This window comes from Micromonospora sp. NPDC047730, from assembly GCF_043204765.1.
Taxonomy (GTDB): Bacteria; Actinomycetota; Actinomycetes; order Mycobacteriales; family Micromonosporaceae; genus Micromonospora.
In genome coordinates this window covers 338,672-450,579 of sequence record NZ_JBIDCU010000002.1, presented here as the reverse complement: position 1 = coordinate 450,579, position 111,908 = coordinate 338,672, and the positions used below count along the sequence as shown (strand labels likewise).

General features: G+C 73.7%; 108 protein-coding genes, 1 tRNA gene and 3 pseudogenes (2 of these 112 running past the window's edge). 53 read left to right on the top strand and 59 right to left on the bottom strand.

Annotation, left to right across the window (positions count from 1 at the left end; genetic code table 11):
• From ACGF5G_RS07575 to purS, 4 genes are all read right to left on the bottom strand, one after another.
• Positions 1–748: the 5' portion of a 2-phosphosulfolactate phosphatase gene (locus ACGF5G_RS07575; RefSeq protein ID WP_393259872.1), read on the bottom strand. The gene continues 8 nt to the left of window position 1, outside the view; 748 of the gene's 756 nt are visible here — the first part of the coding sequence; its start codon is at positions 746–748; its stop codon lies off the left edge, out of view.
• A 4-nt stretch (positions 749–752) separates the two neighbouring features.
• On the bottom strand, positions 753–3,461 hold the full coding sequence (gene purL, locus ACGF5G_RS07570; RefSeq protein WP_393259868.1) for a phosphoribosylformylglycinamidine synthase subunit PurL: 2,709 nt from the start codon (positions 3,459–3,461) through the stop codon (positions 753–755).
• A 130-nt stretch (positions 3,462–3,591) separates the two neighbouring features.
• Entirely contained in the window at positions 3,592–4,275 is a 684-nt protein-coding gene (gene purQ / locus ACGF5G_RS07565) for a phosphoribosylformylglycinamidine synthase subunit PurQ (protein WP_393259865.1), read from the bottom strand.
• A complete protein-coding gene (gene purS / locus ACGF5G_RS07560; protein WP_030332194.1) occupies positions 4,272–4,535 on the bottom strand; it encodes a phosphoribosylformylglycinamidine synthase subunit PurS in 264 nt (87 codons plus the stop codon). The genes purQ and purS overlap by 4 nt, the downstream gene beginning before the upstream one ends.
• A gap of 410 nt (positions 4,536–4,945) precedes the next feature.
• Between purS and ACGF5G_RS07555 the strand changes: the two genes are divergently transcribed.
• Together ACGF5G_RS07555 and ACGF5G_RS07550 are read left to right on the top strand one after the other, a co-directional pair.
• Entirely contained in the window at positions 4,946–5,629 is a 684-nt protein-coding gene (locus tag ACGF5G_RS07555; protein ID WP_393259862.1) for a S1 family peptidase, read from the top strand.
• Between the two features lie 23 nt (positions 5,630–5,652).
• Positions 5,653–6,220, top strand: a pseudogene (locus ACGF5G_RS07550) (YbjQ family protein).
• Between the two features lie 112 nt (positions 6,221–6,332).
• Here ACGF5G_RS07550 and purB read toward each other — a convergent pair.
• The 5 genes and pseudogenes from purB to ACGF5G_RS07525 form a co-directional block, all read right to left on the bottom strand.
• Positions 6,333–7,757, bottom strand: coding sequence for an adenylosuccinate lyase (gene purB, locus ACGF5G_RS07545; RefSeq protein WP_393259859.1), 1,425 nt, complete (start codon positions 7,755–7,757; stop codon positions 6,333–6,335).
• 139 nt (positions 7,758–7,896) lie between these two features.
• A complete protein-coding gene (locus ACGF5G_RS07540) occupies positions 7,897–8,151 on the bottom strand; it encodes a hypothetical protein (RefSeq protein ID WP_393259857.1) in 255 nt (84 codons plus the stop codon).
• 40 nt (positions 8,152–8,191) lie between these two features.
• Positions 8,192–8,476, bottom strand: a pseudogene (locus ACGF5G_RS07535) (TNT domain-containing protein); the annotation flags it as partial.
• A gap of 89 nt (positions 8,477–8,565) precedes the next feature.
• Positions 8,566–10,323 (bottom strand): sugar ABC transporter permease, encoded by a 1,758-nt coding sequence (locus ACGF5G_RS07530; protein ID WP_393259854.1) that lies wholly within the window; start codon positions 10,321–10,323, stop codon positions 8,566–8,568.
• Positions 10,324–10,467: 144 nt separating this feature from the next.
• Positions 10,468–11,760, bottom strand: coding sequence for an acetyl-CoA C-acetyltransferase (locus tag ACGF5G_RS07525; RefSeq protein WP_393259851.1), 1,293 nt, complete (start codon positions 11,758–11,760; stop codon positions 10,468–10,470).
• 55 nt (positions 11,761–11,815) lie between these two features.
• Between ACGF5G_RS07525 and ACGF5G_RS07520 the strand changes: the two genes are divergently transcribed.
• From ACGF5G_RS07520 to ACGF5G_RS07490, 7 genes are all read left to right on the top strand, one after another.
• Positions 11,816–13,171, top strand: a complete 1,356-nt coding sequence (locus ACGF5G_RS07520) for a 3-oxoacyl-ACP reductase (RefSeq protein ID WP_393259848.1) — start codon at positions 11,816–11,818, stop codon at positions 13,169–13,171.
• A complete protein-coding gene (locus ACGF5G_RS07515) occupies positions 13,171–14,241 on the top strand; it encodes a MaoC/PaaZ C-terminal domain-containing protein (RefSeq protein ID WP_393259845.1) in 1,071 nt (356 codons plus the stop codon). Before ACGF5G_RS07520 ends, ACGF5G_RS07515 begins: the two co-directional genes overlap by 1 nt.
• A 114-nt stretch (positions 14,242–14,355) precedes the next feature.
• Positions 14,356–15,108 carry an NUDIX domain-containing protein gene (locus ACGF5G_RS07510; protein ID WP_393259842.1) on the top strand — a complete coding sequence of 251 codons (753 nt, stop codon included), beginning with the start codon at positions 14,356–14,358 and terminating at the stop codon, positions 15,106–15,108.
• Positions 15,105–16,076 carry a serine/threonine protein kinase gene (locus ACGF5G_RS07505; RefSeq protein WP_393259840.1) on the top strand — a complete coding sequence of 324 codons (972 nt, stop codon included), beginning with the start codon at positions 15,105–15,107 and terminating at the stop codon, positions 16,074–16,076. The genes ACGF5G_RS07510 and ACGF5G_RS07505 overlap by 4 nt, the downstream gene beginning before the upstream one ends.
• A 10-nt stretch (positions 16,077–16,086) precedes the next feature.
• The gene (locus tag ACGF5G_RS07500) at positions 16,087–17,046 is read left to right on the top strand and encodes a hypothetical protein (protein ID WP_393259837.1); all 960 of its coding nucleotides are present in this window, start codon (positions 16,087–16,089) and stop codon (positions 17,044–17,046) included.
• A complete protein-coding gene (locus ACGF5G_RS07495) occupies positions 17,043–18,305 on the top strand; it encodes an adenylosuccinate synthetase (protein WP_393259835.1) in 1,263 nt (420 codons plus the stop codon). Before ACGF5G_RS07500 ends, ACGF5G_RS07495 begins: the two co-directional genes overlap by 4 nt.
• A 123-nt stretch (positions 18,306–18,428) precedes the next feature.
• Positions 18,429–19,040, top strand: coding sequence for a DedA family protein (locus ACGF5G_RS07490; RefSeq protein WP_393259832.1), 612 nt, complete (start codon positions 18,429–18,431; stop codon positions 19,038–19,040).
• A 46-nt stretch (positions 19,041–19,086) separates the two neighbouring features.
• Here the strand turns inward: ACGF5G_RS07490 and ACGF5G_RS07485 are convergent, their stop codons facing one another.
• The 3 genes from ACGF5G_RS07485 to ACGF5G_RS07475 all read right to left on the bottom strand — a co-directional run bounded on the left by ACGF5G_RS07485 (position 19,087) and on the right by ACGF5G_RS07475 (position 21,441).
• On the bottom strand, positions 19,087–19,728 hold the full coding sequence (locus ACGF5G_RS07485; RefSeq protein ID WP_393259830.1) for a response regulator: 642 nt from the start codon (positions 19,726–19,728) through the stop codon (positions 19,087–19,089).
• Complete coding sequence (locus tag ACGF5G_RS07480; protein WP_393259827.1) at positions 19,725–20,930, bottom strand: sensor histidine kinase; 1,206 nt, start codon at positions 20,928–20,930, stop codon at positions 19,725–19,727. Before ACGF5G_RS07480 ends, ACGF5G_RS07485 begins: the two co-directional genes overlap by 4 nt.
• A 70-nt stretch (positions 20,931–21,000) precedes the next feature.
• Positions 21,001–21,441, bottom strand: a complete 441-nt coding sequence (locus ACGF5G_RS07475) for a TetR family transcriptional regulator C-terminal domain-containing protein (protein ID WP_393259825.1) — start codon at positions 21,439–21,441, stop codon at positions 21,001–21,003.
• On the opposite strand from ACGF5G_RS07475, the gene ACGF5G_RS07470 reads away from it, so the two are divergent.
• Positions 21,395–22,132, top strand: coding sequence for an NAD(P)-dependent oxidoreductase (locus ACGF5G_RS07470; protein WP_393259823.1), 738 nt, complete (start codon positions 21,395–21,397; stop codon positions 22,130–22,132). The two genes, ACGF5G_RS07475 and ACGF5G_RS07470, sit on opposite strands and share 47 nt — an antisense overlap.
• A 137-nt stretch (positions 22,133–22,269) precedes the next feature.
• Positions 22,270–22,911 carry a DedA family protein gene (locus tag ACGF5G_RS07465; RefSeq protein ID WP_393260659.1) on the top strand — a complete coding sequence of 214 codons (642 nt, stop codon included), beginning with the start codon at positions 22,270–22,272 and terminating at the stop codon, positions 22,909–22,911.
• A gap of 167 nt (positions 22,912–23,078) precedes the next feature.
• On the opposite strand, the gene ACGF5G_RS07460 is transcribed toward ACGF5G_RS07465, so the two are convergent.
• Positions 23,079–23,717, bottom strand: coding sequence for a TetR/AcrR family transcriptional regulator (locus ACGF5G_RS07460; RefSeq protein WP_393259821.1), 639 nt, complete (start codon positions 23,715–23,717; stop codon positions 23,079–23,081).
• Positions 23,718–23,785: 68 nt separating this feature from the next.
• Here ACGF5G_RS07460 and ACGF5G_RS07455 point away from each other — a divergent pair, with 68 nt between their 5' ends.
• The 3 genes from ACGF5G_RS07455 (at position 23,786) to ACGF5G_RS07445 (ending at position 26,860) form a co-directional block, all read left to right on the top strand.
• A complete protein-coding gene (locus ACGF5G_RS07455) occupies positions 23,786–24,238 on the top strand; it encodes an SCP2 sterol-binding domain-containing protein (protein WP_357449789.1) in 453 nt (150 codons plus the stop codon).
• Position 24,239: 1 nt separating this feature from the next.
• Entirely contained in the window at positions 24,240–25,454 is a 1,215-nt protein-coding gene (locus ACGF5G_RS07450) for an acyl-CoA dehydrogenase family protein (RefSeq protein ID WP_393259819.1), read from the top strand.
• Positions 25,455–25,534: 80 nt separating this feature from the next.
• Positions 25,535–26,860 (top strand): MFS transporter, encoded by a 1,326-nt coding sequence (locus ACGF5G_RS07445; protein ID WP_393259817.1) that lies wholly within the window; start codon positions 25,535–25,537, stop codon positions 26,858–26,860.
• Here the strand turns inward: ACGF5G_RS07445 and ACGF5G_RS07440 are convergent.
• The 5 genes from ACGF5G_RS07440 to ACGF5G_RS07420 form a co-directional block, all read right to left on the bottom strand.
• Positions 26,851–27,693 carry a hypothetical protein gene (locus ACGF5G_RS07440; protein ID WP_393259815.1) on the bottom strand — a complete coding sequence of 281 codons (843 nt, stop codon included), beginning with the start codon at positions 27,691–27,693 and terminating at the stop codon, positions 26,851–26,853. The two genes, ACGF5G_RS07445 and ACGF5G_RS07440, sit on opposite strands and share 10 nt — an antisense overlap.
• Positions 27,686–28,213, bottom strand: coding sequence for a SigE family RNA polymerase sigma factor (locus ACGF5G_RS07435; RefSeq protein ID WP_393259812.1), 528 nt, complete (start codon positions 28,211–28,213; stop codon positions 27,686–27,688). Before ACGF5G_RS07435 ends, ACGF5G_RS07440 begins: the two co-directional genes overlap by 8 nt.
• 50 nt (positions 28,214–28,263) lie before the next feature.
• Positions 28,264–29,511, bottom strand: coding sequence for a phosphoribosylamine--glycine ligase (gene purD, locus ACGF5G_RS07430; protein WP_393259810.1), 1,248 nt, complete (start codon positions 29,509–29,511; stop codon positions 28,264–28,266).
• An 89-nt stretch (positions 29,512–29,600) separates the two neighbouring features.
• Positions 29,601–30,224, bottom strand: a complete 624-nt coding sequence (locus ACGF5G_RS07425; protein ID WP_393259808.1) for a hypothetical protein — start codon at positions 30,222–30,224, stop codon at positions 29,601–29,603.
• Positions 30,225–30,741: 517 nt separating this feature from the next.
• The gene (locus ACGF5G_RS07420) at positions 30,742–32,031 is read right to left on the bottom strand and encodes an adenylosuccinate synthase (RefSeq protein ID WP_357449811.1); all 1,290 of its coding nucleotides are present in this window, start codon (positions 32,029–32,031) and stop codon (positions 30,742–30,744) included.
• Between the two features lie 399 nt (positions 32,032–32,430).
• On the opposite strand from ACGF5G_RS07420, the pseudogene ACGF5G_RS07415 reads away from it, so the two are divergent.
• Both ACGF5G_RS07415 and ACGF5G_RS07410 read left to right on the top strand, forming a co-directional pair.
• A pseudogene (locus ACGF5G_RS07415) lies at positions 32,431–33,324 on the top strand (hypothetical protein); the annotation flags it as partial.
• 25 nt (positions 33,325–33,349) lie between these two features.
• A complete protein-coding gene (locus tag ACGF5G_RS07410; protein ID WP_393259805.1) occupies positions 33,350–35,701 on the top strand; it encodes a chromosome partitioning protein in 2,352 nt (783 codons plus the stop codon).
• 58 nt (positions 35,702–35,759) lie between these two features.
• Here ACGF5G_RS07410 and ACGF5G_RS07405 read toward each other — a convergent pair whose 3' ends face one another.
• On the bottom strand, positions 35,760–36,188 hold the full coding sequence (locus ACGF5G_RS07405; protein ID WP_393259802.1) for a DUF3151 domain-containing protein: 429 nt from the start codon (positions 36,186–36,188) through the stop codon (positions 35,760–35,762).
• Positions 36,189–36,552: 364 nt separating this feature from the next.
• Between ACGF5G_RS07405 and ACGF5G_RS07400 the strand changes: the two genes are divergently transcribed.
• A complete protein-coding gene (locus ACGF5G_RS07400) occupies positions 36,553–37,809 on the top strand; it encodes an LOG family protein (RefSeq protein ID WP_393259800.1) in 1,257 nt (418 codons plus the stop codon).
• Positions 37,810–37,875: 66 nt separating this feature from the next.
• Here the strand turns inward: ACGF5G_RS07400 and fbaA are convergent, their stop codons facing one another.
• Complete coding sequence (gene fbaA, locus ACGF5G_RS07395; protein WP_393259797.1) at positions 37,876–38,901, bottom strand: class II fructose-bisphosphate aldolase; 1,026 nt, start codon at positions 38,899–38,901, stop codon at positions 37,876–37,878.
• A 152-nt stretch (positions 38,902–39,053) separates the two neighbouring features.
• The gene (locus tag ACGF5G_RS07390; protein ID WP_393259794.1) at positions 39,054–39,437 is read right to left on the bottom strand and encodes a phage holin family protein; all 384 of its coding nucleotides are present in this window, start codon (positions 39,435–39,437) and stop codon (positions 39,054–39,056) included.
• Between the two features lie 127 nt (positions 39,438–39,564).
• On the opposite strand from ACGF5G_RS07390, the gene ACGF5G_RS07385 reads away from it, so the two are divergent.
• On the top strand, positions 39,565–39,777 hold the full coding sequence (locus ACGF5G_RS07385; RefSeq protein WP_393259791.1) for a hypothetical protein: 213 nt from the start codon (positions 39,565–39,567) through the stop codon (positions 39,775–39,777).
• Positions 39,778–39,781: 4 nt separating this feature from the next.
• Here the strand turns inward: ACGF5G_RS07385 and ACGF5G_RS07380 are convergent, their stop codons facing one another.
• Entirely contained in the window at positions 39,782–40,843 is a 1,062-nt protein-coding gene (locus ACGF5G_RS07380; protein ID WP_393259788.1) for an LCP family protein, read from the bottom strand.
• Positions 40,840–41,325, bottom strand: coding sequence for a SigE family RNA polymerase sigma factor (locus ACGF5G_RS07375; protein WP_393259785.1), 486 nt, complete (start codon positions 41,323–41,325; stop codon positions 40,840–40,842). The genes ACGF5G_RS07380 and ACGF5G_RS07375 overlap by 4 nt, the downstream gene beginning before the upstream one ends.
• 179 nt (positions 41,326–41,504) lie before the next feature.
• On the opposite strand from ACGF5G_RS07375, the gene ACGF5G_RS07370 reads away from it, so the two are divergent.
• The 4 genes from ACGF5G_RS07370 to ACGF5G_RS07355 all read left to right on the top strand — a co-directional run bounded on the left by ACGF5G_RS07370 (position 41,505) and on the right by ACGF5G_RS07355 (position 48,188).
• Complete coding sequence (locus tag ACGF5G_RS07370; RefSeq protein WP_393259783.1) at positions 41,505–43,049, top strand: LPXTG cell wall anchor domain-containing protein; 1,545 nt, start codon at positions 41,505–41,507, stop codon at positions 43,047–43,049.
• A 331-nt stretch (positions 43,050–43,380) separates the two neighbouring features.
• Positions 43,381–44,814 carry a 3' terminal RNA ribose 2'-O-methyltransferase Hen1 gene (locus tag ACGF5G_RS07365; protein ID WP_393259780.1) on the top strand — a complete coding sequence of 478 codons (1,434 nt, stop codon included), beginning with the start codon at positions 43,381–43,383 and terminating at the stop codon, positions 44,812–44,814.
• The gene (locus ACGF5G_RS07360; protein ID WP_393259778.1) at positions 44,811–47,336 is read left to right on the top strand and encodes a polynucleotide kinase-phosphatase; all 2,526 of its coding nucleotides are present in this window, start codon (positions 44,811–44,813) and stop codon (positions 47,334–47,336) included. Before ACGF5G_RS07365 ends, ACGF5G_RS07360 begins: the two co-directional genes overlap by 4 nt.
• A gap of 138 nt (positions 47,337–47,474) precedes the next feature.
• The gene (locus ACGF5G_RS07355; protein ID WP_393259776.1) at positions 47,475–48,188 is read left to right on the top strand and encodes a DedA family protein; all 714 of its coding nucleotides are present in this window, start codon (positions 47,475–47,477) and stop codon (positions 48,186–48,188) included.
• 58 nt (positions 48,189–48,246) lie between these two features.
• Here ACGF5G_RS07355 and ACGF5G_RS07350 read toward each other — a convergent pair whose 3' ends face one another.
• The 14 genes from ACGF5G_RS07350 to clpB form a co-directional block, all read right to left on the bottom strand.
• Positions 48,247–48,624 carry a helix-turn-helix transcriptional regulator gene (locus ACGF5G_RS07350; RefSeq protein ID WP_007073957.1) on the bottom strand — a complete coding sequence of 126 codons (378 nt, stop codon included), beginning with the start codon at positions 48,622–48,624 and terminating at the stop codon, positions 48,247–48,249.
• A 57-nt stretch (positions 48,625–48,681) separates the two neighbouring features.
• On the bottom strand, positions 48,682–49,221 hold the full coding sequence (locus ACGF5G_RS07345; RefSeq protein WP_393259773.1) for an orotate phosphoribosyltransferase: 540 nt from the start codon (positions 49,219–49,221) through the stop codon (positions 48,682–48,684).
• Between the two features lie 168 nt (positions 49,222–49,389).
• Positions 49,390–50,199 carry an SDR family NAD(P)-dependent oxidoreductase gene (locus ACGF5G_RS07340; protein WP_393259771.1) on the bottom strand — a complete coding sequence of 270 codons (810 nt, stop codon included), beginning with the start codon at positions 50,197–50,199 and terminating at the stop codon, positions 49,390–49,392.
• Complete coding sequence (locus tag ACGF5G_RS07335) at positions 50,196–50,900, bottom strand: hypothetical protein (protein ID WP_393259768.1); 705 nt, start codon at positions 50,898–50,900, stop codon at positions 50,196–50,198. The genes ACGF5G_RS07340 and ACGF5G_RS07335 overlap by 4 nt, the downstream gene beginning before the upstream one ends.
• Positions 50,901–50,972: 72 nt before the next feature.
• Complete coding sequence (locus ACGF5G_RS07330) at positions 50,973–51,821, bottom strand: hypothetical protein (RefSeq protein ID WP_393259765.1); 849 nt, start codon at positions 51,819–51,821, stop codon at positions 50,973–50,975.
• Positions 51,822–51,943: 122 nt separating this feature from the next.
• Positions 51,944–53,512, bottom strand: coding sequence for a polyamine aminopropyltransferase (locus ACGF5G_RS07325; protein ID WP_393259762.1), 1,569 nt, complete (start codon positions 53,510–53,512; stop codon positions 51,944–51,946).
• Positions 53,509–54,336 (bottom strand): hypothetical protein, encoded by an 828-nt coding sequence (locus ACGF5G_RS07320; RefSeq protein ID WP_393259759.1) that lies wholly within the window; start codon positions 54,334–54,336, stop codon positions 53,509–53,511. Before ACGF5G_RS07320 ends, ACGF5G_RS07325 begins: the two co-directional genes overlap by 4 nt.
• The gene (locus ACGF5G_RS07315; RefSeq protein WP_350685610.1) at positions 54,336–54,758 is read right to left on the bottom strand and encodes a DUF350 domain-containing protein; all 423 of its coding nucleotides are present in this window, start codon (positions 54,756–54,758) and stop codon (positions 54,336–54,338) included. Before ACGF5G_RS07315 ends, ACGF5G_RS07320 begins: the two co-directional genes overlap by 1 nt.
• 37 nt (positions 54,759–54,795) lie before the next feature.
• Positions 54,796–55,221: a DUF4247 domain-containing protein gene (locus tag ACGF5G_RS07310; RefSeq protein ID WP_393259756.1), complete on the bottom strand. Its 426-nt coding sequence runs from the start codon at positions 55,219–55,221 to the stop codon at positions 54,796–54,798.
• Positions 55,218–55,724 carry a DUF2617 family protein gene (locus ACGF5G_RS07305; RefSeq protein ID WP_393259754.1) on the bottom strand — a complete coding sequence of 169 codons (507 nt, stop codon included), beginning with the start codon at positions 55,722–55,724 and terminating at the stop codon, positions 55,218–55,220. The genes ACGF5G_RS07310 and ACGF5G_RS07305 overlap by 4 nt, the downstream gene beginning before the upstream one ends.
• Positions 55,724–56,347 carry a DUF4178 domain-containing protein gene (locus ACGF5G_RS07300; RefSeq protein ID WP_363705170.1) on the bottom strand — a complete coding sequence of 208 codons (624 nt, stop codon included), beginning with the start codon at positions 56,345–56,347 and terminating at the stop codon, positions 55,724–55,726. Before ACGF5G_RS07300 ends, ACGF5G_RS07305 begins: the two co-directional genes overlap by 1 nt.
• A gap of 105 nt (positions 56,348–56,452) precedes the next feature.
• The gene (locus tag ACGF5G_RS07295; RefSeq protein WP_393259751.1) at positions 56,453–57,418 is read right to left on the bottom strand and encodes a hypothetical protein; all 966 of its coding nucleotides are present in this window, start codon (positions 57,416–57,418) and stop codon (positions 56,453–56,455) included.
• A gap of 69 nt (positions 57,419–57,487) precedes the next feature.
• Entirely contained in the window at positions 57,488–57,868 is a 381-nt protein-coding gene (locus ACGF5G_RS07290) for a hypothetical protein (RefSeq protein WP_393259748.1), read from the bottom strand.
• Between the two features lie 114 nt (positions 57,869–57,982).
• Positions 57,983–60,574, bottom strand: a complete 2,592-nt coding sequence (gene clpB / locus ACGF5G_RS07285; protein ID WP_393259746.1) for an ATP-dependent chaperone ClpB — start codon at positions 60,572–60,574, stop codon at positions 57,983–57,985.
• 230 nt (positions 60,575–60,804) lie between these two features.
• Between clpB and ACGF5G_RS07280 the strand changes: the two genes are divergently transcribed.
• The 3 genes from ACGF5G_RS07280 to ACGF5G_RS07270 all read left to right on the top strand — a co-directional run bounded on the left by ACGF5G_RS07280 (position 60,805) and on the right by ACGF5G_RS07270 (position 63,128).
• On the top strand, positions 60,805–61,305 hold the full coding sequence (locus tag ACGF5G_RS07280) for a TrkA C-terminal domain-containing protein (protein WP_350702229.1): 501 nt from the start codon (positions 60,805–60,807) through the stop codon (positions 61,303–61,305).
• 7 nt (positions 61,306–61,312) lie between these two features.
• Positions 61,313–62,518: a cation:proton antiporter gene (locus ACGF5G_RS07275; protein WP_357449876.1), complete on the top strand. Its 1,206-nt coding sequence runs from the start codon at positions 61,313–61,315 to the stop codon at positions 62,516–62,518.
• A gap of 178 nt (positions 62,519–62,696) precedes the next feature.
• Entirely contained in the window at positions 62,697–63,128 is a 432-nt protein-coding gene (locus ACGF5G_RS07270) for a hypothetical protein (protein WP_393259742.1), read from the top strand.
• A gap of 157 nt (positions 63,129–63,285) precedes the next feature.
• Here the strand turns inward: ACGF5G_RS07270 and ACGF5G_RS07265 are convergent, their stop codons facing one another.
• From ACGF5G_RS07265 to dnaK, 5 genes are all read right to left on the bottom strand, one after another.
• On the bottom strand, positions 63,286–63,495 hold the full coding sequence (locus ACGF5G_RS07265; RefSeq protein ID WP_393259740.1) for a hypothetical protein: 210 nt from the start codon (positions 63,493–63,495) through the stop codon (positions 63,286–63,288).
• A 194-nt stretch (positions 63,496–63,689) separates the two neighbouring features.
• Entirely contained in the window at positions 63,690–64,130 is a 441-nt protein-coding gene (locus ACGF5G_RS07260) for a heat shock protein transcriptional repressor HspR (RefSeq protein ID WP_350682760.1), read from the bottom strand.
• Between the two features lie 46 nt (positions 64,131–64,176).
• Positions 64,177–65,373, bottom strand: a complete 1,197-nt coding sequence (dnaJ, locus tag ACGF5G_RS07255; RefSeq protein WP_357693425.1) for a molecular chaperone DnaJ — start codon at positions 65,371–65,373, stop codon at positions 64,177–64,179.
• Between the two features lie 83 nt (positions 65,374–65,456).
• Positions 65,457–66,185, bottom strand: coding sequence for a nucleotide exchange factor GrpE (gene grpE, locus ACGF5G_RS07250; protein ID WP_393259736.1), 729 nt, complete (start codon positions 66,183–66,185; stop codon positions 65,457–65,459).
• Between the two features lie 48 nt (positions 66,186–66,233).
• A complete protein-coding gene (gene dnaK, locus ACGF5G_RS07245) occupies positions 66,234–68,096 on the bottom strand; it encodes a molecular chaperone DnaK (protein WP_393259734.1) in 1,863 nt (620 codons plus the stop codon).
• A 220-nt stretch (positions 68,097–68,316) separates the two neighbouring features.
• On the opposite strand from dnaK, the gene ACGF5G_RS07240 reads away from it, so the two are divergent.
• The 3 genes from ACGF5G_RS07240 (at position 68,317) to ACGF5G_RS07230 (ending at position 73,177) form a co-directional block, all read left to right on the top strand.
• The gene (locus ACGF5G_RS07240; protein WP_393259732.1) at positions 68,317–70,158 is read left to right on the top strand and encodes an ABC transporter; all 1,842 of its coding nucleotides are present in this window, start codon (positions 68,317–68,319) and stop codon (positions 70,156–70,158) included.
• Positions 70,155–71,840, top strand: a complete 1,686-nt coding sequence (locus ACGF5G_RS07235; protein ID WP_393259730.1) for a GTPase — start codon at positions 70,155–70,157, stop codon at positions 71,838–71,840. The genes ACGF5G_RS07240 and ACGF5G_RS07235 overlap by 4 nt, the downstream gene beginning before the upstream one ends.
• A 113-nt stretch (positions 71,841–71,953) precedes the next feature.
• Positions 71,954–73,177, top strand: a complete 1,224-nt coding sequence (locus ACGF5G_RS07230) for a hypothetical protein (protein ID WP_393259727.1) — start codon at positions 71,954–71,956, stop codon at positions 73,175–73,177.
• 51 nt (positions 73,178–73,228) lie between these two features.
• On the opposite strand, the gene ACGF5G_RS07225 is transcribed toward ACGF5G_RS07230, so the two are convergent.
• Positions 73,229–73,990: an SDR family NAD(P)-dependent oxidoreductase gene (locus ACGF5G_RS07225; protein ID WP_393259725.1), complete on the bottom strand. Its 762-nt coding sequence runs from the start codon at positions 73,988–73,990 to the stop codon at positions 73,229–73,231.
• 58 nt (positions 73,991–74,048) lie between these two features.
• Here ACGF5G_RS07225 and ACGF5G_RS07220 point away from each other — a divergent pair, with 58 nt between their 5' ends.
• Complete coding sequence (locus ACGF5G_RS07220) at positions 74,049–74,663, top strand: TetR/AcrR family transcriptional regulator (RefSeq protein ID WP_393259723.1); 615 nt, start codon at positions 74,049–74,051, stop codon at positions 74,661–74,663.
• A gap of 120 nt (positions 74,664–74,783) precedes the next feature.
• On the opposite strand, the gene ACGF5G_RS07215 is transcribed toward ACGF5G_RS07220, so the two are convergent.
• Positions 74,784–75,374 (bottom strand): phosphatase PAP2 family protein, encoded by a 591-nt coding sequence (locus tag ACGF5G_RS07215; protein WP_393259721.1) that lies wholly within the window; start codon positions 75,372–75,374, stop codon positions 74,784–74,786.
• Between the two features lie 259 nt (positions 75,375–75,633).
• Between ACGF5G_RS07215 and ACGF5G_RS07210 the strand changes: the two genes are divergently transcribed.
• The 7 genes from ACGF5G_RS07210 to ACGF5G_RS07180 all read left to right on the top strand — a co-directional run bounded on the left by ACGF5G_RS07210 (position 75,634) and on the right by ACGF5G_RS07180 (position 85,988).
• Positions 75,634–76,185, top strand: coding sequence for a hypothetical protein (locus tag ACGF5G_RS07210; protein WP_393259719.1), 552 nt, complete (start codon positions 75,634–75,636; stop codon positions 76,183–76,185).
• Between the two features lie 788 nt (positions 76,186–76,973).
• On the top strand, positions 76,974–78,149 hold the full coding sequence (gene pdhA, locus ACGF5G_RS07205) for a pyruvate dehydrogenase (acetyl-transferring) E1 component subunit alpha (protein WP_393259716.1): 1,176 nt from the start codon (positions 76,974–76,976) through the stop codon (positions 78,147–78,149).
• Positions 78,149–79,138 carry an alpha-ketoacid dehydrogenase subunit beta gene (locus ACGF5G_RS07200; RefSeq protein ID WP_393259714.1) on the top strand — a complete coding sequence of 330 codons (990 nt, stop codon included), beginning with the start codon at positions 78,149–78,151 and terminating at the stop codon, positions 79,136–79,138. Before pdhA ends, ACGF5G_RS07200 begins: the two co-directional genes overlap by 1 nt.
• A 5-nt stretch (positions 79,139–79,143) precedes the next feature.
• The gene (locus tag ACGF5G_RS07195; RefSeq protein WP_393260656.1) at positions 79,144–80,640 is read left to right on the top strand and encodes a dihydrolipoamide acetyltransferase family protein; all 1,497 of its coding nucleotides are present in this window, start codon (positions 79,144–79,146) and stop codon (positions 80,638–80,640) included.
• 222 nt (positions 80,641–80,862) lie between these two features.
• Positions 80,863–81,000: a hypothetical protein gene (locus tag ACGF5G_RS07190; protein WP_165947779.1), complete on the top strand. Its 138-nt coding sequence runs from the start codon at positions 80,863–80,865 to the stop codon at positions 80,998–81,000.
• Between the two features lie 345 nt (positions 81,001–81,345).
• Complete coding sequence (locus ACGF5G_RS07185; RefSeq protein ID WP_393259711.1) at positions 81,346–84,033, top strand: hypothetical protein; 2,688 nt, start codon at positions 81,346–81,348, stop codon at positions 84,031–84,033.
• 122 nt (positions 84,034–84,155) lie between these two features.
• A complete protein-coding gene (locus ACGF5G_RS07180; RefSeq protein WP_393259709.1) occupies positions 84,156–85,988 on the top strand; it encodes an NHL domain-containing thioredoxin family protein in 1,833 nt (610 codons plus the stop codon).
• A gap of 88 nt (positions 85,989–86,076) precedes the next feature.
• Here the strand turns inward: ACGF5G_RS07180 and ACGF5G_RS07175 are convergent, their stop codons facing one another.
• Genes ACGF5G_RS07175 through ACGF5G_RS07165 form a run of 3 tightly spaced genes read right to left on the bottom strand, consistent with a single transcriptional unit; the run spans position 86,077 to position 88,287 of the window.
• Positions 86,077–86,829 (bottom strand): LamB/YcsF family protein, encoded by a 753-nt coding sequence (locus tag ACGF5G_RS07175; protein ID WP_393259706.1) that lies wholly within the window; start codon positions 86,827–86,829, stop codon positions 86,077–86,079.
• Positions 86,813–87,673: a biotin-dependent carboxyltransferase family protein gene (locus ACGF5G_RS07170; protein ID WP_393259703.1), complete on the bottom strand. Its 861-nt coding sequence runs from the start codon at positions 87,671–87,673 to the stop codon at positions 86,813–86,815. The genes ACGF5G_RS07175 and ACGF5G_RS07170 overlap by 17 nt, the downstream gene beginning before the upstream one ends.
• A complete protein-coding gene (locus tag ACGF5G_RS07165; RefSeq protein ID WP_393259700.1) occupies positions 87,670–88,287 on the bottom strand; it encodes an allophanate hydrolase subunit 1 in 618 nt (205 codons plus the stop codon). Before ACGF5G_RS07165 ends, ACGF5G_RS07170 begins: the two co-directional genes overlap by 4 nt.
• A 106-nt stretch (positions 88,288–88,393) precedes the next feature.
• Between ACGF5G_RS07165 and ACGF5G_RS07160 the strand changes: the two genes are divergently transcribed.
• Positions 88,394–89,071: a hemolysin III family protein gene (locus tag ACGF5G_RS07160; protein WP_393259697.1), complete on the top strand. Its 678-nt coding sequence runs from the start codon at positions 88,394–88,396 to the stop codon at positions 89,069–89,071.
• Between the two features lie 92 nt (positions 89,072–89,163).
• Here ACGF5G_RS07160 and ACGF5G_RS07155 read toward each other — a convergent pair whose 3' ends face one another.
• Positions 89,164–89,451 carry a DUF6458 family protein gene (locus tag ACGF5G_RS07155; RefSeq protein WP_350702267.1) on the bottom strand — a complete coding sequence of 96 codons (288 nt, stop codon included), beginning with the start codon at positions 89,449–89,451 and terminating at the stop codon, positions 89,164–89,166.
• A 114-nt stretch (positions 89,452–89,565) separates the two neighbouring features.
• On the opposite strand from ACGF5G_RS07155, the gene ACGF5G_RS07150 reads away from it, so the two are divergent.
• Positions 89,566–90,102, top strand: coding sequence for a SixA phosphatase family protein (locus ACGF5G_RS07150; protein ID WP_393259695.1), 537 nt, complete (start codon positions 89,566–89,568; stop codon positions 90,100–90,102).
• 128 nt (positions 90,103–90,230) lie between these two features.
• Here ACGF5G_RS07150 and ACGF5G_RS07145 read toward each other — a convergent pair whose 3' ends face one another.
• The 4 genes from ACGF5G_RS07145 to ACGF5G_RS07130 all read right to left on the bottom strand — a co-directional run bounded on the left by ACGF5G_RS07145 (position 90,231) and on the right by ACGF5G_RS07130 (position 95,085).
• A complete protein-coding gene (locus ACGF5G_RS07145) occupies positions 90,231–90,500 on the bottom strand; it encodes a DUF6458 family protein (RefSeq protein ID WP_043961115.1) in 270 nt (89 codons plus the stop codon).
• 701 nt (positions 90,501–91,201) lie between these two features.
• Positions 91,202–93,058 carry an acyl-CoA dehydrogenase gene (locus ACGF5G_RS07140; RefSeq protein WP_393259693.1) on the bottom strand — a complete coding sequence of 619 codons (1,857 nt, stop codon included), beginning with the start codon at positions 93,056–93,058 and terminating at the stop codon, positions 91,202–91,204.
• Between the two features lie 163 nt (positions 93,059–93,221).
• On the bottom strand, positions 93,222–94,355 hold the full coding sequence (locus ACGF5G_RS07135; RefSeq protein WP_393259691.1) for a PP2C family protein-serine/threonine phosphatase: 1,134 nt from the start codon (positions 94,353–94,355) through the stop codon (positions 93,222–93,224).
• A gap of 100 nt (positions 94,356–94,455) precedes the next feature.
• A complete protein-coding gene (locus ACGF5G_RS07130; protein WP_393259689.1) occupies positions 94,456–95,085 on the bottom strand; it encodes a septal ring lytic transglycosylase RlpA family protein in 630 nt (209 codons plus the stop codon).
• 196 nt (positions 95,086–95,281) lie between these two features.
• Here ACGF5G_RS07130 and ACGF5G_RS07125 point away from each other — a divergent pair, with 196 nt between their 5' ends.
• The gene (locus ACGF5G_RS07125) at positions 95,282–95,830 is read left to right on the top strand and encodes a phosphoribosyltransferase family protein (protein WP_393259687.1); all 549 of its coding nucleotides are present in this window, start codon (positions 95,282–95,284) and stop codon (positions 95,828–95,830) included.
• On the opposite strand, the gene ACGF5G_RS07120 is transcribed toward ACGF5G_RS07125, so the two are convergent.
• Entirely contained in the window at positions 95,808–95,963 is a 156-nt protein-coding gene (locus ACGF5G_RS07120; protein WP_393259686.1) for a hypothetical protein, read from the bottom strand. The two genes, ACGF5G_RS07125 and ACGF5G_RS07120, sit on opposite strands and share 23 nt — an antisense overlap.
• A 41-nt stretch (positions 95,964–96,004) precedes the next feature.
• Between ACGF5G_RS07120 and ACGF5G_RS07115 the strand changes: the two genes are divergently transcribed.
• Positions 96,005–96,436 carry an ASCH domain-containing protein gene (locus ACGF5G_RS07115; RefSeq protein WP_393259684.1) on the top strand — a complete coding sequence of 144 codons (432 nt, stop codon included), beginning with the start codon at positions 96,005–96,007 and terminating at the stop codon, positions 96,434–96,436.
• Positions 96,437–96,573: 137 nt separating this feature from the next.
• On the opposite strand, the gene ACGF5G_RS07110 is transcribed toward ACGF5G_RS07115, so the two are convergent.
• Positions 96,574–97,461: an LLM class flavin-dependent oxidoreductase gene (locus ACGF5G_RS07110; RefSeq protein ID WP_393259682.1), complete on the bottom strand. Its 888-nt coding sequence runs from the start codon at positions 97,459–97,461 to the stop codon at positions 96,574–96,576.
• A 90-nt stretch (positions 97,462–97,551) separates the two neighbouring features.
• Between ACGF5G_RS07110 and ACGF5G_RS07105 the strand changes: the two genes are divergently transcribed.
• Positions 97,552–97,872 (top strand): helix-turn-helix transcriptional regulator, encoded by a 321-nt coding sequence (locus ACGF5G_RS07105; RefSeq protein ID WP_350702708.1) that lies wholly within the window; start codon positions 97,552–97,554, stop codon positions 97,870–97,872.
• 185 nt (positions 97,873–98,057) lie between these two features.
• A complete protein-coding gene (locus ACGF5G_RS07100) occupies positions 98,058–99,152 on the top strand; it encodes a hypothetical protein (RefSeq protein ID WP_393259681.1) in 1,095 nt (364 codons plus the stop codon).
• Positions 99,153–99,197: 45 nt separating this feature from the next.
• Here the strand turns inward: ACGF5G_RS07100 and ACGF5G_RS07095 are convergent, their stop codons facing one another.
• Positions 99,198–99,995 carry a DUF4253 domain-containing protein gene (locus ACGF5G_RS07095; RefSeq protein WP_393259680.1) on the bottom strand — a complete coding sequence of 266 codons (798 nt, stop codon included), beginning with the start codon at positions 99,993–99,995 and terminating at the stop codon, positions 99,198–99,200.
• Positions 99,996–100,291: 296 nt separating this feature from the next.
• On the opposite strand from ACGF5G_RS07095, the gene ACGF5G_RS07090 reads away from it, so the two are divergent.
• The 6 genes from ACGF5G_RS07090 to ACGF5G_RS07065 all read left to right on the top strand — a co-directional run bounded on the left by ACGF5G_RS07090 (position 100,292) and on the right by ACGF5G_RS07065 (position 106,667).
• Positions 100,292–102,634 carry a FlgD immunoglobulin-like domain containing protein gene (locus ACGF5G_RS07090; RefSeq protein WP_393259679.1) on the top strand — a complete coding sequence of 781 codons (2,343 nt, stop codon included), beginning with the start codon at positions 100,292–100,294 and terminating at the stop codon, positions 102,632–102,634.
• A 1-nt stretch (position 102,635) separates the two neighbouring features.
• Positions 102,636–103,733, top strand: coding sequence for a hypothetical protein (locus ACGF5G_RS07085; RefSeq protein ID WP_393259678.1), 1,098 nt, complete (start codon positions 102,636–102,638; stop codon positions 103,731–103,733).
• 121 nt (positions 103,734–103,854) lie between these two features.
• Positions 103,855–105,537, top strand: coding sequence for a YncE family protein (locus ACGF5G_RS07080; RefSeq protein ID WP_393259677.1), 1,683 nt, complete (start codon positions 103,855–103,857; stop codon positions 105,535–105,537).
• Positions 105,537–105,743, top strand: coding sequence for a hypothetical protein (locus ACGF5G_RS07075; protein WP_393259675.1), 207 nt, complete (start codon positions 105,537–105,539; stop codon positions 105,741–105,743). Before ACGF5G_RS07080 ends, ACGF5G_RS07075 begins: the two co-directional genes overlap by 1 nt.
• 260 nt (positions 105,744–106,003) lie before the next feature.
• Positions 106,004–106,261 (top strand): hypothetical protein, encoded by a 258-nt coding sequence (locus ACGF5G_RS07070; protein ID WP_393259673.1) that lies wholly within the window; start codon positions 106,004–106,006, stop codon positions 106,259–106,261.
• Between the two features lie 205 nt (positions 106,262–106,466).
• Entirely contained in the window at positions 106,467–106,667 is a 201-nt protein-coding gene (locus ACGF5G_RS07065; protein WP_393259672.1) for a hypothetical protein, read from the top strand.
• A 221-nt stretch (positions 106,668–106,888) separates the two neighbouring features.
• Here the strand turns inward: ACGF5G_RS07065 and ACGF5G_RS07060 are convergent, their stop codons facing one another.
• Positions 106,889–107,209, bottom strand: a complete 321-nt coding sequence (locus ACGF5G_RS07060; protein ID WP_393259670.1) for a hypothetical protein — start codon at positions 107,207–107,209, stop codon at positions 106,889–106,891.
• A gap of 295 nt (positions 107,210–107,504) precedes the next feature.
• Between ACGF5G_RS07060 and ACGF5G_RS07055 the strand changes: the two genes are divergently transcribed.
• From ACGF5G_RS07055 to ACGF5G_RS07045, 3 genes are all read left to right on the top strand, one after another.
• Positions 107,505–107,741, top strand: a complete 237-nt coding sequence (locus tag ACGF5G_RS07055; protein WP_393260653.1) for a tyrosine-type recombinase/integrase — start codon at positions 107,505–107,507, stop codon at positions 107,739–107,741.
• 311 nt (positions 107,742–108,052) lie between these two features.
• Positions 108,053–108,325: a hypothetical protein gene (locus ACGF5G_RS07050; protein ID WP_393259669.1), complete on the top strand. Its 273-nt coding sequence runs from the start codon at positions 108,053–108,055 to the stop codon at positions 108,323–108,325.
• A 10-nt stretch (positions 108,326–108,335) separates the two neighbouring features.
• Complete coding sequence (locus ACGF5G_RS07045) at positions 108,336–108,653, top strand: integrase (RefSeq protein WP_393259667.1); 318 nt, start codon at positions 108,336–108,338, stop codon at positions 108,651–108,653.
• 90 nt (positions 108,654–108,743) lie between these two features.
• Here the strand turns inward: ACGF5G_RS07045 and ACGF5G_RS07040 are convergent.
• Positions 108,744–108,817 (bottom strand) — tRNA-Gly (locus ACGF5G_RS07040).
• A 400-nt stretch (positions 108,818–109,217) separates the two neighbouring features.
• Between ACGF5G_RS07040 and ACGF5G_RS07035 the strand changes: the two genes are divergently transcribed.
• A complete protein-coding gene (locus ACGF5G_RS07035; protein ID WP_393259666.1) occupies positions 109,218–110,201 on the top strand; it encodes a zinc metalloprotease in 984 nt (327 codons plus the stop codon).
• Between the two features lie 117 nt (positions 110,202–110,318).
• Here the strand turns inward: ACGF5G_RS07035 and ACGF5G_RS07030 are convergent, their stop codons facing one another.
• The gene (locus ACGF5G_RS07030; RefSeq protein ID WP_393259665.1) at positions 110,319–110,870 is read right to left on the bottom strand and encodes a pyridoxamine 5'-phosphate oxidase family protein; all 552 of its coding nucleotides are present in this window, start codon (positions 110,868–110,870) and stop codon (positions 110,319–110,321) included.
• Positions 110,871–110,948: 78 nt separating this feature from the next.
• Here ACGF5G_RS07030 and dcd point away from each other — a divergent pair, with 78 nt between their 5' ends.
• On the top strand, positions 110,949–111,527 hold the full coding sequence (dcd, locus tag ACGF5G_RS07025; RefSeq protein WP_350683119.1) for a dCTP deaminase: 579 nt from the start codon (positions 110,949–110,951) through the stop codon (positions 111,525–111,527).
• A 71-nt stretch (positions 111,528–111,598) separates the two neighbouring features.
• Here dcd and ACGF5G_RS07020 read toward each other — a convergent pair whose 3' ends face one another.
• On the bottom strand, positions 111,599–111,908 hold the 3' end of the coding sequence (locus ACGF5G_RS07020; protein WP_393259664.1) for an NlpC/P60 family protein. 623 nt of this gene lie beyond the right edge of the window; only the last 310 of its 933 coding nucleotides appear in the window; its start codon lies beyond the right edge, outside the window; the stop codon is at positions 111,599–111,601.

Genomic DNA, 111,908 nt, shown 5'->3' with positions numbered 1-111,908 from the left:
CGGAGAAGACGCCCTGGCGCAGCACCGGGACCACGTCGGAGACGCCGACCCGGACGGCGATCTCCACGTCCTGGGCGAAGCCGCCCTCGACCAACTCGCGGCCCGACACGCTGCCGCGTACCGCGGCGGGGACGTCGGGGGTGCTGGCGAGCGCGGCGAGCGCCATGGCCGCCTCCACGGAGAGACCGCCGGTCACCCCCGAGAGGGCGTCCAGCACGCTGGCCGCCCCGAGCTGGTCCTCCACGGCGGGGCGCAGCGAACCGTCCGGCCAGCGCTCGCCTGAGGCGACCACGCCGATCGGGGCGTCCGTCGAGCCGTACCCGTGACGGCGCAGCCAGCGCCCGACGGCACGCGCGTTGCGCAGGCAGGCCGCGACCACCGGCAGGCCGGTGGCGCTGGCCGCGGCGCTGATCGCCGAGCCGTTGGGCGACGGCAACACGAGGTCGGCGACGACCGGCGCGGTGCTCAGCGCCGCCGGCGAGAGCGACCACGGATGCTCCGGGGTCGTCTGCCGGCGGCCCACCGCGGCGACCGCGCCCACCCGTCGCGCGTAGTCGGCCGCCTGTTCTCCCCATGGGAACGGGTGCACCCGCATGCCGCGCCCGACGGCGACCTCCACGGCGGTGGTGAACGAGAGCACGTCCACCACCACCAGCACCGCGCAGACCCGGCCGAACTCAGCCGCTCCCGTCAGCCCCCAGTCGAACCGGGCGCCGGATCCGGGTTGGGCGTAGACGGCCGCGGCCAACGCCTCAGCGCTTATCGGGCGCGGAGGACTGCTCGGTGTCACCGGAGTCGGGGTCGGCGTCGGCCCCGGTCGGGTCGTCGGCGACCTCGGCGGCCGGCTCCTCGGGTGCGGGAGCCGCGGCCTCCACCGGCGCCACGGCACCGGTCGACGGGACCGGCCCGGCCGACGCGATCGGCTCGGACGCGACGTCCGCCGGGTCCACCGGCGCCACCTCGGCCCGCTCGGCGTCGGGCAGCGGCACGGCCTCGACCGCACCGGCCACGCCGGCTGCCGGCGCCGGCACCCGCACGACCTCCGAGCCGCCGAAGAGGCGCGGCAGCGTCGCCGTGTGCGCGGCGCGCAGCTCGTCCAGGCCGATCCGGAACTGGCCGTGCACCTCCAGCGCGCCGCCGGCCGGGTCGGTGACGCCGATCAGCTCGAACGGCACCCCGCGCTCGGCGCACAGGGCGGTGAACGCCTTCTCGTGGCCGCGCGGCACCGAGGCCAGGACCCGCCCTGCGGACTCGCTGAAGAGGTAGACGAACGGCATCGAGCCGCCGGCGAACCGCTCCGGCACCGCGATCCGGGCGCCGACCCCGCGCCGCAGGCAGGACTCGACCAGGCCCTGCGCGAGGCCGCCGTCGGAGAGGTCGTGCGCGGAGCTGAGGTGCCCGACCCGGGCAGCCTCCGCCAGCAGGTCCGCCAACCGCCGCTCGTGGGCCAGGTCGACCTGCGGGGGTACGCCGCCGAGGTGCTCGTGGGTGACCCACGCCCACTCCGAGCCGGAGAGCTCCACGTGCGTCTCGCCGAGCAGGAAGAGCTGGTCGTGGTCGCCGCCGGGGCGCGGCACGAAGCCCATCGGCACCCGGTTGGCGACGTCGTCGAGCACGCCGAGCACGCCGACAACCGGGGTCGGGTGGATGGCCGCCGCGCCGGTCTGGTTGTAGAAGCTGACGTTGCCGCCGGTCACCGGGATGCCCAGCTCGGCGCAGCCGTCGGCCAGGCCACGGACGGCCTCGGCGAACTGCCACATCACGCCCGGGTCCTCCGGCGAGCCGAAGTTCAGGCAGTTGGTGACGGCGATCGGCTTCGCGCCGGTGACGGCGACGTTCCGGTACGCCTCGGCCAGCGCGAGCTTCGTGCCGTGGTACGGGTCGAGGCGGGCGTACCGGCCGTTGCCGTCCACCGACAGCGCCACGCCGAGCCCGGTCCGCTCGTCGATCCGGATCACGCCGGAGTCCTCGGGCTGGGCGAGCACGGTGTTGCCCAGCACGTACCGGTCGTACTGCTCGGTGACCCAGGTCTTGTCGGTCAGGTTCGGCGACGCGATCATGCGCAGCACGGTCTCGCGCAGCGCCTCCGGGTCGGCCGGCCGGGGCAGCGTCTCCGCGCGGTCGGCCTGGAGCAGGATCAGGTCGGCCGGCTCGCGCATCGGGCGGGCGTAGACCGGACCGTCGTCGACCAGCGAGCCCGGCGGCACGTCGACCACGAGCTGGTCCCGCCAGGTGATCACCACCCGGCCCGGCTGGCCGTCCGGTGCCGGCGGGGTGACCTCGCCGATCGCGGTGGCCCAGACGCCCCACTTCTCGGCGGTCTTGAGCACGGCGTCGAGCTTCTCCGGCTCGACCACCAGCAGCATCCGCTCCTGCGACTCGCTGGCCAGGATCTCGTGCGGCTCCATCGAGGGCTCGCGCAGCGGCACCCGCTCCAGCCACACCCGCATGCCGGTGCCGGCCGCCGCGGCGGTCTCGGTCAACGCGCAGGTCAGGCCGGCACCGCCGAGGTCCTGGATGCCGACGACGAGCTGGGCGTCGTAGAGCTCCAGGCAGGCCTCGATGAGCAGCTTCTCCATGAACGGGTCGCCCACCTGCACCGACGGGCGGCGCTGCTCGCTGCCCTCGTCGAAGGTGGCGCTCGCCAGCACCGACACGCCGCCGATGCCGTCCCGGCCGGTCTTGGCGCCCATCAGCACCACGACGTTGCCCGGGCCGGCGGCGGCCTTGTTCTGCAGGCGGTTTACCGGCAGCACGCCGAGGCAGAGCGCGTTGACCAGGGGGTTGCCCTGGTAGCAGGGGTCGAACACGACCTCGCCGCCGATGTTCGGCAGGCCGAGGCAGTTGCCGTAGCCGCCTACGCCGGCGACGACGCCGGGCAGCACCCGGGCGGTGTCGGGGTGGTCGGCCGCGCCGAAGCGCAGCGGGTCCATCACCGCGACCGGGCGGGCGCCCATGGCCAGGATGTCCCGGACGATGCCGCCGACGCCGGTGGCCGCGCCCTGGTAGGGCTCGACGAAGCTGGGGTGGTTGTGCGACTCGACCTTGAAGGTCACCGCCAGTTCGTCGGAGACCTGCACCACGCCGGCGTTCTCGCCGATGCCGGCGAGCAGCCGGTCGCTCGGCGGGGCCTTCTCCCCGAACTGGCGCAGGTGCACCTTGCTCGACTTGTAGGAGCAGTGCTCGCTCCACATGATCGAGTACATGGCCAGCTCGGCCTGGGTGGGCCGGCGGCCGAGGATGTGCCGGATCCGGTCGTACTCGTCGTCGCGGAGCCCCAGCTCGGCGTACGGCTGCAGCTCACCGGGGGTGTCCACGGCGTGCGACACGGTGTCCAGGCCGGCCGCCCAGTCGGCCGTCGCCGGCCCGGTGGGCGCGGCCGGACGCGGCTCCACCGGCTGCGCCGGGGCGGCCGGGAAGGCCTCCGGGGTCTCCCGTACCTCGTCCGGATGGCTGGTCATGACCTCTCCTCGTTGCGCTCAGGGCCGCCCTGAGGGCGGGTGAGCCGACCGATGATGCCGCCGCGCACGGTCACCGCCCCGCACTTCGTTCGCGACTGCGGGGCTCGCAGACCCGGCTCACTCCTCGCGCTCACGCTGGCGCCCCCACCAGGTGCTTGAGCACCGAGGTGAAGAAGCCGAGGCCGTCCAGGGAGGGGCCGGTGAGCGCCTCCACGGCGTGCTCGGGATGCGGCATGATGCCGACCACGTTGCCGGCGTGGTTCGTGATCGCGGCGATGTCGCGCTGCGACCCGTTGGGGTTGCCGCCGACGTAGCGGGCGACCACCCGGCCCTCGGCTTCGAGCTGGTCGAGCGTCGCGGTGTCGGCGACGTAGCAGCCCTCGCCGTTCTTGACCGGGATCAGCACCTCCTGGCCGGGCTGGAACGCGTTCGTCCACGCGGTGCCGACCGACTCGATGCGCAGGACCTGGTCCCGGTTGCGGAAGTGCAGGTGCTGGTTGCGGGTGAGGGCCCCGGGCAGCAGGTGGGCCTCGCAGAGGATCTGGAAGCCGTTGCAGATGCCGAGCACCGGCAGGCCGGCCCGGGCCGCGTCCACGATCGTCTCCATCACCGGGGCGAACCGGGCGATGGCCCCGCAGCGCAGGTAGTCGCCGTAGGAGAAGCCGCCGGGCAGGACGACGGCGTCCACCCCGTGCAGCCGCGGGTCACCGTGCCAGAGGCGGACCGGTTCGGCGCCCGCGATGCGGACGGCCCGGGCCGCGTCCCCGTCGTCCAGCGAGCCGGGGAACGTGACCACGCCGACCCGGGCGGTCACGAGCGGGCGTCCGCGGTCTCGTCGGCCTCGACCAGGCGGACGGTGAAGTCCTCGATGACCGGGTTGGCGAGCAGTTTGTCGGCGATCTCCCGGGCCCGGTCCAGGTCCGGTTCACCGGTGAACTCGATCTCGATCCGCCTGCCGATCCGAACCGAGGCGACGTCGCTGACGCCGAGCCGGGGCAGCGCGTTTGCGACGGCCTGGCCCTGCGGATCGAGGATCTCGGGCTTGAGCATGACGTCGACGACGACGCGAGGCACTGGGGCACTCCTGACTGTGTACGCAGTTGGGTGCCGACCCACAACGGGCGAGCGCAGCCAGCCTACCTGGCAGATCCGGCCCTGGACGCACCGGCCGGACGCAGTTCAGGCAGCGATCGGCATTCCTGGCGCGGGGGCGGGAGACCGATACGGGTTCGTTGCGATCCCGATGCGTTTCCGTTGCCGACCAGCCCGTTTCGCCCCACTCCGGCCGCCGGGACGCCCACCGCCATCGACCGACGGACCACCATCGTCATTGATGAAGGTCGATGAAACTCTTGTGAACGACATCTCAGGAGCCCTACCGTACATCGTCATACGTCGATGAGACGTACCCGGTCGCCGGCCACCCCGACCGCCGGCCGACAGCTCGACCCGGTGACCCCGGGCCCATCCCCGAAGGAGCCCCCATGCGCATCCGATCCATGATCGCAGTGCTGGCCACCGCAGCGGCCGGCCTGCTCGGCGCCAGCTCCGGCGCCCTCGCCGCCCCGGCGGGCCCGCAGCCCATCATCGGCGGCGGGACAGTCTCGTCCGCCCCGTGGGCCGCCGCGGTGTTCAGCAACGGATCGTTCACCTGCTCCGGCACGATCATCGCGCCGGAGTGGGTGCTCACCGCCCGGCACTGCCTCGGCGGCACCATGTCCGTCCGGGTCGGCAGCGTCTACCGCTCCTCCGGCGGGGTCACCCGCACGGTGAGCGCCACCTACAGCCGCTACGACCTGGCCCTGATGCGCCTGTCCAGCTCGGTGAGCACCTCGTACGTCACGCTGGCCAGCAGCAATCCGCCGATCGGCTCCACCAACTCGATCTACGGCTGGGGCATGACCTGCTACAGCGGCTGCTCCGCCGCCAGCCAGCTGAAGACCGCGAGCGTCCAGGTGACCAGCAACAGCGCCACCGACGCGTACGGCGGCCAGGCGATCCGGAGCACGCGGATCAACGGCAACGCGTGGCGGGGCGACTCGGGCGGCCCGCAGTTCTACAACGGCCGCCAGGTCGGCGTCGCCTCGACCGCCGACGGCTACAGCATCCAGAACTACGGCAGTGTCGCGTACAACCGGGCCTGGATCACCTCCGTGGCCGGTGTCTGACGGTTAGCGCCCGGGCGGCGCGGATGGCCGGCCACGCGCCGGCCGTCCGCGCCGCGCCGTTTTGCAGCATCCGATCAGGTGAACAAGGCTCGCGATCGGGTGCGGGGTCGCCCTGACAGCATCGGAAACGTGCTGGTCGTGACGACGGAGCAACTACCCGGGTACGAGATCCGCCAGATCCTCGGCGAAGTGGTGTCGTCGATGGCCAGGACGCGGAACCCGTACCGCGAGGGGGTCAAGAACCTGCGCGGCGGCGCGTACGACCCGATGGCGCCGGACAACCTGACCCGGTGGCGTACCGACTCGGTGGCCCGGCTCGGCGAGGAGGCCCGCCGCCTCGGCGCGAACGCCGTGGTGGGCATGCGCTTCGACAGCCGCGACTGCGGCGAGATGTGGATGGAGATCTGCGCGTACGGCACGGCGGTGATCGTGGTGCCCAAGGTGCCCGACGTCATGCCCCCCGACCAGCCGCTGGTCGCCGCGGAGACCGCCCACGACCCCGCCTTCGCCGAGTCCCCGGGCGGCATCGCCGAGCCGGCGAGCGCCCCCACCCTCCGCACGGCGGCCGAAACCCCCACCCGCGACTCCTGACCCACCCGCCCCCTTGGCCCCGTTGATCATGAAGTTGTTGCCCGCCCGTCGGCGTGTCGAGGCAACAACTTCATGATCAACGCTGGCAGTGGGGTGGGGGTGGGGGTGGGGGTTAGAGGATGGGGGGTGGGGTGTAGGTGGCGGCCTTGGGGTGGGCTTCGACCACGGCGGATACTCGGCGGGTGACAGCCTCGACCTGGGCCGGGGCGGCGCCGACGAAGGCGGTGCGGTCGGCGACGAGCGCGTCGATTTCACCCCGGGTCAGGCCCAGGCGGCCGTCCGCCGCGAGGCGGTCGAAGAGGTCGTTCTCGGCGGCGCCCTTCTCGCGCATGGCGAGCGCGACGGCGACCGCGTGCTCCTTGATCACCTCGTGGGCGACCTCGCGCCCGACGCCGCGCCGGACCGCCGCCACCAGGATCTTGGTGGTGGCTAGGAACGGCAGGAAGCGCTCCAGCTCCCGGTTGACCACCGCCGGGTATGCGCCGAACTCGTCCAGCACGGTGAGGAACGTCTGGAACAGCCCGTCGGCGGCGAAGAACGCGTCCGGCAGCGCGACCCGGCGGACCACCGAGCAGGAGACGTCCCCCTCGTTCCACTGGTCGCCGGCCAGCTCGCCGACCATCGACAGGTAGCCCCGGATGATCACCGCGAAGCCGTTGACCCGCTCGCTGGACCGGGTGTTCATCTTGTGCGGCATCGCGCTGGAGCCGACCTGGCCCGGCTTGAAGCCCTCGGTCGCCAACTCCTGGCCCACCATCAGCCGGATCGTCGTGGCCAGCGAGGACGGCGCGGCGGCGATCTGCGCCAGCGCGGAGAGCACCGCCAGATCGATCGAACGCGGGTAGACCTGGCCGACGCTGTCGAGCACCCGGGAGAAGCCGAGGTGCTCGGCCACCCGGCGCTCCAGCTCGGCCACCTTGTCGGCGTCGCCGTCGAAGAGGTCCAACTGGTCGGCGGCGGTGCCCACCGGGCCCTTGATGCCGCGCAGCGGGTACCAGTTGATCAGGTCGTCCAGCCGCTCGTACGCGATCAGCAGCTCCTCCGCGGCCGACGCGAAGCGCTTCCCGAGCGTGGTGGCCTGCGCGGCGACGTTGTGCGAGCGGCCGGTCATGACGAGGCCCGAGTGCTCGACGGCCAACCGGGACAGCCGGGCCAGGGTGGCGACCACCCGGTCCCGGACCAGCTCCAGCGAGGCCCGCACCTGGAGCTGCTCGACGTTCTCGGTGAGGTCCCGGGAGGTCATCCCCTTGTGCACGTGCTCGTGCCCGGCGAGCGCGCTGAACTCCTCGATCCGGGCCTTCACGTCGTGCCGGGTGACCCGCTCCCGCTCGGCGATCGAGGCGAGGTCGACCTGGTCGAGCACCCGCTCGTACGCCTCGACCACGCCGTCCGGGACGGACACGCCGAGGTCCCGCTGCGCCCGGAGCACGGCGAGCCAGAGCTGCCGTTCCATCCGGATCTTCTGCTCCGGTGACCAGAGGGCGACCAGCTCGGGCGAGGCGTACCGGCTGGCGAGCACGTTGGGGATCGTCGTCACGTACCTCAGTCTTGCACGCCCCTCTCGCGTGCCTTCGCCGAAGACCCGCGACGTGCCACGGCTCTCGGCAGGGCGGGGTGGGCGGAGCGTCGTCGCCCCGGCATGCCGCGCGTCGCGGCGACCGGTCGGTCGACCGCCCTCAGGACGAAGAGGCGGGACGGCCCGTCAGGGCCCGCCACAATCCCGCGCACGCCTCCGCCTCGGTGTCGAACACCAGCCGGACGTCGTACCTGCCGCGCTCGTAGGCGCCGATCTCCCACCGTCCCCCCGACGAGCGGCGCAGGAACCAGAAGTCGGGTGGGACCGGCACGTGCTCGTGCACACCTTCCAGTTCGAACGCGTCCGGTGACATCCCGGTCGCCAGCAGGGCGCTGCGCACCTCGTGCCGGTCCACTCCCGACCTCCCTGTCCACGGGCTTCAGCAGACGGGAACCCCGCGCCTGCGGCACGTACGCCGGGTTCAGCTGGAACTGGGTGCCCAGGCCGGGCTGGGCGAACCACGGCGCGATCGGGCCGGAGTCGACGTCGAACGGCTTGAGCACGCAGTAGGTGTGGTAGTTGGCCAGTGGAGCCGCCGGCGGGACGCCCGGCGGGGGCGGCGGGATCGGCGGCGTGTTCAGGCTCTGCGGCGCCAGCGAGCGAGCGCTGAACGGAGTGCCGAGCGGGGAGAGGAAGGCGCCGCCGGGGAAGCCGAAACGGTCGAGGCGGTACCCGGGCAGCAGGGTCTGCCGAGCGCAGGTCAGGGCGGGTTCGCTCCGTTGACGGGCGACCGCCGGGACAGGGCGGGACGCCCGGTCACCGACCAGGATCAGCGGGCTCGGTCCCCCGTCGACGGCCCCGCCCCGATCACGAGCCGGTCCAGGTAGAGCAGTTGCAACGCCACGAACGCGGCCAGGAAGAGCAGCAGCATCGGCAGCGGCAGGACCTGGGCGACGAGCCCTCGCATGGCCTCCGGGTCGCCGAAGGACTCCGCGAGCCGCAGGAGGACCAGGTTCGTCGCCGGCGCGTGCCGGACGTCCGCGACGACCAGTTGCGGCCACAGCCAGCTCTGCGCGCCGACCAGCCAGCTCAGCAGCCCGGCGCCGGCCAGCATCGGCAGGGCGGGCAGGAGCATGGTCGACCCGAACCCGCCACCGGCCTCCCAGCGTTCCCGCTGGCCCCGGAAGAGCAGGGTGAACACCACGAGCGCGGGGATGCAGAGCCAGCCCGGCGGGATCAGCCCGACGAAGGTGCTGAGCTGGTCGGCCTCCCGGGCCCGGACGAAATGGGCGATGGCCAGCGGACCGTCGCCGACGAAGAGCCAGGGCGCGAACGGCAGCAGGAGCAGCTCACTGGCCCGGCCCAGTGGGCGCAGGCCGCCGATGCCGAAGCCGGCCAGGGCGGCGACGCCCACCCCGACCACCGCCGAGATCAGCGGCGGCAGCCAGGTGTTGACCTGGACCTGGCCGGTGGAGACGCCGGAGGGCAGGAGCGCCGCCCCGGCGGTGAGCGCCCGCAGCCACGGCGCCAGCACGTAGGCGAGCACGCCGAGGAACGCCAGCAGCCCCACCGCCAGCAGGCCGAGCGCGATCGGGTTGCGCGCACCGGCCGGGACGCCCGGGGGCATGCCCGCAGGTGTGCCGGTCGGAGCGCCCGCCGACGTGCCCGTCGGGGTACCGGCCGGGCGGTCGCGCCACCCGGTGAAGGCGATCCTCGTCCGGGTGACCAGGAGCAGGACGACGGCGAGAATGCCGAGCACCGCCAGCAGGGCGAGCAGCAGCACGTTGCCCGCGGCGCCGACGCCGAACTGGAACCGGGCCACGCTCTCCCGGACGATCCGCACCAGGGGGGCGACCTGGTCTTCCCGCCCGCCGAGGACGGGCCACTGGAGGGACCAGGACTGCACGGTCACGGCGACGACGGCCAGCCCGAGCACGCCGCCGACGGCCAGGACCGCCGGGCCGGAGCGGCCGCCGCCGGGGCCACGGCGCAGCGCGGCGAGGAAGACGGTGGCACCGACCGCGACCACCAGCCCGGCCGTCAGCAGCGCCACGGCGCGTACGGCGGTCAGCGTGGGCGCCTGCGTCCAGGCGTCCCGGTCGGCCTCGAACCGGTCCATCGTCCACGCCACCCCCACGGCGAGCGGGGCGTAGGCGGCCAGCGGCAGGGCCAGCAGCGCCCGGGTCACCAGGCGGGGCACCCGGCCGGCATGCTGTGCGGCGAGCGCGAGCAGCGGGGCGACGAGCAGCGCGAGCAGCAGCGGCACGAGGGCGAGGAGCAGCACGTGGCCCAGGTCGCCGAGGAACCCCCGCTCGATCACCTGCGCGTAGTTGTCGCCGCCAGCGGACTCGGTCGGCCCGCCCAGCCCGCTGCCCCGCCGGAAGCTCTCCGCCAGCGTGCTGACCGACGGGAGCACGTACGACCAGAGCAGGGCGACGGCCGCCGGCACGAGCAACACCAGCCCGGTGACCACCTGGGCCGTCCGGCCGATCCCGACGCCCCCGGACGGCGCCGGGCCGGACGGGGCCGGGAGGGGCGGCGCGGGGTGGGCCCTGGGGTCGGGCACTGACGTCGGGTTGGCAGACACCGGCGGGATCCTCCGGTCGGCAGTGGAACGGGGGGCGACTCAGGTTAGGCCACCCGACCGGCACCGTGTCCAGGTGCGGATCTGCACAGTCACGCCGGCCGGCGGCGCGCGCCGCACAGCGTCCACCCCGGCGGGGGCGGGCGCTCAGCGCTCCAGGATCGCCGTCACGCCCTGGCCGCCGGCCGCGCAGATCGAGATCAGTCCCCGCCCGCTCCCCTTCTCGGCGAGCAGCTTCGCCAGGGTCGCCACGATCCGGCCGCCCGTCGCCGCGAACGGGTGCCCGGCGGCCAGCGAGGAGCCGTTGACGTTCAGCTTCTCCCGGTCGATCGCGCCGAGGGGGGCGTCCAGCCCGAGCCGGTCCTTGCAGAACTCGGGCGACTCCCAGGCGGCCAGGGTGGCCAGCACCTGCGAGGCGAACGCCTCGTGGATCTCGTAGTAGTCGAAGTCCTGGAGCGTCAGCCCGGCCCGGGCCAGCATCCGGGGCACCGCGTACGCGGGGGCCATCAGCAGCCCCTCGTCGCCGTGCACGAAGTCGACGGCGGCGGTCTCCGACCAGGAGAACCAGGCCAGCACGGGCAGGTGGTGCTCGCTGGCCCACTCCTCGCTGGCCAGCAGCACCGTGGAGGCGCCGTCGGTCAGCGGCGAGGAGTTGCCGGCCGTCATCGTCGCCCGCTCGGCGTCCGGGCCCTTCGCGCCGAATACCGGCCGCAGCGACGCGAGCTTCTCCGGGCTGGTGTCCGCGCGCAGGTTCTGGTCACGGGTGAGCCCGAGGTAGGGCGTCAGCAGGTCGTCGAAGAACCCCCGGTCGTACGCGGCGGCGAGCCGCTGGTGCGAGCGCAGCGCCAGCTCGTCCTGCGCCTGCCGGTCGACCTGCCAGCGCAGCGCCGTGCGGGCGGCGTGCTCCCCCATCGACAGCCCGGTGCGCGGCTCGGCGTTGCGCGGGATCTCCGGCCGGAACGGCTGGGTGGGGCGCAGCCTCGCGGCGACCCTCAGCCGCTCGCCGAGGGTGCGGGCGCTGTTGAGCCTGAGCAGCGTGCGGCGCATGTCCTCGTTGACCGCGAGCGGGGCGTCGGAGGTGGTGTCCACGCCGCCGGCGATGCCGACGTCGATCTGCCCGAGGGCGATCTTGTTGGCGACCAGGATGGCGGCCTCCAGCCCGGTGCCGCAGGCCTGCTGGATGTCGTACGCGGGGGTGTGCGGGTCGAGCTTCGAGCCGAGCACCACCTCGCGGGTCAGGTTGAAGTCCTTGGCGTGCTTGAGCACCGCACCGGCGACCACCTCGCCGACCCGTTGGCCGGCCAGGCCGAACCGGGCGACCAGCCCGTCCAGCGCCGCGCCCAGCATGTCCGCGTTGGACGCGCTCGCGTACCGCGAGTTGGACCGGGCGAAGGGGATGCGGTTGCCGCCGATGACCGCCACCCGCCGGATGCTCTGCACGATCCCGCCTCCTCGAAGGGCTTGCCCTCAACCTACTCGCCAGTAGGCTACGCCTATGACCGACAGGTACGCGAGCTTCGTCCGATCGGGGGCCGGTCGCGCGCTGGTCAAGCGCCTCGGGCTGCCCGACCCGCCGCGACTGCGCCGGCACACCCCCGGCGACCCCCTCGCCCCCGGGCCCGTCCTGCTCGGTGCCGCGACCGGGGGTCGGCTCGCCGAACAGGTCGGCAAGATCCTGACCGCCGCCGGGGTCGAGCTGCGCGACCCCGCCGCCGTGGAGCCCACCGAGCGCTTCGCCGCCCTGGTCCTCGACGCGACCGGCATCACCGACTCCACCGAGCTGCGCCAGCTGTACGACTTCTTCCACCCGCACGCCCGCTCGGTGCTGCCCAGCGGTCGGGTGGTCGTGCTCGGCACCCCGCCCGCCGAGGGCGGCTCGCCCCGGGAGGCCACCGCCCAGCGGGCCCTGGAGGGGCTGACCCGCAGCATCGGCAAGGAGTTCGGCCGGGGTGTCACCGCCCAGCTCGTGTACGTCACGAAGGAGCCCGACGCCGGCACGTCGACCGGCCTGGAGGCTACCCTCCGGTTCCTGCTCTCCGGCCGGTCCGCGTACGTCTCGGGGCAGGTGATCCGGGTCGGCGCCGGCAGGGCCGAGCCGCCGGCCGACTGGGACCGCCCGCTGGACGGGCAGGTCGTCCTGGTCACCGGGGCGGCGCGGGGCATCGGCGCGGCGCTGGCCCGGGTGCTGGCCCGCGACGGCGCGCGCGTCGTCGCGCTGGACATCCCGGCGGCCGGGGACGCGCTGGCGGCGGTCGCCAACGAGATCGGCGGGACGGCCGTCCAGCTCGACCTCACCGCTCCCGACGCCCCGGCCCGGCTCGCGGAGCACCTCGCCGGCCGGCACGGGCGGGTCGACGTGGTCGTGCACAACGCCGGCATCACCCGGGACAAGACCCTCGGCCGGATGGACGCCGACCGCTGGGACTCCGTGCTCGACGTCAACCTCTCCAGCCAGGAGCGGATCAATGACGTGCTGCTGGAGCGGGAGCTGATCCCGGCCGGCGGCCGGATCGTCTCCGTCTCCTCCATCGCCGGCATCGCCGGCAACCGGGGCCAGACCAACTACGCCACCAGCAAGGCGGGCGTGATCGGGCTGGTCGACTCGCTCGCCCCCGTCCTGCGCGAACGGCAGATCAGCGTGAACGCCGTCGCCCCCGGGTTCATCGAGACCCGGCTGACCGCGCGCATCCCGCTGATGCTGCGCGAGGCGGGCCGGCGGATGAACAGCATGTCCCAGGGCGGGCTGCCGGTGGACGTCGCCGAGACCATCGGCTGGCTGGCGTGGCCGGCCTCCGGCGCAGTCAGCGGCAACGTCGTCCGGGTCTGCGGCCAGAGCCTGCTGGGGGCGTGATGGCCGGGCGGAGGGAAGCGGCGGAAGGCCCGGCCGACGACCTGTCGGTGCACGAGCTGATCGACGGCCCCACGGAGCGGCTGTCGGAGGAGACGCTGGCCGCGATCCGCCGGCCGGGGCCGGCCGAGAACGACCTGAGCCTGGCGGAGACGCACGACCTCGCCGGGCACGCCTCCTCGGTCGAGGCGACGCAGGACCTGGCCGGGCACGCCGGGGCGGTCGCCCGGGAGCGCGTCGAGCTGGCCCGGATGCCGGCGGCCGGGGCGCTCTACCGGCGGGCGCTGCTCGGCGCGCTGCCCGGCCTCGGCGGGCGACCGGCGGCGGCCGACGCCCCGGCGGTCGAGCTGGCCGTCGGCGGGATCGCCGTCGACCGGGCGCACCTGGCCGACTACGACCGGGTCTGCGGGTTCCGGCTGACCGACCGGCTGCCCGCCACGTTCCCGCACGTCATGGGCTTTCCGCTGGCCCTGCGCCTGATGACCGCGCCGGGGTTCCCGATCCCGCTGACCGGCGTGGTGCACGTGGGCAACCGGATCACCGTGCACCGCCCGGTCACGGCCGACGAGACCCTCGACTTCACCACGTACGCGGAGAACCTGCGCCCGCACGACCGGGGGCGGCAGGTCGACGTGGTGCTGGTCGGCTCGGTCGGCGGGGAGGAGGTCTGGCGCGGCGTCTCGACGTACCTCGGCCGGGAGCGCAGGCCCGGCGGCGGAGGCCGCGACCGGGGCGAGCGATCCCCGGCGCCGGCCGGCTCGGCCCACTGGCGGGTCGAGCCCCGCGTCGGTACGCACTACGCGCGGGTCTCCGGCGACCACAACCCGATCCACACCTCCCGACTGGGGGCCCGGCTGTTCGGCTTCCCCCGGCCCATCGCGCACGGGATGTGGAGCAAGGCGCGGTGCCTGGCCGCGCTGGAGAACCGGCTGCCGGACGCCTACACCGTCGAGGTGGCGTTCAAGCTGCCGGTGCCGCTGCCGAGCACGGTGAGCTTCGGCCTGCTGCCGGGCGGCGGGTTCGCCCTGCACGACCTGCGCGGTCGCCCGCACCTGGTGGGTCTCGTGCGCTGACCGCCCCTGCCGACCCCCGGCCGCGCCGCACCCACGCCGCCGGGGGTTGGCAGGGGCGACCGTATGCGCTAGGTTGTTCTCACATCGAGATGTTCTCAAGATGAGAGGGACGCCGTGGACGAGCAGGACTTCCTGGCCGCGTACGACCCCCGGGCCTATCCGGCGGTCGCGGTCACCGTCGACGTGGTGGCGCTGACCATCCGCGACGGCGTGCTCCACCTGCTGCTCATCCGGCGCGGCGAGCCGCCCTTCGCGGGGCACTGGGCACTGCCCGGCGGCTTCGTCCGCCCCGACGAGGACCTGACCGCCGGCGCCCGGCGGGAGCTGGCCGAGGAGACCGGGCTCGGCGGCGAGGGGCTGCGTCGCGTACACCTGGAGCAGTTGGCCAGCTACGGCGGCGTCGACCGCGACCCGCGGATGCGCGTCGTCTCGGTCGCCCACCTCGCGTTCGCGCCCGACCTGCCGGACGCGGCCGCCGGCACCGACGCCGACGAGGCGGCCTGGCTGCCGGTGACCGCCCTGAGCAGCCGGCAGCTCGCCTTCGACCACGACCGGATCATCGCCGACGGGCTGGAGCGGGCCCGGTCCAAGCTGGAATACACCCCGCTCGCCACCCGCTTCCTCGCCCCCGAGTTCACCATCAGCGAGCTGCGCGCCGTCTACGAGACGGTCTGGGGGCACCCGCTGCACGCCGGCAACTTCCACCGCAAGGTGCTCTCGGTGCCGGGCTTCGTGGAGAGCACCGGCGCCAGCACCGAGCGCGGCGGGGCCCGGGGCGGCCCCCGCGCCAAGCTCTACCGGGCCGGCGACGCCCGGCTGCTGCACCCGGCGCTGCTGCGCCCCGCGCGGGAGGAGACGGTGCGGTGAGGACCGCCGAGGCGATCCGCCTGGTCGCGGCGGCCCGCACCGACGCCGACCTGTTCGGCGCCGACGAGCCGGCCCGGCGCTACCGCGAGCTGGTCGCGGCCCTGCACCCCGACCGCGTGCCCGCCGATTCGGCCGTACGCGCCGAGGCCACCGACGCGTTCGTCCGGGTCACCACCCGCTGGCGGGCCCGGCGGGTCACCGTCCTCGGCGGCTACCGCCTCGGCGCGCCGGCGCACTCCGGCGACCTGGCCGACCTCTACGACGTCGGGGCGGACAGGCTGCTCAAGCTGCCCCGGCGACCCACCGACAACGACCTGATGGCGCGGGAGGCGCACGCCCTGCGCGCCCTCGCCGAACGCGGCGACCCGCGCTACCTGCCCTACGTGCCCCGGCTGGTGGAGGAGTTCCGGCACCGGGACCCCGACACCGGCGCCGAGCGACGGGTCACCGTGCTCGCCACCGCGCCCGGCATGCACGACCTCACCGAGGTGCGGCGCGCGTACCCGGACGGGCTGGACGCCCGGGACGCGGCCTGGATGTGGCGGCGCCTCCTGGTCGCGCTCGGCCTGGCCCACCGGGCGGGCGTGGTGCACGGCGCGGTGCTGCCGCCGCACGTGCTGATCGAGCCCGACGGGCACGGCGTGGTGCTGGTCGACTGGTGCTTCTCCGTCGTCGGCGGCGGCGCCGTCCCGGCGCTCGTGCCCGGCCACGAGGACTGGTATCCGGCCGAGGTCGTCGCGAAGCGCCCGTGCGGGCCGGGCACCGACATCGCGATGGCCACCCGCTGCATGACCTGGCTGATGGGCCCGCGCGCGCCGCGCGAGCTGCTCGCCTTCGCCCAGGGCTGCCTGCGGCCCGCCCTGAACGCCCGGCCCGACGACGCCTGGCGCCTGCTCCGCGAACTCGACGAGGTGCTGGACCGGCTCTACGGGCCGCGCACCTTCCGACCCTTCACCCTGCACCCCTGAGGAGGCTGCCATGGGCAGTGGAATCTGGTCCACCGACGTGTACGACGCCGCCGACCGCTACCGCCGGGCCACCGGCAAGAGCGCGTTCTCGTACAGCGACAGCGGGGCGCGCACGGTGCACCCCGCGCTCGACCCCCGCGACGCGACGCGGGAGAGCCGCGACTCCGCCGAGCACCCGCAGTCGACCGCCATCGCCGTGCTGTTCGACGTGACCGGCTCGATGGGTCACGTGCCCCGTACGCTCCAGACCAAGCTGCCGCAGCTACTCGGGCTGCTCCAGCGGCAGGGCTACGCCCGCGACCCGCAGATCATGTTCGGCGCGATCGGCGACGCCACCTGCGACCGGGTGCCGTTGCAGGTCGGCCAGTTCGAGTCGGACAACCGGATGGACGACGACCTCGGCCGGATCGTGCTGGAGGGCGGTGGCGGCGGGCAGATGACCGAGTCGTACGAGCTGGCCATGTACTTCATGGCCCGGCACACGGTCACCGACTGCTGGGAGAAGCGCGGCCGGCGCGGCTACCTGTTCATCATCGGCGACGAGCTCGCCTACCCACAGGCGAAGGCCCGGGAGGTGGCCCGCCTGATCGGCGACGACCTGGCCGAGGACGTGCCGCTGCGGCAGGTGGTCGACGAGGTGACCCGCCGCTGGGACACCTACTATCTCCTCCCCGCCGGCAGCCACTACGCCGGCAACGCCAAGGTGCTCGACTTCTGGCGGGGCCTGCTCGGGCAGAACGCCGTCGTGCTGGACGACCTCGACGCGGTCTGCGAGACCATCGCGCTCACCATCGGCCTCGGCGAGCAGGCCATCGACCTGGACGAGGGCCTGCGCGACCTCGACCGGGCCGGTTCGGGCGCCACCGGGACGGTGTCGAAGGCGCTGGCCCGGCTCGGCCGGGGGCGGCGCGCCGAGGTGTCGGCGCTGCCGGCCTTCCGGGACACCGACGGCGGGGTCACCCGGCTGTGAGACACGTGACGGTGGTCGACCTCGGCTACGGCGACGCCGGCAAGGGCACGGTCGTGGACTGGCTCTGCGCCACCCGGCCCGTGCACACCGTGGTCCGCTTCAACGGGGGCGCGCAGGCGGCGCACAACGTGGTGCTGCGCGACGGGCGGCACCACACCTTCGCCCAGTTCGGCGCGGGCACCTTCCACCCCGGGGTGCGTACGCACCTGTCCCGGCACGTGGTGGTGGACCCGCTGGCGCTGGCCGCCGAGGCCGACCACCTCGCCTCGGTCGGGGTGCCCGACGCGCTCGACCGGCTGACCGTGGACGGGGAGGCGCTGCTCGCCACCCCGTACCACCGGGCCGCCAACCGGGCCCGGGAGATCGCCCGGGGAGCCGACCGGCACGGCTCCTGCGGGCTGGGGGTAGGCGAGGCCGTCGCGTACGGTCTCGCCCACCCCGACGAGGCGCCCCGGGTGGCCGACTGCGGCACCCCGGCGCTGCTGCGCCGCCGGCTGACCGCCCTGCGGGACCGGCTGACCGCCGAGCTGGGGCCGCTGGACGCGCCGCCCGTCGAGGACTGCCTGCCCGCGTTCACCGGGTTCGCCGGGCGGGTGGCGATCGTGGAACGGGGCTGGCTCGCCGGGGCGCTGCGCGCCGGGACGTGCGTCTTCGAGGGCGCGCAGGGGGTGCTGCTCGACGAGTGGCACGGCTTCCACCCGTACACGACGTGGAGCACCACCACGTTCGCCAACGCCGACAGCCTGCTCGCCGAGGCGGGCCAGGCGGGCACGGCGACCCGGCTCGGGGTGCTGCGCGTGACCACCACCCGGCACGGGCCGGGGCCGCTGGTGACCGAGGACCCCACCCTGCCGCTGACCGACCCGCACAACCCGACCAACCCGTGGCAGGGCCGGTTCCGGTTCGGCCACTTCGACGCGGTCGCCCACCGGTACGCCCTCGCCGCGGCCGGGGGCGTCGACGGCCTGGCGTTGACCCACCTCGACCTCGCCGGCCCCGGGCTGCGGATCTGCCGCCGCTACGACGCCACCGACCGGCTCACCCCGGGACCGCCCGGCGACCTGGACCGGCAGGCCGCGCTCACCGCCCGCCTGCTGCGCTCCCGCCCGGTGTACGACGACCCGCCCGTCGACTGGCCGTCGGCGGTGGCCCGGGAACTGGCCGCCCCGGTGGTGCTCACCTCGCACGGCCCCACCGCCGGGGACAAGGTCCCGCACGGCCCGCTGCTCGCCCCACCGACCCTGGTCGCCACCGCCTGACGCGGTGATCGCGGCCGGCGGCGGGTGAGCGTGCCGCCGCTCGCGGATCTTGAACGCGTCGTCGAGCAGGGGTGATCCGGCGACTCGGCCACCCGGCGCATCGTGCCCGGCCAGCATGGGGGCATGGAGTCCGCGCTCGACCTGCTCCGGCAGCTGGTCAGCTCCCCGTGGGTGTACCTGCTGCTGTTCGGGCTCACCGCGGTCGACGCGTTCTTCCCGGCGGTGCCCGGCGAGACCGCCGTGATCACCGCCGCCGTGCTCGCCACCGACGGCAGCCCCAACCTGGTGGCGGTGATCGTCGCCGCCGCGCTGGGCGCCTGCGTCGGCGACCACATCTCGTACGCCATCGGGCGCGGCGGCGGCGCGCACCGGCTCGCCCGGTTTCCCGAGGACAGCCGGCGGCGGGCCAGCTCGGAGTGGGCCCGCCGGGCGGTGCACCGGCGCGGCGGGCTGATCCTCACCACCGCCCGTTACATCCCCGGCGGTCGCACGGCGGTGACCCTCACCATGGGCGCGGTCCGCTACCCGCTCCGCTCGTTCCTGCTGTTCGACTCGATCGCGGCGGTGGGCTGGGCGCTCTACTCCGGCCTGCTCGGCTACTTCGGCGGGCTGGCCTTCGAACGCGACCCGGTCAGAGGCATCCTGGCCGCGGTGGGCATGTCGGTGGCGGTCACGCTGGTGCTGGAGTCCGTCCGCTGGCTTCGCCACCGCGCCCACCGCCGCACCCCCCACTGACCCGTCCCACCGGGCACCGGGACGACCGGACGCCGTGGCGGGGCCGTCAGAGGAGGTCGGCGTCGTGGACCAGGATCGCCAACTGCACCCGGTTGGCGAGCTGGAGCTTCGCGAGGGCCCTGCTCACGTGCGTCTTGACCGTCGCCTCGCTCATCGTCAGTCGGCGGGCGATGTCGGCGTTGCCCAACCCCCGGCCCACCTCCCGGACGATCTCCAACTCCCGGTCCGTGAGGTGGCCCAGCCGCTGCCGTGCGGCGTCCCGCCGGGCCGGGCCGCGCTCGGCGAAGGAGTCGATCAGCCGCCGGGTGACCGTCGGGGCCAGCATGGCGTTTCCGGCGGCCACGGTCCGCACGGCGGCGGCGAGTTCCCGGGGCGGCGTGTCCTTCAGCAGGAAGCCGACCGCGCCCGCCCGCAGCGCCCGGTGCACGTACTCGTCTCGGTCGAAGGTGGTCAGCATGACGACCTTCGCCCCGGTGGCGACCACCTGCGGGGCGGCGGTCAGCCCGTCGGTGCCCGGCATCCGGACGTCCAGCAGCACCACGTCGGGACGCAACCGGCGGGTCTCGGCCAGGGCCGCCGCGCCGTCGGCCGCCTCGCCGACCACGGTGAGGTCGGGTGCCGCCTCCAGGATCAGCCGCAGCCCGGCACGGACCAACTGCTCGTCGTCGGCCACCAGGACGCGGATCATGTCGCCTCCTCCACCGGGATCAACGCCCGGACCAGGAAGCCGCCGCCGCGGGGGCCGACCTCCAGCCGCCCACCCAGCAGTTCCACCCGCTCCCGGAGGCCGATCAGCCCGAGTCCCGCACCCGGCAGGGCCGTACCGCCCGCCGGCCGATCGTCCGCACCCGGCCGGGCTGGGCCGCCCGCCAGCGGGCCGGTACGGACGCTGATCTCCAACCCGCCCGGCAGGTACCGCAGCCGGACGGTGGTGTCCGCGCCCGGCGCGTGTTTGCGGACGTTCGTCAGCGCCTCCTGGACCACCCGGTACACGGTCCGGCCGACGGTCGCGGAAACGGGCCGGGGCGTCCCCTCGTCGTGCCGGTCGACCCGCAGCCCGGCGGCGCGGGACTCCCGGACCAGGTCGTCGACGCCGGCCAGCCCGGCGGTGCCGATGGTGGCCGGCTCGCCGGCGGGCGCGGGCTGGCGCAGCACGCCGAGCACCTCCCGCAAATCGGTGAGAGCCTGCCGTCCGGTGGACCGGATCAGGGTCGCGGTGTCGACGGTCGCCGGATCGGTGGCGGTGACCTCCAGCGCGCCGGCGTGCACCACCATCAGCGACACCCGGTGCGCCACCACGTCGTGCATCTCCCGGGCGATCCGGGCCCGCTCCTCGGCCCGGACGCGCTCCGCCCGCGCCTCCTGCTCGCGCTCCAGCCGCTCGGCCCGGTCCCGCAGGGCGGCCAGGGTGTCCCGGCGGGCCCGGACCCAGAGCCCGACGACCAGCGGGAACAGCACCGTCCACGCGAACATCGCCAGCGCGTTGGCGGGCGTGGCGGTGGTCAGCCGCCGCTCGCCACCCACCACGACGCCGATCACCACGCCCGCCACCGCGACCAGGGCGGCACCGGCGAGGAAGCCGGCGAGCCGCCGCCGGTCCCGCAGCCGGAATCCCGCCTGCCAGGAGGCGACGGCCACCGCCGGCCAGGCCGCCAGGAGCAGCCACGTGACAGCGGCCGTCACGAACAGCGGCCAGCGCCGTACGCGTACCGTCGCGGCGGCCCAGCCCACGAGGACGGCGACGGCGAGGACCAGCACCCGGGGCAGCGGCGAGCGCACCCCGAGCGAGCCGGTCGCCGCCCCCCAGACCCCCGCCGCGACGACGACGGCGAGCAGCACGGGGGCGTACCGCTCGACGGTGCGCCGGAGCGCGACGGCTCGGGAGGTCACGCCCCGAGCCTAGGCCGGGCGGAGGTCGTTGCCGCCCACCCGCCTCCGGTGTGCGCGCGGCCCGTGCCGCTCAGGCAACCGGCGACCGGTGCAGGTTGATCAACTGGGCGAGGTGCCGGCCGGCCGTCAGCAGCGGCCGGTCGCTGCGGGAGACCTGGGCCGCGAGTTCGGCGCCTTCGAGGGTGGAGATCACAGTGTGGGCCAGGTCCTGCGCGTCGTCCTCGGCGATCCCGGCGCGGCGGAGCTTGTCCGCGACCAGCCCCCGCCAGTGCGCGAAGGCCGCCGCGGCGGCCTGCTGGATGTCCGGCGCCCGGCTGGCCGTCCCGAGGGCGGTGGAGGTGACCGGGCATCCGTCCGTCCAGTCGGAGTCGCGCAGGGCCTCGGCGAGGGCACGGGCGCAGGAGATCACCGCCTCGGCCGGGTCCGCCGCCTGGTCGAGGATCGCCCGGCGCCGGGCGGCGACCGTGGGCGAGGCCCTGGCCGCCAGCGAACTGGTCGTCCTCAGCCTCACCGACTACGACGCGATGTACGCGATCCTGGGCCCGGCCACGGCCGAGCTCTCCGGTCGGGTGATCGCCAACCTCAGCTCGGACACCCCTGAGCGGGCCCGAGAGGCGGCGGAGTGGCTCGCCGGGCACGGTGCACGGCAGCTGACCGGCGGCGTGCAGGTGCCACCGTCCGGCATCGGGAACCCCGGGTCCGCCACGTACTACAGCGGCCCGCGGGACGTGTTCGAGGCGCACCGGCAGACGCTGGAGGTGCTGACGCGTGCCGACTACCGGGGCGAGGACCCAGGGCTGGCGGCGCTGTACTACCAGCTCGAGATGAACATGTTCTGGACCGTCATGGTGAGCTGGCTGCACACGCTCGCGGTGGCCCGCACCCACGGCATCACCGCGACGGAGTTCCTGCCCGCCGCCCTGAAGACCGCCAACGTGGCCCCGTTCCTGGAGTTCTACGCGCCCCGCATCGACGCGGGCGACCACCAGGGGGACGTGGACAGGCTGGCGATGGGAGTGGCCAGCGTCGGGCACGTCCTGCACACCGTGCGGGCGGCCGGCGTCGACACCACGCTGCCGGCCGCCGTGCTCGACGTCTTCCGGCGAGGCATGGCGGACGGCCGCGCCGACCAGAGTCTCACCAGCCTCGTCGAGGTGTTCGCCTCCGGCGCCGCCGTGGCCGACGTCGACGCACGACCCTGACGCCGGTCCGCGCCCGACCCTGAAGGCCGGTCGTGTCCGACCCGGATCCCTCTCCGGGTCGGGCACGACTTAAGTAGCAGGCACCGGGTGACCACCGGACGATGGCGGGGCCGTCGGGCGGCACCAGCATCGAGATCATGGATTCGGTGCTCGACCTGCTCCACCAGACGATGTCCTCGCCCTGGGTCTACCTGGCGCTCTTCGCGATCGCGGTGATCGACGGCTTCTTCCCGGCGGTGCCCAGCGAGACGGCGGTGATCACCGCCGGCGTGTTCGCGGCGACCGGGCAACCCGACCTGGTGGCGGTGATCGCGGTCGCGGCGGCCGGCGCGCTGGTCGGCGACCACGTGTCGTACGCCATCGGCCGGCACGGCGGCGGACGCCTCCTCGCCCGCCTGCCTGACGGCGGCCGACGACGGGCCGCCTACGAGTGGGCGCGGCGAGGGATCGCCGTGCGGGGCGGGCTGATCCTCACCGTCGCCCGGTACGTCCCCGGTGGCCGGACCGCCGTCACGATGACCATGGGGGCGACGCGCTTCCCCCGGCGGCGCTTCCTCGCCTTCGACGCGCTCGCCGCCGGCTCGTGGGGGGTCTACTCGGCGCTGGTCGGTTACCTCGGCGGACTCGCCTTCGAGCAGGACCCGATCCGCGGGCTGCTGCTCGGGCTCGGTCTCGCGCTGACGGTGACCCTGCTGGTGGAGGTGACCCGCTGGCTCCTGGGCCGTCGCCGGGCGGCCGTCGGCGCGCCCGCCCGGGAGCCGGCGGAGCTGCGACGGTAACCCACCGGCGGCCTTGGCTGCCGACGCCGGTCGGCCCTCGGCTTCATCGCCGACGGCCGGGCGTCGTCGGCGGCAGCCGGGCGTCGTCGGCGGCGGCGAGATGCAGCACCGGCCGGGCATGGGACCGTGCGCGGGCGGCGGGCCCGTCGGTCTCCCCGGGCGGGAGGTCAGGCGGTGGGCGGCCGCCAGGTGGCGCCGCGCAGGAGTTGGCCGGCACCGAGCCACGCGACGTTCATCATCCGCGTCGCGGTCTTCTCCGGGTCCGCCTCCGGGTGGTCGGCGAGCCAGTCGGCCAGCGACTCGGTCGCCCCCACCAGGGCGTACGCGACGACCTCCAGGTCGGTCTCGCCCGCCTCGCGCCCCTCGGCGCGCAGCGCGTGGTCGAGCATCCCGGCGACCACCTCGACCAGCCGGGCGCGCATGCCCGCCAGCTCGCCGGCGAACGGCTGCTCGCCCCGCGCCTGCCGGTAGAGCACCGCCCAGCCGTCCCGGTGCGCCCCGACGAAACCGAAGAACGCCCGCAGCCCGCGCCAGAGCCGCTCGTCGGCCGACAGCTCCGGGGCGGCGGCCCCGGCGATGGCCTGCATCATCCGGGCGCCCTCCCGGTGCAGGCAGGCGACGAAGAGCTCCTCCTTGGTGCCGAGGTACGCGTAGACCATCGGTTTGGAGATGCCGGCGTCCTCGGCGATCTCGTCCATGCTGGCCGCGTGGAACCCCCGGCGGGAGAACACTTTCACGGCCGCGTCGAGCATCTGCTGCTCGCGTACGGCACGCGGGAGACGCTTGAAGGTGGGTGACGTGGACACCCTTGCGAGCATACCTACTCGTGCGTAGGGTTACGCACGAGTAGCCAACACCCGGAAGGTGCAGACCCATGACTGACTTCGACCCGGCCAACTTCGCGAACGTCGGCCCCAAGGAGTTCGCCCAGCTGGTCAAGTCCACCCCGGACGACAAGATCGCCGAGGTCATGTCCGGCGACCTGCGCGGCAAGATCCTGGGCGAGGTCTTCGGCCGGATGCCGCAGCTCTTCCGCGCCGACCGGGCGGGCTCGACCAACGCGGTCATCCACTGGAACATCACCGGCCGCCCCGACGGTGGCACCGACACCTACGAGGTCGTCATCGCCGACGGCGCGTGCACGGTCAACGAGACCGCACAGCACGACCCGAAGCTGAGCCTCACCATGGGCCCGGTCGAGTTCCTGAAGATCGTCTCCGGTGGGGCCAACCCCGTCATGATGTTCATGACCGGCAAGCTCAAGGCCAAGGGTGACCTGGGCCTGGCCGCCAACATCGCCAACCTGTTCGACATCCCCAAGGCCTGACATGGCCGAGTTCTCGCTCGACCTGAACGAGGAACAGCGGGATCTGCGCGACTGGGTGCACGGCTTCGCCGCCGAGGTCGTGCGCCCGGCCGCGGCCGAGTGGGACGCCCGGGAGGAGACTCCCTGGCCGATCATCCAGGAGGCGGCGAAGGTCGGCCTGTACGGCTTCGAGTTCCTCGCCACCTGCTGGGCCGACCCCACCGGCCTCTCCCTCCCGATCGCCAGCGAGGAACTCTTCTGGGGTGACGCCGGCATCGGGCTGGGCATCTTCGGGACCTCCCTCGCGGTGGCCGCCATCTACGGCACCGGCACCCCGGACCAGATGGTGGAGTGGGTGCCGCAGTGCTTCGGCACCGTCGACGAGCCCGCCGTCGCCGCGTTCTGCACCACCGAGCCCGAGGCCGGCTCCGACGTCGGCGCGATGCGCACCCGGGCGGTCTACGACGAGGCCACCGACGAGTGGGTGCTGAGCGGGCAGAAGGCGTACGCCACCAACGGCGGGATCGCCGGGGTGCACGTCGTCACCGCCTCGGTCGACCCGACGCTCGGTTCCCGGGGGCAGGCGGCGTTCGTCGTACCGCCGGGCACCGCCGGGCTGGCCGCGACCCGCAAGCTGCGCAAGCTGGGCCTGCGCGCGTCGCACACCGCCGACGTCTTCCTCGACGACGTACGCGTGCCGGGGCGCTGCCTGCTCGGCGGCCGCGACGCGCTGCGCGAACGGCTCGACCGGGCCCGCTCCGGCCGGCGCGCCTCCGGCCAGGCGGCGATGCGCACCTTCGAGCTGTCCCGGCCCACGGTCGGCGCGCAGGCGCTGGGCGTGGCCCGGGCCGCCTACGAGTACGCGCTGGACTACGCGAAGGACCGGGTCCAGTTCGGCCGGCCCATCATCGAGAACCAGGCGGTCGCGTTCGCGCTGGCCGACATGAGGACGGAGATCGACGCGGCCCGGCTACTGGTCTGGCGGGCCTCCTGGATGGGCCGCAACAACCGGCCCTTCACGGCGGGCGAGGGCTCGATGTCCAAGCTCAAGGCCGGCGAGGTGGCCGTCTCCGTCACCGAGAAGGCCGTGCAACTGCTCGGCGGAGCCGGGTTCCTGCGGGACCACCCGGTCGAGCGCTGGTACCGGGACGCCAAGATCTACACCATCTTCGAGGGCACCTCGGAGATCCAGCGCCTGGTCATCTCCCGGGCCGTCTCCGGCGTCCAGATCCGCTGATTCGAGGACCCTCCGCGCCCGGGCGACGCGGGCGGCGCTGGGCGTGCAGCACCGCCCGCGGCCTCTAGGCTGACAGCACCATGGTCAGCTCCGGACCCCGCCGCCGTACGCCACTGCTGCTGGTCGAGGCGGCGACGCTGCTGTCCGGCATCGGCAACGGGGTGTCCACCGTGGCCCTGCCGTGGCTGGTGCTGGAGCGCACCGGCAGCGCCACCGCGGCCGGCCTGGTCGCGGCGGCCACCGCGCTGCCACTGCTGCTGTCCAGCCTCGTCTCCGGCACCGTCGTGGACCTGCTCGGCCGGCGGCGTACGGCCCTGGTCTCCGACGCGCTCTCCGCCGTCTCGGTCGCCGCGATCCCGGTGGTGGACGCCCTGCTCGGGTTGAACGTCGGCTGGATCGTGGCGCTGGCCGCGCTCGGGGCCGTCTTCGACCCGGCCGGGCTGACCGCCCGCGAGACGCTGCTGCCGGCCGCCGCGCAGGCCGCCGGGTGGCGGATCGAACGGGCCAACGGGGTACACGAGGCGGTCTGGGGCCTCGCCTTCCTGATCGGGCCCGGGGTCGGCGGCGTGCTCATCGCCGCGATCGGTCCGGGCTCGACGCTCTGGGTCACCGCCGCCGGTTTCGCGCTGGCCGTCGCGCTAGTCGCCGCCGTCCGGCTGCCCGGGGCCGGCCGCCCGGAACGCCCGCCGGCCGGCCTGTGGCACGGCACCGCCGAGGGACTGCGGTTCGTCTGGCGGGACCGGCTGCTGCGGACCATCGCACTGATCACGATGGTGCTGGTCGCGCTCTACCTGCCGGTCGAGGGCGTGCTGCTGCCGGCGTGGTTCGTCGCCCAGGGCGAACCGGCCCGGCTCGGCGCGATCCTGATGGCGATGAGCGCCGGATCGGTGGTCGGGGCCCTCGCCTCCGGCACGGCGGGACGGCGGATCCGCCGGCGCACCCTGATGGTGGTCGCCCTCGTGGTCACCGGGGCGGCCCTGGTCGGACTGGCCGCACTGCCGCCGTACCCGGCGATGCTCGGCTTCGCCGCCGTCATCGGGCTCGCGTACGGGCCGGTCAACCCGCTCGCCAACTACGCCATGCAGACCCGCACCCCGGAGCGGCTGCGCGGCCGGGTGGTCGGGGTGATGACCTCCTTCACGTACGCCGCCGGCCCGGCGGGCTATCTGCTCGCCGGGCCGTTGGTGGAGTGGCTCGGGCTGCGCCCGGCCTTCCTGCTGCTCGCCGGGGGGCTGCTGGTGGCGGCACTGGTCGCCGCGCCACTGCCGGTGCTGCGGGATCTGGACGAGCCGCCCCGCCACCCGCCCGCCCCGCCCGGCGGCACGTCGGGCCGGATCGAGGGGCCCCTCCCACTCGGCGAACAGTGGGCGCCCTCGGCGCACCGGGACCCGCCGGATCAGGGGTAGAGCGTCAGCCCGGGTGTGGTGGCGATCTCGGTCAACTGCGCCACGCTGAGCACCGGCGGCGGCCCGAACTCCTCCGTCGGGGTCCCGTCCGGCTCGGTGACGACGCGGAAGTTGTCCGTCGTCACCGTCACGGACGTGCCGTCCACCCGCTGCAACAGCACCCGGCGCTGCTCCGCACCCTCGTCGCCAGGCGTGGAGATGCTGGTGGCCAGGGTGCTGCCGTCCGGCAGGCGAGAGCCCGTGCAGGCAGCGGCATGGGAGGCCACCGCGCAACCCCGGGGCGCGTCGGCGGCCGTCGGCATCACCATCACCGTGAGGTTGTCGACCTGCCCGCCCCGAACCAGCCGGACGTAGGCGTAGTAGTTCCAGTGGCTCTTCTCGTAGGTGAACTGGACCCGGTCGCAGCCCGGGATCGTGCCCTCGACCGTCAACCCCGCCGGCACGACGGCCGCCAACGCGGGACGCAGGGCCTGGGTCAGCCGGGCCACGCCGGCGTCGGGGCGCTCGGTCGGCCGCTCGCGCACCGTGTCGTACGACTGCTGCGGCACCGGCGGGCCACTGGGCTCCGGCTCGGCGATCGGGCAGAGCGACGGGTCGGCGGTACCCGCGGCGGCCGGCGGCAGGGTGAGGCCGCCCGGTTCCGGGGCGGGACCGGCGAGCAGCGCCGGTGCCACCGCGACCGCCGCGACCGCAACGGCGGCACCGGCGCCCGCCAGCGCCCACGCCCGGTGGCGGCGGCGCTGCCGGTCGTCGGCGATCAGCCGGTCCACGTCGATCCTGGTCGGTGGCGGCGCGGCCACCGCCGTGCGCATCTGCTGGGAGAGTTCATCCATCGGTGCCTGCCTCCTGGGCTCGGGCCGGCGCGCCGACGAGGCGGCCCCGCAGCGCCTCGATCGCCCGCGCCGACTGGCTCTTGACGGTGCCGGTGGTGCAGCCGAGTTCCCGGGCGGTCTCCTCGACGGACAGGTCGCAGAAGTAGCGCAGCACCAGGACCGCGCGGCGGCGCGGCGGCAACTCGGCCAGCAGGGCGAGGATGGTCAGCCGGTCGGCGGCACCGTCGGTCGCGGACCGCGCGGGGGCGTCCGGGACCTCGGCCCAGGCGGCCTCACGCCGCCACGGCCGACGCCGCTCGTCCAGCCAGACCCGCAGCAGGGTCCGCCGGACGTACGCGTCGGGGCTGTCCATCGCGGACACCCGCCGCCAGTGCCGCAGCAGCTTGACCAGCGCCGTCGACACCAGGTCGTCGGCCGTGTGCCAGTCACCGCAGAGCAGGTACGCCGTGCGGCGCAGCGGCTCCAGCCGCGCCGTCACGTACTCGCGGTAGCCCTCGATGTCGGCAGGCAATCCCGCCACCTCCTCGCCTCACCGGTCAAACGGAGGCGACGGCGGCGGGGGTTGCCCGGTCAGCCCGGAATCGTGATCCGGCCCTCGACGGCGGCGGCGGCGATGTCGGTGCGGTGGTGCGAGCCGGCCAGCTCCACGCCGGCCACCAGCGCGTACGCGGCGTCCCGGGCGGCGGCCAGGTCGGTGCCGGTGGCGGTGGCGCAGAGCACCCGGCCACCGGAGGAGAGCAGCGCCCCGTCGTCGGCCCGGCGGGTGCCGGCGTGGATGACGCCCGGGCCCTCGGCACCGGTGATCACGTCGCCGCTGCGCGGGGCGGCCGGGTAGCCCTCGGCGGCGACCACGACCGTGACGGCGGCCCCGTCGCGCCACCGCAGCGGCGGGTGCCCGGCCAGCGTGCCGGTGGCGGCGGCGTGCAGCAGCCCGGCGAGCGGGGTCTCCAGCAACGCGAGCACCACCTGCGTCTCCGGGTCGCCGAAGCGGGCGTTGAACTCGATCACCCGGGGGCCGTCGGCGGTGATCGCCAGCCCGACGTAGAGCAGGCCCGCGAACGGGGTGCCCCGTCGGGCCATCTCGGCCAGGGTCGGGTGGACGACATCGCGCATGACCTCGTCGACCAGGCCGGGCGGCGCCCAGGGCAGCGGCGCGTACGCCCCCATGCCGCCGGTGTTCGGGCCGGTGTCGCCGTCGCCGACCCGCTTGAAGTCCTGCGCCGGCAGCAGCGGCACCGCCGCCTCGCCGTCGGTCACCACGAAGAGGGAGACCTCCGGGCCGGCCAGGTATTCCTCCACGACGACCCGCCCGCACTCCTCGGCGTGCCGGAGCGCGGCGGCGCGGTCGTCGGTCACCACGACACCTTTGCCGGCGGCGAGCCCGTCGTTCTTCACCACGTACGGCGCGCCGAACTCGTCCAGCGCCCGCGCCGTGCTCTCCGCATCCGTGCAGGTGTACGCGCGGGCGGTCGGCACGCCGGCGGCGGTCATCACGTCCTTGGCGAACGTCTTCGAGCCCTCCAGCCGGGCGGCCTCGGCGGACGGCCCGAACGCGGGGATCCCCTTGGCACGTACGGCGTCGGCGACCCCGGCCACCAGCGGCGCCTCCGGCCCGATCACCACCAGGTCGACCCCGGTCTCCACCGCCAGCGCGGCGACGGCCGCCGGATCGCAGGGATCCACCCCCCGCAGAGAGGCAAGCGAAGCGATGCCGGGATTCCCGGGCGCCGCGATCAGCTGCTCGACGGACGGATCGCCGGCGAGGCCCAGCGCGAGCGCATGCTCCCGCCCCCCACCACCAAGAAGAAGAACCCGCACACCCGCATCCTACTGACCCCCTCGCCCACCCCGTTGATCATGAGGTTGTTGTCTCGACACGCCGGGCGGCGATGGCAACAACTTCATGATCAACGGCGCTGGGCGGCGGCGATGGCCTGGCGGACGGTCCACGGGATGTAGGCGGGGTCTAGGGTGTCGGCCCAGGTGAAGCGGAGGACGGTCCAGCCGGCGTTGACCAGGCGGTTCTGTCGGCGGCGGTCGGCGTAGACGGCCTCCGGGGTGCCATGCGGGCCCCGCCCGTCGGCTTCGGCGATCACCCTCGGGCCCCGCCAGCCGAGATCACCGATCCCGAGCAGGTAGCCGTCGTCGTCGCGCACCATGAGCTGGAGGACGTCCGGGGGCACCTTGCCGTCGACGCAGCGCAACCTCGTCCGGGTCTCCAGCGGGGACTGCGCCCGCCCGTCCGCCTCCGCCAGGTGGGAGCGTGCCGCCACCGCGCCGCGTCGACGTCTGATCAGGTACGGCACGGCGAGCAGGTCCTCGTCGGTGATGAGCCCTCGGTTCAGCGCGGAGTCCAGCACGCAGACCGCGGCGTAGCGGTCTTCCCGGAGGACCAGGTCGGCGACGGTCCGGAGCGGCGAGGTGGCGGCGATGCCGTCGACTCGGACCAGTTGACCTGGCGCGACCGTCAACTGGTGCACCACCACGTCGGGATGGGCCAGCCGGGCGGGCCTCGCGACCGGACCGGGCATCGACAGGTGGATCGCCCCCGTCGCCCGCGGCCCCGCGATGCCGTGCAATTCGGCGGCCGTTGTCAGGACGGCGGCGGCACACGCACCGAAGGATGCAACAGCCGCCCTGATCCGTGCCCGCCGCGGGATGCCGTCATAGTGGTCGGCATCGACGAGATAGCCGCCACGGATCACCGCACGCCAGCGACCGGACCGACAGAACCGGTGTACGTCGTGCACCGTGAACCCGGCCGCACGCGCCTGCGCCAGCGTCACGATGCCGTCGCGCGCACCGGCCATCAACCGCACGACCGCCAGCGGATCCGCCCTCACACCGACCGACTGTCCCGCCCGCGGCCAATCGACGAAACCCCTGTGGATAACCCGGGCCCGTCCTGTGGACAACCCCTCGCCTCGAGCCGTTGATCATGAAGTTGTTGCTCCGACACGCCGGCATCGAAGACAACAACTTCATGATCAACGGGGCGGTCCCGGGGGGTGGGGGGTGGGGGTGGGGGGGTGGGGTGGGGGGTGGGGGTTAGGGGAGGAGGGGGTGGCGGAGGACGTTTTCCTCGCGGCCGGGGCCTACGCCGACCACGCTGACGCGGGTGCCGCAGAGTTCCTCGATGCGGGCGATGTAGCGGCGGGCGTTCTCCGGGAGTTCCGCCTCGGTCCTCGCCTCGGTGATGTCCTCCCACCAGCCGTCGAGCTCCTCGTAGATCGGAGTCGCGTGGTGGAAGTCGGTCTGGGTCATCGGCATGTCGTCGTAACGCTTGCCGTTGATCTCGTAACCGACGCAGATCGGCACCTTGGGCAGGCCGGTCAGCACGTCCAGCTTGGTGACCACCAGGTCGGTGACCCCGTTGAGGCGGCAGGCGTACCGGGCGACGACGGCGTCGAACCAGCCGCAGCGGCGCTCCCGGCCGGTGGTGGTGCCGTACTCGTGGCCGACCTTGCGCAGGTGCTGGCCGTTGTCGTCGAATAGTTCGGTCGGGAACGGCCCGGAGCCGACCCGGGTCGTGTACGCCTTGCTGACCGCGATCACCTTGCTGATCGCCGTCGGCGGGATGCCGGCGCCCACGCAGGCCCCGCCGGCCGTCGGGTTCGACGAGGTCACGAAGGGGTACGTGCCGTGGTCCATGTCGAGCATGGTGGCCTGGGCGCCCTCCAGCAGGACCGTCTCGCCGCGGTCCAGCGCGTCCCAGAGCATGACCCGGGTCTCGGCGATGTACGGCTTGAGCCGCTCCGCGTACTCCAGGTACTCCTCGATCGTCGCGTCGACGTCGATCGCCTTGCGGTTGTAGACCTTGAACAGGAGCTGGTTCTTCTCGCGCAGCGCCAGCTCCAGCTTCTTGCGCAGGATGCCCGGGTCGAGCAGGTCCTGCAGCCGGATCCCCATCCGGGCGACCTTGTCCCCGTACGCGGGGCCGATGCCCCGGCCGGTGGTGCCGATCCGGGAGCTGCCGAGGTAGCGCTCGACGACCCGGTCGAGGGCCCGGTGGTGCGGCATGATCAGGTGCGCGTCGCCGGAGATCCGCAGCCGGCTGACGTCCACGCCCCGCTCGGCGAGCCCGTCGATCTCGGCCAGCAGCACCTTCGGGTCGACCACCACGCCGTTGCCGATGACGATCATCGCGCTCGGTGACAGGGCACCCGACGGCATCAGGTGCAGCGCGTACTTCTGGCCGTCCGGGGTGATCACCGTGTGGCCGGCGTTGTTGCCGCCGGAGTAGCGCACGACGTAGTCGACCCGCTCACCCAGCAGGTCGGTAACCTTGCCCTTGCCCTCGTCGCCCCACTGGGCGCCGAGGAGCACGATCGCTGGCATCTTCTCGCCTCCAGAAGGCTCGGGTGCCAGGTGGCGACCGGTCAGCGAGCCCGGGGTGTCAGGCTAACAAGTAGTGACGACGCGGCCGGCAGGGGTCGCGTCGAGAGGCAGGAGGCCGTTTCCGTGTACGACGTGGTGCTGCTCACCCTCGGCTCGGAGCGCGACGCGCCCGGCGGGGCCTGCGGCAGCGGCGGTGCCTGCTGCGGCGGCGCGACGGCGCACGAGGGCGACGCCGGGGCGACGGCGGACGGAGCCGAGACCGGGGCCGACGCGACGGCGAACGGAGCCGAGACCGGGGCTGCGGCGCACGAGGCCGACGCCGGCGCGACGGCGGACGGGGACGCGACGGCACGTGACGCGGCCGACGCCTGCGGGACCGGCGACCGGCACGGCGGGAAGGCCGGGGAACGCTGCGACACCCCCCGGGTGCCCGTGCTGGCCTGCGCGGACGCGCTCACCGCCCGGGGCGCCCGGGTGGAGACGGTCACCGCCCGCTCGGACGCCGAGATCGACGAGGTACTGGCCCGGTTCGACGGGCCGCCCCGCCCGGACGGCCTCACCTGGCCCGACCCGGACTCCAAGATCCGGCTGGTGGTCGCCGCCGCCAGCGACGCGCAGTTGCGCGCCGTCGTGCGCCGGCTCGTCCGGCGGTACGCCCCACCGCCCAGCCGCCGTCCCGACGACCTCCCCGGCAACCGCACGGTGCCGGACCTGCCGCCGATCGGCGTACTCCCGCTCGATCCGGCGCGGAGCACGAGCACGACGCACCGTGACCTGGCGGCGCAGCTCGGGCTGCCCCGCGACCCGGCGGCGGTGGCCGCCGCGGTGCTGGACGGCACGGCCCGCCGGCTCGACCTGCTGCGCAACGACGGCGGCTCGGTGACCCTGGACGGCGCGCTGATCGGCGCCGCCGACGACAGCGGCCGGCCGCTGCACTGGCGGGGGCGGGTCGAGGTGGACGACGCCGTCCTCTCCAACGGCGACGACCCGCTGCTGGCCTGCGCGATCGGCAACGCCGGCGGGTACGCCCGACTCGACGACGTGACACTGCTCGGCAATCCCGAACCGAACGACGGGCTGGTCGAGGTGGCGGTGGCGGTTCCCGTGGTCACCCGCTCGGCGTTCGGCAGGAAGCGGATGCGGCTGGAGGTGCGCCGCGCCCGTGGGCGGGCCGTGTCCGTGCTGCCCCGCGAGGGCAAGGTCCCGTACCTCGACGACGGGGCCGAGGGCGAGCTGAGCCGGAAGCGGTCCTGGTGGACCGAGCCGGGCGCCTGGGCGGTCTGGACAAGCTGACCTCGGCGTCCCGCGACGGCCGACCATGGCTGGCCACTGGGCCTATCCTCGGCAGAAGGAATGGGGAGGAACCGTAGTGGACGAGAACGCCGACCGGGTCCACGTGCCCGGGCAGCCGCCGGTGCCGGAGCGGGACATCGAACCACTCTGGCCGCCCGACCAGATCGACGGCGCCGACGCCCCGCCGTGGGCGTCGAGCAGCTCACCGACGTCGCCCGTCCCGCCGCAGGGCCGGCCGGCCGCCCCGCCCTCGCCCGCCGACTACCCGTCCCTGACCGGCGGCCCGGCGACGACCGCGCCGCCGGCCGCGACGACCGGCTGGGCACCCCCGCCGGCCAGGGCCTCCGGCCGGGCGCCCGCCCCCTCGGGCCAGGGCTGGGCCCCGCCCACGCCCTTCACACGGCCCACCGCCCCGCCGGCACAGGGCGCTGTCGCCCCGCCCAGCGACCCGGCCGTCCCGCCGGGCACGGGCACAGCGGTCCCGCCCGGCACGGGCACGAGCGCCCCGGGCATCGCCGGAACCGGGCCGGCCGTCGGGGCGGGTGGACAGGCGGCCGGGGGTGCCGGGGCCGGTGTGCCCGCTCCCCGGTCTCCCCAGCCCGCCCCCACCCGGGTCGACCTCGACACGCCCTTCAGCCTGGACCAGCCGGCCGCACCCGTCCCGGTGACGCGCCCGGCCGCGATTCCCCAGCCCTCAGCCACCGACCGGGCTGCCGCCAGCGAGCGGTCGCCGGAGGTCGCCGCCGACTCGGGAGCGACCGGTGCCGGCCCTGCGAAGAGCGGGGTTCCGGTCGCCGGCAGCGCCGGGAGCGGAGGCGGCGCACCGACGAGCGGCGCGGCGGCGAACAGCGGCGCGGCGAACGGCGGCGCGGCGAACGGCGGCGGGGCGCGCGGGTCGGCCGAGTCCCCGTGGGCGCAGCCGCCGCAACGGCCCGCACCGGCCGCCGTCGAACCTGCACCGGCGGCCGGAGCCGACGGGCCGGCACCCGTGACGAACCACCGTGCCGCCCAGCCGGTGCCCCCGACGTACCGCGGTGCCGCCAGAGCGGCGCCCCCGAGCGGGGGCGCGACCGGTCACGGTGCGACCGGGCAGGGCGTGCCCCAGCCGGGCAGCCCTGGACATGGCGGGTCGGCCGAGCCGGCCGGGGACCTCGGGCCCGGTGCGGGGGCACCGCAGACCACACCGTCCGGCCCCTACCCACCGCAGACGACCGTCCCGCACCCACCGCAGGCGGCCGTCCCGCACCCACCGCAGACGGCCGTCCCGCCGCAGCAGGCCGCCCCGACGCCGCCCGGCCCGTACCCGCCCCAGCCCGGCTGGTATCCGCCGGCCTGGCCCCTTGGCACGCCGGGAGCCGCCGGCCCGGCACCGCAGCAGGCGTACCAGCCGGCCGAGGGGGTGACCGCGGTGCCGCCGACCCAGCCCGACCCGGGCTGGAACCCGGCGGTCGCCGCGCCGCCGACCGCCGAGGACTTCGCCCGCCGCCGCCAGGTCCGGCCCGCCGACCCGGTGGCCACGATGGGCGTACGGGCGGTGGCGAACCTGGTGGGGCTGCGGCTCCCGCCGGGGCGGCACGAGCAGGAGTTGCGGCGGGACATCGAGATGGTGCGCCGCAACTTCGGCGGGCTGCGTCAGGTGACGGTGGTGAACCCGAAGGGCGGCGCCGGCAAGACGGTGGCCATCCTGCTGTTGGCGATGACGTTCGGCCAGAAGCGCGGCGGCTACGTGCTGGCGTGGGACAACAACGAGACCCAGGGCACCCTGGGGATGCGCGCCCAGCAGGACTTCCACTCGCGTACGGTGCGGGACATGCTGCGCGACCTGGGCCAGTTCCAGGGCGCGCACGGGCGGGTGGGTGACCTGTCGCAGTACGTCCGGTCGCAGGGCGAGGGGATGTTCGACGTCCTCGCCTCGGACGAGTCGGCGACCGGGGGCGAGATGCTCACCGCCGCCGCGTTCGCCGAGATCCGCGAGGTGGTGAGCCGGTTCTACAAGCTGATCTTCGTGGACACCGGCAACAACGTGCGCGCCCAGAACTGGCAGGCCGCGATGGACGCCACCGACCAGCTCGTGGTCACCATGTCGGCCCGGAACGACTCGGCGGAGACGGCCGCCCGGATGCTGGACCACCTGGAGCAGAGCGGCCGGCAGCGGCTGGTCCGGCAGGCGGTCACCGTGGTCTCCATGCCGCCCTCGCGCAAGGAGATCGACCTGCCGGCGATCCAGGAACACTTCGCGGCCCGCACCCGGGCGGTGCTGCTCGCGCCGTACGAGCGGCTCATCGACACCGGCGAGCCGATCCGGTACGCCGCTCTCTCCTCGGCGACGCGGGACGCCTGGCTGAAGATCGCCGCCTCCGTGGCGGAGGGGTTGTAGGGACCGGGACAGCCCGACGGCCGGCCCGCAGCGTGTCGGGCCGGCCGTCGGAGTGGCGTCAGTTGCTGGCCAGCGCGTCCGCGGCGGCCGGGTCGCAGTCCCGGAGGAACTGGGCGCAGCGGGCCGCCTCGTCGGCCTCGCCGATCTCGTCGGCGGCACGGGACAGCACGTAGAGGCAGCGCAGGAAGCCCTGGTTCGGCTCGTGCGACCACGGCACCGGGCCGTGCCCCTTCCATCCGTTGCGGCGCAGCTGGTCCAGCCCCCGGTGGTAGCCGGTGCGCGCGTAGGCGTACGCCGGGACGACCTGGCCCGCGGCGAGGGCCCGAGCCGCCAGCGCGCCCCAGCCGGCGCTGTAGGTCGGGAAGCGCGCCGCCACCTCGGCGTACGCCTCGTCGCTGCCGGCCTGCTCGGCGGCGGCCAGGGCGGCGTCGGCCTCGTCGTGCGCGGGGAGGAGGGTGGCCGGTGGTTCCGGCAACAGGTTCTGCATCGTCCCATTCAACCCGCTTCGCCCGTGGGTGCGCGAGGGGGTTGGGCGAGCTGGTTGCCTGAACGGCTGAGGAGTTGGTCACGCCTGCGGCCTATGCCACCGGCAGATGTTTTCCACTACAACTATTGGTCCGGAGCCTCCCCAGGACCGGGTTGTGCAGGAGCCCGGTGGCCGCGGCCGCCGGGCTCCTGTCCGTTCCGGGCAGACCCGGCGCGTTCCCCGACGAGCCGGGCGGCCCGGTGCCGCCGACGTCGCCACCGGCACCGCGGCGTCCGCACCCGCCCGGCCGCCGGCCCGGGTCTGCCGACCACCCGGCCACCCCCGCAGGTTTGGCCGGTTGCCGGGGCGGGGCAGGATGGCGAGGGTGCCGACCCCACCGCCCGCGGACGTCATCGAGCCGCACACCTGCACCGACGAGATCGAGACCCGCGCCGAGTTCGACCGGCGACTGGCCACGGGCAGCCTGGTCGGGCTGACCGTGCAGGGGCTGCGGCTCGACCTCGCACCCGTCCCCGACCTCACCGGGATCGAGGTGACCGGCACCCTGTTCGTCGGGTGCCGCTTCGCCTCCCGTGAGGTCGGCGCCGACCTGGTCCGGCGCGGCGCGAACGTCGTGCCGCCGTTCTCCGGGCTGCCCTACCCGACCCAGCCCTCGCACCTCTACACCCCGGACGACCTGGCCGCCGGCTTCGCCGAGGGCGGCTTCGCCGGGATGTACGACACCCGGGTGTACGAGCACTTCCGCGCGCACGGCGGGGCCCTGCCGGAGGTGAAGGAGGCGCTCGGCCAGCGGCTGCACGACCACGGCGTGGACAACGCGCTCGCCGACGCCACCCGCGCCTGGCTGGCCACCCACGGGCCGCAGTCGGTGGTCGGCATCATGGGCGGGCACGCGGTGCCGCGCGGCAGCGCGCCGTACCGGATGGCGGCCGTGCTGGGCTGGGAGCTGGCCCGGGCCGACCGGCTGGTGGTGACCGGCGGCGGGCCCGGGGTGATGGAGGCCGCCAACCTGGGCGCGTTCCTGGCGCTGCGGCCGGTCGAGGACCTGGACGCCGCGATCGACCTGCTCGCCGGGGCGCCGGACTTCACCGACCACGACCGCTACACGGCGGCGGCGCTGCTGGTCCGGGAGCGCTACGGCCAGCCGGTGTCGCCGCCCCGGCCCCGGGCCGCCGACCCCGCCAGCGTCTCCCGCGTCGACTCGGCCATGCTGGCCGGCGGCGACGTGGACTGGGCGCGCGCCGGCGGGCTGGCCATCCCGACCTGGCTCTACGGGCACGAGCCGGCGAACCTGTTCGCCGGCCGGATCGCGAAGTACTTCTCGAACGCCATCCGGGAGGACACCATCCTGCGGCTGGCCCGGGGCGGGATCGTCTTCGCGCCCGGCCGGGCCGGCACCGTGCAGGAGGTGTTCCAGGCGGCCACCAAGACCTACTACGGCACCGACGGGGCCAGCGGCGCGTACGTCTTCCTGGACCGCGCGTACTGGACGCGGGAACTGCCGGTGGAGTCGCTGCTGCGACCGCTGCTGGGCGCCTCGCCGTTCGGCGACCTGTCCGCCACCGTGCACCTCACCGACGACGTCCACGAGGCCGTCCGGGTGCTCACCGCGACGGCCTGACGGGCCGGACACGCCGACGGCCGGCTCCCGGTGGGGAGCCGGCCGCCGGCGGTACGCGTCAGCGCGTCACTTGGCGAGCGTGGTGCCGGTCGAGCGCAGGTGCTCGCAGGCCTCCGTGACGCGGGCGGCCATGCCGGCCTCGGCGGCCTTGCCCCAGACCCGCGGGTCGTACATCTTCTTGTTGCCGACCTCGCCGTCGACCTTGAGCACGCCGTCGTAGTTGCGGAACATGTGGTCCGCGACCGGGCGGGAGAAGGTGTACTGGGTGTCGGTGTCGATGTTCATCTTCACGACGCCGTAGTCGAGCGCCTCGCGGATCTCCGACAGCAGCGAGCCCGAGCCGCCGTGGAAGACCAGGCTGAGCGGCTTCTCCTTGCCGTACTTGGCGCCGACCGCCTCCTGGATCTGGTTGAGGATCTCCGGACGGAGCTTGACGTTGCCCGGCTTGTAGACGCCGTGCACGTTGCCGAAGGTCAGCGCCGCCATGTAGCGGCCCTTCTCGCCCAGGCCGAGCGCATCCACCATGGCCAGGCCGTCCTCGACCGTGGTGTAGAGCTTCTCGTTGATGGCGTTCTCGACGCCGTCCTCCTCGCCGCCGACCACGCCGACCTCGATCTCGAGGACGATCTTGCCCTTGGCGGCCTCGTCGAGGAGCTGCGCGGCGATCTCCAGGTTCTCCGCCACCGGCACGGCCGAGCCGTCCCACATGTGCGACTGGAACAGCGGCTCCTCGCCGCGCTTCACCCGCTCCTGCGAGATGCCCATCAGCGGGCGGACGAACTTGTCCAGCTTCTCCTGCGGGCAGTGGTCGGTGTGCAGGGCGATGTTGACCGGGTACTTCTTGGCCACCTCGTGCGCGTACGCGGCGAACGCCACCGCGCCGGTGACCATGTCCTTGATCGAAGGTCCGGAGAGGTATTCCGCGCCACCGGTCGAGACCTGGATGATGCCGTCGCTCTCCGCGTCGGCGAAGCCCTTGAGCGCCGCGTTCAGGGTCTGCGAGGACGTCACGTTGATCGCGGGGTACGCGTACCGGCCGGCCTTGGCGCGGTCCAGCATCTCCGCGTAGGTCTCGGGGGAAGCGATGGGCATGTCGAACGCTCCTTACTTACCGCTGTCGGCCGTCGCCGGCCGCTGTTGTCCTTGGGTGCGCCGGACCGCGCTGTCCACCGTCGGAAGTATCCCGTAGAAGAGGGGCGCCGGCACAACCGACCCGGTACGCGCCCGAAGGCCGGTCGCGACGCTCACCGCTCCCCCCACCTGTCGGGCACGACGACGCTGATCAGCCAGGTGGCCACGGCCATCACGATGGCGCCCCAGAACGCGGCCCAGAAGCCGTCTACCTGGAACGGCAGGTCCAGCGCCCGGGCGATCCGGTCGGTCAGCAGGAACAGCAGGGCGTTGACCACCAGCGCGAACAGGCCGAGGGTGAGCAGGTAGAAGACGCAGCCGAACACCTTGATCAGTGGCTTGAGCACCGCGTTGACCACGCCGAAGATCAACGCCACGACGACGAGCGTGAGCGCGTCGTCGGCGCCGGAGCGGCCGGTCACCTCGACGCCGGGCACGATCAGCGTGGTGATCCACAGCGCGACCGCGGTGATCGCCAGCCTGATCAGGAAGCCCACGGCATCATCCTGGCACCGGGGGCGGCGACCGGTGGGGCGATTCGGTCGACTCGGCTTCCGAGCGGCGGGCGGGCGCAGCCCGTACGGTGTGTGGGGTAACCGTCCGCCGAGATCCCGGGAGGGACCGATGGGTCAGCCCGACGAGGACTTCGCCCCCAGCGACCACCTCAGCCCCGAGGAGCGCGACATGGAGGCGGAACCGGCCGACGCGGTCGAGCAGGCCGCCGCGGTCGACCCCGGCGAGGCCGACGTGGAGCCGCACCGCGGCCTGGAGATCAACGACTGGGACGCCATGGAGCAGGCCCGGGTGGTCGCCCCCGACGAGGAGGACTACCGCTGATCCGTCAGCGGGTGCGGTTGACCTGACCCGGATTCCGCGCCGCCCACTGCGCCAGCCGGTCCTCCCGCAACGCGGCAAGGAACGCCGGAGCCTCCTTCGGATCCGGTGGCAGCCGCCAGCCGAGGCCCTCCGGCGGCCCGACCGGGAGACTGAGCCCGACCGGGTCGACGGACTTCAGCTCCGGAAGCACCTTCAGCAGGTCCACCAGTGGCGAACCGGTGCCGCCCACGACCAGGTCCGCGCCGACGGTGTCGACCAGGGCGAAGAGCCTGACCGGACTGGTCAGCACCCCCTGCTCGCCGGCCCGACGGATCAGCCCGGCGGCGAAAAGCTGCGCGTGCCGGTCCCGGTCGAGCCCGCCCTCGGGCAGCCCCCGCCGCTGCCGCAGCAGGTCGACCGAGGCGGCGCCGTCGAGCCGCTGGCAGCCGGTCGGGAAGACCCGCTTCGTGTGGATGGAGCGCACCTCGCGCGGCAGGCAGACCTCCACGCCGCCGACCTCGTCGGTGAGCCGACGCAACACCGGGTAGGTGAGCACCGCGCCGGCGTCCACGCGTACGCCCGTCAGGTCGGTGACCACCCGGCGGGTCAGCTCGTAGCCGCGCCCCAGGTCGGGCCGGCCGTCGCCGGCACCGTGCCGGAAGGCGGCGTTGAGCTTGTCGGTCCCGTGACCGGGAATCGGCACCGCCAGGTCGCGAGGCAGCGAGATGAGGTACGGCCGGCTACGGTCCGCCGGAATGTGCACCAGCAGGACGGAGTCCGCCAGCCGGGCGGGCTCCTTCGCCGAGCCGTCCACGCCGAGCAGCAGGATGTTCAGCGCGCCCGCCGGTGCCGAGGCGGTGGGCTCGGCGAACAGGGTGGCGTCCTCGGCGACCCGGTCGGGCGTGAACGGTGGTAGCCCGATCCCCAGCACGCCGAGCAGGGCCAGCGCGGCACCGCCGGCCCGCAGCCGCAGCCGGCGACGGCGACGGGCAGCCGCGAGCCGGTCGATCGTGGACCGCAGCGGACCGACGGGCGGGGTCAGGGCCTCGTGCCGGGCAAAGGCGGCACGCAGGTCGTCCTCGATCATGAGCAGGCCTCCATGTGTTCCGCCCGCAGCGTGGCCAGGGCGCGCGAGATGGACGAGCGGACGGTCCCGACGGCGCAGCCGAGGATGTCGGCGATCTCCGCGTCGGGCAGGTCCTCGTAGTAGCGCAGCACCAGGGTGGCCCGCTGCCGGCGCGGCAGCCCGGACAGCCAGGACCAGACCTGGTCCCGGTCCACGGTGTGCTGGGCGTGGTCGGCCGGCACCGGCACCGCGTCGTCGGGCTCGGCGCGCAGCAGCACCCGGCGCATCCAGGAGCCCCGCCGCCAGTCGACGTACTGGTTGGTCAGCATCCGGCGGACGTAGCGCTCGGGCGAGTCGGCACGGGCCACCCGACGCCAGTTGAGCTGGACCCGGACCATGGTGTCCTGCACCAGGTCCTGCGCCTGGTGCGGGTCGCCGGTCAGCATGACCGCGTACCGCAGCAGCGCGGCCAGCCGCGAGTCGGCGAACTCCTCGTACGTCACTGCACCTCCCGGGCTCCTGCCCCAGATGACGGGTCCGGGCGGGCGGAACGTTGCGGCGATCCTGGTCAGCCGTTCGGTCGATGTTTGCCCCTCCGAGGCGGACCAGGGCAGCGGCGCGCCTTAAGGCTTCCTTAAGATCCGCTGGCCACTCCTGGCATTCCCACGGGAGGACCCCCCACATGCTCAAGCACTCCACCCGGCGCTGGCTGGCCGGGCTGGGCGTCGCAGGCGCGCTCGTCGCCGCCTCCGCCAGCCCCGCCGTCGCCGAAGAGCCCGGCGACGAGCTCCTCCTCTACGCCAACAACGCGCTGGTCGCGCCGGGCGGCGAGGCCAAGTCCGTCACCCTGTACGCGTTTGCCGAGACGCTGCCCGAGAAGCTGACCCTCACCATCGACCGCGGCGACGTCGACGGCTTCGCCACGGTCGTCCTCGGCGACCGGGTGTCGGGCTGCAAGGAGGCCGGCGCGGTCATCACCTGCGCCCTCGACGGCACCGAGATCACCGACTACCTGGTCAACCTGGCCGTCACCGCCAAGGATTCCGCCGCACCCGGCGACAAGGGCGAGCTCGTCCTGAGCGTGGCGGCCAAGGGCATCCCCACCGCCACCGCGCGATCCACCATCGAGGTCGGCGAGGGCGTCGACCTGAAGACGGAGCGCTCCCTGGAGTTCGCCGGCGACCCCGGCGCCACGGTCAAGGCGCCGCTCACGGTGGCCAACATCGGCGACCGACCCGCGCGCGGCACGGTGCTGCTCCTCGCCATGACCCCTGGTCTCACCCCGGCGCGGCGGCACTCGAACTGCTCCTACCTCTCGGAGTTCGGCAGCAACCTCGCCCAGTGCCACTTCGGCGAGGAGATTCCGCCGGGAGCCGCTCTCCAGCTCGACGACTCGTCCGCCCTGACGATCGCCTCCGACGCCTGGGCGCCGGGCCGGCAGTACGGCCAGGCGATCTGGTTCGCCAAGGGCGACTGGGAGGAGTTCATCGGCGACTTCTCCGGCGCGGACTGGGAGAAGGGCAGCGGAAGCGCGATGACGCTGGTGCCGGCACCGGCGTCGCGGGCCCGCGCGGTGAAGCAGACCGACAAGGACACGACGAACAACGTCGCCTGGATCGACGCCACCGTCACCGGTGACCAGCGGGCCGACGTCGCCGCCACCGGTGCCGAGGTCACCGGCGCAGCCGGCGGGACGGTCATCGCCAAGGTCGGCTTCGTCAACAACGGGCCCGCGGCGATCAACTCGTACAGCCCGGGCGAGCTCCTGACCGGCGCCCTGGTCACCGTTCCCGCCGGCGCCACCGTGGTGGACGCGCCCGAACAGTGCTCGCCGGGCACCGCCGAGGAGCCGACTGGCTGGTACGGCGAGCCGGGCGGCCGGGTCTACTTCTGCGAGTGGTTCGAGCTGCGCCGCAAGGGCGAGGCGGCCGTCTTCGAGTTCGGTCTGCGGATCGACAAGGTGGGCGGCGCGCCGGGTTCGGTGCGGCTGCTGCACTTCGGCCCGGGCGAGCCGGGGAAGGTCGTCGACCTGAACCCGAAGAACGACACCGCCGCGCTGGTCGTCAAGGGCGCGACCGGCGGCGAGGGCGGCGGCGGTGACGACCCCGAGCTGCCGATCACCGGCGACTCGGCCGGCTTGGTCGCCGGCATCGGCGGCCTGCTGCTCGTCGCCGGCGGCGGAGGCTACCTGGTGGCCAAGCGCCGCCGGACCCGCTTCGTCGCCTGATCCACCCGCACCACCGGTGCCCCGTCGACCCCCGGTCGGCGGGGCACCGCCGTCTCCACAACCCCTTATTCCCCCCACCCGACCCCCGGCCCCGCCCCGGCAACCGCTCCCCTCGCCGATCCCGACCCGGCGGCACGCGCCCCCACCGTGAGCAGAGCGCACCCGCACGCCTCCGGACGGCGCCGGACCACCACGGGTTTCCGGGGGAGCCCCACCCGCGCAGGGATCAAGCCTGACCGCCCGGAGCGGGTGGGGCTCCCCCGGAAACCCACCCCGAGACAAGAGCAAAAACGGGACGACGCAAGATCGAAGACACTGACACCATGGGCGCGTGCTGCTCACCCTGACCACCACCCACCGCCCGGCGACCGACCTCGGTCACCTGCTGGTCAAGCACCCCGACCGCGCGCACACCTTCGACGTGCCGGTCGGCACCGTGCACGTGTTCTACCCGGAGGCGGGCGAGCAGCGCTGCACCGCCGCCCTGCTGCTGGACGTGGACCCGCTGCGGCTGGCCGGCGCGCGGGGCAAGGGTCGCGGCCGGCAGCAGGCAACGCCCCCGGAGGGCTTCACCCTCGGGCGGTACGTCAACGACCGGCCGTACGCCGCGTCCAGCCTGCTCTCCTCGGCGCTGTCCAAGGTGTACCGTTCCGCGCTGCGCGGCGAGTCCCGGGAGCGCCCCGAACTGGCCCGTACGCCGATCCCGCTGGAGGTGCGGGTGCCGGTGCTGCGCTGCCGGGGCGGCGCGGACGTGGCGGCCCGGATGTTCGGCCCGCTCGGCTGGGCGGTGACCGCGACCCCGATCCCGCTCGACGAGCGGCACCCGGAGTGGGGCGACAGCCGGTACGTCGACCTGACCCTGACCGGGACGCTGCGCGTCGCCGACGCGCTCAACCACCTCTACGTCCTGCTGCCGGTCCTGGACGACGCCAAGCACTACTGGGTGGCGCCCGACGAGGTGGACAAGCTACTCCGGGCCGGCGAGGGCTGGCTGGCCGACCACCCGGAGCGGGGCATGATCACCCGCCGCTACCTGGCGCACCGGCGGGCGCTGGCCGGGCTGGCCCTCGCCCGCCTCGCCGAGCAGCGGTTGACCGACGAGCCGGCCGCCGCCGAGCCCGACACGGTGGACGAGCCCACCCTCCGCCAGCCGACGCTGGCGGCGCGACGGCGGGAGGCCGTCCTCGCGGCGCTGGTCGAGTCCGGCGCGAGCCGGGTGCTGGACCTGGGCTGCGGCGGGGGCGCCCTGCTCGCCGCGCTGGTCGGCGACCGCCGGTTCACCGAGATCGTCGGCACCGACGTGTCCCCGCACGCGCTGACCCTGGCCGCCCGGCGGCTGCGGCTGGACCGCCTGCCGGAGCGGCAGCGGGACCGGGTCCGGCTCTGGCAGTCCGCGCTGACCTACCGGGACGACCGGCTGCGCGGCTACGACGCGGCGGTGCTGATGGAGGTGATCGAGCACGTCGACCCGCCCCGGCTGCCGGCGCTGGAGGACGCCGTCCTCGGCCACGCCCGTCCCGCCACCGTCGTGGTGACCACGCCCAACGTCGAGTACAACGTCCGCTACGAGGGCCTGCCCGCCGGGCGGTTCCGGCACGCCGACCACCGGTTCGAGTGGACCCGCGCGGAGTTCGCGGCGTGGGTCGACCGGGTGGCCGCGACCTACGGCTACTCGGCCGCGATCGGCGGGGTCGGCGACGACGATCCCGAGGTCGGCGCCCCCACCCAGCTCGCCGTGCTCACCCGCCAGGAGAACAGCCGATGACCACCCTCGACATCCCCGAGCTGGCCCTGGTCGCGCTGGTCGGCGTCTCCGGTTCCGGCAAGTCGACCTTCGCCCGCCGGCACTTCGCGCCCAGCCAGGTGCTCTCCTCCGACGCGTTCCGGGCGATGGTCGCCGACGACGAGAACGACCAGTCGGCCTCCGCCGACGCGTTCGACGCGCTGCACCACGTCGCCGCCACGCGGCTGCGGCGGGGCCGGCTCACCGTGGTCGACGCGACCAACCTCCAGCCGCACGCCCGGGCCGCCCTGGTGCGGGTGGCCCGCGAGCACGACGTGCTGCCGGTGGCCGTCGTGCTGGACGTGCCCGAGGCACTGGCCTGGGAGCGCACCGAGGGCCGCGCCGACCGCACCTTCGGCCGGCAGGTGCTCGCCCGGATGCAGCGTGACCTGCGCCGGTCGTACGGGCAACTGGCCCGGGAGGGCTTCCGGAAGGTGCACGTGCTGCGCGGCGTGGACGAGATCGACGCCGCCGAGATCCGCTACGAGAAGCTGTTCAACGACCGGCGGGAGCTGACCGGGCCGTTCGACGTCGTCGGTGACGTGCACGGCTGCCGCGCCGAGCTGGAGGCGCTACTCACCCGGCTCGGCTGGGAACTGCGCCGCGACGAGCACGGCCGGCCGGTCGACGCGACCCACCCGGCGGGGCGTACCGCCGTCTTCGTCGGTGACCTGGTGGACCGCGGCCCGGACTCCCCCGGCGTGCTCCGCCTGGTCATGGGCATGGTCGCCGCCGGACACGCGATCTGCGTGCCCGGCAACCACGAGCAGAAGCTGCTGCGCCGGCTGCGCGGCCGGGACGTGCGGCTCACCCACGGTCTGGCCGAGACGATGGCCCAGCTGGCGGCGGAGCCGGACAGCTTCGTGGCCGAGGTGGCGGCCTTCGTCGACGGCCTGGTCAGCCACTACGTGCTGGACGGCGGCCGGCTGGTGGTCGCGCACGCCGGGCTGAAGGAGGCGTACCAGGGCCGCGCGTCGGGCCGGGTGCGGGCGTTCGCGCTGTTCGGCGAGACCACCGGCGAGACCGACGAGTACGGGCTGCCGGTGCGCTACCCGTGGGCGCGGGAGTACCGGGGCTCGGCGATGGTGGTCTACGGGCACACGCCCACCCCGGAGCCGGAGTGGGTGAACAACACCATCTGCATCGACACCGGCTGCGTCTTCGGCGGCCGACTCACCGCGCTGCGCTACCCGGAGAAGGAGCTGCTCTCGGTGCCGGCGGAGCGGGAGTGGTACGCCCCGGCCCGCCCGCTGACCGCCGCCCCGGCCCGACCCGACCAGGTGCTAGAGCTGACCGACGTGGCCGGCCGGCGGCACATCGAGCACGCGTACGGGTCGCTGACCGTGCCGGCGGAGAACGCCGCGGCGGCGCTGGAGGTGATGAGCCGGTTCGCGGTCGACCCGCGTTGGCTGGCCTGGCTGCCGCCGACGATGGCGCCCTGCTCGACGGCCACGGTGGGCGGCTTCCTGGAGCACCCGGCGCAGGCGTTCGCCGACTACCGCGCGGCGGGCGTGGACCGGGTGGTCTGCGAGGAGAAGCACATGGGCTCGCGGGCGGTGGTGCTGGTCTGCCGGGAGCCCGACGGCGGGCCGTTCGGCCCGGGCGGCGGGGTGGTGCACACGCGTACCGGCCGGCCGTTCTTCGGCGAGCCGCTCGACACCGGGCTGCTCGACCGGGTGCGCGGGGCGGTCGGTGGGGCGGGGCTCTGGGCCGAGCTGGAGACCGACTGGCTGCTGCTGGACTGCGAGCTGCTGCCCTGGTCGGCGAAGGCGGGCGGGCTGATCCGCGAGCAGTACGCCGGGGTCGGCGCCGCCGGCCGGGCCGCGCTGCCCGCGGCGCTGGCCGCGCTGGAGGCCGCCGCCGGTCGGGGCCTGCCCGTGGGCGACCTGCGCGACCGGATGGCCCGCCGACGCGACGAGATCGTGGCCTACTCGGACGCCTACCGGGCGTACGTGGGGCCGACCGACGGGCTGCGCGGGGTGACCCTGGCCCCGTTCGCGGTGCTCGCCGGCGCCAAGGCCAGCTACGCCGACCGGGACCACGGCTGGCACCTCGGGCTGGCCGACCGGCTCTGCGCGGCCGACCCGGAGTTCTTCACGCCGACCCGTCGACAGGTGGTCGACCTGGCCGATCCCGCCGCCGAGGCGGCAGCCACGGACTGGTGGCTGGAGCTGACCGCCGCCGGCGGCGAGGGCATGGTGGTCAAGCCGTACGCCGGTCCGGCCGCCCGCTCCGAGCGGGGCTCGCTGCTCCAGCCGGGACTCAAGTGCCGGGGCCGGGAGTACCTGCGGATCATCTACGGCCCCGGGTACGACGAGCCGGAGCAGCTCGCCGCGCTGCGCCGCCGGTCGCTGGGGCGCAAGCGGGGGCTGGCGCTGCGCGAGCACGGGCTGGGGCTGGCGGCGCTGGACGCGCTGGTCGCCGGTGCGCCGCTGTGGCGCCGGCACGAGCTGGTCTTCGCGATCCTGGCCTGCGAGTCCGAGCCGGTCGACCCCCGGCTGTAGGCGCGGTCCCCGCCGTCCCGGCCCCGGCCGGGACGGCGGGCGGGCGGACGTGGGTGTGACGTCGAGCACCGGCACGCCGGGGAGCCACCTAGACTACGGACGTTCCGTCCCCGACCGGCATCCATCGGAGGTCACCTCGTGCCGACGCCCACCACCACCCTGGCCCTGGGGCCGAGCTGGCTCGATCCAGAGGTGTTGATCTCGACGTTCGGGCTGATCGGCATCCTGGTCATCGTCTTCGCCGAGTCCGGCCTGCTGATCGGGTTCTTCCTGCCGGGCGACTCGCTGCTGTTCACGGCGGGTCTGCTCACCGCCGACGGGAAGTACATCACCTACCCGCTGTGGCTGGTCTGCCTGCTGATCACCCTCGCGGCGATCGCCGGCGACCAGGTCGGGTACGCGTTCGGCCGCAAGGTCGGCCCGGCGCTGTTCCGCCGGCCGAACTCGAAGCTGTTCAAGCAGGAGAACGTGCTGAAGGCGCACGACTTCTTCGAGAAGTACGGCGCGCGTTCCATCGTGCTGGCCCGCTTCGTGCCGATCGTGCGGACGTTCACGCCGATCGTGGCCGGGGTCAGCCGGATGAACTACCGCACCTTCGTCATCTACAACGTGATCGGCGGCGTCCTATGGGGCACGGGAGTGACCGTGCTCGGCTATTTCCTGGGCCAGATCCCGTTCGTCAAGACGAACATCGAGATGATCCTTATCGCCATCGTGGCGCTCTCGGTCGTCCCGATCGCCGTCGAGCTGCTGCGGGCGAGGATGGCCGCCAGGCGTGGTACCACCGCGCAGGAGCGGGCCGCCGCCGAGGAGGCGATCCGGGAGACCCGCGAGCACTACGGCAAGCACTGACCGGCGGGCCGTCCGGTGCCGTCCCCGGTGGGGGATGGCACCGGACGATCGCTACAGGTCAGCGAGCCTTCTTGGTGGCGCGCTTGCGCGGCGGGGTCAGCAGATCCGCGATCGTGGCGATCGCGGTCGGCACCAGCCGGTAGTAGGCCCAGACACCGCGCTTCTCCCGCTCCAGCAAGCCGGCCTCGGTGAGGATGCGCAGGTGGTGACTGACCGTCGGCTGCGAGAGGCCGAGCGGCGCGGTCAGGTCGCACACGCACGCCTCGCCCTCGGGCGCCGACTGGATCAGGCTGAGCAGCCGCAGTCGAGCGGGGTCGGCGAGGGCCTTGAGGACCCCGGCGAGACGCTCGGCATCGGCACGTTCGATCGGCTCGCCGGCAAGCGGCGAGATCTGAGGCATGGTCATTTCAGCCAACGCAGTTCCCACGTATTCCATCCTTCCACCAGCAGCATCGATCCGCCTGCATATCAGCAGATCCGAATCGGCAGACTTTTACGCCACAAGGCCGAGGTCAGCCAACGTATAGGCCGCCCGATAAGGCAGTCCGGCAGCTCTCACCGCGTCGCCGGCGCCTCGATCAACAATAACCGCCACACCCACGATCTCGGCCCCGACCTCACGAAGGGCCTCGACCGCGGTCAACACACTCCCCCCGGTGGTGGACGTGTCCTCCACCGCCAGCACCCGCCGGCCGGCCACGTCCGGTCCCTCGATCCGGCGCTGGAGCCCGTGCGCCTTGCCCGCCTTGCGGACCACGAACGCGTCCAGCGGATGATCAGTCGCGGATGCGGCGTGCAGCATGGACATCGCCACCGGATCGGCGCCCAGGGTCAGGCCGCCCACCGCGTCGTAGCCCCAGTCGGCGGTCAGCTCGCGCATCACCCGGCCCACCAACGGGGCGGCCTGGTGATGGAGCGTGACGCGACGCAGATCGACGTACCAGTCCGCCTCGCGCCCGGAGGAGAGCACCACCCGGCCGTGGACCACCGCCAGGTCGGTAATGAATTTACGCAGGTCGTCGTGGTCCCCCATGGGGGTAGAGGGTACTGCGCAAGTCTGGGAGCCGCGTGGCGGGTCCACCCGGATCAGCCGTGGGAGCGACCGATGGATGGCGATGGCCGGCTACGCTGAGCGACCGTTCAGCCGGTGGGGCGGGCGATCGACGCCGGCCGGCGGCGCGGCGCGGCCCCGCTGCGGCGGTCAGCCGCCGTCGCGGCCGATGCGGCCCCGGGTGTCGCGGGCCACCGCCTCCAGCAGCCGCCGGGGCGCGTGCCGCAGACCGGCGACGGCCAGCTTGTACTTCCACGCGGGGACGCTGACCAGCTTGCCTTTGCGCAGGTCACGCAGTGCCTCGTCGACCACGTCGTCGGCCCGCAGCCACATCCACTCCGGGGTCTTCGACATGTTGATGCCGGCCCGCTCGTGGAACTCCGTCCGCGTGTAGCCGGGGCAGAGCGCCATCACGCGGACGCCGAACGGCCGCGCGGACTGGCCGACGGACTCACTGAAGTTGGTGACCCACGCCTTGCTGGCCGAGTAGGTCGAGCCCGGCATGACCGCCCCGAAACCCGCCACGGAAGAGACATTTATCACTGCCCCGTGACGCCGCTCCGTCATCGGACGCAGGGCCGCGAGGGTCAGCCGCATCACCGCGTGCACGTTGAGCCGCAGCAGCCGCGCCTCGTCCTCGGCGGACGACCGCAGGAACGGGGTGTTCAGGCTGATGCCGGCGTTGTTGACCAGCAACTCGACCGGCGACCCCTCCGCCAGCCGCCGCTCCACGGCCGCGCAACCGTCGTCGGTGGACAGGTCGGCCGGGATCGTCTCGACCTCCCGGCCGTGCCGCGCGGTGAGCTCGGCCGCCGTGTCGGCCAGCCGGGTGGCATCCCGCGCCACGAGCACCAGGTGCCAGCCGTCCGACGCCAGCCGGCGGGCGAAGGCGGCGCCGATGCCGGCGGTCGCGCCGGTGATCAGGGCCCGCCGCCCGGTGGTCGGCTGGTCGAGCGTCACGGGCGATCCTCACTCGGCGGGTACGAGGGCGCGGGCGGTTGGTGCCACTGGTGCTGGGCGGGCGGCGGTGCGGGCTGCTGCGGGTCGGCGGGCGGGGCGGGCTGCGTCAGGGGCTGCTGCGAGGCGGGCGGTGCTGGTCGGCGGCGGAACCAGGCGTTCGCCGCCGGCAGGGCCAGCAGCGTTGCTACCACAAGGTAACCGAGCACCTGGCCGACGGAAAGCCCTGCGCCCAACGGAATCCACCAGGAGGGGTGGGAGTCGTCGACGAGGCCCAGCAACTCCCCTGTCGCCCGGTCGTCCTCGCCGAGTCGCAGCGGGGCGGCGCGCTCGCCGACCAGCACCGCCAGCGCGCAGCAGCCGAGGATCAGGCCCAGGCCGGACACCACCCAGGTCGCGGTGCGCGCGCCGGAGCGGCCGGCCCGCAGGCCGAGGGCCAGACCGGCGAGGAGCAGCCCCGCCACCGTGCTCACCACCACGGTGAGCACGGTGGACACGCGCAGCAGGGTGACGATGCGGTCGACCTGGTCGGGGCCCGCCGAGGTGCTCCCGGCCGCGTCGCGGAACCGGTCCACGGTGCCCCCGAGGGTCGCCGCGCCGGCGACGGCGTACGCCAGGGCGGCGACCGCCATCAGCACCAGCGCCGCCACGGCCAGCGTGACCACGCCCGGGCGACGGGCCGGTGCCCGATCGGGGTACGACACGACGAGTCCCTCCGGTAGGCGTCGGGATGCAACCTACTCGGAGGGACCGTCGGCGTCGCTGTTATCGGCCGGTCAACTCACCGGCGGCGGCGTCGGACCGGGGCGGTCCGAGCCGGGCTGCTCGCCACCCGGGGTCGCCCCCGGCTGCCCCTGGTGCCCGCCGTACGGAGAGGACGGTGGCTGGCCGCCCGGAGCCGGGTAGCCGGGCTGGCCCGGTGCCGGCGGCTGGCCGGGTGCCTGCGGGTAGCCCGGCGTCTGCGGATAGCCCGGCGTCTGCGGGTAGCCGGGCTCGCCGGACGTCTGCGGGTGGCCCGGGTAGGCCGCACCCGGGACCGGCGGCTCCCACGCCTGCTTCGGCTTGCGGAAGAACTCGTTGGCCTTCGGCAGCGCCAGCAGGATCAGCGCGGCGAGCAGCGAGAGCAGCCCGATCACGGCGACCAGCGTGGAGACCGGGTTGACCCAGCCGGGCAGCGCCTCCTCCAGCCGGCGCTGGACCTCCTCCGGGCTCGGCCCGTTGCCGGTCGTCTGGCCGGTCCCGCCGAAGCCGCCGCCGGCCGAGCCGCTGACCAGGCCGCCGCCCGTGCAGCAGACCATGATGCCGCCGATGATCCAGGTGGTGATCCGCGCCCCGTTGCTGCCCCGGTTGTTGAACACGCCCAGCACGGCGAGCGCCACCGCGAGCAGGAGCAGGAGGATGGAGGCACCGATGGTGGCGAACATGGTGATGTCCGCCACGTTCTGCGCGCCGTTGACCGCGGTGCCCCGGTAGGCCTCGTCGAGCACCCTGCGGACGGTGCCGACGGTGGACAGCGCGATGATGACGCCGATGAGCTGGGTGAGCGCGAACAGCCACAGCAGATACGTGGAAATGGTCACCACACCCGGCCGGGTACGGGCCGGCGTGTTGTGGGAATCGACCATGATTCTCCCTCCCTAAGATCGCGGTCACACCGTATCGAGATCGGGCCAGTCGGGCACGGCACGCGGACACCGACCCGCCGTACGGCATCGACATACCCGCACACAGCGGGCCGCGACACGCACTAGTAGCCGCGCCACTCCGCCCGCGCGTACTCCAGCACCCGGGGCTGGAGCAGGGTGGAGGCCGGCACGTCCACGCGGCGGCGGTCGGCGGGGAAGGCCCCGGCGGCGGAGAGCGTCGCCGCGTCGAGGAAGCGCAGCGCCGGCGCGTCCGGCGGCAGGGCCAGGGCGGGCGCGGTCGCGCCGGGGGCGGCGAGCAGGAAGCCCCAGTCGCCGAAGGACGGCACGTCCACGTGGTACGGCGTGGTGGCGAAGCCGGCCTCGCGCAGCGACGCCTCGATCGACCAGTACGACCGGGGCGCGAAGTACGGCGAGCCGGACTGCACGACCAGCCGGCCGCCCTCGGCGAGCACCGCGCGCACCAGCGCGTAGAACTCGACCGTGTAGAGCTTGGCGGTGGCCGTCTCGTCCGGGTCGGGCAGGTCGGCCACCACCGCGTCGAACCGGTCCGTGGCGGTACGCAGCCACGAGAACGCGTCGGCGTGCACCACCCGGACCCGGGGGTCGTCGAACGCCCCGCCGTTGAGCCGGCGCAGCTGCGGCTCGCTGCGGGCCAACGCCACCACCGCCGGGTCCAGGTCCACCACGGTGATCCGCCGGACGTCCGGATAGCGCAGCAGCTCGCGTACGGCGAGGCCGTCGCCGGCGCCGAGCACCAGCACCTCGCCGCGCGGGCCGTTCAGCACCGGGTGCACCAGCGCCTCGTGGTAGCGGTACTCGTCGACGGAGCTGAACTGGAGGTCTCCGTTGAGGAAGAGCCGCAGGTCGGTGCCGGCCCGCCCGGTCTCGGCGACCGAGCGGGTGAGCACGATCTCCTGGTAGCGGCTGCGCTCGGCGTGCACCACCGGGTCCCGGTAGAGCTGCTGGCGGGCGGTCAGCTCGAAGTCGTGCGCGGTCACCCACGCGTACCCGAGGCTGAGGAAGACCACGGCGGCGCCGGCGCCGAGCGCGACGCGGGCCCGGCGGCTCAGCTCGCGCCGGAAGACCGTGCAGACCAGCGCGAGCCCGGCCACGGCGTTCACCGCGCCGACCACCAGCGCGCCCTTGAGCTGCCCGAAGACCGGCAGCAGCAGGAACGGGAAGGCCAGCCCGCCGAGCAGCGCACCGACGTAGTCGGCGGCGAACAGGTCCGCCACCGCGCTGCCGGCGGACTGCTCCCGGATGCGTTGCAGCAGCACCATCAGCAACGGGATCTCCGCGCCGATCAGCAGGCCCAGCACGAACGCGGTGCCGACCAGCGCCGGGCCGTAGAGGTCCAGCCACGCGAAGGCCGCGTAGAGGCCGAGGACGGAGAGACCGCCGAGCAGGGCCAGGGCCAGCTCGATCGCGGCGAACGCGGCGGCGGCGCGCGGCTGCAACGGCTTGGCGGCGAGCGCGCCGACGCCCATCGCGAACACCATCACGCCCAGCACGATCGACGCCTGCCCGACCGTGTCCCCGATCAGGTAGCTGCCCAGGGCGACCAGGGCCAGCTCGTAGACCAGGCCGCAGGCGGCGCAGACGAAGACCGCGACGAGCACCGCCGCGCGGGACAGCCGCCACCGCGCGGGCGCCGGCGCGTCGACGGTCACCGACCCTCCGGCGTACGCCGTGCGTCCCGCTTGGCGGACTGCCGGGGAGCCGTGGGCGTCCGCCCGTCGGCCGTGCCCTTCTCGGCCTCCTCGCGGAGCTGGCGGCGGCGCTGCCACAGGCCGATGGCGACCAGCAGCCCGGTGAGCAGCAGCAGGCCGAGCGCAGCCAGCAGGTAGCCCCAGCGGTCCCGCCACAGGTCGTTGCCGGCGTCCGACAGCGGCGCGGGGGTGGCCGCGTCGGCAGCCGGGGTGGCGGCCGGCTCCACCAGTCCCGCCTCGACGGCGAGCAGGGGCAGCGTCACGGCGGCCCGGGTGATCGCCCAACCCGGATCGTCGACGAAGACGTCCTCGGTCAGGCCGAACCGGGTCAGCCCGTCCTCGATGCGGAACAGCTGGCTGGTGGAGATGTCGGCGGAGCCCGTCACGTCGATCCGCGCGGAGTCGTTGCTCTCGCTGCTCTCCGAGGTGTAGGCGACCCGGGCGTCCACCTGCACCCATCGGGGGCAGGCCGGGTTCTCCTCGACCGCGACCCCGTCGCCGAGGTTGGACCCGACGCTCAGCGGGTCGCCGTAGCTGAAGTAGTCCTGGAGCACCCAGCCGTAGCAGATGCCCTGGCTGTCGGCGGAGCGTTGGAGGATCGGCACGGTGTCACCGCGTTCCTGCGCGGTCGGCGACGGCACGTCGTCGTCTCCCGAACCGCTGTTGACCATCCCGGCCACCACGCAACCGAGGACGATCATGCCGCTGACCAGCCAGACGACCGCCGCCGCTTTCGGCGACGACTTCTTCGCGGCCGGCGCGGCGGGTGTCTTCGCGCCGGCCATCAGCTGATGGCGGCGGCGATGATCGCGCCGGTGGCCAGGTGGACGACGGCGGAGACCCAGACCGCCGGGTGCGGCTGCGGGTCGACCAGGATCTCCCCGAGCCTGCCCGGCGTGGCCACGTCGAGCAGCAGGAACGCCGCCGCCATGATGACCAGGCCGAGGATGCCGTACGCCGCCGCGCCGACGATGCCGAGCACGAAGTCGTCGGCGCTGGCGGCGATGGCCGCCACCACGATGATGCCGACGCCCGCCAGGTTGGAGGCGAGCAGCAGCGCGGCGTTGCGGTTGCGCTCGACCCAGATCAGCTCGTGGAGCTTTCCGGGGGTGGCCACGTCGACCAGGGCGTAGCCGACGGCCATCAGGACGACACCGACCACGCCGTAGGCGAGCGTGACCAGCAGATCGGTGACCAGCGTCTGCAAGGGGACTCCAGGGGTTTCGTCGGGGTGAGGGGATGAGCTACTTGCCGGAGCCCGGGCCGCCGCCGCGCACGGTGCTGCCCCGGCCCCAGCCCCAGTGGTTGCCCACGGTGGAGTGGTAGCGCGGGTACGCCGTGCCCATGCGCTCCAACAGGATCACCGAGCCGGCGGCGATCGGCAGGATCACCACCGAGTCGTCGTCGTAGCGCAGGTAGACACCGCTGCCGTCGACGTACTGGTCGGCCGGCCGCCACGCGTCGGTGACCTCCTTCGCCACCTGGCTGGGCGACCGGTTCGAGGTGTAGGCGACCGCGTCCCGGCCGATGTCCCGGCTCACCGCCCGGGTGTACCTGTCCTCGACGAAGCCGCGGGGCGAGAAGTTGCCGTAGAAGATGGCGAAGGCGGCGACCAGCGCGCCGATGACGGCGAACGCCACCCCCACCACGAACCAGCGTCGGTACGTCATCGCAGTGCCACCACCGTCTCGGTCAGGACCAGCTCGTTGGTCTGGGGATACGCGTGCCAGGTGCGCCAGCCGAGTGCGCCGTCCGGCGGGTCGGGGCGCACCGACAGCGCGGTCACCGCGTCGACGTCGCCGGGGAAGACCCCCACCAGCGCGTACGGGTCGTCGGCCAGGTCGGCGCGCAGGGCGGCCACCCGGTCGCTCAGCCCGGTGCCGGCGGGCCGCAGCACGGTCGCGGTGAAGCGGTAGCCGTTCGCCTCGTCCTGCACCGCTTGCGGCAGCTCGGGCGGGCGGCCGGGCAGGCAGGCGACCGTCTCGGTCAGCGTGGTGCCTCCAGCGCGCAGGACGACCTGGTGCGAGGCGCCGAGCAGGCGCAGCCGCAGCCGGACGCCGCCGGGCAGGTCGAGGTCGAGCACGTGCAGCGCCGGCAACTCGTCGTCGCCGAGGGCCAGGCTGAGGTCGGCGGCGCTGGTGTCGACGTACGGGGCGTCGAGGGTGACGAGCATCAGTCCACCTCGGCCTGCGGGTAGATCATCACGTCGGCGCGGTGCAGCACCTCGCCCAGCGCCACCTCCCAGCCCGCCTCGCCGTACGCCTCGAAGGAGAGCCGGGCCCCGCCGGGCGCCTGGTAGTCGTGGTACCGCATGGTGCCGGTCGGGTCGAGGCCGGTGGTGCCCGTAGCGGTGTAGCGGGCCTGGCCGGACTCGTCCCAGTTGTAGCGACGGCCGGCGAAGTCGATCGTCGGGGCGCCCGGGGTGACGGTGGCGCCCGGCTCGGCGGCCCAGAGCACCAGTTCCAGCTCCGGGTCCTCCTCCACGGAGAGCCAACGGCGCACGCCCGCGGCGTCGTCGAGCAGGTGCTCGGCCCAGCTCCAGCCGCCCTCGACCAGGCGGATCGAGCCGCGGACGGCGTACGACGTCCCCCGGATCTCGACGATGTCGCCGGGCTTCAGGCGGCGGGGGTCGCCGCGCAGTGCGTCGGCGTCCCGGTCCCGCAGCGGATCGCCCGGGTCCTTGGGGCGCTGGGGCCGGGACCGACCCCGGCGCAGGGCCACCACGGCGACCACCACTCCGGCCACCCCCACCAGACAGCCCGCCGCCGTCAGCAGGTACGCCACCGACCCGTCCACCGACCACCTCCCCAGGTACGTCGGCGGAGACGGTAACAACCCCGCGCACCTGGGGAAACCTGCCGTCGTTCGGGTGAGGGGCCGATTACGCGACGTGCTGGCGGCTCAGTCGTCCGCCGTCCCCGATCCGGCGTCGCCCGGCCGGGGCGGGGCCTCGTGTGCCGCCGGATCGGGACAGATCAGGTGACCGGGCGGGGCGGCCTGGTGACCGCCGGAGCCGGCCGGCGGGACGTGGGCGCCGGGCCCGGCCGGCGGGGCGTAGCCACCGGGACCCGCCAGTGGGGCGTAGGCACCGGGCCAGGCCGGCGGAACGTGTCCGCCGGCCCAGGCCGCCGGGGCATGGGCGCCGGGCCCGGCCGGCGGGACGTAGGCGACGGGAATCACGGCGTACCCGGCCGGCGGTAGTGGCGCGGCGGGGGACGCGGCCCGGGGCACGAACCACCGGTGGGCGGGCGGCAGCGCCAGCAACAGCACCACCGCGAGGGTGAGCAGCAGCACGGTCAGCACCCCGAGGCCGGCCAGCGGGAACAGCACCGCATCGAAGGGGTCGGACTGCGAGTAGAGGGTCTCGACGAACTTCGACTCCGCCCAGAAGTCGGCCTCCGGGTCGACCGGCCCCTCGACGGGATACTCCTCCTCCGCGTACGGCTCGTCGATGCCGAGGCCGAGGCCGAAGAGCAGGGGGAACACGAGCACGCCGGCGAAGCTCTGGCCGCAGCAGACGACCAGTTGGACGCCGCCGGCCACGAAGACCAGGATCCGGGCGACGTTGCCGCCGCGCCGCACCGGCAGCGCCGTGGCAGCCAGCCAGAGCGCGAGCAGCAGGGCGGGCAGGCCGAGCACCACCGCCCCGACGACGTTGCTCCAGCGCTCGCCGCTCACCTCGTCGGGATCGGCGTCCGGGACCGCCCGCACCGCGCGGTCGATCTGGCCGTCCCACTGGACGGCCTGGGTGACCACCAGGGCCACCAGCCCGAGGAGGACGAGCACGGTCACGAGCTGCAACCAGAAGGCGATGGTGACGGTGGCGGGACGGGGCGGGCGTACCGGCGCGTCGGCGGGCGGCGTCATGGGACGGAAGCTACGGACCGCCGGCGCCGGCCGGCAGGGCCGATCGGGCGGGGCCGGCCGGCGAACGGATCATGCGCCGGCGAGCCGCTCCGACGCGTACCCGCCCAGGGTGGCGCGGCCCATGACACAGCCGGTGAACGTGCCGAACTCTGCCGGGTCGTCCCGCAGCGCCGTCCAGGCCGCCCGGCCGGCCGCCGGGTCGACCCCCTCCAGCAGCGTGGCGGCGTAGACGCGGCCCGCCGGGGCGCCCTCGGCGAGCAGCCGGTCGAGTTGCCCGCGTACGTCCTCGGGGTCGTCGGCGAGCGCCGCCTCGACCCGCCGGTACGCCTCGGTCACCGGCAGCAGCGTGCCGGCGATCCCGACCCCGCCGAACGCCACCGTGTCGGCCTGCCGTAGCTCGTCGAGGGCCGCCCCGACCTCCCGGTCCCGCTTCTTCCCTATCCCGAACATGCCCATACTCCTTCCCCGCCGCGCCCCGCCCGACTCTTTGAATCATGAGGTTGGCGGCAGTTGCCGAGATCCAACTCGCCGCCAACCTCATGATCGGTGCGGGTCGGGCCGGGGTCAGGCCGTCGAGACCGAGAGAGCGTCCTTCGTGTCCGCCAGATCGACGCGAACCGTGTCGCCGTCGCGGATCCGGCCGGCCAGGAGGGCCTTGGCGAGCTGGTCGCCGATCGCCGTCTGGACCAGGCGGCGCAGCGGCCGGGCCCCGTAGATCGGGTCATAGCCGTGCTCGGCCAGCCACCCCCGGGCGGCGTCGGTGATGTCCAGGCCGAGGCGGCGGTCCGCCAGCCGCTTGCGCATCCGGTCGAGCTGGATGTCCACGATGGCTCGCAGGTCGTCACCGTGCAGCGCGGCGAAGACCACGATGTCGTCCAGCCGGTTGAGGAACTCCGGCTTGAAGTGCGACCGGACCACCGCGAGGACACCCTCCCGGCGCTGCTCCTCGGCCAGCGTCAGGTCGCCGATCACCGACGACCCGAGGTTGGAGGTGAGGATCAGGATGGCGTTGCGGAAGTCCACCGTGCGGCCCTGCCCGTCGGTGAGCCGGCCGTCGTCCAGCACCTGGAGCAGGACGTCGAAGACGTCCGGGTGGGCCTTCTCGACCTCGTCCAGCAGGATCACCGAGTACGGCCGGCGGCGCACCGCCTCGGTGAGCTGGCCGCCCTCCTCGTAGCCGACGTAGCCGGGCGGGGCGCCGACCAGGCGGGCGACGGAGTGCTTCTCGCCGTACTCGCTCATGTCGATGCGGACCATGGCCCGCTCGTCGTCGAAGAGGAACTCGGCGAGCGCCTTGGCCAGCTCGGTCTTGCCGACGCCGGTCGGGCCCAGGAAGAGGAAGCTGCCGGTGGGGCGGTCCGGGTCGGCGACCCCGGCCCGGGCGCGGCGGACGGCGTCGGAGACCGAGCCCACGGCCTCGGCCTGGCCGACCACGCGGGCGCCCAGTGACTCCTCCATCCGCAGCAGCTTGGCGGTCTCGCCCTCCAGCAGCCGGCCGGCGGGGATGCCGGTCCAGGAGGCGACCACGGCGGCGATGTCGTCGGCGCCGACCTCCTCCTTGAGCATCGCGCCGTCGGCCTGGAGCCGGGCCAGTTCCTCCTCGGCCTGCTTCAGCTCGGTCTTGAGGGCGGGGATCCGGCCGTAGCGCAGCTCTGCGGCGCGCTCCAGCTCGCCGTCGCGCTCGGCCCGCTCGGCCTCGCCGCCGAGCCGCTCCAGCTCCTCCTTGGCGGTGGAGAGCTTGGTGATGTGGTCCTTCTCCAGCTTCCAGCGGTCGGCGAGGGCGGTGAGCTGCTCGCGCTTGTCGGCCAGCTCCTTGCGCAGCCGCTCCAGCCGCTCGGCGGAGGCGGCGTCGGGCTCCTTGGCCAGCGCCATCTCCTCGATCTCCAGCCGGCGCACCGCCCGCTCGATCTCGTCCACCTCGACGGGCCGGGAGTCGATCTCCATCCGGAGCCGGGAGGCGGACTCGTCGACCAGGTCGATCGCCTTGTCCGGCAGGAACCGGTCGGTGATGTAGCGATCCGACAGTGCCGCGGCGGCGACCAGGGCGGCGTCGGTGATGCGTACGCCGTGGTGCACCTCGTAGCGCTCCTTGAGGCCGCGCAGGATGCCGATGGTGTCCTCGATGGTCGGCTCGCCGACCAGCACCGGCTGGAAGCGGCGCTCCAGGGCCGGGTCCTTCTCGATGTGCTCGCGGTACTCGTCGAGGGTGGTCGCGCCGACCATTCGCAGCTCGCCGCGGGCCAGCATCGGCTTGAGCATGTTGCCGGCGTCCATCGAGCCCTCGCCCTTGCCGGCGCCGACGACGGTGTGCAACTCGTCGAGGAAGGTGATGACCTGCCCGTTGGAGTTCTTGATCTCCTCCAGGACGGACTTCAGCCGCTCCTCGAACTGGCCCCGGTACTGCGCGCCGGCGACCATCGCGCCGAGGTCGAGCGAGACCAGCTTCTTGTCGCGCAGCGACTCGGGCACGTCGCCGGCGACGATCCGCTGGGCCAGGCCCTCGACGATCGCGGTCTTGCCGACGCCCGGCTCGCCGATCAGCACCGGGTTGTTCTTGGTACGCCGGGACAGCACCTGGATCACCCGGCGGATCTCCGAGTCCCGGCCGATGACCGGGTCGATCTTGCCGTCGCGGGCGCTGGCGGTCAGGTCCACGCCGTACTTGGCCAGGGCCTGGTAGGTCTGCTCGGGGTCGGCGGTGGTGACCCGCCGGTCCCCGCCGCGGACGGTCGGGAAGGCGGCGACGAGGTTCTCCTCGGTGGCGCCGGCCGACTTCAGCGTGCCCGACACCGCGCCACCCACCCGGGCCAGGCCGGCGAGCAGGTGCTCGGTGGAGGTGTACTCGTCGCCGAGCGGCCGGGCGATCTGCTCGGCGGCCCCGATGGCGTTGACGAACTCGCGGGCCAGGGTCGGCTCGGCGATGCTGGAGCCGCGCGCGGCGGGCAGGGCGTCGACCGAGCGCTGGGCGACCCGGCGCAGCTCGGCGGGGTCGGCCCCGACGGCGCGCAGCAGGCCGGCGGCGGTCGAGCCCTCGGTGTCCAGCAGCGCCAGCAGCAGGTGCCAGGGCTCCACGGTGGCGTGACCGCGCTGGTTCGCCATCGCGACGGCACCGGTGATGGTCTCGCGGCTCTTGGTGGTGAGTCGTTCCGTGTTCATGGGCTCCCCCGGATCGGCGTGTCCACTGGGAAGGACACAACCAGAGTTGAGCCTATTCCGCTCAACCCTGATGGTGTGAGCTGGATCACTCTCGCCGTCCGGACATGCCCAGGGGTTGCGTGATCGATTGGACGGGCCGTTCTCGTGGCGGAGAAGCGCTGAGCGACCACGCAGCGGAACGACGCTCGTTGCCAAGATCTGCGCGGGCCGACCAGGGGTAGCCTGGCCGGGTGCGCGTACGTGTTGAACAGACCGCCCTGCCGGGAATCGGGGTCCGTCACGATCTGTTGACGGAGTCCGGTCGCCGCCTCGGTGTGGTATCCCACCGCAATGGCCGCCGTGACCTCGTCCTGTACGACCCGGACGATCCCGACTCATGTCAGCACGACATACCGCTGACGGACGACGAGGCGGAGGCGCTCGCCGACATCCTCGGCGCGTCGCTGATGCTCGGTCAGCTGTCCGGGCTGCGGGAGCAGGCCGCCGGCCTGCTCACCGAGCAGATCGCCATTCCGGCCGGCTCGAAGTACGTCAACCGGAAGCTCGGGGACACGCAGGCACGTTCCCGCACGGGCGCCTCGATCGTGGCCGTGCTGCGCCACGGCGAGGTGATCGTCTCGCCGGAGCCCTCCTTCCGCTTCGCCGCCGGTGACGTGGTGGTCGTGGTCGGGACCCGTCAGGGCCTCGACGGGGTGACAGCCATCCTTGCCGACAGCGACCCGGACGGCTGAGGCGCGGATGCACGAAACGACAACACTGCTCATCGAAGTCGGCGCACTGCTCTTCCTGCTCGGCCTCCTCGGCCGGCTGAGCCGCCGGATCGGCCTATCGCCCATCCCCCTCTACCTGCTCGCCGGGCTCGCGTTCGGGCACGGCGGCCTGCTGCCCCTGGCCGCCAGCGAGGAGTTCTTCGCGGTCGGCGCCGAGATCGGCGTGATCCTGCTGCTGGTCATGCTGGGCCTGGAATACTCGGCCAACGAGTTGGTCGGCAACCTGCGCGCCGCGGCCCCGGCCGGCCTGATCGACGGGCTGCTGAACGCGCTGCCCGGGGCGGCGTTCGCGCTGCTGCTCGGCTGGGACTGGGTCGCCGCCCTGGTGCTCGCCGGCATCACCTGGGTCTCCTCCTCGGGGGTCATCGCCAAGGTCCTCGCCGACCTGGGCCGCCTCGGTAACCGGGAGACCCCGGTGATCCTCTCGATCCTGGTGATCGAGGACCTCGCGATGGCGTTCTACCTGCCCCTGGCGACCGCGGTGCTCGCCGGCAGCGGCCTGCTGGGCGGCGGCATCGCGCTCGGTGTCGCGGTCGGCACCGTGCTGCTGGTGCTGGTGGTCGCGATCAAGTACGGCAACCTGATCTCCACCGCCATGTCGGCGAAGGACCCGGAGGCGCTGCTGCTCGGCGTACTCGGGATGACCCTGCTGGTGGCGGGCATCGCGGCGAAGCTCCAGGTGTCGGCGGCGGTCGGCGCGTTCCTGGTCGGCATCGCGCTCTCCGGGCCGGTGGCGCACCACGCGACCGAGCTGCTCACCCCGCTGCGGGACCTCTTCGCGGCGGTCTTCTTCGTCTTCTTCGGTCTGGTCACGGACCCGCGGGACATCCCGCCGGTGCTGCTGCCCGCGCTCGCGCTGGCCGTGATCACCATGGCGACGAAGACGCTCACCGGTTACCTGGCGGCCCGCCGGGTCGGCATCGCCGAACCCGGTCGCTGGCGGGCCGGCCTGACCCTGGTGCCCCGGGGAGAGTTCTCCATCGTCATCGCGGGGCTCGCGGTGGCCGCCGGCAGCGTCGATCCGAAGCTGGCGGCGCTCGCCACGGCGTACGTGCTGATCACGGTCGTGACCGGGCCGATGCTGGCGCGGCTGCCCGACTTCGCGTGGTTCAAGCGGTGGCTGCGGAGGCGCGGCGCGGCCCAGCGGGCCCAACCGGTGCCGGCGCACGACTGACCGACGGCACCGTCCGGGCCGGGTCGACCGTACGGTCGGCCCGGCCCTCGCCCAACGGTTGTCGAATTGCCTCCGGCGGGGCCTACCGCCGGTGAACGCGCCGGGCTACCGTTTCGCCCCAGCAGCCAGAGGTCGCGGACGGCCTGAGCCCCCGCGGACGAGAGCGGAAGGTTGGCCGGTGAGCGTGCAGGAGTCGACGTTCCACGGCTTTGCCAACCCCGTCGATCCGACCCCCGCCGAGCTGCGCGCGTGGGCCTTCCAGCCCGACTCCGTGCCGCTGACCTCCATGCCGCCGGACTGGGACCTGCTGGTCTCCGGTGACCGGCTGGTGGCGGTGCTCTTCGACCTGGCGATGGACGCGACCTGCCCGGCCCGCCGGTTCGCCCTGCACTGCCTCTACATCTACGCCGCCGACGGCATCCGGACGAACTTCCGCGCCCACCCGAAGCGGCGCTTCCGGAAGCTGGTCGAGCAGGCCGAGCGGAACGGCGACGACCTGATGCGCACCTGGGCGTACAACAGCCGGGCGCTGCTGGCCCGGCCGGAGCTCTTCGTCTACCGGGACTGGTGCGAGGGCGGCCTGGTCCGGGAGAACCGCCGCATCGCCTGAGCGCCCCACGCACCCGCACGGCGCACCCCCGGGCTCGCACTTCACAACGGCGAACGGGCCGGGACCCCCGCCCGGGACCTCTGGCGTCCCGGCCCGCCTCCGGACGGCGAACGGGCCGGGACCCCCCGTGGGTCCCGGCCCGCACGTCGGCGGAACGTCAGTGTTCCGATCCGCCCTGCTCGCGGCGTCTCGCCTCGTCGCGTCCCTGGTCGATGCCGTGGTCGACCTGGTCGGCGAACCTGCCGTTCTTGATCTCGTCGGTGAAGCGGCTCTCGGTGAACCGGTCGAATCTCTCCCGGACGTTCTTCGCCACCTCGTCGAGCCGGTCCTCGGTCTGCTGGGCAACCTTCCTCGCCGCTTCCGTCATGGCTCCCCCTGCCATCGGAGTCCGGATTGAGATGGTTGGACCTGATTTTGAGGCTAGCGGATCCGGCGCCGTCCCCGCCCGGGAACCGGCAACCGCGGGCGCCTGCGGAGACGACGCACGTCCCGGGCGGTGGCGGCGGCGGAAAGACGACCGCGCCCGGCCGCGGGAGGGCGGCCGGGCGCGGTGAGGTGTCGTCAGCGGTCGGGGCCCCGCCGGGGACGCCAGACCACCAGCGCGGTGGAGGTGCGGTTGGTCGGGACGAGGTCGCTGCCCGGGAAGCGGGCCAGGGACTCCAGCTCGGCGATCCGGCGGTACGCGGCGTCCAGCTCCGCCTCCAGCCGGGCCACCCGCTGCTGGGCCTGCTCCAGCAGCCGCTCCAGCCCGATGATGCGCTTGACCCCCGCCAGGTTGATGCCGTCGTCCTGGCTGAGCCGCTGCACCTCGCGCAGCAGCACCACGTCCCGCACGCTGTAGCGGCGGCCACCGCCGGCCGCCCGGCCCGGCTGGACCAGGCCCAGCCGGTCGTACTGGCGCAGGGTCTGCGGGTGCATCCCCGCCATCCGTGCCGCCACCGAGATCATCAGCACCTTGGCCTCGTAGGCAGGGTCACCCGAACCGACGAACTCGTCCGACATCCCGCTCACCTCCGCGTGCACTCCACCGAGCCGACTGAACACCGGGTCAACTGAATCGACGCACCCGCGCGTCGAGATGTTCCCGGGCGGCCGGCGGGGTCTGCGCGGCGAAGCTCTCCAACGCCGTACGCGCCTCGTCGGACACCCGCGCGGGCACCACCACGTCGAGGGTCACCAGCAGGTCACCCGCCCGCCCGTCACGGCGGACCACCCCCTTGCCGCGGGCCCGCAGGATCCGGCCGCTCGGCGTGCCCGGTGGCACCCGCAGGGTCACCGCGCCGTCGAGGGTGGGCACCCGCAGGTCCGTGCCGAGCACGGCCTCCGCGAACGTGATCGGCACGGTCAGCGTGAGGTCGTCGCCCGTACGCCCGAACAGCTCGTCCGGTCGCACCTTGACGTGTACGAAGAGGTCCCCGGCCGGGCCGCCCCGCGCGCCGGGCTCGCCCCGCCCCGCCAGCCGGATCTTCTGGCCGTCGGCCACCCCGGCCGGGAAGCGGACGTTCAGCGTGCGGGTCTTGGTGACCCCGCCGGTGCCCTGACACTCCGGGCACTTCTCCTCCACGATCGTGCCCACGCCCTGGCAGTTGCGGCACGGCTCGGAGAAGCTGAACGACCCCTGGTTGCGGGTGGTCACCCCGGCTCCGTGGCACACCGGGCAGGTGCGCGGCTGGGTGCCGGGCTTGGCCCCGTTGCCGTGGCAGGTGTCGCAGACCCCCGGCGCGCGCAGCGTCAACGGGACGGTCACCCCGCGTACGGCGTCGCCAAAGTCGAGGGCCACCTCGGCCTCGACGTCCCGGCCCCGCGCCGGGCCCCGGGGTGCGGCCGGCCCGCCGCCGGGACCAGCGGCGCCGCCGGTGAAGATCGAACTGAACAGGTCCTGGAAGCCGGCCCCGCCGAAGCGGCGGTCGCCACCCCCACCGGCCGCGCCCCCGAACAGGTCGGAGACGTCGAACGGCATGCCGCCGGGCTGGCCGGCGCCACGGGCGTTGCGCCGGAACGCGCCCGAGCCGAACAGCGAGCGCAGCTCGTCGTACTCGCGGCGCTTGGCGTCGTCGCCGAGCACCGCATACGCCTCGGAGGCGGCCTTGAAACGCTCCTCGGCCTTCGGGTCACCGGGGTTGTGGTCCGGGTGTGAATCCCGCGCCAGCTTCCGGTAGGCCTTCTTGATGTCGTCGCCGGAGGCGGCCTTGTCCACGCCCAGCACGGCGTAGAAGTCCTTCTCGATCCAGTCCTTGGAACTCACCGGTCCACCCCCTCCCTACCTGGGGACCGACCGTCCCGCCCACCCGTTCGGGGTGGGCGGGACGATCCGGTCGTCGTTGCGCACTACTCCGGGTCGGCGACCGCGACCATGGCGGGTCGCAGCAGCCGCTCCCCGACCTGGTAGCCCCGGCGCATCACCTGCACGCAGGTCGGCTCGGTGACGTCGGCCGAGGTCTGGTGGGCCACCGCCTCGTGCCGGGTCGGGTCGAACGGGTCGCCCTGCTCGCCGAACGCCGTCAGCCCGAACTTGCCGAGCGCCGTGGTGAGCTGCTCGGCCACCGTGCCGAACGGCCCGACCAGGTCGCCGTGCTCGCGGGCCCGGTCCAGGTCGTCGAGGATCGGCAGCAGCGCGGCGAGCACCGCGCCGGTCGCCTGCTCGGTGACCAGACCCTTGTCCCGGTCCACCCGCTTGCGGTAGTTGGCGTACTCCGCCGTCACCCGCTGCAGGTCCCGGGTCCGCTCGTCGAGGTCCTTGCGCAGCGCCTCCAGTTCGGCGCCGAGCGCGGTCCCGCCGCCGTCGGCCGGCTGTGCCGGGGCGTCCACCACCGGCGGGCCGGCCACCTCGGCCGCCTCGACCTCGATCTCGTCGACCACGACCTCGGCCTCCTCGACCAGACCCTCGGCCGGGGCGTCCGACCCGGCGTCGGCGGCGGCCGGCTCGTTGGTCTCACTGATCTTGCGGTTGTTGCGGATGACGACCCGCGGCCCGTCGCCGGCCTGCTCGGCGGGCGCGGAGCCACCCGGCGTCGACCCGGTCGCACCCGGGTCGGCGGCTCGTGGCTTCTCCGTCATGGGGTTACCTCATCCCTCTGCCGTGGTGCCGTGTCCGGGGACGGACCGTCACTTCTTGTCCTCGTCCACGATCTCCGCGTCGACCACGTCGTCCGCGCCACCGGCCTGCGCGCCACCGGTCGCCCCGGCGCCCGCCGCACCCGCGGCACCCGGGCCGGCCTCGCCCGGCTGCTCGCCCTGCTGGCTGTAGAGCAGCGAACCGGCCTGCTGGGAGACCTGCGCCAGCCGCTCGTGCGCCGACTTGATCTTCTCGATGTCCTGACCACCGAGGGCGCCGCGCAGCTCGCCGAGCGCCTCGTTGATCTGGTCACGGGACTCCGACGGCAGCTTGTCGCCGCTCTCGGCCAGGAACTTCTCGGTCTGCCACTGGAGCGCCTCGGCCAGGTTGCGGGTCTCGGCCTCGTCGCGGCGGCGCTTGTCGTCCTCGGCGTGCTCCTCGGCGTCGCGGCGCATGCGCTCGATGTCGTCCTTCGGCAGCGAGGAGCCGCCGGTGATCGTCATCTTCTGCTCCTTGCCGGTGCCGAGGTCCTTCGCGTGGACGTTGACGATGCCGTTGGCGTCGATGTCGAAGGTGACCTCGATCTGCGGCACGCCGCGCGGCGCCGGCGGGAGGCCGGTCAGCTCGAAGGTGCCGAGCTTCTTGTTGTAGGCCGCGATCTCCCGCTCGCCCTGGAACACCTGGATCAGCACCGACGGCTGGTTGTCGTCCGCCGTGGTGAAGACCTCGGAGCGCTTGGTCGGGATGGTGGTGTTGCGCTCGATCAGCTTGGTGAAGATGCCGCCCTTGGTCTCGATGCCCAGGCTCAGCGGGGTCACGTCGAGCAGCAGGACGTCCTTGACCTCGCCCTTGAGCACACCGGCCTGCAGGGCGGCGCCGACGGCGACGACCTCGTCCGGGTTGACGCCCTTGTTGGGCTCCTTGCCGGTGAGCTGCTTGACCAGGTCGGTCACGGCCGGCATGCGGGTCGAGCCGCCGACCAGGATGACGTGCTCGACGTCGGAGACCTTGATGCCGGCGTCCTTCACGGCCTGCTCGAACGGGCCCTTGCAGCGGTCCAGCAGGTCCTGCGTCATCCGCTGGAACTCGGCCCGGCTGAGCGTCACGTCCAGGTGCAGCGGCCCCGCCGCGCCGGCCGTGATGTACGGCAGGTTGATGTTGGTGGTGGTGGCGGCGGACAGCTCGATCTTGGCCTTCTCGGCCGCCTCGCGGAGCCGCTGCAGGGCCATCTTGTCCTGGGCCAGGTCGATGCCGTGCTCGCCCCGGAAGGTCTTCACCAGGTGGTCGATGATGCGCTGGTCCCAGTCGTCACCACCGAGGTTGTTGTCACCGCTGGTCGACTTGACTTCGATGACGCCCTCGGCCAGCTCGAGCAGCGACACGTCGAAGGTGCCGCCGCCGAGGTCGAAGACCAGGACGGTCTGCTCCTTGGAGCCCTTGTCCAGCCCGTACGCCAGGGCCGCCGCGGTCGGCTCGTTCACGATCCGCAGCACGTTGAAGCCGGCGATCTCGCCGGCCTCCTTGGTGGCCTGGCGCTGGCTGTCGTTGAAGTAGGCCGGGACGGTGATCACCGCGTCGGTGATCTGCTCGCCCAGGTACGCCTCGGCGTCCCGCTTGAGCTTCATCAGCGTGCGGGCCGAGATCTCCTGCGGGGTGTACTTCTTGCCGTCGATGTCGACGGACCAGTTGGTGCCGACCTCCCGCTTGACCGAGCGGATCGTCCGGTCCGGGTTGGTCACCGCCTGGCGCTTGGCGACCTCACCGACAAGCACCTCGCCGTTGCGGGCGAACGCGACGATCGACGGGGTCGTCCGCGAGCCCTCAGCGTTGGCGATGACGGTGGGCTCACCGCCCTCCAGGACGCTGACGCAGGAGTTCGTCGTGCCGAGGTCGATACCGACCGCACGTGCCATCTTCGCTTCCTCGCTTCGTGACGTTGTGAGCCGCTCGTGGGCACCGCCCTGAGCTGCGTGGCGGCGTCGCCCGCAGCGACCCCACCACAAGTTGAGTGAACTTGACTCAATAGTGCCACGCCCCCGGAAATCGTCAAGTCGAGGTTGAGCCGACCCGACGCAAGTCACGGGTACTACCGGCCGGTTGTCTTCCCTTGCGTCGGTCGGGCACGCTTTAGCGGTGACGACGCACGGCGACTCCGCCACCCAGGCCGACGCGCCCACCGTCGCAGCCCGCACCGGCTCCACGGACGCCGGGGAGGACCGGCCCGCCACCACCGGGGACGACAGCCTGCCCGCCGCGCTGGCCGGCCTGCGCGCCGCGATCGGGGCGGCCCGGTTCCCGCTGGCGCTGCCCTCCGCCGAGCCCGCCCGACAGGCCGCCAGGAGCCTCACCGACCAGCTCGACGACTACCTGCTGCCCCGGCTGCGCCGGCTCGACGCGCCGCTGCTCGTGGTGGTCGGCGGGTCCACCGGCGCGGGCAAGTCCACCCTGGTCAACAGCCTGGTGCAGGCACGGGTGAGCGCGGCCGGGGTGCTCCGGCCCACCACCCGCTCCCCGGTGCTGGTGTGCAGCCCGGCCGACTCCGGCTGGTTCCGTCAGGGCGAGCTGCTGCCCGGCCTCACCCGCACCAACGAGCCCAGCGAGGACCCGCGCACCCTGCAACTGGTCACCGCCCCCGCCCTGCCGCCCGGGTTGGCCTTCCTCGACGCGCCCGACATCGACTCGGTGGTCGACGCCAACCGGGCCCTGGCCGGCCAACTCCTGGCCGCCGCCGACCTCTGGCTCTTCGTCACCACCGCCGCCCGCTACGCCGACGCGGTCCCCTGGGAGCTGCTGCGCAGCGCCCGGGCCCGGGGCGCGGTGATCGCCATGGTGCTGGACCGGGTGCCCCCGGAGGCGGCCGACGAGATCGCCGCCCACCTGTCGGAGATGCTCGCCGCGCAGGATCTCGGCGCCGCCCCGCTGTTCGTGCTGCCCGAGACCTCGGTCGACGGGCAGGGCCTGCTGCCCGACCGGGTGACCGCGCCGCTCTCCGCCTGGTTCGCCCGGCTGGCCGCCGACGCCGACGCCCGGGCGGCCGTGGTCCGGCAGACCCTCGACGGCGCACTCGCCGCGCTGCGCCCGGCGGTCGAGGGGCTCGCCGACGCCGCCGACGAGCAGGTGACCGCCGCTGACGCGCTCGACGAGCGGGTGCGGGCGGCGTACCGGGGGGCGCACCGGACCGTCGAGCAGGGGCTGAAGGACGGTCGGCTGCTCCGTGGCGAGGTGCTCGCCCGCTGGCAGGAGTTCGTCGGCACCGGGGAGTTCTTCCGCACGCTGGAGGCCCGGATCGGGCGGCTCCGCGACCGGGTGGTGGCCACCGTCACCGGCCGTCCCGCGCCCGCCTCCGAGCTGCGCGAGGCGATCGAGTCCCAGCTGGTGACCCTGCTGCGCGGCGTCGCCGCCGAGGCGGCGGAGAACGCGTACACCGGGTGGAAGGCGCATCCCGCCGGGGCGGCACTGCTCGAACCGGGGCTCGCCCACCCCGCCGGCGACCTGCCCGAGCGGGCCGAGCGCCTGGTCCGGGAGTGGCAGCGCGGCGTGCTGGAGCTGGTGCGGGTCGAGGGCGGCGACCGGCGCTTCGTGGCCCGCACGGCCGCGTACGCCGTCAACGCCACCGGGCTCGCCGTGATGATCGCCGTGTTCGCCTCGACCGCGTTCATCCCGACCGGGCTGGAGGTCGCCACCGGGGCCGGCACCACGGTCGCCGCGCAGACCGTGCTCCAGGCGGTCTTCGGCGACCAGGCCGTGCGTACGCTCGCCGCCAAGGCCCGGGCCGACCTGCTGAACCGGGTGCGGGCCCTGCTGGACGACGAGGCCGCCCGCTACCTGGCCCGGACGGCGGAGGCCCGGCCCGCCGCGGACACCGCGGAGGCCCTGCGCCGGGCCGGCAACGGGGTGGAGATGGCCCGGCACCGCAGCGGCCTGGCCGACGCGGACGCCGCACGCCTCCCCGGCACCGAGGGCGGGGGATCATGACGAACATCGTCGGGCGGATGCGGGAGGCGTTCCGTGGTGACCGACGGGTGGACGCCGACGCGCTGATCGCCCGCCTCGACGCCGTACGCCGGTTCCTCACGGTCGTCGACGGCCACCTGCCGGATTCGCGACTCATGTCGGCGCACACCCTGGTCGAGCGGGCCGGCACCCGGCTGGCGCTCTCCCGCGACCACACCGTGGTGGCCCTCGCCGGCGCGACCGGCAGCGGCAAGTCCAGCCTGTTCAACGCGCTCGCCCGGATGGAGCTGTCCCCGGTCGGGGTGCGCCGCCCCACCACCGGCGTCACGCACGCCTGCGTCTGGGGGCCGCTCGACGGCGGCAACCGCCTGCTCGACTGGGTCGGCGTGCTGCCCCGGCACCGGTTCGTCCGGGAGAGCGTGCTCGACGGCGACGACGAGTCCGCCCTGCACGGGCTGATCCTGCTCGACCTGCCCGACTTCGACTCGGTGCAGCGGTCCCACCGGCTGGAGGTGGACCGCCTGCTCGGCCTGGTCGACCTCGTGGTCTGGGTGGTCGATCCGCAGAAGTACGCCGACCGCGTCATCCACACCAGCTACCTGCGCGAGTTCCACCGGCACAGGGATGTCACGCTGGTCGTGCTCAACCAGGCCGACCGGCTGCCCCCGGCCGAGCTGCCCCGGGTGCTGGCCGACCTGCGCCGCCTGCTCGACGCGGACGGCCTGGCCGGCGTGCCGCTGCAGGCCACCACCGCCGTGGAACCGGCGGGCATGGTCGGGCTCCGGGAGGCGCTGGAACGGACGGTGGCCGGGCGGCAGGCCGCGCTGCGCCGGCTCCAGGGTGACGTGGACACGGTGGTGGCCGGGCTCGACGAGCTGGTCGGGGGCGGGTCGCCGGCCGCCGGGCCGGACGACGCCGCCGTCGCCGCGCTGCACCGGGCGCTGGCCGGCGCCGCCGGGGTGCCGACGGTCGCCGAGGCGGTCGAGCAGGCGTACCGGCACCGGGGCGCCGCCGCCACCGGCTGGCCGCTGATCCGGGGCTGGCGGCGGCTGCGGCCCGACCCGCTGCGCCGGCTGCACCTGCCCGGCCCGGCCGGCGAGCGCGACGACCCGGCGGAGAGCCCGGTCGCCGCGACCTCGGTGCCCGACCCCACCGCCGCGCAACGCTCCGCGCTCGGGCTGGCGATCCGGTCCGTGGCCGACCGGGCCGGGGCGGAACTGCCCGCCTCCTGGCCCGCCGCGGTGACCGCCGCCGCCCGGTCGCGCCTCGGCGACCTGCCGGACGTGCTGGACCGCGCGGTCGCCGGCACCGACCTCGGCATGGACCGGCGGCCGCTCTGGTGGCGGATCGTTGGCGGCCTCCAGTGGCTGGTGACCCTGGCCGCGCTGGCCGGGCTCGCCTGGCTGGCGCTCGGCTACGGGCTGCGCGCACTGGGCCTGCCGGAGTTGGCCGACCCGGCCGTCGGCGAGGTGCCGCTGCCCACCCTGCTGCTCCTCGGCGGCCTGCTCGCCGGGCTGCTGGTGGCGGCCCTGACCAGGCCGGCCGTCCGGTGGGCGGCCCGCCGCGCCCGCCGCCGCGCCGAGCACCGGCTCACCGAGCGGGTGACGACGGTCGGCGAGGAACAGGTGCTGGCCCCGGTGCGGGCGGTGCTCGCCTCCTACGCCGAGGCCCGCGCCGCCCTGCGGGACGCCGCCGGCCGCTGACCCGGGCACTCGTCGGCGGCAGCCGCAGGTCGGCGATGGTGGGTGCCCACGACGCGGGCGATGCTCGGGTCGCTCGTACCGTCCGGAGCCGGGCGGCAGCGTAGGGTCGGTGGATGGGAACGCCTCAGACCCCGTACGACGCGGTGCTGCACGCCGCCCGCGACGTGGCCAAGCTGGAGAACGCCCTCGACGCGGAGATGCTCGGCGCGGCCCTGCTCGGCAGCGTCTACGCGGTCGCGGAGACCGACCGCGACGGCGCGGTGCGGGAATTCGTGGCCGGCTTCCTGGCCGCCACCTCCCGTCGCCGCTCGGCCGCCGCGACCACCGTCCGCTCGGTCTTCGCCGCGCTGGTGCCCGACGCCGAGGGTGCCGCCCGGGTCCGCCCCGGCGCCGCCACCCCCGCCTGGGCCGCCCACCTCGGCCGGGTCCACCTCACCGGCTGCTGGTCCTACGGCGACGTGTACGGCGACCAGACCTCCTACCTGGCGACCTTCGCGTACGACGACCCGGCCGGCGGGCCGGCGCACGCGGTGGTGACGCTGCTCGACCACAACATCGGCATCACCAAGGACGTCTTCGTCGGCGGGCCGCCCGACCGGATCCTCGACCAGGTGCGGCAGATGTGTGCCGGGGACGAGCTGACCTGGTTCCGCGACGAGGAGCCGGCCCGGATGCACGCCGAGGTGGGCCGGCACCTGACGATCACCGACAGCCTGAGCGAGCTGCCCGGGGAGGGCTCGCTGGCCACCGACCGCGCCCTGCTCGGCGCCCGGCTGGCGCGGTTGCCCCGCCCCATCCGCACCGTGCCCGCGCCCGCCGTCGAGCCGCTCTCCGCCGCCGAGCGTACGGAGCTGGTCCGCCGGTTCCTCGCCTCGCCGGAGGCGGCCCGGTTCGGCCTGGACGCCGTCGACGGGGCGGAGCTGGCCTCGCTGCACTTCTGCCTCAGCCTGCTGCTGGACCACGCGGCCAGCTTCCCCGACGCCGACCCGATGCGGTGGAGCCCGACCGTGTCCGGGTTGTTCCTGCTGGACTGGGTGCACCGGCGGGCGGTGCTGGACATGGACGACGCCGCCCTGCTGCCCCGGGTGCTGCGCGGCTGGGCCGCGTACGCCGCCCGCAAGCGCGGGCTGCCGGAGCGGGCGGCGGCGCAGACCGACACGGCGATCGAGGAGATGGTGCCGGAGTTCGCCCGCCTCTACAGCACGGGCGAGCGGCGCAGCCCCGCCACCGCCGCCGTGGCGCAGTTGATGGCCGACGGCGTCGACCCGGACGACCCGGCCGCCCTGGACGCCTGGATCGAGGCCAACCGCCACCGCCTGGCCGACGAGGGCGCCTGACAGCTCGCGGGCCCGGTGCCCTGGCGCGACGTCGCCGGGGCACCGGCCCGGTCAGAGGGCCGAACCGCCGGTGACGTCGATGACCTGCCCGGTGATCCAGCGGGACTGCTCCGAGGCGAGGAACCGCACCACGTCGGCCACGTCGTCGACGTCGCCGACCCGGTTGAACACCGACAGCCCGGCCGCCTCCTTCCGGGCGTCCCCCTGGTCGAGCCAGTCGGCGTTCATGTCGGTTTCGATGACGCCGGGCATCACCGCGTTGACGGTGACGCCGCGGGCGCCCAGTGTGGGGGCCAGGGCCAGGGTCAGCGCGTTCAGCGCCGCCTTCGTCGCCGAGTAGACAGGGTGCGTGGGGGCGGCGATCCGGGTGTATCCGGTGGACACGTTGATCACCCGCCCTCCGTCGCGCAGGTGCGGCCAGAGCGCCTGGGTGAGGAAGATCGGGACGGTGAGGTTGACCTCCACCACCCGCCGGTACGTCGCCTCGTCGATCGAACCGAGCTGCTGCGGACCACCGATGCCGGCATTGTTGACCAGGACGTCGATCTGGCGGTGCCCGACGGTCTGCTCGACCTGGTCGAGGAACGTCGTGGCAAGCCGCTCGGCGGCGGCCACGCCGTCGGTGCCGAACTCCGCGCGTACCAGCACCGGCGCGGCGCCGGCCTGACGGACCAGTTCCGCGGTCTGCCGGGCGGCCGCCTCGTCGCGCGTGTAGTGGATCCCGACGACCTCCGCGCCGGTACCCGCCAGTCCCACGGCGATCGCCCGACCGATGCCCCGCGAACCACCCGTCACCAGCACTGACGATCCCATCGACGCCCCCTTTTTTGTATCGATCGCTAAACAACCCGCGTTTACTATAGTGGTCACTATGAAAAAGCGGGAGGGGGGCCCCGGCCGGCCCCGGTCCTTCGACCAGGAGCGGGTTCTCGAGCAGTCCATGCGGGTGTTCTGGGCGCACGGCTACGAGGGCGCGAGCCTGACGATGCTGCAGGCGGCCACCGGCCTGAACCCGCCGAGCATCTACCACGCGTTCGGCTCGAAGGCAAGGCTGTACTCCGCCTGCCTCGACCACTACGTCACGCACGTCGGACGCCACGCCACCGCCCCGCTCGACCGGGAGGTCCCCGACCGCGCCGGGCTCGCGGACTTCCTCCTCGGCGCGGCACGCCAGTTCGCCGGCAGTGGCGGTCCGGGCGGTTGCATGATCTCCACGGCGGCGCTGGAGGTGCCGCCACAATCCGACTCCGTGGCGCGGGCCGTCGCCGCCCGCCGCGACACCACTCTGGAGCAGATCGCCGACTACTTCCGGCGGGCGCAGGCGGTGGGCACCCTCGATCCCGCCGCCGACCCGCGGAGCCTGGCCCGGTACGTCGGCGCGATCGTGCAGGGCATGTCGGTACAGGCCCGCGACGGCGCCACGGAGGACGAACTGGCGGCCGTGGCGCGGGTCGCGCTGACCGCCTGGCAGCCGCCACCGGCCTGACGACCGGAAGGGTCCGGACGATCCAGCGGCCCGTCACCCTCACCGGGGGCCTCGACCAGGTGGCCGGGCGCGGGTTCGCGACGAGCGGTTCGGGCGCAGGACGGTGCGGCGGTGGCGGTTTCAGCGGAGGGTGGCGAAGACGACGCCCGCGATCAGGGCGCCGAGCAGTGCTCCCGCGACCACCTGGGGCACGGTGTGGTCGCGCAGACGGACCCGGGACCAGCCGACGAGCGCGAGCAGTGGCGCGGTCGCCAGCAGAGCGGCCCCGAACGTCAGCACCAGCACGACCACCGTGCCGGCGGCCACCGCCGAGTGGATCGACATCTTCCACCAGTGACTGACGGCCACGGCGACCACCAGGCCGAGCAGCCCGGCGGCGGCCAGGGCCAGCACCGGGCGGGGCGCGCCGAGGACCGCGAGCAGGGCCAGGCCGGCGGCCACCGAGCAGAGGCCGAACAGCAGTGGAACGCGGCGCTGCTCGCGGACGCCCACGTGGTGGTCGGTGAACCGGCCCCGGCGCACCCCGCCGACGATGTACGCGAACGGGATGCCGCTGACGAAGAGCGTGGCGAGCAGGCCCCAGGCCAGCCCGTACGCGCCCCGGGTGCTGTGCCAGCCGACCGCCACGGTCAGCAGGGAGACCAGCACCGCAGGCGCGGTCAGCTCGGTGACGAGCCGGGCGAGCCGCAGCGTGGGGCCGGGACGCGGCACGGCGTCCGGGCGGGTCGAGGGACCTGCGCCCGTGCCGTCCGCTCCGCTCAGCGCTCCGCCTCTGCTCCGCCCCGGGCCGCGCCCGGAGCCACCCCGTCCACCCACCGGCGGCCCGACCCGCGCCGCGCCGTCGGGCGGCTCACCTGCCGTCGGCCGTCACCGTACCCGTGGCCGCCCGGCGCCGGCCCGCACTCCGGCGGGCTCGACCGTCAGGCGGGAAGCCTCGGCGGGCCGTGGGCCGGCCGGGGACGAGGCCGGCGTGGCGTCGGCGGTCGGCGTGGCGTCGGCGGTCGGCGTGGGATCGGCGGTCGGCGGCGAGCCCGTGCTCGTGGGCTCCGCCGACGGTCCCGGGGTCGGCGAGCCGGTCGCCGTGATCACCGGGGACGGACTCGGCGAGAGGGTCGGCTCGGGCGAGGGCGACGTGGACGGGGAAGGGCTGGGTGACGGGCTCGGCGAGGGCAGCGGAACCGGCCGGCCGCCCGGCGGGCGCGACGGGACCACCGCGGGCGGGGGCGCGGGCCGCACCACCGACCCCGGGCCCGGCGCCGCCACGACCGGCGTACGCGGGGCCGGCGCGGCGGGCCGCCAGGTGCTCGGGGTCGCCACGGCGGGGGACGGGGTCGACGGGACGACCGCCGGCTGGTTCGTCGCCGGCACCGGGATCACCACCGGACCCACGGAGGGCGTGGGCAGGAACGGGGTGCCGCTGTCGGGCAGGGCGGTGCTGCCGACCGTGGCAGAGCCGGTGCTGATCGCGGCGAGGATCGGCATCGACGCGGTGCCGGCGAGCAGCGCCACGGTGAACAGGTAGCCCCGGGGCGGCCCGCCGGACCCGGGCGCCCGGTGCGCGCCCACCAGTCGGCGGTAGCCACCGGCCGCACGGTGCCGAACGAGGAACGGGGCACCGGGGCCTTCGCCTGGATCGGACACCGCGCACTCCTCCTCGTTGGTCTCCCGCCGGCCCGGGGCAGCGGTCGCCCGACTCCGCCCCGCGACCACGGCCGCATCGTCGAGTCCGGCACCCACGACGACCTGCCGGACGAGCGTCGGCTTCGCGACCGTTCGCCGGCCCGACGATCAGCGGGACACCGCGACCGGAGCCAGCCGGCGGCACCCAGATCGCCGCGAGGAAGCGGCAAACCCCTCGACCTGGGCCATCCCCCCGCCAATCAGCCTGCCCAGTGACGCTCCGTCAGCCAACCCCCTACCGCGTGTCGACACGCGTATCTGCCCGAACGGTGACGAACCATCGCCGGATCGGCCGCGCGTCGATGGAACGGACACCCGGCGCTTCGTGTAACGAAGCGGGCCGCCCTCCCGGTGCGGGGCGGGCGTACTGTGGGCGCGCTCACGTGTGATGCGAATATGGACCACGACGGCAACGCAGCCTCGACCTCCGCGCACCCCCGCGGCAGGCGCGGCTGGGCGCCGGCGCTCCCGAACCGGGTTCGGCCAAGAATCCGGCTTCACGCCGCGCGGCAACCCCCACCGGGGCTAGGCGCGGCCGCCAGGAACCGGTCCGGCACCAGCCGGACAGGCGCACGAGTTGCGCGGCCGGGTGACCCCCCGGTGCCGACGCAGACAGACAGGGAGAGACGGATGGCAAAGGGCGACCCCGGGGTCTCCAGCCGCGGCCGGCGGGCCGCACCCCGCTCCAGGAAGGGCGCGACCGGCGACCCGCAGCTGGTGCAGTTGCTCACCCCGGAGGGTGAGCGGATCGAGAGCGCGACCGGCCCGGACGGGACGGAGTACCGCGTCGACTTCACCGACGAGGAGTACCGCGGGCTCTACCGCGACCTCGTGCTGGTCCGCAAGCTCGACGCCGAGGCCACCGCGTTGCAGCGCCAGGGCGAGCTGGGCCTGTGGGCCAGCCTGCTGGGCCAGGAGGCCGCGCAGGTCGGCTCGGGGCGTGCGCTGCGCACCCAGGACATGGCCTTCCCGACCTACCGGGAGCACGGCGTCCTCTACTGCCGGGGCATCGACCCGATCATGCCGCTCGGCCTGTTCCGGGGCGTCGACCAGGGCGGCTGGGACCCGAACGAGTTCAAGTTCAACATGTACACGATCGTGATCGGGGCACAGACCCTGCACGCGACCGGGTACGCCATGGGCGTCAGCATGGACGGCAAGACCGGGACCGAGGACGGCGAGGCGGTGATCGCCTACTTCGGCGACGGCGCCACCAGCCAGGGCGACGTCAACGAGGCGTTCGTCTGGGCCAGCGTCTTCAACGCCCCGCTGGTGTTCTTCTGCCAGAACAACCAGTACGCCATCTCGGAGCCGCTGGAGCGGCAGACCCGTGTCCCGCTCTACCAGCGGGCGGGCGGCTTCGGCTTCCCCGGCGTGCGGGTGGACGGCAACGACGTGCTCGCGTCGTACGCGGTGACCCGGCACGCGCTGGACAACGCCCGGCTCGGCCAGGGCCCCAGCCTCATCGAGGCCTACACCTACCGGATGGGCGCGCACACCACCTCCGACGACCCGACCCGCTACCGGATCGCCAGCGAGGTCGAGGCCTGGCAGGCCAAGGACCCGATCGCCCGGATGAAGGCGTTCCTGACCAGGCAGCAGATCGCCGACGCGGACTTCTTCGCCGACGTCGACGAGCAGGCCCGCACCGAGTCGGTGCACCTGCGCGAGCGGGTGCTCGCCATGCCCAACCCGGAGCCCGTGACGATGTTCGACCACGTCTACCCCACCGGGTCCCCCGAGCTCGACGAGCAGCGGGCGCAGTTCAGCAGGTACATGGAGTCGTTCGAGGGGAGCGCCCACTGATGGCCACGGAGACGCTCACCCTCGGCAAGGCCCTCAACACCGGCCTGCGCAAGGCCCTGGAGAACGACCCGAAGGTCGTCATCATGGGCGAGGACGTCGGCAAGCTCGGCGGCGTCTTCCGGATCACCGACGGCCTCCAGAAGGACTTCGGCGAGCAGCGGGTGATCGACACCCCGCTCGCCGAGTCCGGCATCATCGGCACCGCGGTCGGCCTCGCCATCCGCGGCTACCGCCCCGTCTGCGAGATCCAGTTCGACGGCTTCGTCTACCCCGCGTACGACCAGATCGTGTCGCAGGTGGCGAAGATGCACTACCGCTCGCAGGGCAAGGTCAAGATCCCGATGGTCATCCGGATCCCCTTCGGCGGCGGCATCGGCGCGGTCGAGCACCACTCGGAGTCGCCGGAGGCGTACTTCGCCCACACCGCCGGCCTCAAGGTGGTGAGCTGCGCCAGCCCGCAGGACGCGTACACGATGATCCAGCAGGCCATCGCCTCGGACGACCCGATCGTGTTCATGGAGCCGAAGCGGCGCTACTGGGAGAAGGGTCCGGTCGAACTGGACGCCCCGCTGTCCGAGGCGTACCCGCTGCACTCCGCCCGGGTCGCCCGGGCCGGCACCGACGCCACCCTGCTGGCGTACGGGCCGATGGTGCGGACCTGCCTGGACGCGGCGACGGCCGCGGCCGAGGACGGCCGCGAGCTGGAGGTCATCGACCTGCGCACGATCTCGCCGCTGGACCTGACCGCCGCGTACGAGTCGGTGAAGCGCACGGGCCGCTGCGTGGTCGTGCACGAGGCCCCGGGCAACCTGGGCCTGGGCTCGGAGATCGCGGCCCGGGTCACCGAGGAGTGCTTCTACTCCCTGGAGTCCCCGGTGCTGCGGGTGACGGGCTTCGACACTCCCTACCCGGCCTCCCGGGTGGAGGAGGAGTACCTTCCCGACCTCGACCGGGTGCTCGACGCCGTCGACCGCACCTTCGGCTGGTGAGCGGCATGTCGCGGATCAAGGAGTTCAACCTTCCCGACCTGGGCGAGGGCCTGACCGAGGGCGAGATCCTCGCCTGGCTGGTCAAGGTCGGCGACGTCATCGAGCTGAACCAGCCGATCGTCGAGGTGGAGACGGCCAAGGCGGCCGTCGAGATCCCGGCGAAGTGGGCCGGCCAGGTGCAGGCGATCTTCCACCCGGAGGGGACCACCGTCGAGGTCGGCACACCGATCATCGCGATCGACACCGACCCGGGCGCCGGGCCCATCGAGGCGTCGGCGACCGGTGCGCCGGCCGCCGACCTGCCCGCCCCGTCGGCGGCGTCGCTGGCGGCGGTCGAGGTGGCGCCGGCCGAGGGCGCGGTCGAGCCGGGCCTGATCGGCGGTCCGGCCCCGGGTGGGCGTACCGCCGTGCTGGTGGGCTACGGCCCGCGGACCACGGCCGCCAAGCGGCGCCCGCGCAAGGGCGGCGCCCCGGTGCCGGCCCAGGCCGCGGCCCCGGCGGCTCCGGTCGCGCCGGCGATCCCGGTCGCGCCGGCGGCCCCGGTCGCCCCCGCGGCCCCGGTCGCGCCGGTGAGCACGGCCCCGGCGAACGGCCACGGCCGGGCCGGCGGCCCGGTGCTGGCCAAGCCTCCGGTCCGCAAGCTCGCCAAGGACCTCGGCGTCGACCTGTCCACGCTGACCGGCTCGGGCCCGCTGGGCTCGATCACCCGGGAGGACGTGCAGCGGGCGGCGAGTGGCACCCCGGTGGCGGCCGAGCCGCTGACGGTGGCGGCCCCGGCCACGGCGGCGGCGAGCTTCGGCGCGGACCGCGAGCAGCGCATCCCGGTCAAGGGGGTACGCAAGCTCACCGCCGAGAACATGTCCCGCTCGGCGTTCACCGCCCCGCACGTGACGGAGTTCCTGACCGTCGACGTGACCCGGGCGATGAAGGCCCTGGACCGGCTCCGCGGCCGGCGGGAGTGGCGCGACGTGCGGGTATCGCCGCTGCTGCTGGTCGCCAAGGCGGTGCTGCTGGCTGTCAGGCGCCACCCGATGGTCAACTCGACCTGGGCCGGCGACGAGATCGTGGTCAAGGACTACGTCAACCTGGGCATCGCGGCGGCCACCGAGCGAGGGCTGATCGTGCCGAACATCAAGGACGCCGGCCGGCTCTCGCTGCGCGAGTTGGCGGACGCGATGACCGACCTGGTGCAGACGGCCAAGGCGGGGAAGACCTCGCCGGCCGACATGTCCGGCGGCACCCTGACGATCACCAACGTGGGTGTCTTCGGCGTGGACACGGGCACGCCGATCCTGCCCCCGGGCGAGTCAGCGATCCTGGCCTTCGGCGCCGTACGCGAGATGCCCTGGGTGCACAAGGGCAAGGTCCGTCCGCGCCAGGTCACCACGCTGGGCCTGTCGTTCGACCACCGGATCATCGACGGCGAGCTGGGCTCGAAGTTCCTGCGCGACATCGGGGACTTCCTGGCCGACCCGGAGGCGGCGCTGCTCGCCTGGACCTGACGGGTCTCGACACCAGCCACGGCCGGTGTGCCTCGGGTGAACGCCCGGCACACCGGCCGTGACCGTTGGGAGACAGAAACATCGGCTCACGGACCGGTTTGACCTTCGATTGTTCGGCTCGTGTCCCAGCTCACCTAATAATCGATGGAAGTTGGGGGCGTTCTGCGGTTCAATAGAGACATCAAGGGGCTGACAACCGAATAGCCAGGAGGAGAGACCACCATGAGCATGATCGAGCGAATCCGTAACCGCCGCGACGCCAACCGCCGCGCCCGTGCCATCGAGCACGCGCTGCGCTCCGCCAACTCGCCCGCGGTCCGCGAAGAGATCCTCGCCATCGCCCAGCGTCACATGAGCTGACGCCCAGATCGTTCCTCACCTCCTCCAGATCGATGGCCCGCCCGGTCCGCCCGGGCGGGCCATCGGCGTTTCACACCCATTGACACCGGGATTCCACCCCGCCGCAGCGCCCGGTACGGTGGGCTTCGGTCGTTGCCCGCCGACCGGGAGCAGGTCGAGTCGATAGAAGCCGCTCGACACCACCCGGCCACAGGGAGTGACGGCCGGGTGCTCCCCGGAAGCCCTCGGGCAGTCACCGGATACGGTGCGGGGAGCCGGTACGGCCGGTACACCGGCGACGCCGGCCACCCTGCCGAGCAGACCGATCGGCAGCGGCGGCCGACAGGTGATGGAGGAGGCGCACGCATGACGTCCGAGGGCACGCACCACCCCGGCCAGCAGCCGGACGAGGTGTCGCCGGGCGCCGGCGGACCGGCGCCGTACGGCGACCGCCCGGCGCAGCAGGGCAACGGCTACGGCGGCGCCCCCGACCTGGGCTGGGCGCCCCCGCCACCGTCCGGGCAGCCGAACCCTCCCGCCTGGGCAAACCAGAACGAGCAGCAGACGGCCCCCGCCTGGGGCGCCGGCCAGCCTCCGCAGCAGGCCGACCCCGCCCCGCCCGCCACCTGGGGACCCGCCGGCGGGTCCCCACAGCCGGCGTGGCCCGGCGCGCCGGGAGAGCAGCCCGGTCCCACCTGGGCCGCCGCCGCCGCCCCGCCGCACGCCGCCCCCGACCAGCCCGCCTGGGCCCAGACCGAGCAGCCCTCCCCGGCCTGGGCGCAGTCCGAGCCCGCCGCGCGCGGCGCCGCCCAGGTCCCGCAGGCCGCCCCCGCCCCGCAGCCCTGGCCCACCCAGGACGACCCCGCCCGCTCCGGCGGCTGGAACACCGAGCCCCCGCAGGACCCCACCCGCTCCGGCGGCTGGACGGCCGGACAGCAGGACGACCAGGCCCGCTCCAGCGGCTGGGCCGGCGACGCCGTCCCGGACGATCGGCCCCGGCAGGACGGCTGGGCCGCCCAGCAGGATGACCCGAACCGTTCCGGTGGCTGGGTAGGCGGCGTCCAGCAGGACGCGCAGCCCGAGCCCGCCGCGCGCGGCGCCGCCCAGGTCCCGCAGGCCGCCCCCGCCCCGCAGCCCTGGCCCGCCCAGGACGACCCCGCCCGCTCCGGCAGCTGGAACACCGAGCCCCCGCAGGACCCCACCCGCTCGGGCGGCTGGAGTCCTGCCGGGCAGCAGCAGGATGACGAGTGGCCGGGCCGGGACGAGCCGGCATCGACCCGAGGCGCGGCCTCGGTGCCGCAGCAGCCCGAGGACCGGGACCCGAACGGCTGGGGCGCCTCCGCACCGGCCTCGACCCCGCCCGGCCGGGCGGCCGTTCCCGCCTCCGGCGACGGCGGGCCGCCGCCATGGGGCCCCGCGGCCGAGAGCCTGCCGCAGCGGGTCGGCGGACCGGCCGTACCGGACGTCGAGCCGTGGTCGGCGGACGAGGCGTGGGGCCGCGCCGCGGCGGGCGAGCCCGCCGCGAACCGGGCCGGCAACGGCTGGGAGGCGGACCGCGCCGAGGAGCCGCCGATCTACCAGCCCGCCCCGGGTCCCGGCATCTCGCCGGCCAACGCTGTGCCCCTGCCGCCCCAGGAGCAGCGGGTGCCCGGCGCCAGCCTGGCCGCCGCCCCGCCGACCGACTACGTTCCCCCGGCCCAGTTCGCGCCCGAGCAGTCCGCCCGGGAGGGCGGTGTGCCGGCGTACGGGCAGGAGCAGCCGAGCTGGGCGCAGGCCGGCTCCCGGCACGACGATCCGCAGTCCACCGCCGGGCCGGTGGTGCCCGCTCCGCGTACCTCGCCGGAGTCGGGCGGGCGGGCGGCCGTACCGGCGCCGGAGGGTGCCGAGGCGGCGGCCGGCAGCGTCTCGGCGAGCGCCGCGGTGCCGCTGGCCAGCCGGGTGATGCCGCCGGCCGACCAGCCCCTGCAGCCGGGTGGCACCCCCGCGCCGCAGCCCCGCGTGTACGGCCGGCCGGCCCGCCCTGAGCCAGCGGACGCACCGGCGCAGGACGAGCCGCACGGGCACCGGCCGGACCACGCGCCGCCGCCGCGGTTCGACCAGGGGCCCGAGACGCGGTTCAACCAGGACGCGCGGTTCGACCAGGGCCCGGACGCCCGGTTCGACCAGGACACGCGATTCGACCAGGGCCCGGACGCCCGGTTCGACCAGGACACGCGATTCGACCAGGGCCCGGACGCCCGGTTCGACCAGGACACGCGATTCGACCGGGCTCCCGAGCCGCGCTTCGACCAGGCGCCGGAGCCCCGCTTCGACCAGGGGCCGGACCCCCGCTTCGACGACCGGGAGCGGGGAGCGGCCGCCTTCGGCGCCGCCGCTCCGGTCGCGCCCGCGTCGCCGGCCGCGCCCCCGACCTTCCCGCCGGGCGTGCCGTCCTTCGTCGACGCGCCGGCCAACGGCCGGCCCGTCAACGGGGTCCGGCCGCACGATGGCGCGGACCGCCCCGCCGATCACTTCGGCGCCCCGGCCGCCGGCGCCGCCGCTGGCGGCGCGGCACCCGGCTACGGGCCTGCCCCGATGGCCGACCCCGCACCAGGCGGCGCCTTCCCGCCGGCGTTCCCGCCGCCCGGGCAGCAGCCCGCCCCGTCCTCCTGGGACCAGGGCGCTCCGGAACAGGACCAGGGCCGGTTCGACTCGTTCAAGCCCATCGCGGAGCCGAAGACCGAGGCGCCCACGCCCAAGGTGCGCAACGGGCGGGTGCTGGCCGCGGTGCTCGTCGCCGCGGTGCTGATCCTGGCGGTGCCGCTGGGCCTGCTCATGCTGCTCGGCAAGGTCGGCGGCACGGAGAAGGCCCCGACCTTCGATCCGGCGGTCGGCAGCTGCGTCAAGCAGTCGGGCGAGGGCGCGGCGGGGGCGGACTGCGGTGAGGCGGGTGCCTTCACCGTGGTCTCCAAGGTGGACGCGAAGGACAAGTGCGCCGACCCGGCCCAGCCGCACGTGGTGCTCCCCGGTGACGGGGCGAACCGGGTGCTCTGCCTGAAGCCGGCCGGCAAGTAGCCACAGCACGGGGGCGGGGCCACGGGAGACCGTGGCCCCGCCCCCGTTTCGCCGGTGGGATGTGATCGAGCCCGCGCGGGGTGCCGCCCGGCCCGACCCGCCGCGTCCGGCAGACTGGGCTCATGAGCGCACGAGTACGGGCCCCCGAGCTGCGCGGTCGAGGCTGGCTGAACACCGGCGGGCGGGACCTGAAGCTGTCCGATCTGCGCGGCAAGATCGTGATCGCCGACTTCTGGACCTTCTGCTGCATCAACTGCCTGCACGTGCTCGACGAGTTGCGCCCGCTCGAGGAGAAGTACGGCGACGTGCTCGTCGTGATCGGCGTGCACTCGCCCAAGTTCGAGCACGAGAAGGACCCGGACGCGCTGGCCGCCGCCGTGGAGCGGTACGGCGTCCACCACCCGGTGCTCGACGACCCCGAGCTGGACATGTGGCAGCAGTACGCGGCCCGCGCCTGGCCCACCCTGTCGGTGATCGACCCCGAGGGCTACGTGGTGGCGACCATGGCCGGCGAGGGCCACGCCGAAGGGCTCGCGCGGCTCGTCGACGACCTGATCGCCACCCACGAGGCGAAGGGCACCCTGCACCGGGGCGACGGCCCGTACGTGCCGCCGGCCGAGCCGGAGACCACGCTGCGCTTCCCCGGCAAGGCGGTGCTGCTGGAGAACGGCAACCTGCTGGTGTCGGACTCGGCCCGGCACTCGCTGGCCGAGCTGGCGTCGGACGGGGAGACGCTGGTCCGCCGGATCGGCGCCGGCACCCGGGGGCGGGCCGACGGTCCGGCCGGGGCGGCCACCTTCTCCGAACCGCAGGGGCTCTGCCTGCTGCCCGCGCACGCCGCCGAGGTGGCCGGCTACGACCTGGTCGTCGCCGACACGGTCAACCACCTGCTGCGGGGCGTACGCCTGGCGGACGGGGAGGTGGTCACGGTCGCGGGAACCGGTCGGCAGTGGCGCTCCACGGTCGACGACCACGCGCACGACGCGCTCTCGGTCGACCTCTCCTCCCCCTGGGACCTGGCCTGGTACGACGACAGGGTCGTCATCGCGATGGCCGGCATCCACCAGCTCTGGTGGTTCGACCCGGTGAAGCGCACCGCCGGCATGTACGCGGGCACGACGGTGGAGGCGCTGCGCGACGGCCCGCTGGCCGAGGCGTGGATGGCGCAGCCGTCCGGCCTCTCGGTCTCGGCCGACGGCATGCGGCTCTGGATCGCCGACAGCGAGACCAGCGCGATCCGGTACGTCGAGAACGACGTCATGGGCACCGCCGTCGGGCAGGGGCTCTTCGACTTCGGCCACGTGGACGGGCCGGCGTCCTCGGCGCTGCTCCAGCACCCGCTGGGGGTGTGCGCGCTGCCGGACGGCTCCGTGCTGATCGCCGACACGTACAACGGGGCAGTCCGCCGCTACGACCCGGAGGGCGACCGGGTCTCGACGGTCGCCGACGGGCTCGCGGAGCCGAGCGACCTCGTGCTGACGCCGGCCGGCGAGGTGCTGGTGGTGGAGTCCGCCGCGCACCGGTTGACCCGGCTGGCACCGGGCGCGCTCTCCGCCGCGGGGGCGAGCACCGTGGACGGCCCTCGGCACCGCACCGAGCGCAAGCCCACCGACCTGGCCGCCGGCGAGGTGACGCTGGACGTCGTCTTCACCCCAGCGCCGGGGCAGAAGCTGGACGAGACGTACGGCCCGTCAACGCGGCTGGTGGTCTCCGCGTCCCCGCCCGAGCTGCTGCTGGAGGGCGCCGGCACCGGCACGGAGCTGTCCCGCCGCCTGGTGGTGAACGGCGACGTGGCCGGCGGCGTGCTCCAGGTGACCGCCCAGGCGGCGACCTGCGACGCGGACGTCGAGCACGCGGCCTGCCACCTGACCCGCCAGGACTGGGGTGTCCCGGTCCGGGTGGTCGACGGCGCCACCGCCCGACTCCCGCTGGTCCTCCGCGGCCTGGACGCCTGAACACCACGCGGACGGCGCACGCCGCCCGGCCTGTGTGTTAGGAAGGGCACCTTCCTCTACAGAAAACGATAGGAAGGTGCCCTTCCTTTCACGCGAACGGAGTAAGCGTGACCCCCGCGTCGACCAAGGCGGCGCGTACGAGCTCGGCGCAGCGGACCGCGCCGGGGGCGTCGCCGTGCAGGCAAATCGACTCGACCGGGCACGGGATCACACTGCCGTCGACGGCGACGACGGTCCGCTCGGTGGCCATCCGGACGGCCCGGGCGGCCACCTCCTCCGGGTCGGTGACCAGCGCGCCGGGGGCGGTGCGCGGCACCAGCGAGCCGTTGGGCAGGTAGCCCCGGTCGGCGAAGCCCTCGGCGACCACCCGCAGGCCCGCCCCGGCGGCGAGCTGGGCGAGGACCGAGCCGGGCGAGCAGAGCAGCGGCAACCGGTCGTCGTACTCGCCGACCGCCGCGACCAGCGCCGCCGCCTGGGCCTCGTCGCAGGCGGCGGCGTGGTGGTAGAGCGCCCCATGCGGCTTGAGGTAGCGGACCCGGCTGCGGAACAGCCGGCAGAACGCGTCGAGGGCGCCGAGTTGGTAGGTGACCTCGTCGCGCAGCTCCGCGAAGGCGTACGCGATGTGTCGCCGGCCGAAGCCGGCGAGGTCGCGGTAGCCGACCTGGGCGCCGACGGCGACCCCGCGTCCGGTGGCGGCCTCGCAGACCCGGCGCATCGTGGACGCGTCGCCGGCGTGGAATCCGCAGGCGACGTTGGCGGAGGTGACCAGGTCCAGCAGCGCGGTGTCGTCGCCGAGCCGCCAGATGCCGAATCCCTCGCCGAGGTCAGCGTTGAGGTCCATGGAACCTGACCGTAGTCCCTGGGCGCGCCTGCGCGAGGGGGGTCACGTCGTCCACCACCCCGACGACGGGGTACCCGCCGGTGGTCGGATGGTCGGCGAGGAAGATCAGCGGCTGGCCGTCCGCCGGCACCTGCACCGCGCCGAGCACGATTCCCTCGCTGGGCAGTTCCCCGGCCACCGCGCGGGGCAGCACCGCGCCGGTGAGTCGCGCGCCGACCCGGTTGCTCACCGGGCTCACCGCGTACGCGCTGCCGAACAGCCGGTCCAGCGCCGCCGGGGTGAGCCAGTCGTCGCGGGGGCCGAGGCGCAGCGTCAGCCGCAGCTCGGTCGGCGTCGGCGCCACGACGGTGACGTCGACCGGGGCGGGTGGCCCGGTCGGCGCGCCCAGGGGCAGCAGGTCGCCGTCGCGCAGCGGCGGCGGGCCGAGCCCGGAGAGCGTGTCGGTGGCCCGGCTGCCGAGCACCGGCTCGACGGCGATCCCGCCGCCGACCGCGAGCCAGTTGCGCAGGCCGTCGCGGGGCGGGTCGATCCGCAGCACGGCGCCCGCCGGCACCGACAGCGGCCGTCCCACGTCCCCGAACCGGCGGCCGACCCGGACGGCGGTGGCCGTCCCCGTCACCGCGACCGTCGCGGCGCGGGAGAACCGCAACTCGCAGCCGGTCAACGTGATCTCCAGGCCGGCGGCGGACTCCGGGTTGCCGACGAGGCGGTTGGCCAGCCGCAGCGCCGCCGGGTCGAGCGCGCCCGACCGGGGCACGCCCAGGTGCGCCCACCCGGCCCGGCCGAGGTCCTGGACGGTGGTCAGCGCCCCGGCACGGAGCACCTCGACCGCCGGCCCGGTCACGCGGCCACCAGGCGCACCTCGGTGCCGGGGGTGAGCCGGGCCGGCGGGTCCGCGTGCACGTCGAAGAGGGCCGTGCCGGTCCGCCCGACCAGCAGCCAGCCGCCGGGCGAGGCCGTCGGATAGATCCCGGCGTACGGGCCGGCCAGGGCGACGGAGCCGGCCGGCACCCGGGGGCGCGGGGTGGGCAGCCGGGGCACCGCCAGTGCGGCGGGGAGCCCGGTGAGGTAGGCGAACCCGGGGGCGAAGCCGCAGAAGGCCACCCGGAAGGCGGTACGCGTCAGCCGCTCGACCACCGCCGGCACGTCCACGCCCCAGTGGCCGGCGACGACGGGCAGGTCCTCCCCGTCGTACGTCACGGGGACCTCGACCGTTTCGGCGGCGGCCGTGCCGGCGGGGGCGGGTGGGCGGGGTGCCCAGGCGGCGATCCGTGCGGCGGTCGCGGCCGGGTCGGGCACGCCGTCGAGCAGGACGGTGGTGGCCGCCGGCACGATCTCGACGGCGCTCAGCTCTCCGCGTTCGCGCCGCCGCCACAGCGTTGCCCGCCATCCCTCCACCTGGTCGGCGTCGTCACAGTCGATCAGCAGGGCGTGCGCCCCGACGGGTCGGATCCGCATCCCGCCATACTCCACGACCGATCCGGGGCACCAGGGTCGACGGTCGCCATCTCGCGTGACCGGACGCACTACTTTCAGGTAACCTACGGTGCCGTAACCTGATGTCGTGACCACCTCCGCCCCGCTTCGACTCAAGCCGGTCGACATCGGTAAGCCCCGGATGCGGGGCTGGCTCCACACGTACGCGTTCTTCGTCGCCCTCGTCTGCGGGATCGTGCTCAGCGCGATCGCCGCCTCCCGACCCGGCTGGGCACCCCTGGTGAGCTGCGTGATCTACAGCCTCACGGTGTGCGGGCTGTTCGGCACCAGCGCCCTCTACCACCGGCGGGTGTGGTCCGAGCGCGGCTACCAGGTCATGCGCCGGATGGACCATTCGATGATCTTCGTGTTCATCGCGGGCACGTACACGCCGTTCTGCGTCCTGCTGCTGGAACCCCGGCCGGCCACGATCATGCTGTCGCTGGTCTGGGGCGGCGCGATCGCCGGGGTGGCGCTCAAGCTGGTCTGGCCGCACGCCCCGCGCTGGGTCTCCGCGCCGCTCTACCTGGCGCTCGGCTGGGTCTCGGTCGCGATGCTGCCCGACATCCTGCACCAGGGTGGCGTCACCGCCCTGGTGCTGCTCGCCGTCGGCGGCGCGATCTACAGCGCCGGCGCGGTCTTCTACGCGCTGCGCCGGCCCAATCCGTGGCCCACCGTCTTCGGCCACCACGAGTTCTTCCACGCCTGCACGCTGGTGGCGGCGCTCTGCCACCACATCGCCATCTACTTCGCCCTCTTCGCCTGACCCCACCGACCGACGCACCACCCGCGTTGACGGCTGCGCAGGACGACGGGGCCCCGCCACGCCGCGGAGCCCCGTCAGATCGGCGTCGGATGTCAGACCGTGCGGCGCGGCCGACGCACCTCGCGGTACTCCTCGACGACCCGGTCGTCCTGCACCGGCACGACCCGCTCGGCGACGACCCGGTCCTCGGCCACCGGGCGGGCGACGACGGTACGACGGCGCGTGTTCCAGAAGTGGAGGGTGACCAGCAGGCCGGCCAGGCCGGCGAGCATCAGCACCCAGCCGACGACCGCCAGGTTGAGCCAACCCAGATCCGCCTCCACGGCGAACGCGAAGATCGCACCCAACGCGATCAGGAAGATGCTGCCACCAAAACCCATGTCGTCGCCTCCTCGGCTGTCCCTGGCGTCTGCCTCCGCCGCGGCCATCGGTGAGGGTGCGGCATCCATCGACTTACCCAGGCGCTCTGATCGCCAATCGGGCAAGCTTGGGACATGACGGACGCTCACGCCGCGGGACGGACACTGGTGCTGCTCCGGCACGCCAAGGCCGAGCAGCCGGGGGATGTGCCGGACGAACGCCGCCCACTGGCCGCCCGGGGGCACGCCGACGCGGCGGCGGCCGGCGCCTGGCTCGCCAAGCACGCGCTGCTGCCGGACGTCGTCATCTGCTCGACCGCCCGGCGCACCCGGGAGACCTGGCACGGCGTGGCGATGGGCATGACCGGGTCCCCACCCGAGGGCGGCTCGGCCGGCCCCGCCCCGGTCGTACGCTACGAGGCGGAGGCGTACGAGGCGCACATGGAGGACCTGTTGACGCTGGTCAGGCGGGTCGATCCGGCCGCCCGCACCGTCCTGCTGATCGCCCACAACCCGGGCATCTCACTGCTCTCCGCCCTCCTGGACCCGTTACGCGCGGACCAGGACGGCATGCGTACCAGCGACGTCGTCGTGCACCGGCCCGAGGTCGGGTGGGCCGACCTGGACCGGGGACGGGCTCCGATCACCGATCAACACACCGCACGCGGCTGAGCCATCCGCCGGTGCTGGCGGATGGCTGAGGGGCCGCTCGATGTGCCGGTCGTGCCGCCGGTCGTCGAACCGCCGCTCAGGTTGGCGGCACGGCGGCGTCGGCGTCGGTTCAGGGCGACGGCGTCGGCTCAGGACGGTGGCGCCGTCGGCGGCGGCGGATCGGGCGGCGGTGGCATCATCGCGGTCGGATGCGAGAGCCGGTTCTCCTCCACGATCAGGGTCCGCGCCCGCTTGCGGCGGTCCTGCCAGAACCAGAGCGTGGTCAGCAGTACGGCGAGCCCGGCCAGGATGAACACCCAGCCGACCGCCCGCAGGTCGACCCACCAGACGTTGGCCCTGATGGCGAAGGTGAGGATCGCGCCGATCGCGATCAGGAAGATCCCGCTACCAATGCCCATGTGCGCTGCACTCCCCCGTGCGATGGCTTCTGGGCGTTCTCTGCCGTGGTCCTGCGACGGTTACCCGCCACACCGCCCGGCTACCTGGCTGAGGCCACCGAATAGCCGAGCCGCCCCCTCTTCCGGAAGCTTCTTCGAGCGGGGGCCGGCTCTTCCCAGGGGCAATCGCCATCCGGGCACCCCGCGCATGCCGCCCCAGCTCGCCCACGACGCTGAGGCCGATCGCGTCGCGGTCGACCGCGGAGCGTGACGGACCTGGAAAATTCTGGGAGCTTCACGAGGAGTAACGAACACGCCGCCCGTCGCTCAACCCAAAGTCGGCACGAATCGGAATAACAGGACGAGACCGGTACAGCTCGGCACCGCCAGCCCCACGCCTCCGCATCGCCTTTGCTCTGCACCCACGGACGCGACGGACACCGAGAGTGTCTGGTGCCTCCGTGGGTGCAGAGCAAAGGGCGGAGGAGGGCGTCCCTCGTCGGCGCGCTGACCGCGACGCTGCGTAACCGACGTGGTGACTGCGGGCCGATCGGCGGGCGCGGCACCTCCGGGGACGCCGACGGCCGGCGGGCTACCGCCCGCCGGCCGTCGTGCCTGCCCTCTGCCGGGTCGTCACCCGGCCGCGCGCAGCACCGCAGCGCCGCAGCGCCGCAGCAGCGCTGCGACACGGCGGCACCGCCGCGACACGGGCGTGGCGTGACTCAGAAGGCCTCCTCCGGGAGATCCATGATGTCCAGGTCGGTGCCCTCGATGATCCGCCGGTCGGCGCCGATGCGGGGCAGCACCTCGCGGGCGAAGAACCGGGCGGCGGCCACCTTGCCGGTGTAGAACGCCTTGTCAGCGACGGAGACCTCGCCGGCCAGGGCCTTCAGTGCCACGTCGGCCTGCCTCTGGAGCAGCCAGGCGACGACCAGGTCGCCGACCGCCAGCAGGAACCGGCGGCTGGCCAGGCCGACCTTGTAGAGCGCCCGGGCGTCGCCGCCCTGCGCCTCGCCCAGCCAGCCGGTCAGCACCCCGAGCATGTTCTGGATCTCGACGAGCGCCTTGCCGAGCGCCTGCCGCTCCTCCTTGAGCTGGCCGTTGCCGCCCTCGGTGGCGATGAACTCCTGGATCTCGCCGGCGACGACCATCAGGGCCTTGCCGTTGTCCCGGACGATCTTCCGGAAGATCAGGTCGAGGCTCTGGATCGCGGTGGTGCCCTCGTACAGGGTGTCGATCTTCGCGTCGCGGACGTACTGCTCCAGCGGGTAGTCCTGGAGGAAGCCGGAGCCGCCGAAGGTCTGCAGCGACTCGTGCCCGAGCAGCTCGTACGCGCGCTCCGAGCCGACGCCCTTGACCAGCGGCAGGAGCAGGTCGTTGACCCGCTTGGCCGTCTTGGCGGCCTTCTCGTCACCGGCCGTCTCGGCCAGGATGATCTTGTCCTGCCAGCTCGCCGTGTAGCAGACCAGGGCGCGCAGGCCCTCGGCGTACGACTTCTGCAGCATCAGCGAGCGGCGCACGTCCGGGTGGTGGGTGATGGTGACCCGCGGCGCGGTCTTGTCCGCCATCTGGGTCAGGTCGGCGCCCTGCACCCGGCTCTTGGCGTACTCGAGGGCGTTGAGGTAGCCGGTCGACAGGGTGGCGATCGCCTTGGTGCCGACCATCATCCGGGCATTCTCGATGATCATGAACATCTGCCGGATGCCGTCGTGCTTCTCGCCCAGCAGCCAGCCCTTGGCCGGCACGCCGTGCTCACCGAAGGTCACCTCGCAGGTGTTCGAGACCTTGAGGCCCATCTTGTGCTCGACGTTGGTGGCGAAGACGCCGTTGCGCTCGCCCAGCTCGCCGGTGTTCTCGTCGAAGTGGTACTTCGGCACCACGAACAGCGACAGGCCCTTGGTGCCCGGGCCGCCGACACCCTCGACACCGACCGGACGGGCCAGCACGTAGTGGATGATGTTGTCGCTCAGGTCGTGCTCCGCCGAGGTGATGAAGCGCTTCACGCCCTCGATGTGCCAGGAGCCGTCGGGCTGCGGAATGGCGCGGGCCCGGCCGGCGCCCACGTCCGAGCCGGCGTCCGGCTCGGTGAGCACCATCGTGGAGCCCCACTGCTTGTCGGCGAAGAGCTTGGCCCACTTCTTCTGCTGCTCGGTGCCCTCGACGTGCAGCACGTGCGCGAAGGACGGGCCGGAGGAGTACATCCAGACCGCGGCGTTGGCGCCGAGCACCAGCTCGGCGAGGGACCAGACCAGCGCCCGCGGCGCGGTGCTGCCGTCCAGCTCCGCCGGGAGCTCCAGCCGCCAGAACTCGGAGTTCATGAACGCCTGGTACGACTTCTTGAACGACTCGGGCAGCGGCGCGGTGTGCGTGGCCGGGTCGAAGACCGGCGGATTGCGGTCGCTGTCCAGGTAGCTGGCGGCCAGGTCCTCCCGGGCGAGGCGATCGACCTCGGCGAGGATGTCGCGCGCGGTGTCGACGTCCAGCTCCGTGTACGGCTCCTGGCCGAACGCCCGGTCCGCCCCGAAGACCTCGAAGAGGTTGAAGTCGAGGTCCCGAAGATTGCTCTTGTAGTGGGTCATGCTCGCTGGCCCCGCTTCCGGACAGGTGTTACCGATCAGTAACCCCGACTCTATTACTCGCGGGTAGGAAGCGACAAGCCGATCTCGGAAGTGACGGCGGTTACACAGTTCGCGTTCAGGTTGCCGAGACCACCCCGACACCCTCTCGCGACGGCCACCGGCCTCAGCTCTCGGCCGCGCCGACCTCCCAGCTCGGTACGGCCGCGGTCGCGGTCGTGCCGCCGCGCGAGCCCGTGTACTCCATCAGGACCAGGGCGATGTCGTCGTCGAGCCGGCCGTGCACCCATTCCTTCAGAGCGGTCTCCAGCGAGGCGAGCCCGTCGGCGACGGTGCCGTGGCCGAGCAGCCGCCAGGCCCGGTCGGCGGTCGGGAAGAACTCCCCGTCCCGGCGTGCCTCGCCGAGCCCGTCGGTGAAGAGCAGCAGGCGGTCGCCGGGCTCCAACCGCTCGACCCGGGGGCGGACCACCGGCATGAAGCCCAGCGGCGGGGCCGGGGCCGGCGGTTCGAGCGGGATGACGGCGCCCCGGCGCAGCAGCAGCGGCGGCGGGTGACCGCAGTTGACGATGGTGAGTGTGCCGCCCCGCTCCTCGACCAACGCGGCGGTGACGAAGTCCTCGTCGCCCACGCTCCGGGCCACCGCCCGGTCCAGGTCGGTCACGATCGCCCGCAGGTCGGCCCGCTCGTACGCCACGTGCCGGTACGAACCCAGCACGATGCTGGCCAGCCGGACGGCGTCCAGCCCCTTGCCCCGCACGTCGCCGATGATCATCCGCACCCCGTACGGCGTGTCGATCGCCTCGTACAGGTCCCCGCCGATCTCGGCCGTGGCGGTGGAGGAGATGTAGCGGGCGGCGACCGAGAGAGTGCCGACCTGCGGCCCGAGCGGGCGCAGCACGGCCTGCTGCGCCACCGCCGCCAGCCGGGACAGCTCGGCGATCTGCTCGGCCTGCCGTTGCCGTACGGCCGCCGTGGCCGCCGCGATCCCGGTGCCCAGCGCGATGCACGTGACGGCTACCGCGGTGGAGAGCGACACGGTCTGCTCGCCGAGGGCGAAGCCCGCCCCGAGCGCCGTGGCGGCGGCACCCACCCCGAGCACGATCCGCCACGACGCCAGCGCGGCGGCCAGGAATGGCGCGGCGACCATGAGCGCGATGTAGTTCGCCGACCGCCCGTCGGCCAGCTCGACCGCCGAGACGATCGCGAGCAGGACGACGGCCGCGCCGAGGCCGGCGCGGGATCCGGGGCTCAGTGGGCCGCGGCCCGACTGGAAGGGTTTCGTGCGTACGAGGGACAGCATGCCTGATTGACGTGAACGGGTGAATGAAGCTGGCCCGTCGTCCGAGGATGTTCTGGCCGCGCGGATCACCCCGGCGGGCCGATCGCGGCCCGGCGAGGGCTCAGCCGAGCACCTCGTAGCGGACCTCGACGTGGCCCGCGTCCAACGAGGCGATCTCGGCGAACGCGGCCCGGGACAGGTCCAGGCAGCGCCCCTCGACGAACGGGCCGCGGTCGTTGATCCGCACCGTCACGGACTTGCCGTTCGCCGGATTGGTGACCCGGACCCTCGTGTCGAACGGCAGGGTCTTGTGGGCGGCGGTCAGCTCCGACGGATCGAAGGTCTCGCCGTTGGCGGTGAGCTGCCCCTCGGAGTAGAAGGAGGCGCCGCACGAGCCGCTGTCCACCACCGGTCGGGCGGTGCTGGTCTTCTTCGTCGCCGTGGGCTTCGGCGCGGCGGTGCGCGGCTTGCTCCGGGAGGGAGCCTGGGGCGACCGGGTGGCCGTCGGGCTGGCGGTCACGCTCGGCGACGCGCCGGCGCTCGGCGAGGCGGCCGGCGTGCTGGGGGCCGCGCTGCTCGGCACGCCGGTGGGCGACAGGTCGACGGCGGCCGGCCGCGCGGACTCCGAACCGGAGGTCAGCTGGACGGCGCCGACCGTGCCGCCGACGGCGAGGGCCACCCCGACCGCAGCGGTGGCCGCGATGGCGGCCGGCGAGGAGAACATGCGGGTACGGGAATGCCTGCCAGCCACCGGTCCGGTCCTTTCGTCATCCGACAAACCGGATCGGACCATAACGAGAGAAACACTTCCGAAGTCAACGTGATCATGTTGTTTTGCCCGCAATTACGGTGATACGTGTAGCCGATCATCCGACCCGACGTGGGCCGGGCGGCCCGGGCGAGCCACGGCCTACGCGGGTCGCGTCGGTTGCCGCAGGATGGGTGGCATGCCCCCCGAGCTGAGTGGACGCCTCGTCGAGCTGGTCCGGTGGATCGATCCCGGCCCCGGCGCCAGTCACCTGGTCAGCGACGTCTCCGGCTGGTGGCGCGACCCCGAGGTGCTCGCCCGGCTGGGGCCGGCCCTGGTGGAGCCGTTCCGGGCCGCGCGGCCCACGGTGGTCGTCGCGCCGGCGGTGACGGGGTTCCTGCTCGGTCCACTCGCCGCCACGGCGCTCGGGGTCGGCTTCGTGCCGGCGCACAAGCCGGGCGACGGCCGGCTGCCCGCCGGGCCGCTCACCTGGGCGCAGAGCCCGCCGGACTTCCGCGGCCGGCGGGTGGACCTGGCCGTCCGGGACCACGGCCTCGACCGCGGCGACCGGGTGCTGGTGGTGGACGACTGGGTCGCCACCGGAGCCCAGGTCCGTGCGCTCTACGAGATCTGCGCCGCGCGCGGCGCCGAACCGGTCGGCACCGCCGCCGTCGTGCTCGACTGCCCGGCGGCGGTCGCCGCCGAGCTGCGGATCCGGGGGCTGGTCAGCGGCGACGACCTGACGTGACCCGGACGAACTCCTCGACCGCCGTGCAGACCCGGCCGAGCACCTCCGCCGGGCGGGCCATCGGGCCGGGCACCTTCGGCGCGTGGCCGGCCTGCTCGATCTCCGCGTGCGGGGTGAGCCGGCGGGCGACCAATGCGCAGGCACGAGATCAACGACGGCGGTAGCGTCGGCAGGATGTGGCCTCGGATCGGTGAACTGCGCACCCTCGCCCTCGGCACCCCCGGCGACCTGCGGACGCGACTGAACACCCTGGTGCTCGGCGGGGTGAAGACGGCGACCGCCGGCCTGCTCACCGAGTACGCCGAGGAGGGCGAGGATCTGGAGCGCGTCGGCGAGCGGCTGGCCCTCGTGGACGACGAGGACTCGCTGGTCGGCGTCGTCGAGGTCACCGGCGTCGAGGTGGTCCGCTTCGCCGAGGTGACCTGGGACTTCGCCCGATCCGAGGGCGAGGGGGACCGCTCGGTCGAGGAGTGGCGCGAGGGGCACGCAGCCTACTGGGCGCGGGTCGGCACCCCCGTCACCGACGACCGCGAGGTCGTCTGCATCCGGTTCCGGCTGGTCTCGGCCGGCGACGGCGGCATCCCCACCGGGGACCTCGGCACCTGAGGGCGCCCGGCCGGGCCGACTGTCGCCTCCGGGGCCGGCGCCGGAGCCGGCCCGGCCTGATCGGCCCGGCCCCGGCCTGATCGGCCCGGCCCGGCCGGGGGCCGGCCACCGAGCCGAACGGGGCCCGCCGGGGTCGGTCAGTTCCGGCGCAGCTCGGGCAGCAGGCGGGTGGCCACGTCCACCAGGACGGCCTCGTCACCGGCGTACCAACTGCTGGCCCGGGGCCAGTGCGTGACCACGTCGGTGAAGCCGAGGGCGGCGGCCCGGCCGACCTGGTCGGCGAAGAACTCGGCGCTGTGCAGCGAGAAGACGGGCGCCGAGTCCAGCGACAGGTAGCGGTCCAGGGTGCCCGGGTCGCGGCCGGCCGCGGCGAGCGTCTTGTCCATCCGGGCGCAGAGCTCGGCCACCCCGTCCCACCAGCTCTCCAGGTCGTCCACGCCGGGGCCGGTGGTGACCCAGCCCTGACCGAACCGGGCCGCCAGCCGCATCGACCGGGGCCCGTTGGCGGCCACCACGAAGGGCACCCGGGGCGTCTGGACGCAGCCCGGGTTGTTGCGCGCGTCGACCGCCGTGAACCAGTCCCCGCGCCAGGTGGTGCCGTCCTCGCGCAGGACGAGGTCGAGCAGCTCGGTGAACTCGGCGAACCGGTCGACGCGCTGGCGCGGCGGCAGCGTCTCCCCGCCGAGCACGGCCGAGTCGAAGCCGATCCCGCCCGCGCCGAGGCCGAGCAGCAGCCGCCCGCCGGAGACGTCGTCGAGCGCGGTGACCTGCCGGGCGAAAGCCGCCGGATGCCGGAAGTTCGGCGAGGCGACCAGCGTCCCGAGCCGGATGCGGGTGGTCACCGTCGCGGCGGCGGTCAGCGTGGCCACCGAGTCGAACCACGGCCCGTCGACCAGGTCCCGCCAGCCCAGGTGGTCGTACGTCCAGGCGTGGTCGAAGCCCCACTCGTCCGCCTGCCGCCAACGGCGCTGCGAGTCGGACCAGCGCTGGTCGGGAAGGATCACGATGCCAATCCGCATGATCACCAGCCTAACGGCCGTCGCCGGCCCGGACCCGCACCAGGCGGGCGCTTGCCATGTATCGATGATCTGAATATGGTGACGCCCGTGACCGCGATGCGCGAGCCGACGTTCCTGATCCTCACCGCGCTCGCCGGCGGCCCACGGCACGGCTACGGCATCATCCGGGACGTCACCGCCCTCTCCGCGCAACGCGTCACCCTGTTGCCGGGCACCCTCTACGCCGCGCTGGACCGGCTGCACGCGCAGGGGCTCGTCGCGCCCGACCGGGAGGAGACCGTCGACGGCCGGCTCCGCCGCTACTACCGCCTCACCCCGGACGGCGTCCACGCCCTCGACGCCGAGACCGCCCGGCTGCGCCAGCTCGCCGCCGCCGCCGAGACCCGGCTGCGCGCCCTGCGCCCCAGAACCGCCTGACCGCCCGCACGCCTTTCCACCGCACCGCCCGTACGCCTCCGCACCCCAGCACCGCCGCCGTACCACCACGCCAGCACCGCCGCCGTACCACCACGCCAGCTCCGCACCACCGCACCGCCGCTCCCGCCCGAACCGCTCGCGCGATCCGCACCGCCGAATCCGCGCGTACCGACGAAAGGACGGCCATGCCGACGAACGGCGACCCGCTCGCCCGCCGCTACCGGCGGCTGCTGTTCTGCCATCCGCGCGCCTACCGGCGTGACCGGGCCGACGAGATGGTCGGGGTCCTGCTGGACGCGGCGCCGGCCGGCCGCACCCGGCCCACCGCCCGCGAGGCCGCGAACCTGATCCGGCACGGCCTGCGCTGCCGGCTGGGACGGCCGGCAAGCCGCACGGTCGGCGTCTGGGCGACCCTCGCCGCCGTCGCCTGCGGGCTGTTCACCGCCGCCCTCACCACCCGGGGCGCGTGGGAGACCTCCCGGCCACTGCCGGACCGGGCCGAGACCGCCGCCGTCGTCGCCGTGCTGCCCGGCCACGACCTCGGCGACGTCGACCTGGCGCCCGCACTCTTCACCTTCTACACCCAGCGGCTCACCGCGCGGAACATCGACAACCTGGTCTTCGGGGACGGCGGCGAGTACCAGGCGAGCAGCGTCGTGGCCGAGGTGACCGCGGCACCGCCGATGTCCGCCGACGAGACGCTCGCGCTCGCGCAGCGGCGCCTGCGCGAGACCGGCTGGCAGCTGTACGAGCCGACCGTCGGGCAGTACTCCGGTTGCGCCGACAAGTTCTGCTCCCGGATCACGGACACCACCGAGACGGCGGTGCCGGCCCGGCGCGGCGACACCGAACTCACCCTCCAGGTCCGCGCCGAGTCCCCCGGCGACACCGTCCAACTCTGGCTGAATCTGCGCCGGACGACCCCGCCGGCCGTGCTGCCGACCGCCGTCGTCGGCGGCCTGCTCGGCGCGGGCCTCGGCTGGCTGGCGTTCGGCTGGGCCAGTCGCCGCACCGAGGCGTCGCACCCGGCCCGGGGCGCGGTCACCGTGCTGTACGCGCTCACCATGGTCCTGTGGTGGGCGCCCGTCCTGCTGACCGTGCCGACCCTGCTCCGCCACCACCTCGGCGAACCGCACCCGACGTGGCACCCGCTGTGGGAGTGGCTCGGCCAGCCGGCGGCCCTGCTGTTGTTCCTGGCCGGTACGGCGACCGCGCTGCTCGGGCTGGCGCTGGCCGCCGCGCCCCGCCGCGACCCCCTGCCCACGACCGCCGTCGGCTGACCGGCTCCGCCTCATTTCATGCCGCCCGCTGGGTCGGGGCCTCCTTCAGTCCCACCGAAACAACCAGGAGTGCGCGCCCAGGATTCTCTCGGCGTAGGCAGTCAGCGTTCCGGCGCCCTGCCAGATGTTGTCAGGGCAGAAGGCGAAGTGCTCGGCCGCCACCTGGCAGGCGTGTTCGATCGAGGTCGGTGGGGCGGCGACGCTGAGGTGGAGGGTGTCGAATCCGACGCCGACAACTCGGACCCCGAAGCGGTCCTCCCAGCTCCGGATCACCGCCGAGATTTCTCCGGAGTCGTTGGTGTGGTTCAAAGGACCGGACCAGCCGCTGACGGCGAGTGTGTCCGCGCCACGAGCGGCCGGCACGAGCCCGAGACGCGCCGGCCTGATCACGAGGAACTCCGCGTACTGGTCGGCGAAGTCGTCGGGTGGTGCCGAGGCATCACCGGGCACGGCGAGGCCGGGCCAACGCTCACCGAAGGGGGCGGTGACGGCAGCGCGTTCGGCCGCTGGCCGCATGTCGTCCTCGGCGGTCCTCGTGTGCGCGGTCCACCACCGGGCCAGCAACTCGGCTGCGTCATGGCGGTCCGGCGAGGACATGCCAGCCGGGAACACCTCCCCGTCGGCCCACGGACGAGTCTCCTCGCTCGACAGGCCACTCAGCAGCAGCGGCCACAGCCCGGATTGCCGGTGCTGTGACCGCAGCCGCGTCCAGAGCGCGGCTCCGACCGGGGCCTCGCTCAACCAGTACGTTGGCGATCCGCCGTCTCCTGGCTCGACGAGGCGGCCGGGCGGCAGCGTCCTCGATGGGAACGATCCGAGCAGGCGCGGCAGGTCCGTGATCATGGCAGGAGCGTAGGAGGCCCGTACGACGAACTTCCGATCCGCGGAGGCGAGTGACGCGGGCCGGGGTCGGGGTCGGGGTTGCCACCCTGCACGGCACGGGATCCGGAGTGGACAGGGCCATCCCGACGCGGCTTCGACTGCTAAGCTCCCGCCACTTGTCTGGGGCTTCCGGCCGGCGCGGATCGCTGACGCGTGACCTGCCACCGCATCGATGCGCCGCAGGGTCAGCTGCCCGGCGAGACGTCGTCCGGCCGTGGCCGGAACCCTTCATCCTCTGTCTTGCAGGGAGGACGAGCGTGGTCCGAGGCTCGCTCATCCGCGCCGGCTTCGCCGCCGCCGTGTCGTTCACGTTCGCCGTGGGCCTCAGCCCGTTGTCGGCCGGCAGCGCGCAGGCCGAACCGGTCGCGGGAGAGGTGGTGATCCCCGCCTCCTACGTCCTGGCCCCCCGGACAAAACTGTTCAGCGCGGGCCCCTCGGGTTTCCTGCGTCACGAGTCCACGCTGGGCTACCTGTGGACGAGCTACACCGGAGTCGACACGAAGCTCGACACGTACGCCCCGGATACGACCCTGGTTCCGGACCTCGGTGCCGGCTCGGACGTCGTCGCGGAACTCGACCATCCCGGGACCGTCACGCTCCGGGACATGGCGACCGGCCGATCGCGTACGGTCACGATTCCCGTCGGCCACACGTACGTCAGCACGCTGGGGTCGACGGTCGTGACCAAGGCGCAAGACGGGTCCGACGGCGACTACACGTGGCATCTCTTCGACTCCCACGACGATGGTTCCGTCAGCCGGCGTGCCGTCACGGGCGTCCCCGACGGGGTCGTGGTGCCGGGCGAGGCCGAGGCACCGCTGGGCGACGCACGCGGACAGGTCGTGCAGTACCGGGAGAACACCACGTTCCGCACCGGATTCCTCGACGTCGCACAGGGCCGGCTGATCCCGCTTCCGTACACGAACTGGATCGGCGACGGCGGCGTCGTCGTGCTCACCTCCACCCACCTGCTGTGGACGCGCGACGGCACCGTCTTCGTCCACTCCCGCGACGACCTGACCGCCACCCCACGGACCGTGCCGCTGCCCGGCGACGCGCAGGTGCTGGGGATGGTCGGCGAGACGCTCGTGGTGGGCCGGCACGACCCCTCGCTGGGGCCCCGGAACTTCCTGGAGCCGGTCTGGCGGGTCGAGGCGGTGGGCCTCGACGGTCGTACGGTGAGGACGCTGCTGGCCAGGACGAGGGGGCTTGCCATGCCGACCCCGGACGGCAGGCTCCTGGTGCAGGGCGGCCCCGACACGGACCGGTGGGGAGTCTCCCTCGTCGAGGCCGGGGACGGCGGCGACGTGACGATCCGCAAGATCGCCGAGGCGTACCCGCAGAAGATCCAGACGGTGTCCGGGCTGACCTTCACCCAGGGGCGGCTGACCACCCTGGATGACAACGCGGCGCAGAGCCGCCGCTACCTCCACACCCGGGAGATCGGCGTGACCGGCTCCCTCACGGTCGGGCCGCGTACCGCCCGGGGTCCCGCACCCGCCAGCTGCGACACCACGGCCTGCCCCGACCTCCACGACACCGGCGACGGCCGGACGGTCGTCTCGGGCCTCAGCTACGGCCGTACGGACGACGACCGGCAGCCCCACCTGCTGGGGCCGAACCAGCCCATGCCCGGAACCCGGATCGACGGCTCCCGCACGTACCACTCGGTAGCGGCGGTCGGCGGCCGCTTCGCGGCCCTCACGGCGGCCGGCGGCACGGGTACGGAGACCCGGGTCGTCGATCTCGACACCGGGAAGGCGGTGTTCACGACGACGGCCTCCGTCGAGGCGCTGTGGGGCACCACCCTGTGGGTGCGGGACGGCAACCACGCCGTGGCCCCCGTCGACGTGCTGACCGGGCAGCGGGGCGCTCAGGTGTCGTTCGGCGAGGGGTGCCTCCTGGAGGACCTCCAGGCCGTCGGGCGCTGGCTGCTGTGGACCTGCGTGGGCTCGGCGTCGGGTCAGGGCGTCTACGACACCGTCAAGCGGACGAACCTGCGACTCGTGTCCGGAGACGACTGGTCGTGGGCCAAGCTCGGCGACGGCTTCGTCGCGTCCGAGGTGAACGGGCAACTGAAGGTGACCGACGTCCGTGACGGGACGCCGAGGTCGCACACCGCCGGGGCGTTCGCGTCGTGGCGGCCCTGGGACGTCGACCCGTACACCGGCGTCATCGCCCACCTCGGCGCCGACGACGGCATCCATCTGGTCCCCAGCGGCGTCCCGGTCTCGCCCCTCGCCCAGCTCGACGCCACCGTCGCCACGTCGGCGCACGTCAAGGACGCCACCGGACACTGGAGCCCGAAGTGGTGGCTGTCCAAGCCGGCCGCCTCCTGGACGCTCGTGATCAGGAGTCAGACCAGCGGCGCCGTCGTCCGTACCCTCTCCGGCGGCCTGACGCGCGGTGTGGTGGCCACGGCGTGGAACGGCAAGGACGACCGCCGCCGCGTGATGCCCAACGGCACCTACACGTGGACGCTGACCGCCACGCCGGCCGACGGACAGGGCGCGGCCCTCACCAGGTCGGGGACCGTGAAGCTCAGCCACGAGTGCCACATCGGCGACCGCCCGCGGCTCGTCGTGGTCAGGTGCTCCTGACATGACCGCGCCGGACGGTGCCGTCCCCGGGCGTTCCGCCCGGTTCGCCGCCCAGCTCGTGGCCACCGTCGCCGCTCCGCTCGACCCCGCGTCGGCGGACGCCCCGCAGGTGCTGCACTGGCCGGGGCGCAGGCTGCTGGTGCAGCGCGGGGACACCGAGCTGGCCGTCCGCGACCTGGACGGGGAGGGGACGGAGATCCGCTTCCCCGCGCCCTGGCCCCGCCGGTACGGCTCGACGGCGGTCTCTCCCACGGGCGACGTCGCCGTGTTCGTCGGCGTCCACGCGTTGCGAGCGGTGGATCCGACCGGCGCCGTGCGGTGGGAGATCCGGCACGGATGCTGGTCCGCCGCCGTGTGCACCGAGGCCCACGCCTCGTTCTCCGAGTACGCCGACGACCACCACCACGGCCACGCGGACAGCGGCTCGGCGGCCTTCTCCTCGGACGGCAAGCTCCTCTGGGCCCACGTCTGCAACAGCGTGGGGGACGACGTCGAGGAGGAATGGCTGATCCTCGACCCCACCGACGGCAGGGTGCTGGCCCGGGCCGGGACGACGACCGTGGCATCCGGCTCCATCCACCTCCCCCATCCGGACCCGGCGTACATGGGACTGACTGTCCTCGCGGGCGAGGAGGACTCGCCCGTGCTGTGGGGGCACTGGGACGGCACGACGCTCACGGTCCAGCAGTTCGCCGAGGAGGTCCTCCTCGCCGTGAGCCCGTCCGGGGAGCACTTCCTGACCACGGACCCGGGGCAGTGGGCCCTCTACCTGCACCGGGCGGAGGACGGCACGGAACTGCGGCGGCTGAACGCCGACGAAGCCGTGCCCCCTGCCTCAACCGCGGACGACCGCGTTTGTTGGGGCTACGAGGCGGCGTTCCCGTACGACGACAGCGCCGTGGTCGGCACCGAGTACGACGAGGAGATCCCCCGCCACTGGCTGGTCGACACCCGCACGATGGCCGTGCGCGGCCGGATCGCCTATCCCTTCCCCGTCTCGGGATCTCCCCGCTCGGCGGGGCGGGGCGCCTGGTACACGGTCTCCAGGGACGGGACCGCCGTCCATTTGTGGAGCCTGCCGCAGGCGACCGGTACCTAACCATGGGGGCTTGATGATCTTCCCCGCGCTCCGTGCCTCCCACGGCGACCGGCCCAGTAGGCTCGCGCCCAAAATCCTCGGTGCGAAAGCGCCGATCCTTGTCACGGGGGCGGGAGGTCGGGTGCGCGTCAAAGCGATCGCACGTCTGATGGTCGCGGCGCTGGGCGCCGCTTTCGGCGTGGTGGCGCCGATGGGTTCCGGTACGGCGTACGCCGACGGCGCGGTCGGTCTCGGCATCGACACGTACGCGGAGATGGTGGTCGACTCGGCGCGCGGTCGGCTGTTCTTCAGCCAGGGGCGGGAGCATTCGGGCGTGCGGTTGACGGACCTGTCCGGCGGCTCGCAGCGGACGATCCCGAACCTGCCGGGCGCCAGCGGCATGGCGCTGAGCCCGGACGGCTCGACGCTCTACGTGGCCCTCGCCGACGTGGGCGCGGTCGCCGCGATCGACACCACCACGCTGACCGAGACGCGTCGCTACAGCACCGGCGCGAGCAGCTGTCCCACCTGGCTGGCGCCGGCCGGCGGGAAGATCTACGTCGGCTATGGATGCCAGTCCGGGAAGGGCAAGCTGGGGTCGATCGACGTACGCGGGGCGACGCCGATCGTCGCCTTGGACCTGCCCCTCAACGGCCAGTACTACTACCCGCCGCTGCTCCGGAGCACCCCGGCCAACCCGAATCTGCTGCTGCTGGTGAACCGGTCCCGCGTCTCGTTCGCCATCTCGGGCGAGCCGAGTCTGTACGACGTCTCGTCCGGGACGCCGTCGCATGTCGCGTCCCTGGCCGGGGAGACCTGCACCGGCCTGCACGACGCCGCGCTGACGGCCGACAAGGTGATCCTCGCCTGCTCCTACCTGTGGGACCCACAGTCGAACTCCCGCTTGGTGGCGACCGAGCACGCGGCGTTCTCCACGGCGGACCTGTCGCCCGCGGGCGCGTACTCGTCCGGGACCTGGCCGACGGCCGTGACGACGTCTCCGAACGGTTCCTTCGTCGTCCTCGGCGCCAGCGAGAGCAATTCGATCCACGTCAAGCGACCGGACGGGACCGTGGTCCGCCGGTACGACCTCCCGCCGGGCAACCACCTCGAGGTGCGGGGCCTCGCCGTCAGCGCCGACAACCGCACGCTCTACGCCGTCACCACCGATCAGGACCGGAAGAACCCGGCCCTGCGGGTGCTGACCGACTTCGGCACCACCGGATCCTCGCTCCTGCTGGCCGCGCCGACAACGAGCACCCGCACCGCGCCACTCACCGTCCACGGGAAGTTGGCGTTCGCTGGTGCGAACGTGTCGACGCCGTGGACGCTGCGGGTCGCGAAGCAGGACCTCGCCGGCGGCCACCCGCTGCCGGACGTCACCACTGCCGCGGACGGCTCGTTCTCCTTCTCCGACACGCCGCTGGTCGGCGCGGCCAACACCTACACGGTGACCTTCCCCGGCGACGCCGCGCGCCCGGGGGCGACCCAGTCGGTCACCGTGCAGGTCTCGCGAGCCGCCACTGCGTTGAGCGTCACGGCGAAGGCGACGGCCGACCGCCGCGCGGCGGTGACCGCCCAGCTCGGCGCCACCTACACGAACCGCACGGTCTGCCTGTACGCCCAGCCCTACAGGTCCACTCGCAAAACGATCACCTGCGGCACAGTGGATTCGAACGGCAAGCTGACGGCCACGTATCCGACGTACCAGCGGGTCACGTTCAGCGCGAGCTTCGCCGGGGACCACCGGTACGCGCCCGCCGAGGCGTCGGTACGCACGTACGGGTTCCACTGGAGGAAGCCCGGGGTGTTCCGAGGCTACTGATGGGCCCACCTGTGACCCGGATGGGCCACGACAGCCCACGCGCCGCGCTGATCTACCAGCACGCCAACCGGGAGGCCGACCAAGGAATCGCCGAGGCGATCGACAAGGCGGTGAAGGCGGCCCGGGCGCAGGCCCAGCAAACGCGAGCCGAGGCGGGCCGCCGGAGGTGGCCGGCCGGCTGCCGAGGCGAGCTGATGGCCCGCTAACGGCCCACGGCCTGTTTCAGCTCGCCTGACAATACGAAGGCCCTGATCGGGACTGTCGTCCTGGTCAGGGCCTTCGTACTGGAGCGGGTGACGGGAATCGAACCCGCACTGTCAGCTTGGGAATCGGATTGATCACGCTGCTGAGCAACCGTGCCGCCTGGCTATTGAGGATGGAAGGGATCGGTCGATGTCGTGCAAGGGTCCGCTGTTGACCGCTGCTGACCGCTCCATCGGGCACACGGTCTCGCTACCCTCCTGGTGTGCGTAAGCGGATCAAGTTCGTCCTGGCGCTGACGCCCGCAGACACACGCCAGGTTGAGGCGGTGCGAGCGGATCACTCCTTGCCGCTGCGTGAGATGTTTGGCCACGCCGTTACAGACGACGGGTTCACGGCCCTCTGCGGAGCAGACGTGATGCCGGCGGTGCCGAGAACCGACTTCTGGGATGACCTCATGGATGAGCAGTGGGGGCCGATCCGTCTGTGCAGGCCGTGCAGCTCCGCCGCCTCGTCGGGTTGACGATCGGCTTCCCTGCCCCTGCCTTGCAAAGGTGGATGACGGGGCGGTGAGTCCTCTCGACAAGCCGCAACGCTTGTCGTCTGCTACTCAGCGCCCGTCGTCCTCTGTTGGAACCTCACAACGGCTATCAGCGCTTCTGCTGACTTCTTGCTGATGATCCAGCCTGCCTAGCCGGAGCAACGTTCGGCCCGCCGCGCAGCCGGCGGTGCCTGATGACCTCGACGGCCAGCGCTACAGCAAGCGCCGCAAGCATCAAGATCCCTGTGAGTACGTCAGCGGTGATGCTGGAAGGGCCGGGCAGCAGGCGGTCTACGCCTATTGCGCCGAAGACCACGGCTACACAGAGGTGCGTGGAAGCACGCAGCTTTGCGTCACCGACCTGCCGACCACGCCACTCGACCACTGATGACCTTCGCGCGAGAACCAGCAAAACTAGGAATACTCCGGCATTGAGCACCGCAACGACGCAATTGCCTACGCCGACAAGGATGTGCATGATTCTCATGAACGGAGCCTAACGGGAGTTGCAATAGGCCTGACCGGGTGAAACCTGCATGCCAATCTCGCCATCCCGCCTGCCGCCGACCCGCCCCCCTGGCACATCACCATGCGCGGCTAGTTGCTGGGTTACTCCCGCGATACGACGGACCAAGCCAGCGCAGCTACGGCAACCAGCATTGCTACCGCCGACAAGATGCCCGAGATCAGAAAGGGCATGGGTATGAGCGACGCGCCTTCCAGGATCAGCAGAATCGCGGCAACCAACATGACGCCGACACCAACGCGGACCTGTCGGGATTGCTGGCTCTCCGTCGGATGCGCGGGCCGAGCCCAGGTAACGGGGAACCGTCGCGACACGGCGAGACGGACGCCGAATACGAACAGGAGAAGGAAGAAGATCACGAGCACCAGGCGGAAGGCGACAAAAACGGAGTTCGCGTCTCTCATGCGGCCATCATTCCCTGGGGCGTCAAAGGTCTTTGCACGAGCCATCGCACGACGAGTTGCGGCGGCTGCCTGACCTGCGGAAATGCGGGTGCCTGGGGAGCCGGCCGCCTACCGGTCCGCCACGTCAAGCGGACCGTGACGCACGGACGCCGCCGGAACAGCCTGAGTCGGCTCTCGTGTCACGGACCGCGCCCCCGACGGACACCGCCACAGTGGCGCAGTTGACCCAACCTCGCCCCGGCACCGACCCGGCTCCCGGGGTCGGAGTTGGCCACCGGCGGTCACCCTCCCCGGCCTGCCCGGCTTCCACTTCCACGACCTGCGGCACACGGGTAACACCCTGGCGTCACGTACCGGAGCGAGCCTGGCCGACCTGATGGCCCGGATGGGCCACGCCTCGACCCGCGCCGCGATGATCTATCAGCACACCACCCGCGAGCGTGACGAGCACATCGCTGACGCGCTCAGCTCGCAGATCAAGCAGAGCAGGGATCGGGCACGTAGCGGGCACGGCCAGCGTAAGAAGTGGTAGCAATGATTGAGGCCCCAGTCAGGAAATCTGTCTTGACTGGGGCCTCATGCTGGAGTGGGTGACGGGAATCGAACCCGCACTGTCAGCTTGGGAATTGCCGATGTGGTGCTGGCTACCGGGTTGGCGGCCTGGTCCCGGGGGTCTCTCGTGGCCCCGACTGGCCCCGCCTGGCCCCGGTCAATGGCACGCTAATGGCATGGTGGGCTGCTTCCCTCGACCGATGCGCGCAGTCGAGGTGGTCGGCCTAGAACCGGTCTCGTGAATACCGACCGTGGCGCTCTCGATGGGGTGGCCGAGGAGAGGGAGCAGGCATGTCGACCGAACCGGAGCCGGGCCCCGCGCCCGAGCACGCGGGACCCCGCTATACCAACGATGATCCGATCATGATGACGGTCGACGGGCAGGAGTTTCGCATTCGTGAGCGTGCTGAGAAGCCTGTTGCATACGACTTCGACTGGCTCAGTGGGCCGCACAATTACGGCTTCACAGCTTCCGGCCCCGCAATGACCCTGCCTGAGATGGAGGAAACCATCCGCAACTTCCTCGCTGGGATCGACCCCGCCACCGGATACCTGAAGGAGTAACTGAGCGGGCATGATCGCTGCGGAACACGATCTGCGGCACACCGGAAACACTCTCGCCGCACGAACCGGGGCGAGCACCCGCGACCTGATGGCGCGGATGGGGCACGACTCATCCCAGGCCGCGTTGATCTACCAGCACGCCACGACTGAGGCGGATCGGGCCATCGCCCAGGCGCTGCACGAGGCGATGCGAGTCGACCGGAAGAAGGCCAAGAAGTCGGCCGACGGCTCGGGCAAGGCCAAGGACACGACCGGCAAGAAGTCGGGCGGCAAGAAGGGCAAGAAGCGGTCGGCGAACCCGGACGGGGCCGGGGATGACCGGGGCTAATGGCACGTCAATGGCACACGACATGATCGTTTACCTTGGAACATCGAAGGCCCTGGCTGGGACTCGCGTCCTGGCCAGGGCCTTCGAGCGTGGAGCGGGTGACGGGAATCGAACCCGCACTGTCAGCTTGGGAAGCTGATGTTCTGCCATTGAACTACACCCGCAGGCGGCACCACTGTACCTGAGACGTCCCGTCGGCGCACCCAGGTACCCCTCCGACGCCGCACCGTGTCGCCCGGCGGACTCCCGGGTGACTTGCGGCCACCACCCGGGAGCTGGCCCTGCCACGGCGGCCATGATCCGTTCTGTGCCGTGCCCGCACCGGCCGGCGGACCGGTACACCCGAAGATCGGCGCCACCGAGCATCGGGCAGCGCGAGTCGCTACCGAGAATCACCGTTTCATCGCCAATTGTCGATCACCGGTCGGCGCCGGCCAGGAAAAAGTTTCACCCCTGCAACATATGGCCGTTCTCAAATCCGTCGATCGGTTGTAACGTCTGCCCAACGTTCTCAGCCACGGCGTGACATACCCCCTGTCGCGCCGGCCAGAAAGAGGTGGGCCCATGGGACTCCGTCCCAACCTGCTGACCCGGCGTACGGCCGGCGTCGCGTCGACGACCCTCGCGCTGCTGCTCAGCACCGCCGCCGTGGGCGTCGTACCGGCCGCGTCGGCCTTCTCCGCCGCCCCGAGCGAGGTCTGCGTCGAGCCGGCCGACGTCCACTCGGACTCCCGTATCAAGGCGGGCGGCGCGGCCAAGCACGAGCCGAACGAGCTGACCCTGGCGGAGACCCGCGAGCGCGAGGCCGACCTGGCCGCCGCCCTGCGCGAGCGCGCCCGGTTCCGCACCGGCGCCGGCGCCTCCATCACGGCCACCGTCACCGTCCCGGTCGTGGTGCACGTGATCCAGCGGGACGGCACCCGGGCCGGCGGCAACATCCCGGACTCGATGATCACCTCGCAGATCGACGTGCTGAACCAGTCCTACAGTGGGGCGACCGGTGGCGCGGCCACCGCGTTCAGCTTCCAACTGCAGAAGATCAACCGGGTGACGAACCCCTCGTGGTACCCGATCGTGCAGGGCTCCTCGGCCGAGCGGCAGATGAAGACCTCGCTGCGCGAGGGCGGCAAGAACACCCTCAACGTCTACCTGGGCGAGCTGAGCAACGACCTGCTCGGCTGGGCGACCTTCCCGACCCGGAAGCTGAGCAGCATGGACGGCGTCGTCGTGCTGAGCGAGTCGCTGCCGGGCGGCACGGCCACCAACTACAACCAGGGCGACACCGGCACCCACGAGGTCGGCCACTGGCTGAACCTCTACCACACCTTCCAGGGCGGCTGCTCCGGCTCGGGTGACAGCGTCAGCGACACCGCGCCCGAGGCATCCCCGGCGTTCCAGTGCCCGACCGGCCGGGACACCTGCACCGCCCCGGGCGTCGACCCGATCACCAACTTCATGGACTACACCTACGACTCCTGCATGCACCAGTTCACGGCCGGGCAGGCCAGCCGCATGCTGACCGCCTGGAACGCGTACCGCGCGGCGTAGTTCCCCCGCACGACCGGTGCCGGCTCCGCTCGACGGGGCCGGCGCCGTCGTCTTCGGGGCGGGGTGGGGGCGGTGCGGCGCCCCGGACGGGGACGGCCCGGGGCGCCGCACCGCGTCTCAGGCGGCCGGGCGGGCGGCGAGGCTGCCACCACTCCCGGACCGCGTCTCGGGCACCGCGGCGGTGCCGGCGGCGGCCGCACCGGGGTCGAGCCAGACCTGGACGGCGGGGCGGCCGTGCCCCTCGCCGGCGCCGCCCGCGACGCCCGGCTCCCGACGGGCGAGCATCGCCACGTCGACGGTGAACTCGAACAGCCGCCAGTCGACCTGCGGCGCGGCCCGGTGGCTGCGGGCCAGCCGGGCGACCCGGGCCGGGTCGGTGACCGGCCGGGCGTGGCCGGCGACGTAGGCCTCGTCGTCACTCTCCTCGGGCGGGAAGGAGTGCAGGGCGTAGCGGCCGTCGCGCTCCAGGTCGCGCCGCTTCGGCGAGTCGACCACGAAGCAGAAGAGCCCCTCATCGGTGATCACCGGAGAGACGGGGTGGACCCGGGGCCCGCCGTCGGCGCGGACGGTGGCCAGGTAGCCGAAGCCCGGCCCGTACTGCTGCATGAGGGAGCGGATCCCGTCGGCGAGGCGGGGCTCGTCGGCGGCGAATTCGGACCAGGAAGCCATGCCGACATTCTATCGAACACGTGTACGAACAGGTAGTCCGACACGCAGGCCACGCACATCGCTCGCTAAGGTGGTGCGATGCTGCTCTCCGACCGCGACCTGGTCTCCGAGATCAAGGCGGGCACGCTCGCGCTGGAGCCGTTCGAGCCCACGCTGGTGCAACCGTCCAGCATCGACGTACGCCTGGACAAGCTCTTCCGGGTCTTCAACAACCACCTCTACACCCACATCGACCCGGCGATGCAGCAGGACGACCTGACGTCGATGGTCGAGGTGCCCGAGGGCGAGCCGTTCGTGCTGCACCCGGGCGAGTTCGTGCTCGCCTCGACGCTGGAGGTGATCTCCCTCGGCGACCAGCTCGCCGGGCGGCTGGAGGGCAAGTCGAGCCTGGGACGGCTCGGCCTGCTCACCCACTCCACCGCGGGCTTCATCGACCCGGGCTTCTCCGGCCACGTGACGCTGGAGCTGTCCAACGTGGCCAACCTGCCCATCACCCTCTGGCCGGGCATGAAGATCGGTCAGCTCTGCATCTTCCGGCTCTCGTCGCCGGCCGAGCACCCGTACGGCTCGGCCGTCTACGGCTCGCGCTACCAGGGGCAGCGCGGCCCGACCCCGAGCCGCTCCTGGCAGCACTGGCGCACCTGGCCGACCCGCTGACCCGAAGGTCGCCGGTTAGGAAGGGGCCCTTCCTCTACCGAATGCGTTAGGAAGGGCCCCTTCCTTACACCTCAGCCGGGGCGGCCGTAACTGTGGATCGGGCCGTCGTCGACCTTCTTCATCTTGACCGGCACCCCGGCTCGGGAGGCGTGCACCACCCAGCCCCCGCCGACGTACATGCCGACGTGGTGCAGGTCGCTGTAGTAGAAGACCAGGTCTCCCGGGCGCAGCTCGCCCCGGGTGACGGTCGCGGTGACCCGGCGCTGCTGCGCGGCGTTGTGCGGGAGCGATACCCCGGCCTTCGCCCAGGCGGCGAGCATCAGGCCCGAGCAGTCGTACGCGTTCGGGCCCTCGGCGCCCCAGACGTAGGGCTTGCCGATC

Bases quoted from the DNA above. Each gene is read 5' to 3' on its own strand.
- ACGF5G_RS07105 (WP_350702708.1), top strand. From the start codon at position 97,552: ATGCGCGAGCCGACGTTCCTGATCCTCACCGCGCTCGCCGGCGGCCCA.
- ACGF5G_RS07320 (WP_393259759.1), bottom strand. From the start codon at position 54,336: ATGGCCGGCGCGAAGACACCCGCCGCGCCGGCCGCGAAGAAGTCGTCG.
- ACGF5G_RS07330 (WP_393259765.1), bottom strand. From the start codon at position 51,821: ATGGTCGATTCCCACAACACGCCGGCCCGTACCCGGCCGGGTGTGGTG.
- ACGF5G_RS07290 (WP_393259748.1), bottom strand. From the start codon at position 57,868: ATGTTCGGGATAGGGAAGAAGCGGGACCGGGAGGTCGGGGCGGCCCTC.
- ACGF5G_RS07155 (WP_350702267.1), bottom strand. From the start codon at position 89,451: ATGGGTTTTGGTGGCAGCATCTTCCTGATCGCGTTGGGTGCGATCTTC.
- ACGF5G_RS07380 (WP_393259788.1), bottom strand. From the start codon at position 40,843: ATGATCGAGGACGACCTGCGTGCCGCCTTTGCCCGGCACGAGGCCCTG.
- ACGF5G_RS07465 (WP_393260659.1), top strand. From the start codon at position 22,270: ATGGATTCGGTGCTCGACCTGCTCCACCAGACGATGTCCTCGCCCTGG.
- ACGF5G_RS07075 (WP_393259675.1), top strand. From the start codon at position 105,537: ATGGGCCCACCTGTGACCCGGATGGGCCACGACAGCCCACGCGCCGCG.
- ACGF5G_RS07220 (WP_393259723.1), top strand. From the start codon at position 74,049: ATGAAAAAGCGGGAGGGGGGCCCCGGCCGGCCCCGGTCCTTCGACCAG.
- ACGF5G_RS07145 (WP_043961115.1), bottom strand. From the start codon at position 90,500: ATGGGCATTGGTAGCGGGATCTTCCTGATCGCGATCGGCGCGATCCTC.
- ACGF5G_RS07350 (WP_007073957.1), bottom strand. From the start codon at position 48,624: ATGGAATACGTGGGAACTGCGTTGGCTGAAATGACCATGCCTCAGATC.
- dnaK (WP_393259734.1), bottom strand. From the start codon at position 68,096: ATGGCACGTGCGGTCGGTATCGACCTCGGCACGACGAACTCCTGCGTC.
- ACGF5G_RS07345 (WP_393259773.1), bottom strand. From the start codon at position 49,221: ATGGGGGACCACGACGACCTGCGTAAATTCATTACCGACCTGGCGGTG.
- ACGF5G_RS07235 (WP_393259730.1), top strand. From the start codon at position 70,155: ATGACGAACATCGTCGGGCGGATGCGGGAGGCGTTCCGTGGTGACCGA.
- ACGF5G_RS07095 (WP_393259680.1), bottom strand. From the start codon at position 99,995: ATGATCACGGACCTGCCGCGCCTGCTCGGATCGTTCCCATCGAGGACG.
- ACGF5G_RS07060 (WP_393259670.1), bottom strand. From the start codon at position 107,209: ATGAGAGACGCGAACTCCGTTTTTGTCGCCTTCCGCCTGGTGCTCGTG.
- ACGF5G_RS07100 (WP_393259681.1), top strand. From the start codon at position 98,058: ATGCCGACGAACGGCGACCCGCTCGCCCGCCGCTACCGGCGGCTGCTG.
- ACGF5G_RS07410 (WP_393259805.1), top strand. From the start codon at position 33,350: ATGGCTGGCCACTGGGCCTATCCTCGGCAGAAGGAATGGGGAGGAACC.
- ACGF5G_RS07450 (WP_393259819.1), top strand. From the start codon at position 24,240: ATGGCCGAGTTCTCGCTCGACCTGAACGAGGAACAGCGGGATCTGCGC.
- ACGF5G_RS07310 (WP_393259756.1), bottom strand. From the start codon at position 55,221: ATGACGTACCGACGCTGGTTCGTGGTGGGGGTGGCGTTCGCCGTCATC.
- ACGF5G_RS07230 (WP_393259727.1), top strand. From the start codon at position 71,954: ATGGGAACGCCTCAGACCCCGTACGACGCGGTGCTGCACGCCGCCCGC.
- ACGF5G_RS07190 (WP_165947779.1), top strand. From the start codon at position 80,863: ATGAGCATGATCGAGCGAATCCGTAACCGCCGCGACGCCAACCGCCGC.
- ACGF5G_RS07045 (WP_393259667.1), top strand. From the start codon at position 108,336: ATGATCGCTGCGGAACACGATCTGCGGCACACCGGAAACACTCTCGCC.
- ACGF5G_RS07125 (WP_393259687.1), top strand. From the start codon at position 95,282: ATGCCCCCCGAGCTGAGTGGACGCCTCGTCGAGCTGGTCCGGTGGATC.
- ACGF5G_RS07455 (WP_357449789.1), top strand. From the start codon at position 23,786: ATGACTGACTTCGACCCGGCCAACTTCGCGAACGTCGGCCCCAAGGAG.
- ACGF5G_RS07050 (WP_393259669.1), top strand. From the start codon at position 108,053: ATGTCGACCGAACCGGAGCCGGGCCCCGCGCCCGAGCACGCGGGACCC.
- ACGF5G_RS07440 (WP_393259815.1), bottom strand. From the start codon at position 27,693: ATGGATGAACTCTCCCAGCAGATGCGCACGGCGGTGGCCGCGCCGCCA.
- ACGF5G_RS07165 (WP_393259700.1), bottom strand. From the start codon at position 88,287: ATGCGGATCCGACCCGTCGGGGCGCACGCCCTGCTGATCGACTGTGAC.
- pdhA (WP_393259716.1), top strand. From the start codon at position 76,974: ATGGCAAAGGGCGACCCCGGGGTCTCCAGCCGCGGCCGGCGGGCCGCA.
- clpB (WP_393259746.1), bottom strand. From the start codon at position 60,574: ATGAACACGGAACGACTCACCACCAAGAGCCGCGAGACCATCACCGGT.
- fbaA (WP_393259797.1), bottom strand. From the start codon at position 38,901: ATGCCCATCGCTTCCCCCGAGACCTACGCGGAGATGCTGGACCGCGCC.
- ACGF5G_RS07295 (WP_393259751.1), bottom strand. From the start codon at position 57,418: ATGACGCCGCCCGCCGACGCGCCGGTACGCCCGCCCCGTCCCGCCACC.
- ACGF5G_RS07115 (WP_393259684.1), top strand. From the start codon at position 96,005: ATGTGGCCTCGGATCGGTGAACTGCGCACCCTCGCCCTCGGCACCCCC.
- ACGF5G_RS07370 (WP_393259783.1), top strand. From the start codon at position 41,505: ATGCTCAAGCACTCCACCCGGCGCTGGCTGGCCGGGCTGGGCGTCGCA.
- ACGF5G_RS07180 (WP_393259709.1), top strand. From the start codon at position 84,156: ATGAGCGCACGAGTACGGGCCCCCGAGCTGCGCGGTCGAGGCTGGCTG.
- ACGF5G_RS07175 (WP_393259706.1), bottom strand. From the start codon at position 86,829: ATGGACCTCAACGCTGACCTCGGCGAGGGATTCGGCATCTGGCGGCTC.
- ACGF5G_RS07275 (WP_357449876.1), top strand. From the start codon at position 61,313: ATGCACGAAACGACAACACTGCTCATCGAAGTCGGCGCACTGCTCTTC.
- ACGF5G_RS07520 (WP_393259848.1), top strand. From the start codon at position 11,816: ATGACCGACAGGTACGCGAGCTTCGTCCGATCGGGGGCCGGTCGCGCG.
- ACGF5G_RS07420 (WP_357449811.1), bottom strand. From the start codon at position 32,031: ATGCCAGCGATCGTGCTCCTCGGCGCCCAGTGGGGCGACGAGGGCAAG.
- ACGF5G_RS07035 (WP_393259666.1), top strand. From the start codon at position 109,218: ATGGGACTCCGTCCCAACCTGCTGACCCGGCGTACGGCCGGCGTCGCG.
- ACGF5G_RS07385 (WP_393259791.1), top strand. From the start codon at position 39,565: ATGGGTCAGCCCGACGAGGACTTCGCCCCCAGCGACCACCTCAGCCCC.
- ACGF5G_RS07200 (WP_393259714.1), top strand. From the start codon at position 78,149: ATGGCCACGGAGACGCTCACCCTCGGCAAGGCCCTCAACACCGGCCTG.
- ACGF5G_RS07150 (WP_393259695.1), top strand. From the start codon at position 89,566: ATGACGGACGCTCACGCCGCGGGACGGACACTGGTGCTGCTCCGGCAC.
- ACGF5G_RS07265 (WP_393259740.1), bottom strand. From the start codon at position 63,495: ATGACGGAAGCGGCGAGGAAGGTTGCCCAGCAGACCGAGGACCGGCTC.
- grpE (WP_393259736.1), bottom strand. From the start codon at position 66,185: ATGACGGAGAAGCCACGAGCCGCCGACCCGGGTGCGACCGGGTCGACG.
- ACGF5G_RS07515 (WP_393259845.1), top strand. From the start codon at position 13,171: ATGGCCGGGCGGAGGGAAGCGGCGGAAGGCCCGGCCGACGACCTGTCG.
- ACGF5G_RS07225 (WP_393259725.1), bottom strand. From the start codon at position 73,990: ATGGGATCGTCAGTGCTGGTGACGGGTGGTTCGCGGGGCATCGGTCGG.
- ACGF5G_RS07500 (WP_393259837.1), top strand. From the start codon at position 16,087: ATGGGCAGTGGAATCTGGTCCACCGACGTGTACGACGCCGCCGACCGC.
- dcd (WP_350683119.1), top strand. From the start codon at position 110,949: ATGCTGCTCTCCGACCGCGACCTGGTCTCCGAGATCAAGGCGGGCACG.
- purL (WP_393259868.1), bottom strand. From the start codon at position 3,461: ATGACCAGCCATCCGGACGAGGTACGGGAGACCCCGGAGGCCTTCCCG.
- ACGF5G_RS07425 (WP_393259808.1), bottom strand. From the start codon at position 30,224: ATGCCCGGTCCGGTCGCGAGGCCCGCCCGGCTGGCCCATCCCGACGTG.
- ACGF5G_RS07085 (WP_393259678.1), top strand. From the start codon at position 102,636: ATGACCGCGCCGGACGGTGCCGTCCCCGGGCGTTCCGCCCGGTTCGCC.
- ACGF5G_RS07140 (WP_393259693.1), bottom strand. From the start codon at position 93,058: ATGACCCACTACAAGAGCAATCTTCGGGACCTCGACTTCAACCTCTTC.
- ACGF5G_RS07135 (WP_393259691.1), bottom strand. From the start codon at position 94,355: ATGCTGTCCCTCGTACGCACGAAACCCTTCCAGTCGGGCCGCGGCCCA.
- ACGF5G_RS07485 (WP_393259830.1), bottom strand. From the start codon at position 19,728: ATGATCCGCGTCCTGGTGGCCGACGACGAGCAGTTGGTCCGTGCCGGG.
- ACGF5G_RS07195 (WP_393260656.1), top strand. From the start codon at position 79,144: ATGTCGCGGATCAAGGAGTTCAACCTTCCCGACCTGGGCGAGGGCCTG.
- ACGF5G_RS07445 (WP_393259817.1), top strand. From the start codon at position 25,535: ATGGTCAGCTCCGGACCCCGCCGCCGTACGCCACTGCTGCTGGTCGAG.
- ACGF5G_RS07555 (WP_393259862.1), top strand. From the start codon at position 4,946: ATGCGCATCCGATCCATGATCGCAGTGCTGGCCACCGCAGCGGCCGGC.
- ACGF5G_RS07185 (WP_393259711.1), top strand. From the start codon at position 81,346: ATGACGTCCGAGGGCACGCACCACCCCGGCCAGCAGCCGGACGAGGTG.
- ACGF5G_RS07490 (WP_393259832.1), top strand. From the start codon at position 18,429: ATGGAGTCCGCGCTCGACCTGCTCCGGCAGCTGGTCAGCTCCCCGTGG.
- ACGF5G_RS07405 (WP_393259802.1), bottom strand. From the start codon at position 36,188: ATGCAGAACCTGTTGCCGGAACCACCGGCCACCCTCCTCCCCGCGCAC.
- ACGF5G_RS07305 (WP_393259754.1), bottom strand. From the start codon at position 55,724: ATGCTCGTCACCCTCGACGCCCCGTACGTCGACACCAGCGCCGCCGAC.
- ACGF5G_RS07030 (WP_393259665.1), bottom strand. From the start codon at position 110,870: ATGGCTTCCTGGTCCGAATTCGCCGCCGACGAGCCCCGCCTCGCCGAC.
- ACGF5G_RS07360 (WP_393259778.1), top strand. From the start codon at position 44,811: ATGACCACCCTCGACATCCCCGAGCTGGCCCTGGTCGCGCTGGTCGGC.
- ACGF5G_RS07260 (WP_350682760.1), bottom strand. From the start codon at position 64,130: ATGTCGGACGAGTTCGTCGGTTCGGGTGACCCTGCCTACGAGGCCAAG.